This is a genomic window from Ectothiorhodospira shaposhnikovii, from assembly GCF_047222355.1.
GTDB lineage: Bacteria > Pseudomonadota > Gammaproteobacteria > Ectothiorhodospirales > Ectothiorhodospiraceae > Ectothiorhodospira.
Map to the genome: position 1 here is coordinate 2,772,501 of NZ_CP178333.1, position 114,916 is coordinate 2,887,416.

General features: G+C 61.4%; 110 protein-coding genes, 4 tRNA genes and 4 pseudogenes (2 of these 118 only partly in view). 22 read left to right on the plus strand and 96 right to left on the minus strand.

Annotated elements, in window-relative coordinates:
* The 47 genes from ACLF6L_RS12665 to ACLF6L_RS12895 form a co-directional block, all read right to left on the minus strand.
* On the minus strand, nt 1-462 hold the 5' portion of the coding sequence (locus ACLF6L_RS12665; RefSeq protein WP_412851802.1) for a prenyltransferase. The gene continues 432 nt to the left of window position 1, outside the view; 462 of the gene's 894 nt are visible here — the first part of the coding sequence; its start codon is at nt 460-462; its stop codon lies beyond the left edge, outside the window.
* A gap of 94 nt (nt 463-556) precedes the next feature.
* Nucleotides 557-1,279 (minus strand): S-adenosyl-l-methionine hydroxide adenosyltransferase family protein, encoded by a 723-nt coding sequence (locus ACLF6L_RS12670; protein WP_412851803.1) that lies wholly within the window; start codon nt 1,277-1,279, stop codon nt 557-559.
* A gap of 120 nt (nt 1,280-1,399) precedes the next feature.
* Nucleotides 1,400-1,786 carry a 50S ribosomal protein L17 gene (gene rplQ, locus ACLF6L_RS12675; protein WP_040406037.1) on the minus strand — a complete coding sequence of 129 codons (387 nt, stop codon included), beginning with the start codon at nt 1,784-1,786 and terminating at the stop codon, nt 1,400-1,402.
* A gap of 41 nt (nt 1,787-1,827) precedes the next feature.
* A complete protein-coding gene (locus ACLF6L_RS12680) occupies nt 1,828-2,832 on the minus strand; it encodes a DNA-directed RNA polymerase subunit alpha (protein ID WP_008933186.1) in 1,005 nt (334 codons plus the stop codon).
* Nucleotides 2,833-2,850: 18 nt separating this feature from the next.
* Nucleotides 2,851-3,471 carry a 30S ribosomal protein S4 gene (gene rpsD, locus ACLF6L_RS12685; RefSeq protein ID WP_008933185.1) on the minus strand — a complete coding sequence of 207 codons (621 nt, stop codon included), beginning with the start codon at nt 3,469-3,471 and terminating at the stop codon, nt 2,851-2,853.
* Between the two features lie 15 nt (nt 3,472-3,486).
* The gene (gene rpsK, locus ACLF6L_RS12690; protein WP_008933184.1) at nt 3,487-3,876 is read right to left on the minus strand and encodes a 30S ribosomal protein S11; all 390 of its coding nucleotides are present in this window, start codon (nt 3,874-3,876) and stop codon (nt 3,487-3,489) included.
* A 24-nt stretch (nt 3,877-3,900) separates the two neighbouring features.
* A complete protein-coding gene (gene rpsM, locus ACLF6L_RS12695) occupies nt 3,901-4,257 on the minus strand; it encodes a 30S ribosomal protein S13 (RefSeq protein WP_008933183.1) in 357 nt (118 codons plus the stop codon).
* Nucleotides 4,258-4,324: 67 nt separating this feature from the next.
* Nucleotides 4,325-4,438 (minus strand): 50S ribosomal protein L36, encoded by a 114-nt coding sequence (gene rpmJ, locus ACLF6L_RS12700; protein WP_008933182.1) that lies wholly within the window; start codon nt 4,436-4,438, stop codon nt 4,325-4,327.
* Between the two features lie 24 nt (nt 4,439-4,462).
* Nucleotides 4,463-5,731: a preprotein translocase subunit SecY gene (gene secY, locus ACLF6L_RS12705; RefSeq protein ID WP_238375802.1), complete on the minus strand. Its 1,269-nt coding sequence runs from the start codon at nt 5,729-5,731 to the stop codon at nt 4,463-4,465.
* Nucleotides 5,732-5,818: 87 nt separating this feature from the next.
* Nucleotides 5,819-6,250: a 50S ribosomal protein L15 gene (gene rplO, locus ACLF6L_RS12710; protein ID WP_008933180.1), complete on the minus strand. Its 432-nt coding sequence runs from the start codon at nt 6,248-6,250 to the stop codon at nt 5,819-5,821.
* 1 nt (nt 6,251) lies between these two features.
* The gene (rpmD, locus tag ACLF6L_RS12715; protein WP_008933179.1) at nt 6,252-6,440 is read right to left on the minus strand and encodes a 50S ribosomal protein L30; all 189 of its coding nucleotides are present in this window, start codon (nt 6,438-6,440) and stop codon (nt 6,252-6,254) included.
* A gap of 2 nt (nt 6,441-6,442) precedes the next feature.
* On the minus strand, nt 6,443-6,946 hold the full coding sequence (gene rpsE, locus ACLF6L_RS12720) for a 30S ribosomal protein S5 (RefSeq protein WP_200176795.1): 504 nt from the start codon (nt 6,944-6,946) through the stop codon (nt 6,443-6,445).
* Between the two features lie 13 nt (nt 6,947-6,959).
* Entirely contained in the window at nt 6,960-7,313 is a 354-nt protein-coding gene (rplR, locus tag ACLF6L_RS12725) for a 50S ribosomal protein L18 (protein WP_008933177.1), read from the minus strand.
* A 14-nt stretch (nt 7,314-7,327) separates the two neighbouring features.
* On the minus strand, nt 7,328-7,861 hold the full coding sequence (gene rplF, locus ACLF6L_RS12730) for a 50S ribosomal protein L6 (RefSeq protein WP_238616152.1): 534 nt from the start codon (nt 7,859-7,861) through the stop codon (nt 7,328-7,330).
* A gap of 13 nt (nt 7,862-7,874) precedes the next feature.
* Nucleotides 7,875-8,270, minus strand: a complete 396-nt coding sequence (gene rpsH / locus ACLF6L_RS12735; protein WP_238616153.1) for a 30S ribosomal protein S8 — start codon at nt 8,268-8,270, stop codon at nt 7,875-7,877.
* 16 nt (nt 8,271-8,286) lie between these two features.
* A complete protein-coding gene (gene rpsN, locus ACLF6L_RS12740) occupies nt 8,287-8,592 on the minus strand; it encodes a 30S ribosomal protein S14 (RefSeq protein WP_008933174.1) in 306 nt (101 codons plus the stop codon).
* A gap of 15 nt (nt 8,593-8,607) precedes the next feature.
* Complete coding sequence (rplE, locus tag ACLF6L_RS12745; RefSeq protein ID WP_200176791.1) at nt 8,608-9,147, minus strand: 50S ribosomal protein L5; 540 nt, start codon at nt 9,145-9,147, stop codon at nt 8,608-8,610.
* Nucleotides 9,148-9,157: 10 nt separating this feature from the next.
* Nucleotides 9,158-9,478 carry a 50S ribosomal protein L24 gene (gene rplX, locus ACLF6L_RS12750; protein ID WP_008933172.1) on the minus strand — a complete coding sequence of 107 codons (321 nt, stop codon included), beginning with the start codon at nt 9,476-9,478 and terminating at the stop codon, nt 9,158-9,160.
* A 17-nt stretch (nt 9,479-9,495) separates the two neighbouring features.
* Nucleotides 9,496-9,864: a 50S ribosomal protein L14 gene (gene rplN, locus ACLF6L_RS12755; protein WP_200176790.1), complete on the minus strand. Its 369-nt coding sequence runs from the start codon at nt 9,862-9,864 to the stop codon at nt 9,496-9,498.
* A gap of 40 nt (nt 9,865-9,904) precedes the next feature.
* Nucleotides 9,905-10,171, minus strand: a complete 267-nt coding sequence (gene rpsQ, locus ACLF6L_RS12760; protein ID WP_008933170.1) for a 30S ribosomal protein S17 — start codon at nt 10,169-10,171, stop codon at nt 9,905-9,907.
* Nucleotides 10,172-10,175: 4 nt separating this feature from the next.
* Entirely contained in the window at nt 10,176-10,373 is a 198-nt protein-coding gene (gene rpmC / locus ACLF6L_RS12765) for a 50S ribosomal protein L29 (RefSeq protein WP_200176789.1), read from the minus strand.
* Nucleotides 10,373-10,786: a 50S ribosomal protein L16 gene (rplP, locus tag ACLF6L_RS12770; protein ID WP_200176788.1), complete on the minus strand. Its 414-nt coding sequence runs from the start codon at nt 10,784-10,786 to the stop codon at nt 10,373-10,375. Before rplP ends, rpmC begins: the two co-directional genes overlap by 1 nt.
* Nucleotides 10,787-10,797: 11 nt before the next feature.
* A complete protein-coding gene (rpsC, locus tag ACLF6L_RS12775) occupies nt 10,798-11,484 on the minus strand; it encodes a 30S ribosomal protein S3 (protein ID WP_412851804.1) in 687 nt (228 codons plus the stop codon).
* Nucleotides 11,485-11,499: 15 nt separating this feature from the next.
* Entirely contained in the window at nt 11,500-11,832 is a 333-nt protein-coding gene (gene rplV, locus ACLF6L_RS12780) for a 50S ribosomal protein L22 (RefSeq protein ID WP_207143794.1), read from the minus strand.
* Between the two features lie 9 nt (nt 11,833-11,841).
* Complete coding sequence (gene rpsS / locus ACLF6L_RS12785) at nt 11,842-12,114, minus strand: 30S ribosomal protein S19 (protein WP_008933165.1); 273 nt, start codon at nt 12,112-12,114, stop codon at nt 11,842-11,844.
* 14 nt (nt 12,115-12,128) lie between these two features.
* Nucleotides 12,129-12,953 (minus strand): 50S ribosomal protein L2, encoded by an 825-nt coding sequence (gene rplB / locus ACLF6L_RS12790; protein WP_008933164.1) that lies wholly within the window; start codon nt 12,951-12,953, stop codon nt 12,129-12,131.
* Nucleotides 12,954-12,971: 18 nt separating this feature from the next.
* Complete coding sequence (rplW, locus tag ACLF6L_RS12795; protein WP_200176787.1) at nt 12,972-13,268, minus strand: 50S ribosomal protein L23; 297 nt, start codon at nt 13,266-13,268, stop codon at nt 12,972-12,974.
* Nucleotides 13,265-13,870 carry a 50S ribosomal protein L4 gene (gene rplD / locus ACLF6L_RS12800; protein WP_200176786.1) on the minus strand — a complete coding sequence of 202 codons (606 nt, stop codon included), beginning with the start codon at nt 13,868-13,870 and terminating at the stop codon, nt 13,265-13,267. The genes rplW and rplD overlap by 4 nt, the downstream gene beginning before the upstream one ends.
* Before the next feature lie 5 nt (nt 13,871-13,875).
* Nucleotides 13,876-14,520: a 50S ribosomal protein L3 gene (gene rplC / locus ACLF6L_RS12805; protein ID WP_008933161.1), complete on the minus strand. Its 645-nt coding sequence runs from the start codon at nt 14,518-14,520 to the stop codon at nt 13,876-13,878.
* A gap of 132 nt (nt 14,521-14,652) precedes the next feature.
* Complete coding sequence (gene rpsJ / locus ACLF6L_RS12810; protein WP_008933160.1) at nt 14,653-14,967, minus strand: 30S ribosomal protein S10; 315 nt, start codon at nt 14,965-14,967, stop codon at nt 14,653-14,655.
* Between the two features lie 5 nt (nt 14,968-14,972).
* Nucleotides 14,973-16,163 (minus strand): elongation factor Tu, encoded by a 1,191-nt coding sequence (tuf, locus tag ACLF6L_RS12815; protein WP_200176785.1) that lies wholly within the window; start codon nt 16,161-16,163, stop codon nt 14,973-14,975.
* A 54-nt stretch (nt 16,164-16,217) separates the two neighbouring features.
* The gene (gene fusA, locus ACLF6L_RS12820; protein WP_412851805.1) at nt 16,218-18,317 is read right to left on the minus strand and encodes an elongation factor G; all 2,100 of its coding nucleotides are present in this window, start codon (nt 18,315-18,317) and stop codon (nt 16,218-16,220) included.
* 42 nt (nt 18,318-18,359) lie between these two features.
* Entirely contained in the window at nt 18,360-18,827 is a 468-nt protein-coding gene (gene rpsG / locus ACLF6L_RS12825; RefSeq protein ID WP_090202982.1) for a 30S ribosomal protein S7, read from the minus strand.
* Nucleotides 18,828-18,847: 20 nt separating this feature from the next.
* On the minus strand, nt 18,848-19,225 hold the full coding sequence (rpsL, locus tag ACLF6L_RS12830) for a 30S ribosomal protein S12 (RefSeq protein ID WP_008933192.1): 378 nt from the start codon (nt 19,223-19,225) through the stop codon (nt 18,848-18,850).
* Nucleotides 19,226-19,357: 132 nt separating this feature from the next.
* A complete protein-coding gene (gene rpoC / locus ACLF6L_RS12835) occupies nt 19,358-23,584 on the minus strand; it encodes a DNA-directed RNA polymerase subunit beta' (RefSeq protein WP_238616157.1) in 4,227 nt (1,408 codons plus the stop codon).
* A gap of 87 nt (nt 23,585-23,671) precedes the next feature.
* On the minus strand, nt 23,672-27,754 hold the full coding sequence (gene rpoB, locus ACLF6L_RS12840) for a DNA-directed RNA polymerase subunit beta (RefSeq protein WP_238616158.1): 4,083 nt from the start codon (nt 27,752-27,754) through the stop codon (nt 23,672-23,674).
* 141 nt (nt 27,755-27,895) lie between these two features.
* The gene (gene rplL / locus ACLF6L_RS12845) at nt 27,896-28,273 is read right to left on the minus strand and encodes a 50S ribosomal protein L7/L12 (RefSeq protein ID WP_090202975.1); all 378 of its coding nucleotides are present in this window, start codon (nt 28,271-28,273) and stop codon (nt 27,896-27,898) included.
* 48 nt (nt 28,274-28,321) lie between these two features.
* Nucleotides 28,322-28,846 carry a 50S ribosomal protein L10 gene (rplJ, locus tag ACLF6L_RS12850; protein ID WP_238616512.1) on the minus strand — a complete coding sequence of 175 codons (525 nt, stop codon included), beginning with the start codon at nt 28,844-28,846 and terminating at the stop codon, nt 28,322-28,324.
* A gap of 282 nt (nt 28,847-29,128) precedes the next feature.
* Nucleotides 29,129-29,824, minus strand: coding sequence for a 50S ribosomal protein L1 (rplA, locus tag ACLF6L_RS12855; RefSeq protein ID WP_238616159.1), 696 nt, complete (start codon nt 29,822-29,824; stop codon nt 29,129-29,131).
* Between the two features lies 1 nt (nt 29,825).
* Entirely contained in the window at nt 29,826-30,257 is a 432-nt protein-coding gene (rplK, locus tag ACLF6L_RS12860) for a 50S ribosomal protein L11 (RefSeq protein ID WP_200176780.1), read from the minus strand.
* A gap of 108 nt (nt 30,258-30,365) precedes the next feature.
* On the minus strand, nt 30,366-30,899 hold the full coding sequence (gene nusG, locus ACLF6L_RS12865; protein WP_238616160.1) for a transcription termination/antitermination protein NusG: 534 nt from the start codon (nt 30,897-30,899) through the stop codon (nt 30,366-30,368).
* Nucleotides 30,900-30,916: 17 nt separating this feature from the next.
* A complete protein-coding gene (gene secE / locus ACLF6L_RS12870; protein WP_238616161.1) occupies nt 30,917-31,285 on the minus strand; it encodes a preprotein translocase subunit SecE in 369 nt (122 codons plus the stop codon).
* A gap of 45 nt (nt 31,286-31,330) precedes the next feature.
* Nucleotides 31,331-31,406 (minus strand) — tRNA-Trp (locus tag ACLF6L_RS12875).
* A 131-nt stretch (nt 31,407-31,537) separates the two neighbouring features.
* A complete protein-coding gene (gene tuf / locus ACLF6L_RS12880) occupies nt 31,538-32,728 on the minus strand; it encodes an elongation factor Tu (protein ID WP_200176777.1) in 1,191 nt (396 codons plus the stop codon).
* Nucleotides 32,729-32,777: 49 nt separating this feature from the next.
* Nucleotides 32,778-32,853, minus strand: a tRNA-Thr gene (locus tag ACLF6L_RS12885).
* A 21-nt stretch (nt 32,854-32,874) separates the two neighbouring features.
* Nucleotides 32,875-32,948: transfer RNA gene (locus tag ACLF6L_RS12890), tRNA-Gly, on the minus strand.
* A 156-nt stretch (nt 32,949-33,104) separates the two neighbouring features.
* Nucleotides 33,105-33,189 (minus strand) — tRNA-Tyr (locus tag ACLF6L_RS12895).
* Between the two features lie 204 nt (nt 33,190-33,393).
* On the opposite strand from ACLF6L_RS12895, the gene ACLF6L_RS12900 reads away from it, so the two are divergent.
* Nucleotides 33,394-34,731, plus strand: coding sequence for a UDP-glucose dehydrogenase family protein (locus ACLF6L_RS12900; RefSeq protein WP_238616162.1), 1,338 nt, complete (start codon nt 33,394-33,396; stop codon nt 34,729-34,731).
* A gap of 15 nt (nt 34,732-34,746) precedes the next feature.
* Entirely contained in the window at nt 34,747-35,730 is a 984-nt protein-coding gene (galE, locus tag ACLF6L_RS12905; RefSeq protein ID WP_238616163.1) for a UDP-glucose 4-epimerase GalE, read from the plus strand.
* A 30-nt stretch (nt 35,731-35,760) separates the two neighbouring features.
* Here galE and ACLF6L_RS12910 read toward each other — a convergent pair whose 3' ends face one another.
* Genes ACLF6L_RS12910 through ACLF6L_RS12925 form a run of 4 tightly spaced genes read right to left on the minus strand, consistent with a single transcriptional unit; the run spans nt 35,761 to nt 38,801 of the window.
* Complete coding sequence (locus tag ACLF6L_RS12910) at nt 35,761-36,849, minus strand: nucleotidyltransferase family protein (protein WP_238616164.1); 1,089 nt, start codon at nt 36,847-36,849, stop codon at nt 35,761-35,763.
* Nucleotides 36,836-37,738 (minus strand): HprK-related kinase A, encoded by a 903-nt coding sequence (locus ACLF6L_RS12915; RefSeq protein WP_238616165.1) that lies wholly within the window; start codon nt 37,736-37,738, stop codon nt 36,836-36,838. Before ACLF6L_RS12915 ends, ACLF6L_RS12910 begins: the two co-directional genes overlap by 14 nt.
* A 23-nt stretch (nt 37,739-37,761) precedes the next feature.
* A complete protein-coding gene (locus ACLF6L_RS12920) occupies nt 37,762-38,019 on the minus strand; it encodes a hypothetical protein (protein ID WP_008933290.1) in 258 nt (85 codons plus the stop codon).
* Between the two features lie 53 nt (nt 38,020-38,072).
* Nucleotides 38,073-38,801 carry a hypothetical protein gene (locus ACLF6L_RS12925; RefSeq protein ID WP_238616167.1) on the minus strand — a complete coding sequence of 243 codons (729 nt, stop codon included), beginning with the start codon at nt 38,799-38,801 and terminating at the stop codon, nt 38,073-38,075.
* Between the two features lie 679 nt (nt 38,802-39,480).
* Between ACLF6L_RS12925 and ACLF6L_RS12930 the strand changes: the two genes are divergently transcribed.
* The gene (locus ACLF6L_RS12930) at nt 39,481-39,681 is read left to right on the plus strand and encodes a hypothetical protein (RefSeq protein WP_238616168.1); all 201 of its coding nucleotides are present in this window, start codon (nt 39,481-39,483) and stop codon (nt 39,679-39,681) included.
* A gap of 99 nt (nt 39,682-39,780) precedes the next feature.
* Here the strand turns inward: ACLF6L_RS12930 and ACLF6L_RS12935 are convergent, their stop codons facing one another.
* Entirely contained in the window at nt 39,781-40,509 is a 729-nt protein-coding gene (locus tag ACLF6L_RS12935; RefSeq protein WP_238616513.1) for a S1C family serine protease, read from the minus strand.
* A 158-nt stretch (nt 40,510-40,667) separates the two neighbouring features.
* Here ACLF6L_RS12935 and ACLF6L_RS12940 point away from each other — a divergent pair, with 158 nt between their 5' ends.
* From ACLF6L_RS12940 to ACLF6L_RS12955, 4 genes and pseudogenes are all read left to right on the plus strand, one after another.
* Entirely contained in the window at nt 40,668-42,275 is a 1,608-nt protein-coding gene (locus ACLF6L_RS12940) for an acyl-CoA ligase (AMP-forming), exosortase A system-associated (RefSeq protein WP_412852791.1), read from the plus strand.
* Entirely contained in the window at nt 42,272-43,507 is a 1,236-nt protein-coding gene (locus ACLF6L_RS12945; protein WP_412851806.1) for a pyridoxal-dependent decarboxylase, exosortase A system-associated, read from the plus strand. Before ACLF6L_RS12940 ends, ACLF6L_RS12945 begins: the two co-directional genes overlap by 4 nt.
* 26 nt (nt 43,508-43,533) lie before the next feature.
* A complete protein-coding gene (locus tag ACLF6L_RS12950) occupies nt 43,534-43,965 on the plus strand; it encodes a nucleotidyltransferase substrate binding protein (RefSeq protein ID WP_412851807.1) in 432 nt (143 codons plus the stop codon).
* Nucleotides 43,949-44,197 (plus strand): annotated as a pseudogene (locus tag ACLF6L_RS12955) (nucleotidyltransferase family protein); the annotation flags it as partial. The gene ACLF6L_RS12950 and the pseudogene ACLF6L_RS12955, both read left to right, overlap by 17 nt.
* 25 nt (nt 44,198-44,222) lie before the next feature.
* Here ACLF6L_RS12955 and ACLF6L_RS12960 read toward each other — a convergent pair.
* Nucleotides 44,223-45,668 carry a VanZ family protein gene (locus tag ACLF6L_RS12960; RefSeq protein WP_412851808.1) on the minus strand — a complete coding sequence of 482 codons (1,446 nt, stop codon included), beginning with the start codon at nt 45,666-45,668 and terminating at the stop codon, nt 44,223-44,225.
* A gap of 332 nt (nt 45,669-46,000) precedes the next feature.
* Here ACLF6L_RS12960 and wecB point away from each other — a divergent pair, with 332 nt between their 5' ends.
* Nucleotides 46,001-47,137: a non-hydrolyzing UDP-N-acetylglucosamine 2-epimerase gene (wecB, locus tag ACLF6L_RS12965; RefSeq protein ID WP_412851809.1), complete on the plus strand. Its 1,137-nt coding sequence runs from the start codon at nt 46,001-46,003 to the stop codon at nt 47,135-47,137.
* On the opposite strand, the gene ACLF6L_RS12970 is transcribed toward wecB, so the two are convergent.
* From ACLF6L_RS12970 to ACLF6L_RS12980, 3 genes are read right to left on the minus strand one after another with little or no spacing between them, the layout of a single operon-like run.
* Nucleotides 47,109-48,008 (minus strand): hydrolase 1, exosortase A system-associated, encoded by a 900-nt coding sequence (locus ACLF6L_RS12970; RefSeq protein WP_412851810.1) that lies wholly within the window; start codon nt 48,006-48,008, stop codon nt 47,109-47,111. The two genes, wecB and ACLF6L_RS12970, sit on opposite strands and share 29 nt — an antisense overlap.
* Nucleotides 48,005-48,838, minus strand: a complete 834-nt coding sequence (locus tag ACLF6L_RS12975; RefSeq protein ID WP_412851811.1) for a hydrolase 2, exosortase A system-associated — start codon at nt 48,836-48,838, stop codon at nt 48,005-48,007. The genes ACLF6L_RS12970 and ACLF6L_RS12975 overlap by 4 nt, the downstream gene beginning before the upstream one ends.
* 1 nt (nt 48,839) lies before the next feature.
* The gene (locus tag ACLF6L_RS12980) at nt 48,840-49,097 is read right to left on the minus strand and encodes an acyl carrier protein (RefSeq protein ID WP_238616174.1); all 258 of its coding nucleotides are present in this window, start codon (nt 49,095-49,097) and stop codon (nt 48,840-48,842) included.
* A gap of 92 nt (nt 49,098-49,189) precedes the next feature.
* On the opposite strand from ACLF6L_RS12980, the gene ACLF6L_RS12985 reads away from it, so the two are divergent.
* Both ACLF6L_RS12985 and ACLF6L_RS12990 read left to right on the plus strand, forming a co-directional pair.
* Nucleotides 49,190-50,476 carry a glycosyltransferase gene (locus ACLF6L_RS12985; RefSeq protein WP_412851812.1) on the plus strand — a complete coding sequence of 429 codons (1,287 nt, stop codon included), beginning with the start codon at nt 49,190-49,192 and terminating at the stop codon, nt 50,474-50,476.
* Nucleotides 50,477-50,489: 13 nt separating this feature from the next.
* The gene (locus ACLF6L_RS12990) at nt 50,490-51,923 is read left to right on the plus strand and encodes a putative O-glycosylation ligase, exosortase A system-associated (RefSeq protein WP_412851813.1); all 1,434 of its coding nucleotides are present in this window, start codon (nt 50,490-50,492) and stop codon (nt 51,921-51,923) included.
* On the opposite strand, the gene ACLF6L_RS12995 is transcribed toward ACLF6L_RS12990, so the two are convergent.
* The 6 genes from ACLF6L_RS12995 to ACLF6L_RS13020 form a co-directional block, all read right to left on the minus strand.
* On the minus strand, nt 51,850-52,953 hold the full coding sequence (locus tag ACLF6L_RS12995) for a GNAT family N-acetyltransferase (protein ID WP_412851814.1): 1,104 nt from the start codon (nt 52,951-52,953) through the stop codon (nt 51,850-51,852). The genes ACLF6L_RS12990 and ACLF6L_RS12995 overlap by 74 nt on opposite strands.
* On the minus strand, nt 52,953-54,365 hold the full coding sequence (locus ACLF6L_RS13000) for a glycosyltransferase (RefSeq protein ID WP_412851815.1): 1,413 nt from the start codon (nt 54,363-54,365) through the stop codon (nt 52,953-52,955). The genes ACLF6L_RS12995 and ACLF6L_RS13000 overlap by 1 nt, the downstream gene beginning before the upstream one ends.
* 8 nt (nt 54,366-54,373) lie before the next feature.
* Entirely contained in the window at nt 54,374-55,609 is a 1,236-nt protein-coding gene (locus ACLF6L_RS13005) for a glycosyltransferase family 4 protein (protein WP_412851816.1), read from the minus strand.
* A gap of 4 nt (nt 55,610-55,613) precedes the next feature.
* Entirely contained in the window at nt 55,614-56,801 is a 1,188-nt protein-coding gene (locus ACLF6L_RS13010; protein ID WP_238616180.1) for a hypothetical protein, read from the minus strand.
* A 118-nt stretch (nt 56,802-56,919) separates the two neighbouring features.
* Nucleotides 56,920-58,251 (minus strand): RNA-guided endonuclease IscB, encoded by a 1,332-nt coding sequence (iscB, locus tag ACLF6L_RS13015; protein ID WP_412851817.1) that lies wholly within the window; start codon nt 58,249-58,251, stop codon nt 56,920-56,922.
* Between the two features lie 355 nt (nt 58,252-58,606).
* Nucleotides 58,607-59,320: an AAC(3) family N-acetyltransferase gene (locus tag ACLF6L_RS13020; RefSeq protein ID WP_412851818.1), complete on the minus strand. Its 714-nt coding sequence runs from the start codon at nt 59,318-59,320 to the stop codon at nt 58,607-58,609.
* 174 nt (nt 59,321-59,494) lie between these two features.
* Between ACLF6L_RS13020 and ACLF6L_RS13025 the strand changes: the two genes are divergently transcribed.
* Nucleotides 59,495-61,264, plus strand: a complete 1,770-nt coding sequence (locus tag ACLF6L_RS13025; protein ID WP_412851819.1) for an ABC transporter ATP-binding protein — start codon at nt 59,495-59,497, stop codon at nt 61,262-61,264.
* A 13-nt stretch (nt 61,265-61,277) separates the two neighbouring features.
* Here ACLF6L_RS13025 and ACLF6L_RS13030 read toward each other — a convergent pair whose 3' ends face one another.
* From ACLF6L_RS13030 to ACLF6L_RS13045, 4 genes are all read right to left on the minus strand, one after another.
* On the minus strand, nt 61,278-62,420 hold the full coding sequence (locus tag ACLF6L_RS13030) for a polysaccharide pyruvyl transferase family protein (RefSeq protein ID WP_412851820.1): 1,143 nt from the start codon (nt 62,418-62,420) through the stop codon (nt 61,278-61,280).
* Nucleotides 62,417-63,373 carry a glycosyltransferase family 2 protein gene (locus tag ACLF6L_RS13035; protein ID WP_412851821.1) on the minus strand — a complete coding sequence of 319 codons (957 nt, stop codon included), beginning with the start codon at nt 63,371-63,373 and terminating at the stop codon, nt 62,417-62,419. Before ACLF6L_RS13035 ends, ACLF6L_RS13030 begins: the two co-directional genes overlap by 4 nt.
* 82 nt (nt 63,374-63,455) lie before the next feature.
* Entirely contained in the window at nt 63,456-64,631 is a 1,176-nt protein-coding gene (locus ACLF6L_RS13040) for a glycosyltransferase family 2 protein (protein ID WP_412851822.1), read from the minus strand.
* A gap of 11 nt (nt 64,632-64,642) precedes the next feature.
* Nucleotides 64,643-65,845 carry a glycosyltransferase family 4 protein gene (locus ACLF6L_RS13045; RefSeq protein WP_412851823.1) on the minus strand — a complete coding sequence of 401 codons (1,203 nt, stop codon included), beginning with the start codon at nt 65,843-65,845 and terminating at the stop codon, nt 64,643-64,645.
* 147 nt (nt 65,846-65,992) lie between these two features.
* Here ACLF6L_RS13045 and ACLF6L_RS13050 point away from each other — a divergent pair, with 147 nt between their 5' ends.
* The 3 genes from ACLF6L_RS13050 (at nt 65,993) to ACLF6L_RS13060 (ending at nt 69,189) form a co-directional block, all read left to right on the plus strand.
* A complete protein-coding gene (locus ACLF6L_RS13050; protein ID WP_412851824.1) occupies nt 65,993-66,931 on the plus strand; it encodes a glycosyltransferase family A protein in 939 nt (312 codons plus the stop codon).
* Between the two features lie 108 nt (nt 66,932-67,039).
* Entirely contained in the window at nt 67,040-67,699 is a 660-nt protein-coding gene (locus tag ACLF6L_RS13055; protein ID WP_412851825.1) for a hypothetical protein, read from the plus strand.
* A 23-nt stretch (nt 67,700-67,722) separates the two neighbouring features.
* The gene (locus ACLF6L_RS13060; protein WP_412851826.1) at nt 67,723-69,189 is read left to right on the plus strand and encodes a lipopolysaccharide biosynthesis protein; all 1,467 of its coding nucleotides are present in this window, start codon (nt 67,723-67,725) and stop codon (nt 69,187-69,189) included.
* Nucleotides 69,190-69,270: 81 nt separating this feature from the next.
* On the opposite strand, the gene ACLF6L_RS13065 is transcribed toward ACLF6L_RS13060, so the two are convergent.
* The 6 genes from ACLF6L_RS13065 to ACLF6L_RS13090 all read right to left on the minus strand — a co-directional run bounded on the left by ACLF6L_RS13065 (nt 69,271) and on the right by ACLF6L_RS13090 (nt 76,104).
* Nucleotides 69,271-70,011, minus strand: a complete 741-nt coding sequence (locus tag ACLF6L_RS13065; RefSeq protein ID WP_412851827.1) for a PEP-CTERM sorting domain-containing protein — start codon at nt 70,009-70,011, stop codon at nt 69,271-69,273.
* A gap of 293 nt (nt 70,012-70,304) precedes the next feature.
* Complete coding sequence (locus ACLF6L_RS13070; RefSeq protein WP_238616515.1) at nt 70,305-71,252, minus strand: polysaccharide deacetylase family protein; 948 nt, start codon at nt 71,250-71,252, stop codon at nt 70,305-70,307.
* Between the two features lie 107 nt (nt 71,253-71,359).
* Nucleotides 71,360-72,466 carry a glycosyltransferase family 4 protein gene (locus tag ACLF6L_RS13075; RefSeq protein ID WP_238616194.1) on the minus strand — a complete coding sequence of 369 codons (1,107 nt, stop codon included), beginning with the start codon at nt 72,464-72,466 and terminating at the stop codon, nt 71,360-71,362.
* Nucleotides 72,463-73,806 carry a phenylacetate--CoA ligase family protein gene (locus tag ACLF6L_RS13080; protein WP_412851828.1) on the minus strand — a complete coding sequence of 448 codons (1,344 nt, stop codon included), beginning with the start codon at nt 73,804-73,806 and terminating at the stop codon, nt 72,463-72,465. The genes ACLF6L_RS13075 and ACLF6L_RS13080 overlap by 4 nt, the downstream gene beginning before the upstream one ends.
* A gap of 10 nt (nt 73,807-73,816) precedes the next feature.
* On the minus strand, nt 73,817-75,031 hold the full coding sequence (locus tag ACLF6L_RS13085) for a glycosyltransferase (RefSeq protein ID WP_412851829.1): 1,215 nt from the start codon (nt 75,029-75,031) through the stop codon (nt 73,817-73,819).
* Nucleotides 75,028-76,104: a nucleotide sugar dehydrogenase gene (locus ACLF6L_RS13090; protein WP_412851830.1), complete on the minus strand. Its 1,077-nt coding sequence runs from the start codon at nt 76,102-76,104 to the stop codon at nt 75,028-75,030. The genes ACLF6L_RS13085 and ACLF6L_RS13090 overlap by 4 nt, the downstream gene beginning before the upstream one ends.
* Before the next feature lie 279 nt (nt 76,105-76,383).
* Between ACLF6L_RS13090 and iscB (ACLF6L_RS13095) the strand changes: the two are divergent.
* A pseudogene (gene iscB, locus ACLF6L_RS13095) lies at nt 76,384-77,715 on the plus strand (RNA-guided endonuclease IscB).
* Here the strand turns inward: iscB (ACLF6L_RS13095) and ACLF6L_RS13100 are convergent.
* Nucleotides 77,664-78,023 carry a 3-hydroxyacyl-CoA dehydrogenase NAD-binding domain-containing protein gene (locus ACLF6L_RS13100; protein ID WP_412851831.1) on the minus strand — a complete coding sequence of 120 codons (360 nt, stop codon included), beginning with the start codon at nt 78,021-78,023 and terminating at the stop codon, nt 77,664-77,666. The pseudogene iscB (ACLF6L_RS13095) and the gene ACLF6L_RS13100 overlap by 52 nt on opposite strands.
* 39 nt (nt 78,024-78,062) lie before the next feature.
* Here ACLF6L_RS13100 and ACLF6L_RS13105 point away from each other — a divergent pair, with 39 nt between their 5' ends.
* Nucleotides 78,063-79,904: an asparagine synthetase B family protein gene (locus ACLF6L_RS13105; protein ID WP_412851832.1), complete on the plus strand. Its 1,842-nt coding sequence runs from the start codon at nt 78,063-78,065 to the stop codon at nt 79,902-79,904.
* A gap of 309 nt (nt 79,905-80,213) precedes the next feature.
* Nucleotides 80,214-80,594 (plus strand): hypothetical protein, encoded by a 381-nt coding sequence (locus ACLF6L_RS13110; RefSeq protein WP_412851833.1) that lies wholly within the window; start codon nt 80,214-80,216, stop codon nt 80,592-80,594.
* Here the strand turns inward: ACLF6L_RS13110 and ACLF6L_RS13115 are convergent.
* Nucleotides 80,584-81,824: pseudogene (locus ACLF6L_RS13115) on the minus strand (IS3 family transposase). The gene ACLF6L_RS13110 and the pseudogene ACLF6L_RS13115 sit on opposite strands and share 11 nt — an antisense overlap.
* 174 nt (nt 81,825-81,998) lie before the next feature.
* On the opposite strand from ACLF6L_RS13115, the gene ACLF6L_RS13120 reads away from it, so the two are divergent.
* Nucleotides 81,999-82,217: a PEP-CTERM sorting domain-containing protein gene (locus ACLF6L_RS13120; RefSeq protein WP_412851834.1), complete on the plus strand. Its 219-nt coding sequence runs from the start codon at nt 81,999-82,001 to the stop codon at nt 82,215-82,217.
* Nucleotides 82,218-82,311: 94 nt separating this feature from the next.
* Here the strand turns inward: ACLF6L_RS13120 and ACLF6L_RS13125 are convergent, their stop codons facing one another.
* Complete coding sequence (locus ACLF6L_RS13125; protein ID WP_412851835.1) at nt 82,312-83,082, minus strand: class I SAM-dependent methyltransferase; 771 nt, start codon at nt 83,080-83,082, stop codon at nt 82,312-82,314.
* A gap of 121 nt (nt 83,083-83,203) precedes the next feature.
* Between ACLF6L_RS13125 and ACLF6L_RS13130 the strand changes: the two genes are divergently transcribed.
* The gene (locus tag ACLF6L_RS13130; RefSeq protein WP_412851836.1) at nt 83,204-84,280 is read left to right on the plus strand and encodes a 3-deoxy-7-phosphoheptulonate synthase; all 1,077 of its coding nucleotides are present in this window, start codon (nt 83,204-83,206) and stop codon (nt 84,278-84,280) included.
* 32 nt (nt 84,281-84,312) lie between these two features.
* Here ACLF6L_RS13130 and ACLF6L_RS13135 read toward each other — a convergent pair whose 3' ends face one another.
* The 12 genes from ACLF6L_RS13135 to ACLF6L_RS13190 all read right to left on the minus strand — a co-directional run bounded on the left by ACLF6L_RS13135 (nt 84,313) and on the right by ACLF6L_RS13190 (nt 98,501).
* On the minus strand, nt 84,313-86,205 hold the full coding sequence (locus ACLF6L_RS13135; protein ID WP_412851837.1) for an XrtA/PEP-CTERM system amidotransferase: 1,893 nt from the start codon (nt 86,203-86,205) through the stop codon (nt 84,313-84,315).
* A 5-nt stretch (nt 86,206-86,210) separates the two neighbouring features.
* Complete coding sequence (locus ACLF6L_RS13140) at nt 86,211-87,368, minus strand: TIGR03088 family PEP-CTERM/XrtA system glycosyltransferase (RefSeq protein ID WP_412851838.1); 1,158 nt, start codon at nt 87,366-87,368, stop codon at nt 86,211-86,213.
* Nucleotides 87,365-88,960: an exosortase A gene (xrtA, locus tag ACLF6L_RS13145; protein ID WP_412851839.1), complete on the minus strand. Its 1,596-nt coding sequence runs from the start codon at nt 88,958-88,960 to the stop codon at nt 87,365-87,367. The genes ACLF6L_RS13140 and xrtA overlap by 4 nt, the downstream gene beginning before the upstream one ends.
* Nucleotides 88,957-90,171 carry a TIGR03087 family PEP-CTERM/XrtA system glycosyltransferase gene (locus tag ACLF6L_RS13150; protein WP_412851840.1) on the minus strand — a complete coding sequence of 405 codons (1,215 nt, stop codon included), beginning with the start codon at nt 90,169-90,171 and terminating at the stop codon, nt 88,957-88,959. The genes xrtA and ACLF6L_RS13150 overlap by 4 nt, the downstream gene beginning before the upstream one ends.
* A complete protein-coding gene (locus ACLF6L_RS13155) occupies nt 90,168-91,238 on the minus strand; it encodes a FemAB family XrtA/PEP-CTERM system-associated protein (RefSeq protein WP_412851841.1) in 1,071 nt (356 codons plus the stop codon). Before ACLF6L_RS13155 ends, ACLF6L_RS13150 begins: the two co-directional genes overlap by 4 nt.
* Nucleotides 91,235-92,110 (minus strand): XrtA system polysaccharide deacetylase, encoded by an 876-nt coding sequence (locus tag ACLF6L_RS13160; protein ID WP_412851842.1) that lies wholly within the window; start codon nt 92,108-92,110, stop codon nt 91,235-91,237. The genes ACLF6L_RS13155 and ACLF6L_RS13160 overlap by 4 nt, the downstream gene beginning before the upstream one ends.
* A gap of 34 nt (nt 92,111-92,144) precedes the next feature.
* Nucleotides 92,145-93,167: an XrtA/PEP-CTERM system-associated ATPase gene (locus ACLF6L_RS13165; RefSeq protein ID WP_238616207.1), complete on the minus strand. Its 1,023-nt coding sequence runs from the start codon at nt 93,165-93,167 to the stop codon at nt 92,145-92,147.
* 8 nt (nt 93,168-93,175) lie between these two features.
* A complete protein-coding gene (locus ACLF6L_RS13170; RefSeq protein WP_412851843.1) occupies nt 93,176-94,555 on the minus strand; it encodes a TIGR03016 family PEP-CTERM system-associated outer membrane protein in 1,380 nt (459 codons plus the stop codon).
* On the minus strand, nt 94,552-95,562 hold the full coding sequence (locus tag ACLF6L_RS13175; RefSeq protein ID WP_412851844.1) for an XrtA-associated tyrosine autokinase: 1,011 nt from the start codon (nt 95,560-95,562) through the stop codon (nt 94,552-94,554). The genes ACLF6L_RS13170 and ACLF6L_RS13175 overlap by 4 nt, the downstream gene beginning before the upstream one ends.
* Complete coding sequence (locus ACLF6L_RS13180; protein WP_238616210.1) at nt 95,559-97,121, minus strand: XrtA system polysaccharide chain length determinant; 1,563 nt, start codon at nt 97,119-97,121, stop codon at nt 95,559-95,561. Before ACLF6L_RS13180 ends, ACLF6L_RS13175 begins: the two co-directional genes overlap by 4 nt.
* 77 nt (nt 97,122-97,198) lie before the next feature.
* Entirely contained in the window at nt 97,199-97,822 is a 624-nt protein-coding gene (locus tag ACLF6L_RS13185; RefSeq protein ID WP_412851845.1) for an XrtA/PEP-CTERM system exopolysaccharide export protein, read from the minus strand.
* A gap of 259 nt (nt 97,823-98,081) precedes the next feature.
* Nucleotides 98,082-98,501, minus strand: a complete 420-nt coding sequence (locus tag ACLF6L_RS13190; protein WP_008931859.1) for an OsmC family protein — start codon at nt 98,499-98,501, stop codon at nt 98,082-98,084.
* Nucleotides 98,502-98,663: 162 nt separating this feature from the next.
* Between ACLF6L_RS13190 and crp the strand changes: the two genes are divergently transcribed.
* Nucleotides 98,664-99,302: a cAMP-activated global transcriptional regulator CRP gene (crp, locus tag ACLF6L_RS13195; protein WP_040405292.1), complete on the plus strand. Its 639-nt coding sequence runs from the start codon at nt 98,664-98,666 to the stop codon at nt 99,300-99,302.
* Nucleotides 99,303-99,312: 10 nt separating this feature from the next.
* Here the strand turns inward: crp and recQ are convergent, their stop codons facing one another.
* The 3 genes from recQ to pepN all read right to left on the minus strand — a co-directional run bounded on the left by recQ (nt 99,313) and on the right by pepN (nt 104,092).
* Nucleotides 99,313-101,124, minus strand: a complete 1,812-nt coding sequence (gene recQ, locus ACLF6L_RS13200; RefSeq protein WP_412851846.1) for a DNA helicase RecQ — start codon at nt 101,122-101,124, stop codon at nt 99,313-99,315.
* Nucleotides 101,125-101,132: 8 nt separating this feature from the next.
* Complete coding sequence (locus ACLF6L_RS13205; protein ID WP_412851847.1) at nt 101,133-101,351, minus strand: DUF2061 domain-containing protein; 219 nt, start codon at nt 101,349-101,351, stop codon at nt 101,133-101,135.
* Between the two features lie 110 nt (nt 101,352-101,461).
* A complete protein-coding gene (pepN, locus tag ACLF6L_RS13210; protein ID WP_238616517.1) occupies nt 101,462-104,092 on the minus strand; it encodes an aminopeptidase N in 2,631 nt (876 codons plus the stop codon).
* Between the two features lie 146 nt (nt 104,093-104,238).
* Here pepN and ACLF6L_RS13215 point away from each other — a divergent pair, with 146 nt between their 5' ends.
* A complete protein-coding gene (locus ACLF6L_RS13215) occupies nt 104,239-104,556 on the plus strand; it encodes a BolA family protein (RefSeq protein WP_412851848.1) in 318 nt (105 codons plus the stop codon).
* 64 nt (nt 104,557-104,620) lie between these two features.
* Here the strand turns inward: ACLF6L_RS13215 and ACLF6L_RS13220 are convergent.
* The 4 genes and pseudogenes from ACLF6L_RS13220 to ACLF6L_RS13235 all read right to left on the minus strand — a co-directional run.
* Nucleotides 104,621-105,511: pseudogene (locus tag ACLF6L_RS13220) on the minus strand (CobW family GTP-binding protein); the annotation flags it as partial.
* Nucleotides 105,512-105,520: 9 nt separating this feature from the next.
* The gene (locus ACLF6L_RS13225) at nt 105,521-107,701 is read right to left on the minus strand and encodes an HAD-IIB family hydrolase (RefSeq protein WP_412851849.1); all 2,181 of its coding nucleotides are present in this window, start codon (nt 107,699-107,701) and stop codon (nt 105,521-105,523) included.
* A complete protein-coding gene (locus ACLF6L_RS13230; RefSeq protein WP_412851850.1) occupies nt 107,698-109,071 on the minus strand; it encodes a glycoside hydrolase 100 family protein in 1,374 nt (457 codons plus the stop codon). The genes ACLF6L_RS13225 and ACLF6L_RS13230 overlap by 4 nt, the downstream gene beginning before the upstream one ends.
* A 19-nt stretch (nt 109,072-109,090) precedes the next feature.
* Nucleotides 109,091-110,170: an EAL domain-containing protein gene (locus ACLF6L_RS13235; protein ID WP_238616217.1), complete on the minus strand. Its 1,080-nt coding sequence runs from the start codon at nt 110,168-110,170 to the stop codon at nt 109,091-109,093.
* A gap of 253 nt (nt 110,171-110,423) precedes the next feature.
* Here ACLF6L_RS13235 and msrB point away from each other — a divergent pair, with 253 nt between their 5' ends.
* On the plus strand, nt 110,424-110,822 hold the full coding sequence (gene msrB / locus ACLF6L_RS13240; RefSeq protein WP_238616218.1) for a peptide-methionine (R)-S-oxide reductase MsrB: 399 nt from the start codon (nt 110,424-110,426) through the stop codon (nt 110,820-110,822).
* 19 nt (nt 110,823-110,841) lie between these two features.
* Here the strand turns inward: msrB and ACLF6L_RS13245 are convergent, their stop codons facing one another.
* Nucleotides 110,842-113,958 (minus strand): efflux RND transporter permease subunit, encoded by a 3,117-nt coding sequence (locus ACLF6L_RS13245; RefSeq protein ID WP_412851851.1) that lies wholly within the window; start codon nt 113,956-113,958, stop codon nt 110,842-110,844.
* On the minus strand, nt 113,955-114,916 hold the 3' portion of the coding sequence (locus ACLF6L_RS13250) for an efflux RND transporter periplasmic adaptor subunit (RefSeq protein ID WP_412851852.1). Its footprint extends 121 nt past the window's final position; 962 of the gene's 1,083 nt are visible here — the last part of the coding sequence; the start codon falls outside the window, past its right edge; the stop codon is at nt 113,955-113,957. Before ACLF6L_RS13250 ends, ACLF6L_RS13245 begins: the two co-directional genes overlap by 4 nt.

The following is a 114,916-nucleotide window of genomic DNA, read 5'->3' on the forward strand; positions in this document are numbered from 1 at the left end:
GAACCAGAACACCAGCACCACGCCAAGCCCCCGGCGCTTGTAGTGGACAGGCTCCGCGGAATAGAAATACCCCCCCAGCAGACCCAGGATGATGATCACCAACAGGGGCCAACCCTGCATCAGAACAAGCCCCAGCCCGATCAACAGGGACACGCCGAAGAAGATCATTCCCAGGGCGTGATAACGCCGAACATGCTCGATGGCCTCCGCCCACTCCCGGCGCGCCTCCCCTTCCGCGGCCTGTAAACAGGATTCCAGCACCGGTAGGTCGGCATGATCGTTGATCAGGTTCACTGCCGCCTGAATGAGCACCCCCGCCCCGATGATCAGCAGCGCCAGCCAGAGATTACCGTATCCCTGCTGCAGCGCCAGCACCGTGCCCAGACCGCAGGCGGCGATCGCCACGGTGTAGGAAAAGGGCCGGATGGCTCGTCTGAATCGATACGCCCCAGCAGGCTTCATGAATCTCTCCCGGAAATGACCAAACGGATCAGGATATACGCGATCCACGCCAAGGCGAAAGAATGCCCCGACCCCACCCGCGGGTAGAACACCGTCATTCCGCGCACTCAATGGGGCTACCGACCCCAAGCCCCAGTCGCTGAGCGGCGCTGCCCTGATTCATGGCAATCTCCACCAGGCCGATGGAATTGCGGTACCAAAACAGCCCCCCCGGACCCACTTCCCCAAAAACCCGTCGATAGGGAATGTGCCTACCCGCCAGATTGAACACCACGGCATCACTCAGCGAGTCGGCCGGGATCCCGGTCATCGCATTGCCGTAGACATCCACATAGACCACCTCCCACAGGGCCGTCGGCCAGTCCCAGCCTTGCAACGCATCCGGCTGGACCGGATCACCCGGGACGACTTCCCCATTGGCCAGCATGGCCGCCACCGGCGCAAACAGATCCCGACCATGAAAACTTTGGGAGAGGAACGGCGGTTCCCAGCGGATGACCCATGCCTCCATCGCACCCAGGCGACGGGCCGCCGGCAGCAGCAAGCCATTGTCAGGTCCGACAAACCAGTGCGTGCCGGCATGCAGCATCAGGGGACGACGGGGCGTCCCCACCCCCGGATCCACCACGCACAAAAATACACACCCCGACGGAAAAGGCGCCAGCAGTGCCTGCAGCAGATAGGCGGCGGCACGGGGGCGGAAGGCCGGCGCGTCGCTCTGCAGGTGAATCACCCGGGAACGCGGCGCCCGATGAGCCAGCACGGCCTCCATCTGCCCCAGATAGGGGCCCTCCCTGCCAAAATCGGTGAAGGTCACGATCACAAACCCACCCCCCTTTCAGAGTCTTGCATGGCCCCGATACCACAGACACGAAAAAGCCGGCACTAAGGCCGGCTTTTTCGGAACAGCGTGAACAGCAGATGATGCCGAGAAAGATTACTCGGCGGCCTCCGCAGCCGCAGGCTCCGGACGATCCACCAGTTCCACGTAAGCCATCGGTGCGTTGTCTCCCTTACGGAAACCGCACTTCAGGATACGCAGGTAACCACCCGGACGCGCCTGGTAACGAGGGCCCAGTTCATTGAACAGCTTGCCCACGATCTCGTCGTCCCGCAGACGTGCAAAGGCAAGACGGCGAGTGTGAACGCTGTCTTCCTTGGCCAAGGTGATCAAGGGCTCAGCCACCCGGCGCAGTTCCTTCGCCTTGGGCAGCGTCGTCTTGATCGCTTCGTGGCGGAACAGCGACAGCGCCAGGCTCTGCATGGTGGCCTTGCGGTGTGAACTGTTGCGATTAAGTTGCCTACCCGAGTGACGGTGACGCATGGCTTATATTCCTTAAGTCAAAATCTGCGAGACGACCGGGATTAACCGGCGCTCTTCTTTTCGTGTTCTTTAAGGCCCGGCGGCGGCCAGTTCTCAAGACGCATACCCATGGACAGGCCATGGGAGGCCAGCACGTCCTTGATCTCGGTCAGGGACTTCTTGCCCAGGTTCGGGGTCTTGAGCAACTCCACTTCGGTTCTCTGAATCAGATCACCGATGTAGTAGATGTTCTCCGCCTTCAGGCAGTTGGCCGAACGCACCGTCAACTCCAGATCATCCACCGGCCGCAACAGAATCGGGTCGATGTCCATGGACTTGCTTTCCTGGGTCACGGTCTCGTCACCCCGCAGTTCCACAAATGCCATCAACTGACTCTGCAGGATGGTGGCCGCCTGGCGAATGGCGTCGTCCGGTGACACGGTGCCGTTGGTCTCCAGTTCGATGACCAGACGGTCCATGTCGGTGCGCTGTTCCACACGGGCACTTTCCACGTTGTAGGCCACACGACGGATCGGGCTGAAGCTGGCATCCAGCATCAGGCGGCCGATCGGGCGATCCTCGCCATCGGCCTGACGACGGGCGGAGACCGGCTGATAGCCGCGACCCTTGCCCACCTTCAGGGTCATGTTCAGCTCACCGCTCTTGGTGAGATGAGCAATGACATGCTCCGGATTCACCACTTCCACGTCATGATCCAGGGTGATGTCACCGGCCGTGACCACTCCCGGTCCCTTCTTCTTCAGGACCAGAGTGGCTTCGTCCCGGGCGGTCATGCGCAGTGCGATGCCCTTCAGGTTCAGCAACACGTCGACGACGTCTTCCTGAACCCCTTCGAGGGTGGTGTACTCATGCAGCACACCTTCGATCTCCGCCTCCACCACGGCGGCGCCGGGGATGGAGGACAGCAGAATACGGCGAAGTGCGTTGCCGAGCGTATGACCGAAACCCCGCTCAAGCGGCTCCAGCACCACCTTGGACACATTGTCCGTGATGGACTGGACCTCGATATGCCGAGGCTTGAGGAGTTCGTTGACCTTGGTCTGCATCAAAGACCTCGTAACTGATTACTTGGAGTAGAGCTCGACCACCAGGGATTCGTTGATATCCGCCGGCAGGTCGCTGCGCTCAGGAGCGTTCTTGAACACGCCTTCCATTTTCTTGGTGTCCACGTCCACCCACTCGGGGAAGCCGAACTGCTCGGCCAGCGCCAGGGAATCCTGGATGCGGACCTGCTTGCGGGACTTCTCGCGAATGGAGATCACGTCCGTGGGCTTGACCTGGTAGGAAGGGATGTTCACGGTGCGACCGTTCACCTGGATGGCCTTGTGGCTCACCAGCTGACGGGCTTCCGCGCGGGTGCTGCCGAAGCCCATCCGGTACACCACGTTGTCCAGCCGGCATTCCAGCAGACGCAGCAGGTTGTCACCGGTGGAGCCCTTCAGGCGGCTCGCTTCCTTATAGTAGTTGCGGAACTGACGCTCCAGAACTCCATAGATACGGCGCAGCTTCTGCTTTTCACGCAGCTGCACACCGTAGTCGGACAGACGGGTACGGCGATCGCCGTGCTGCCCAGGAGCCTTGTCCAGCTTGCACTTGGAATCCAGTGCGCGGACGCGGCTCTTCAGGGACAAGTCGGTGCCTTCGCGGCGACTCAGCTTGCACTTGGGACCAATATAACGTGCCATGGTGCTCCTCCGGGACTATACGCGCCGCTTCTTCGGCGGACGGCAACCATTGTGGGGAATCGGCGTGATGTCGCTGATGTTCGTGATCTTGAAGCCCACGTTGTTCAGGGCGCGAACCGCCGACTCCCGCCCCGGGCCAGGACCCTTGACGAGCACTTCCAGATTCTTGAGACCATATTCCTGAGCAGCCGTACCGGCACGCTCGGCAGCCACCTGGGCGGCGAACGGCGTGCTCTTGCGGGAGCCGCGGAACCCGGAACCACCGGCCGTGGCCCAGGACAGGGTGTTGCCCTGGCGGTCGGTGATCGTCACGATCGTGTTGTTGAAGGACGCATAGACATGCGCCACACCGTCGGAGACGGACTTCTTGACCTTCTTACGGGTCCGGGTGGGGGCCTGTGCCATACCTGTTTCCTGTAATCCTGATAATTACTTGCGGATGGGGCGACGCGGTCCCTTGCGGGTGCGCGCATTCGTGCGGGTACGCTGACCGCGCAGAGGCAGGCCGCGACGGTGGCGCAAGCCCCGGTAGCAACCCAGATCCATCAAGCGCTTGATGTTCATGGAGGTCTCACGACGGAGGTCACCCTCGACCGTGAAACGACCCACTTCCGTACGCACCTTCTCCACTTCGTCTTCGGAGAGTTCGCGGATCTTGATGTCCGGACGAATCCCAGCTGCCTCGCAGATTTTCTGGGCACGGGTTTTACCAACACCATAAATTGCCTGAAGGGCAATCACGGCATGTTTGTGGTCCGGAATATTGACACCTGCTACACGAGCCATCCAGCTATCTCCAAGCACCGGCGGAAAAGCCGGGTATTCTAACCAGTGAACGCCGCCGAATCAACGGTTAACCCTGCCGCTGTTTGTGACGGGGATCCGAGCAGATCACACGCACCACACCATTGCGGCGGATGATCTTGCAGTTGCGGCAAATCTTTTTTACAGACGCACGTACTTTCATCTCAATTTCCTCTAGCTGGGCCTGCTATCGCAGCATGCCCGACTTGCCATAGCCTTTCAGGTTGGCCTTGCGCATCAATCCCTCGTACTGATGGGACACCAGGTGCGCCTGCAACTGCGCCATGAAATCCATCACCACGATCACGATGATCAGCAGGGACGCACCACCGAAGTAGAAGGGCACGTTCCAGTACAGGATCAGGAACTCGGGCATCAGACACACGGCGGTGATGTAGATGGCACCCACCGCCGTCAGACGGGTCATGACACCATCGATATACCGCTCGGTCTGCGCCCCCGGCCGGATACCTGGAATGAAGGCACCTGACTTTTTCAGGTTTTCCGCCGTCTCCCGGGCATTGAACACCAACGCCGTATAGAAGAAGCAGAAGAATACGATTGCCGCACCATAAAGCATCACGTAGAGCGGCTGTCCCGGGCCCAAGGCCGTCGACAGATCCCGCAACCAGGTCATGCCCTCCGCCTGCCCGAACCAGGTCCCCAGGGTAGCGGGGAACAGGATGATGCTGGAGGCGAAGATGGCCGGAATCACACCCGCCATGTTCAGCTTCAGGGGCAGATGACTGCTCTGACCGCCGAAGACCTTACGCCCTACCTGGCGCTTGGCATAGTTGACCGTGATACGACGCTGACCACGTTCCACGAAGACGATGAAACCGATCACCGCCATGCCCATGGTCATGAGCAGGATCACGAAGGCAGGAGACAACTCACCGGTGCTGGCCAGTTCCAGAGTCCCTCCCAGGGCACCCGGCAGACCGGCAACGATACCGGCGAAGATGATGATGGAGATACCGTTGCCGATACCCCGCTCAGTCACCTGTTCACCCAACCACATCAGAAACACCGTACCGGTCACCAGAGAGACCACTGTGGTGAAGATGAAACCGATACCCGGATTCACCGCCACCGTAGTGTCGCCGATCACCTGCTGATTCAGGGCGATGGCGATACCGATACTCTGGATCAGGGCCAGGAACACCGTGCCGTAGCGGGTGTACTGGGTGATTTTTCGCCTACCCGGCTCCCCTTCCTTCTTGATCTGTTGCAGGGCCGGCACCGTTGCAGCCAGAAGCTGCATGATGATGGCCGCCGAGATGTACGGCATCACCCCGAGGGCAAACAGACTCAGACGCTCAAGGGCCCCACCCGCAAACATGTTGAACATGTCCAGAATGGTTCCCGACTGAGCGTCGTAGAACTGCGCCATTGCAATGGGATCGATCCCCGGCACCGGGATGAAGGTCCCGATGCGGTAGACCACCAACGCCATCAGCACAAACAAAAGGCGCTGGCGAAGTTCAGTGAACCTCCCCAGCCCGCCTAGTGTTGCGCCCCCTGCTGTATTGGAAGCGGCCACTTAGTCCTCGATTTGCCCGCCGGCGGCCTCGATGGCAGCCCGCGCGCCCTTGGTTACGGCCACGCCCTTGAGGCTCACGGCCTTGTCAATGGAACCCGAAGCAATCACCTTGGCCTTGACGGTCTGTTCCGGCACGATGCCGGCGGCCTTCAGGGCAGCCAGGTCGATCACGCCTTCCAGACCGGCCAACTCGTGCAGACGCACCTCGGCATTGCCGGCACTGGTACGGGAACGGAAACCCACCTTCGGCAGGCGGCGCTGCAGGGGCATCTGACCGCCCTCGAAGCCCACCTTGTGATAACCGCCGGCACGGGACTTCTGACCCTTGTGACCACGGCCACCGGTCTTGCCCAGACCGGAACCGATACCACGGCCAAGACGCTTGGCGTCGGGACGGCTACCCGGTGCGGGACTCAGATTGTTCAGTCTCATCTCAAACCTCCTCAACCTTCAGGAGATAGGATACCTTGTTGATCATCCCCCGATTTTCCGGCGTATCCTTGACGACCACCGGATTGTGGATACGACGGATGCCGAGGCCGCGCAGGCAGGCCTGGTGGCTCTTCAGCCGCCCATGCTTGCTGCGGATCAGCGTCACCTTGAGTTCGTTCGCGGCTGCCATGATTACCCCACGATCTCTTCGAGTTTCTTGCCACGCTTGGCGGCGATGAGCTTCGGATCATGCACGGCGGTCAAGCCATTCAGGGTCGCGCGCACCACATTGATGGGGTTGCGCGAGCCAATGCACTTGGCCAGCACGTTACGCACACCCGCCACTTCGAAGACGGCACGCATGGCACCACCGGCAATGATACCGGTACCTTCGGAAGCCGGCTGCATGAAGACCTTCGCGGCGCCGTGACGGGAACTCACGGAGTAATGCAGCGTGCCATCGTTCAGGGGGACGGAGCGCATGTTCTTGCGCGCGGATTCCATCGCCTTCTGGATGGCCAGGGGCACTTCACGGGCCTTGCCGTAGCCAAAGCCGACCTTGCCGTTGCCGTCACCGACCACGGTCAGGGCAGTAAAACGAAACTGGCGTCCACCCTTGACCACCTTGGCCACGCGGTTGACGGAGATGAGCTTCTCCTGAAGGCCGTCGTTCTCGCTCGCATTCACACTTGCCATTGCATCACCCTTGTCAGAATTCCAGGCCACCTTCGCGGGCGGCATCGGCCAGCGCCTTCACACGGCCGTGATACTTGAACCCCGAGCGGTCGAACGCCACCTTCTTGATACCCTTGGCGACCGCACGCTCGGCAATCAGACGGCCCACGGCGGCAGCCGCTTCGATGTTGCCGGTGGACTTCAGGCCACCGCGCACATCGGCTTCCACGGTGGAGGCGCAGGTCAGCACCTCGGAACCGGAGGGCGCGATGATCTGCGCGTACACATGCCGCGGCGTGCGGTGCACGCAGAGACGATGGGCGCCGAGTTCACGGATTTTGTACCGGGCCCGCTTGGAGCGCCGGAGTCGAGCTTCTTTCTTATCCATTGCGGTCACCTAGCCTACTTCTTCTTCGCTTCCTTGCGGATGATCTGTTCATTCGCATACCGGATACCCTTGCCCTTGTAGGGCTCCGGCGGACGGTAGCGGCGAATCTCGGAGGCAACCTGCCCCACCTTCTGCTTGTCGACACCCTTCACCAGGATTTCGGTCTGGCTGGGGGTCTCAATGCTGATGCCTTCCGGCACCGGGTATTCCACCGGGTGGGACAGACCGAGAGTCAGGTTCAGCTTGTTACCCTGTGCCTGGGCACGATAGCCCACGCCCACGAGTTCCAGCTTGCGCTGGAAACCTTCGCTCACACCCACCACCATGTTGTTCACAACGGCGCGCATTGTACCCGCCATGGCGTTGTGACGGGTATCATTATTGGCAGGCTTGAAGGTAAGCACACCTTCTTCCTGGGCAATCTCGACGTTCGGGTTGGCCGGGAAGGCAATGTTTCCCTTCGGCCCCTTCACGGAGATCGACTCATTGCTGATAGACACATCGACGCCCTTGGGCAGTGCGATGGGGTTTTTCGCTACTCGGGACATGGCTTCAATCCGATTAGGAGACGATGCAGAGTACTTCGCCGCCCTGACCCTGGGCGCGGGCCTGGCGATCGGTCATCACACCCTTGGAGGTGGAGACGATGGCGACACCCAGTCCGCCGATCACCTTGGGCAGTTCATCCTTGCTACGGTAGATCCGCAGACCAGGCCGGCTGACGCGACGGATGGTCTCGATGACCGGGCGGCCCTGGAAGTACTTCAGCTTCACCGTCATGACGGGTTTCTTGTCCTGCTCGCTCACCACCACATCGGCGACGTAGCCTTCGTCCTTGAGGACGTTGGCGATGGCCACCTTCAGCTTGGAAGACGGCAGGCTGATTTCGGTCTTGGCAGCGCGCTGGCCATTGCGGATGCGGGTCAGCAGATCTGCCACGGGATCGGTCATGCTCATATCAGGTGTTTCCCTCTTACCAGCTCGACTTGACCAGGCCGGGGACATCCCCGCGCATGGCCGCCTCGCGCAGCTTGTTGCGACCCAGGCCAAATTTCCGATAGTACCCATGGGGACGACCGGTCAGGTGGCAGCGATTGCGCTGACGCACAGGACTGGAATCACGGGGCAGCTTCTGCAGCTTCATCACTGCAGCCATGCGATCCTCGTGGCTCGTCTCCGGGTTCTGGATGAGCGCCTTCAGCTCCGCGCGCTTCGCCGAGTACTGCTTAACCAACTGGGCGCGCTTGAGTTCGCGCATCATCATGGAAGTTTTGGCCATAGCTCTATAAACCTCTTATTGCTTGAACGGGAAGCGGAACGCTTCCAGCAGCGCCCGGCCTTCCTCGTCGGTCTTGGCCGTGGTGGTGATGGTGATGTCCATGCCACGCAGGGCGTCGATCTTGTCGTAGTCCACTTCAGGGAAGATGATCTGTTCCCGAATGCCCATGTTGAAGTTGCCGCGACCGTCGAAGGACTTGCCGGAGATACCACGGAAGTCACGCACACGGGGCAGCGCCACGTTCACCAGACGATCGAGGAATTCGTACATCCGCTCCCGGCGCAGGGTCACCTTGCAGCCAATGGGGTAGTCATCACGGATCTTGAAGCCGGCGATGGACTTGCGGGCACGGGTCACCACGGGCTTCTGACCAGCGATGGCGGTCATGTCGCCCAGGGCGTGCTCGATGATCTTCTTGTCGGCCACCGCCTCACCCAGACCCATGTTCAGGGTGATCTTGGTGATGCGCGGTACCTCCATGACGTTGGAATAGTTGAAGCGCTCCATGAGCTGCTTCACCACCGTCTCCTGATAAAATGCTTTCAGCCTGGCCATCTGATCCACCTTAAGACGCGTCGACGACTTCGTTGTTGGACTTGTAGACGCGCACCTTACGGCCGTCCTCCAGAGTCCTGAACCCGACGCGGTCGCCCTTGCCGGACGCAGGGTTGTACAGCATCACGTTGGAGATGTGCAAGGGCATCTCCTTGTCGATGATGCCGCCACTCACGCCCGCGTAGGGGTTTGGCTTCTGGTGTTTTTTCACCATGTTGATGTTCTGGACCAGCACCCGATCATTTTCGAGCACCTTCAGAACGGTACCGCGGCGGCCCTTGTCTTTGCCGGCGATGACTACCACGTCATCACCCTGTCGAATTCTGCGCATCGTCTCTTACCTCAGCCTTACAGGACTTCCGGCGCCAGTGAAATAATCTTCATGAACCGCTCGCCGCGCAGTTCGCGGGTCACGGGTCCGAAGATACGGGTGCCGATGGGCTGGAGCTGGTTGTTGAGCAGAACGGCCGCGTTGCGGTCAAAGCGCACCACCGAACCATCCGGACGACGCACGCCCTTGGCCGTCCGCACCACCACGGCGTTATACACCTCGCCCTTCTTCACCTTGCCGCGGGGGATGGCGTCCTTGACGCTCACCTTGATGATGTCACCCACGCTGGCATAGCGGCGATGAGAGCCGCCGAGCACCTTGATGCACTGGACCCGGCGCGCCCCGCTGTTGTCCGCTGCATCCAAAACCGTCTGCATCTGAATCATGTTCTGATCTCACTTCCTATCGGTGGTCACTTGCACCGGCTTACTCAGGCGCGCGCTCAACGACCTTAAGCAGACGGAACGTCTTGGTCCGGGACATGGGACGGCACTCCTTCACCAGGACCTTGTCGCCCATCCGGGAATCATTGTTCTCGTCGTGCACATGGAGCTTCGTGGAGCGACGCATGTACTTACCGTACAGCGGATGCTTGACCCGGCGCTCGATGAGCACGGTACGGGTCTTGTCCATCTTGTCGCTCACCACACGGCCGGTGATCGCACGCTGTTCTTTCTGTTCCTGTTCGCTCATGACTTCACTCGCCTGCCATCGAACGCTGATTCAGCACGGTCTTGATGCGGGCAATGTCCTTACGGATCTTGCCGAAGCGGTCAGGACGCGGCGACTGGCCGGTGCCCTTCTGCATGCGCATTTTGAACTGCTCGCGATAGAGCTCCAGCAGTTCGCCCCGCAGCTCGTCGCTGCCCTTTTCACGTACTTCGCTTACCTTCATCACATCACCTGCCGAGTCACAAATGCGGTCTTGATGGGCAGCTTGGCGGCGGCCAGGCGGAAGGCCTCGCGTGCCACTTCCTCACTGACGCCTTCCATCTCGTAGAGCACGCGACCGGGCTGAATCTTGCACACCCAGTATTCCACGTTGCCCTTACCCTTACCCATGCGCACTTCAACGGGCTTTTTGGTGACCGGCACATCCGGGAACACCCGGATCCAGATCTTGCCGCCACGCTTGATGTGACGGGTCATGGCACGACGGGCCGCCTCGATCTGACGCGCCGTGATCCGGCCCCGGTCCATGGACTTCAGGGCGTATTCACCGAAACTGACCTTTTCGCCGGAGGTGGCGAGACCGCGGTTCTTGCCCTTGAACTGCTTGCGGAATTTGGTCCTCTTGGGCTGCAGCATCTTTCAACTCCTCAGTTAACCGCGGCCTTGCCATCCTGGGGAACGTCCGTCTTGCTATCGAAGTCGAACACCTCACCCTTGAACACCCACACCTTGACGCCGATGATGCCGTACGTGGTGCGAGCTTCGGCAAACCCATAATCAATGTCAGCGCGCAACGTATGCAGCGGCACGCGGCCTTCCCGGTACCACTCGCTGCGGGCGATTTCCGCACCGTTCAAGCGACCGGACACATGAACCTTCACACCCAGCGCGCCCAGGCGCATCGCGTTGCCCACGGCGCGCTTCATGGCGCGGCGGAACATGATGCGGCGCTCCAGCTGCTGGGCGATCCCTTCGGCGACCAACTGCGCGTCGGTCTCCGGCTTGCGGATCTCTTCAATGTTGATCTTGACGTTGGGGACAGCCAGACCCAGTCGACCCGCCACTTCCTTGCGCAGGGACTCGATGTCTTCGCCCTTCTTGCCGATGACGATACCCGGACGCGCCGTGTGGATCGTAATGAACGCCTGGCGCGCAGGCCTGGCGATCTGGATCCGGCTGACAGAGGCCTGGGCCAGTTTCTGCTTCAGGAACTGACGAATTTCCAGGTCCTTGTGCAGGTTATCCGCATAATCCCGTCCGTCGGCGTACCAGGTTGACGCCCAGTCGGCGGAGATCCCAAGGCGGAAGCCGATCGGATTTACTTTCTGACCCATCTCAGACCCCTAACTTTACTCAGCGCTCACGGCCACAGTGATATGGCTCGTGCGTTTCGTGATCCGGTTGGCACGGCCTTTCGCCCGTGCCGCGATGCGCTTGAGAACCGGCCCCTGGTCCACGCAAATGCGTGATACCTTGAGCTCGTCCACATCAGCGCCGTCATTGTGTTCTGCGTTGGCAATGGCCGACTCAAGAACCTTCTTCACCAGGTGAGCACCCTTCTTGGGGCTAAAGCTCAGCACCTGGAGAGCCCGCTCGACGGGCAGCCCCCGAATCTGATCCGCCACCAGGCGGCATTTCTGCGGCGATATACGCGCAAATCGCAGTTGAGCCATGGTTTCCATGATGATCCTCTACCTAGCCTTCTTGTCGGCCACATGACCCTTGAAGGTGCGCGTTGCCGCGAACTCCCCGAGCTTGTGACCCACCATATTCTCACTGACCAGCACGGGCACGTGCTGCCGGCCGTTATGCACGGCGATGGTCAAGCCCACCATTTGCGGAATGACCATCGACCGGCGGGACCAGGTCTTGACCGGACGCCGGTCATTGTTGGCGGCGGCGGTTTCGACCTTCTTCAGCAGATGATGATCGACAAAAGGACCTTTCTTGAGCGAACGCGGCACTGACCTATCCCCTCTTACTTCGCTTTGCGACGGCGAACAATCATGTTGTCCGTACGCTTGTTCTTGCGGGTCTTGTAACCCTTGGTCGGCACACCCCACGGGGTGACCGGATGCAGACCGAAGTTCCGGCCCTCACCACCACCATGGGGGTGGTCCACCGGGTTCATGGCCGTACCGCGAACGGTGGGACGGATACCCAGCCAACGCTTCGCACCGGCCTTGCCGAACTTGCGCAGACTGTGTTCCTGGTTACCCACTTCACCGATGGTGGCGCGGCAGTCGGCATGCACCTTGCGCATCTCGCCGGAGCGCAGACGCAGGGTCGCATACTGACCTTCACGGGCCACCAACTGGACGCCGGCGCCGGCACTGCGAGCCAGCTGGGCACCCTTGCCGGGACGCATCTCGATGCAGTGCACCACGGTGCCCAGCGGAATGTTCCGCAGAGGCAGCGCGCTACCCGGCTTGATCGGGGCATGGACGCCGGAGACGATCGGGTCGCCCGCCTTGACGCCGCGGGGCGCAATGATATACCGCCGCTCGCCGTCTGCATACAGGACCAACGCAAGATGCGCGGTGCGGTTCGGATCGTATTCCAGGCGTTCAACCTTGCCCGGGATACCATCCTTGTTCCGCTTGAAGTCCACGATGCGGTAGTGCTGCTTGTGTCCGCCGCCCACGTGCCGCACAGTCACGCGGCCCTGGTTGTTACGACCACCCGACCGGCGCTTCTTTTCCAGCAGAGGACCGAAGGGCTCGCCCTTATGCAGATCGGGCGTCACCACCCGGACCACAAAACGACGGCCCGCGGAGGTGGGTTTCGACTTGACGATCGCCATCTCGCGTTACCTTTCCGATTACTCGTTGCCGGCCAATTGAATATCGTGACCTGCTTCCAGAGTCACGTAGGCCTTTTTCCAATGCTTGCGGCGTCCGGCGTGGACACCCATGCGCTTGCGCTTACCCTGCTGGTTCAGCATGCGCACGGAGTTGACCTTGACATCGAACAAGGACTCAACCGCCTTCTTTACCTCGACGCGGGTCGCGTCGACGGCCACTTTGAACACGTGCTGATTGTTCAGCTCTGCCAGCATGGTGCCCTTTTCGGACACATGCGGGGCCACCAGGACCTTGAGCAGTCTTTCCTCGTTCATGACAGCCACCCTTCAACTTGCTTCAGCGCCGGCACGGTGATGATCACCTTGTCGAAACCCACCAGAGCCACCGGATTCAGATCCACCACTTCGCACACACCCACGCGGAGCAGGTTGCGGGCAGACAGATAGAGATTGATATCCGCCTCGCTGGTGACAATCAGGGCACCCTCGAGGTTCATGCCGTCCAGCTTGGCCTTCAGGTCACGGGTCTTGGGAGCGTCAACACTGAACGCATCCACCACCACCAGACGATCCTGACGAACCAGCTCGGAGAAGATGCTGGCCATGGCGGCGCGATACATCTTCTTGTTCAGCTTCTGGGAATAATCCCGGGGACGTGCCGCAAAGGTCACACCACCCCCACGCCACAGCGGGCTGCGGATGGTACCGGCGCGGGCACGACCACTCCCCTTCTGACGCCAGGGCTTGGCACCGCCGCCACGCACATCACTGCGGCTCTTCTGCGCCTTGGTACCGGCACGACCGCCTGCCATGTAGGCAACCACGGCCTGGTGCACCAGGGCCTCGTTAAAATCCCGACCGAACGCGCGATCAGAGACCTCGACGTCCTGCTGGGTGTCTTGAACCTGAAGCTTCATGAGATTCAACCTTTCGCCTTGACAGCGGGACGCACCAGCACGTCACCACCGGTGGAACCCGGCACCGCACCATGAATCAGGAGCAGATTGCGCTCGACATCAACCCGGACCACTTCCAGGTTCTGCACGGTGCAGCGCTCATTCCCCATCTGGCCGGCCATCTTCTTACCCTTGAATACGCGACCCGGGGTCTGGTTTTGACCGATCGAGCCCGGCGCCCGATGAGAGCGCGAGTTACCGTGAGTGGCATCCTGCATACTGAAATTGTGACGCTTGATGACACCCTGGAAGCCCTTACCCTTGCTGGTCCCGGTGACATCCACCTTCTGACCCGCGGAAAAGACTTCCACATTAAGGCTGGCACCCGCTTCGATGCCTTCACCTTCTCCGTCCTCGAGACGGAACTCCCAAAGCCCGCGACCGGCTTCCACACCGGCCTTGGCCAGGTGGCCCGCCTGGGGCTTGGAAACACGACTTGCCTTGCGGCTGCCCACCGCGACCTGCACGGCCCGATAACCATCCCGGTCGCTGGTCTTAACCTGCGCCACCCGGTTAGGCTCAACCTCGATGACAGACACCGGCAGGGAGACTCCGTCTTCAGTGAAGACACGAGTCATGCCCACCTTGCGACCGACCAGTCCGATTGCCATGACACTACCTCTTGCTTCCGCCCCGAAAAGGAGCGCCGAAGAAATTATTCTGCGTTCTGAAAATCACGGCCCGGCACAAGTTACCCTGCACCGGGCCATGGAAAGCCAACAATTATGCCACAACTATTGCGGCTAGTTAAGCTTTATTTGCACATCCACGCCAGCGGCTAGATCCAGCTTCATCAGGGCGTCCACGGTCTTGTCCGTGGGGTCCATGATGTCCATCAGGCGCTTGTGGGTACGGATCTCGTACTGATCACGGGCGTCCTTGTTGACGTGCGGAGAAATCAGCACGGTAAAGCTTTCCATCTTGGTCGGCAGCGGGATCGGGCCCTTCACACGGGCACCGGTACGCTTCGCGGTTTCCACGATCTCACTGGCGGAACGATCGATCAGACGATGATCGAAGGCCTTGAGGCGAATACGGATTCTCTGCTTGGCTGCCATGATGCTTACTCGATGATCTTGGAAACGACACCGGCGCCGACGGTACGGCCACCTTCACGGATCGCGAAGCGCAGACCGTCTTCCATCGCGATCGGCGCGATCAGGGACACGGTCATCTTCACGTTGTCACCCGGCATCACCATCTCGATGCCTTCCGGCAGATCGCAGGAACCGGTCACGTCCGTGGTACGGAAATAGAACTGCGGACGGTAGCCGTTGAAGAACGGGGTGTGACGACCACCCTCTTCCTTCGACAGCACGTACACTTCCGCTTCAAACTTGGTGTGCGGGGTGATGGAGCCGCTCTTGCACAGCACCTGGCCACGCTCCACTTCGTCACGCTTGGTGCCGCGCAGCAGCACGCCCACGTTGTCACCCGCCTGACCCTGATCCAGCAGCTTGCGGAACATTTCCACGCCGGTCACGGTGGTCTTGATGGTGTCGCGGATACCCACGATGGAGACTTCGTCACCCACCTTCACGATGCCGCGCTCGATACGACCGGTCACCACAGTACCACGACCGGAGATGGAGAACACGTCTTCCACCGGCATCAGGAATGCACCGTCGATGGCACGCTCCGGCTCCGGAATGTACTCGTCCAGGGCCGCAATCAGCTTGTCGATGGCCGGCATGCCGATATCGGAGGTGTCGCCTTCCAGCGCCTTGAGCGCGGAACCCACGATGATCGGGGTGTCGTCGCCAGGGAAGTCGTAGCTCGACAGCAGGTCGCGCACTTCCATTTCCACCAGCTCCAGCAGCTCGGCGTCGTCCACCATGTCGGCCTTGTTCAGGAACACGACGATGTAGGGCACACCCACCTGACGGGCCAGCAGGATGTGCTCGCGGGTCTGGGGCATCGGGCCGTCGGCCGCGGACACCACCAGGATCGCGCCGTCCATCTGCGCCGCACCGGTGATCATGTTCTTCACATAGTCGGCGTGGCCGGGGCAGTCAACGTGGGCATAGTGACGGTTGTCGGACTCATACTCCACGTGCGCGGTGGCAATGGTGATACCGCGAGCGCGCTCTTCCGGGGCGTTGTCGATCTGGTCGTAGGCACGGGCCTCACCACCAAACTTCTTCGCCTGAACCACCGTCAGCGCCGCCGTCAGCGTGGTCTTGCCATGGTCGACGTGACCGATCGTGCCCACGTTCACGTGCGGCTTCTTACGCTCAAACTTTTCCTTCGACACCTTAGTATTACCCCTTCAATATTCGAATCTGGTGACGTCCGATCAGGCCGATCTTCAGGACGACTTCTTGATGACCGCTTCAGCCACGCTGGCCGGCGCTTCCGCGTACTTGGCAAATTCCATGGAGTACACGGCGCGACCCTGAGTGGCGGAACGCAGGTCGGTGGAGTAACCGAACATCTCGGCCAGCGGCACTTCGGCGCGAACGATCTTGCCCGCCGGGGCATCGTCCATACCCTGCACCAGACCGCGACGACGGTTCAGGTCACCCATCACGTCGCCCATGTATTCTTCCGGCGTCACCACTTCCACCTTCATGATGGGCTCCAGCAGAACGGCACCCGCCTTGGCGGCGCCTTCCTTGAAGCCGATGGAACCGGCGATCTTGAATGCGGCTTCCGAGGAGTCCACGTCGTGGTAGGAACCGTCGAACAGGGTGACCTTCACGTCCACCACCGGGAAGCCGGCGATGACACCGTTCTTGATCTGTTCCTGCACGCCCTTGTCCACGGCGGGGATGTATTCCTTGGGCACCACACCGCCGACAATACCGTTGACGAACTCATAACCGGCACCGGCCTCCAGAGGCTCGATGCGCAGCCAGACGTGACCGTACTGACCACGACCACCGGACTGGCGTACGAACTTGCCTTCCTGCTCCACCGTCTTGCGGATGGTTTCGCGGTAAGCCACCTGGGGCTTGCCCACGTTGGCCTCCACCTTGAACTCGCGACGCATGCGGTCGACGATGATGTCCAGGTGCAGCTCGCCCATGCCGGAGATAATGGTCTGGCCGGACTCCTCGTCGGTACGCACCTGGAAGGAAGGATCTTCCTGGGCCAGCTTTGACAGGGCCACACCCATCTTTTCCTGGTCACCCTTGGTCTTGGGCTCCACGGCCACGGAGATCACCGGCTCGGGGAACTCCATGCGTTCCAGGGTAATGATGTTGTTCAGATCGCACAGGGTATCGCCGGTGCCGACATCCTTCAGGCCCACCGCAGCAGCGATGTCGCCGGCGCGCACTTCCTTGATCTCTTCGCGGGAGTTGGCGTGCATCTGCACGATACGGCCGACGCGCTCCTTCTTGCCCTTGACCGGGTTGTAGACGCTGTCACCGGACTGCACCACACCGGAATAGACGCGGAAGAAGGTCAGCGTACCGACAAACGGGTCGGTGGCGATCTTAAACGCCAGCGCGGCAAAAGGCTCATCATCGGTGGAATGACGCACGCCTTCGCTTTCGGCCGCATCATCCAGGATACCCTTGATGGCCAGCACGTCGGTGGGGGCCGGCATGAACTCGATCACCGCGTCCAGCATGCGCTGCACACCCTTGTTCTTGAAGGCGGTACCGCACAGGGCGGGAATGACTTCGTTACGCAGGGTACGGGCACGCAGGCCCTGCTTGATCTCATCGATGCTCAGCTCGCCGCCTTCCAGGTACTTCTCCATCAGCTCCTCGGAGCCCTCGGCTGCAGCCTCCACCATGTGATCGCGCCATTCCTGGCAGAGATCCACCAGCTCGGCGGGGATTTCTTTTGCCTCAAAGGTCATACCCTGAGAAGCGTCATCCCAGTAGATGGCCTTCATGGTCAGCAGATCCACCACACCAATAAAGGTATCTTCGGCACCGATGGGCATCACGATAGGCACGGGATTGGCGGCCAAGCGATCGCGGATCTGCCCGATCACGCGCAGGAAGTTGGCGCCGGGGCGGTCCATCTTATTGACAAACGCCATCCGCGGAACCTGATACTTGTTGGCTTGACGCCACACGGTCTCGGACTGGGGCTCAACGCCACCCACGGCGCAGAACACGGCACAGGCACCGTCCAGCACGCGCAGGGAACGCTCCACCTCAATGGTGAAGTCCACGTGTCCGGGCGTATCGATGACATTGATGCGATGCTCGGGGAACTGCTTGTCCATGCCGGACCAGAAGCAGGTGGTCGCAGCAGAAGTGATGGTGATGCCGCGCTCCTGCTCCTGCTCCATCCAGTCCATGGTGGCAGCGCCGTCATGCACCTCACCGAGCTTGTGGGAGACGCCGGTATAGAACAGGATACGCTCCGTCGTGGTCGTCTTGCCGGCGTCGATGTGCGCCATGATACCGATGTTCCGGTAGCGCTCGATGGGTGTTTTGCGTGCCACTTGAATTACCTCGAAAAGTCTTGTTTCCGACCGCCGGTTGCCTTACCAGCGGTAATGCGAGAAGGCCTTGTTGGCATCCGCCATGCGATGGGTGTCTTCACGCTTCTTCACGGCGGCACCCTTGCTTTCAGCGGCATCCATCAGTTCACCCGCCAGCTTCAGGGCCATGGACTTCTCGCCGCGCTTGCGGGAGGCATCCACGATCCAGCGCATGGCCAGCGCGTTCTGACGCACGGCGCGCACTTCCACGGGCACCTGATAGGTGGCACCACCCACGCGACGGGACTTCACCTCGACGCGGGGACGCACGTTTTCCAGGGCCTGCTCCAGCACCTGGATACCGTCGCCCTTCTTCGACTCAATCTGGGTCAGGGCACCGTACAGCACGCGCTCCGCAACGGACTTCTTGCCGTCGCGCATCACGGTATTGATGAATTTGGCGAGCAGCTCACTCCCGTACTTGGGATCGGGAAGGATGGTGCGCTTGGGAGCTTCAGATCTTCTGGACATGGTCTTATCTCAACGAGCCCTTAGGCCTTCTTGGGACGCTTGGCGCCGTACTTGGAGCGAGCCTGCTTACGGTTCTGTACACCCTGGGTATCCAGGCTGCCACGGACCGTGTGATAGCGCACACCCGGCAAATCCTTGACACGACCACCACGAATGAGCACCACCGAGTGTTCCTGAAGGTTGTGACCTTCACCACCGATGTAGCTGGAGACCTCGTAACCGTTCGTCAGGCGCACACGAGCGACCTTACGCAGCGCGGAGTTCGGCTTCTTCGGCGTGGTGGTATAGACACGTGTACACACGCCACGCTTCTGCGGGCAGGCCTCCAGGGCCGGCACGTTGCTCTTTTCCGTCGGGCGCTTGCGCGGCTTGCGCACTAACTGGTTAATTGTTGCCATGAAAGCGTTTCTCCTAGCCCAAAAACAACGACAGGCCGGACCTACCGGCCTGTCGAGGGTGCGATATGTTAGGCAGAGGGCCCGTCAGTGTCAAGACATGACGGACCCTCTCACCACCAAAAGACTGCTGCATCATTCCTCGGAGGCCGCGGCGCTGTCCGAATCCCCGTTGGATTCGGGGGTCACCGGGGCCTGGGACGGAGCAGGCGCCGTTTCCGGCACGGCCAGGGTCAGCCCCTCGCTGTGACGGCGACGACGACGCTCCTTGTGGTACGCCAGCCCGGAACCCGCCGGGATCAGGCGACCCACAATCACGTTCTCCTTCAGGCCGCGCAGGTCGTCCCGGGCACCGCGCACGGCGGACTCGGTGAGCACCCTCGTGGTTTCCTGGAAGGAAGCCGCTGAGATGAAGGATTCCGTGACCAGCGAGGCCTTGGTGATGCCCAGCAGCACCCGATCATACAGGGGATGCTGCTTGTCCGGTCCCAGCATGTCCATCTCTTCCACCACCCGGGCACGATCCACCTGCTCCCCGGTAAGGAAGCGGCTGTCTCCCGGATAGGTGATTTCCACCTTGCGCAGCATCTGGCGAATGATCACCTCGATGTGCTTGTCGTTGATCTTCACGCCCTGCAGACGATAAACGTCCTGGATCTCCTTGACCATGTATTCAGCCAGGGCGGTGACGCCCAGCAGGCGCAGGATGTCATGGGGGTTGGGTTCACCGTCGGCGATCACTTCCCCGCGCTCCACGTGCTCACCTTCGAACACATTCACCTGACGCCACTTGGGAATCAGCTCCTCATGGGTCTCGCCGCTCTTGTCATCGGTGATGATCAGACGCTGCTTGCCCTTGGTGTCCTTGCCGAAGCTGACCGTACCGGAACGCTCCGCCAGGATGGCGGGCTCCTTCGGCTTTCTGGCCTCGAACAGGTCGGCCACCCGGGGCAGACCACCGGTGATGTCACGGGTCTTGGAAGACTCCTGCGGGATACGGGCGATAACGTCACCCACCTCCACCGTGGCCCCGTCTTCCAGGTTCACGATGGCGCCGCTCTGCAGCACGTAGTTGGCCGGAATCTCGGTGCCCGCCAGGCACAGGTCCTGACCATTGGGACCCACCAGCTTCACCATGGGGCGCAGGTCCTTGCCCTGGGAGCCGCGGGACTTGGGATCGATGACCACGGTGGAGGTCAGGCCGGTGATGTCGTCCACCTGCTTGTTCACCGTCACGCCATCAAGGAAGTCCTGCATGCGGATGGTACCGGCCACCTCGGTGATGATCGGGTGGGTATGCGGGTCCCAGGTCGCCACTTCCTTGCCGGCTTCCACCGCCTCGCCGTCGGCCACCAGGATGACCGCGCCATAGGGCAGCTTGTAGCGCTCGCGCTCGCGACCGGCTTCGTCGATGACGCCGATTTCACCGGAACGGGACACCGCCACCAGGTTGCCGTGCTTGTTGGTCACCGTCTTGATGTTGTGCAGACGGATGGAGCCCTTGCCCTTCACGGAGATGCTGCTGGCGGCCGCGGTACGGCTGGCGGCACCCCCGATATGGAAGGTACGCATGGTCAGCTGGGTACCCGGCTCACCGATGGACTGGGCGGCGATGACGCCCACCGCCTCGCCGATGTTCACCCGGTGACCACGGGCCAGATCGCGGCCGTAGCACTTGGCGCAGATGCCGTGACGGGTCTGGCAGGTGATGGCGGAACGCACCACCACCTCGTCCACGCCGGCGGCTTCCATGGCATCCACGGAGTCCTCGTCCAGCAGGGTGCCGCGGGGCATGATCAGGTCGCCGCTCAGGGACAGCACGTCTTCCGCCAGCACGCGCCCCAACACCCGCTCACGCAGCGGCTCCACCACGTCGCCGCCTTCGATGATCGGCTTCATGACGATGCCCTGGTCGGTACCGCAATCCTGCTCGGTCACCACCAGGTCCTGGGCCACGTCCACCAGACGCCGGGTCAGATAACCGGAGTTGGCGGTCTTGAGCGCCGTATCCGCCAGACCCTTACGGGCGCCGTGGGTGGAGATGAAGTACTGCAACACGTTCAGACCTTCACGGAAGTTCGCCGTGATGGGGGTCTCGATGATGGAGCCGTCCGGCTTGGCCATCAGGCCGCGCATCCCCGCCAGCTGACGGATCTGGGCGGCGGAACCACGGGCACCGGAGTCGGCCATCATGAAGATGGAGTTGAAGGAAGGCTGCTTGACGAGATTGCCTTCGGCGTCCTCCACCTCGTCCTTGCCCAGCTTCTCCATCATGGCCTTGGCCACCTGGTCATTGGTATGGGACCAGATGTCCACCACCTTGTTGTAGCGCTCGCCCTTGGTCACCAGACCCGAGGAATACTGCTCCTCGATGTCCTTCACCTGGGTCTCGGCCGCCGCCAGGATGCCCAGCTTCTCGTCCGGGATCACCATGTCGTTGATACCGAAGGAGACACCGCCCCGGGTGGAGTACTTGAAGCCGGTGTACATCAGCTGGTCGGCGAAGATCACCGTCTCCTTCAGACCCACCCGACGATAGCAGTGGTTGATCAGCCCGGAGATGGCCTTCTTGGTCAGATCGCGGTTGACGATCTCGAACGGCAGGCCGGGGGGCAGGATGCGGGACAGCAGGGCGCGACCCACGGTGGTCTGGTAGCGGGTCAGGGTTTCCGAATGCTCGCCGTCCTCGCTCACCACCACTTCGCGGATACGCACCTGCACGCGGGCGTGCAGTTCCACCACGCCGTTCTCGTAGGCGCGGTGCACCTCGTCCACGTCACTGAACATCATGCCCTCGCCCTTGGCATTGATGCGGTCGCGGGACATGTAGTACAGACCCAGCACGATGTCCTGGGACGGCACGATGATGGGCTCGCCGTTGGCCGGGGACAGGATGTTGTTGGTGGACATCATCAGGGCGCGGGCTTCCAGCTGCGCCTCTAGGGACAGGGGCACGTGCACCGCCATCTGGTCACCGTCGAAGTCCGCGTTGAACGCGGCACAGACCAACGGATGCAGCTGAATGGCCTTACCTTCGATGAGCACCGGCTCAAAGGCCTGGATGCCCAGACGGTGCAGGGTCGGCGCCCGGTTGAGCATCACCGGATGCTCGCGGATCACCTCTTCGAGGATATCCCAGACCTCCGGCCCTTCCCTTTCCACCAGCTTCTTGGCCGCCTTGATGGTAGTGGCCAGGCCGCGGCGATGCAGCTTGCCGAAGATGAAGGGCTTGAACAGTTCCAGGGCCATCTTCTTGGGCAGACCGCACTGGTGCAGGCGCAGGGTCGGACCCACCACGATCACGGAGCGACCGGAGTAGTCCACGCGCTTGCCCAGCAGGTTCTGACGGAAGCGACCCTGCTTGCCCTTGATCATGTCGGCCAGGGACTTGAGCGGGCGCTTGTTGGTGCCGGTGATGGCACGGCCGCGACGGCCGTTGTCCAGCAGGGCATCCACCGCCTCCTGCAGCATGCGCTTTTCGTTGCGCACGATGATGTCCGGGGCGTTGAGCTCCAGCAGGCGCTTGAGACGGTTGTTGCGGTTGATGACCCGGCGATACAGATCGTTCAGGTCGGAGGTGGCGAAGCGACCGCCGTCCAGGGGCACCAGGGGACGCAGGTCCGGCGGCAGCACCGGCAGCACCGTGAGGATCATCCACTCGGGCTTGTTGCCGGACTCCAGGAAGGACTCGATCAGCTTCAGGCGCTTGGCCAGACGCTTGATCTTGGTGTCGGAACTGGTCTCGCGCACTTCCGTGCGCAGGCGGTTGGCCTCCTGCTGCAGATCGATGGAACGCAGCAGCTCGAACACGGCCTCGGCGCCCATGCGGGCATCGAACTCGTCGCCATGCTCCTCGATGGCGTCCAGGTACTGCTCGTCGCTCAGCAGCTGGCCCCGCTCCAGGGTGGTCATGCCCGGATCCACCACCACGAAGGCTTCAAAATACAGCACCCGCTCGATGTCGCGCAGGGTCATGTCCAGCAGCAGGCCGATGCGGGACGGCAGGCTCTTGAGGAACCAGATGTGGGCCACCGGGCTGGCCAGCTCGATATGCCCCATGCGCTCGCGGCGCACCTTGGTCTGGGTCACTTCCACGCCACACTTTTCGCACACCACACCGCGGTGCTTGAGGCGCTTGTACTTGCCGCACAGGCACTCGTAGTCCTTGATGGGGCCGAAAATCTTGGCGCAGAACAGGCCATCCCGTTCCGGCTTGAAGGTACGGTAGTTGATGGTTTCCGGCTTCTTGACCTCGCCGAATGACCAGGACCGGATCATTTCAGGGGACGCCAGCGCGATCCGGATGGCATCAAATTCTTCCACCTGGCCTTGCTGCTTGAGTAGATTGAGAAGATCTTTCATCGATTCACCTCGATTGAGTCGGAGCGGACACGTCCTGATTGCCCGACGGGGCGGACGGAAGGTCCGCCCCCGTCATGTGGTCCTGGCTCAGTCCTGCTCCAGTTCGATATTGATGGCCAGCGAACGGATTTCCTTCATGAGTACGTTGAAGGACTCGGGAATATTCGCTTCCATCCGGTGATCGCCGTCGACGATGTTCTTGTACATCTTGTTGCGGCCCTGTACGTCATCCGACTTCACGGTCAACATTTCCTGCAGTGTATAGGCGGCGCCGTAGGCCTCCAGGGCCCAGACTTCCATCTCCCCGAAGCGCTGGCCGCCGAACTGGGCCTTGCCGCCCAGCGGCTGCTGGGTGACCAGGCTGTACGGACCGGTGGAACGGGCGTGCATCTTGTCGTCCACCAGGTGGTTCAGCTTCAGCATGTGCATGTAGCCCACGGTGACCGGACGATCGAAAGAATCGCCGGTACGGCCGTCGAACAGGGTGGTCTGACCGGTTTCCGGCAGATCCGCCAGCTTGAGCATGTGCTTGATCTCATGCTCTTCGGCACCGTCGAACACCGGAGTGGCCATGGGCACGCCGCGACGCAGGCGCTTGGCCAGCTCGATGACTTCCTCGTCGGTGAGCTGGGACAGGTCTTCCTTGATGTTCTTGGGATCATGGTTGTAGACCTGATCCAGGAACCGGCGCAGCTCGTCCACCTGGGCCTTGGCATCGATCATGCGACCGATCTTCTGACCCAGGCCCTTGGCGGCCCACCCCAGGTGGGTCTCCAGCACCTGCCCCACGTTCATGCGCGACGGCACGCCCAGGGGGTTGAGCACGATATCCACCGGAGTGCCGTCATCCAGGTAAGGCATGTCTTCCATCGGTACGATCATGGACACCACACCCTTGTTACCGTGGCGGCCGGCCATCTTGTCACCGGGCTGCATGCGACGCTTCACGGCCAGGTAGACCTTGACCATCTTCAGCACGCCCGGGGCCAGATCGTCACCGGCGGTGAGCTTGGCCTTCTGCTCCTTGAAGCGCTTCTCGAAGGCGTCATGCTGCAGCTTGAGCTGATCCTGCATCAGTTCCAGCTGTTCGTTGACTTCCTCGCTGCGCATGCGGATCTCGAACCACTTCTCGCGAGGCAGTTCGCTCAGATAGGTGCGGGTCACCTTGGCGCCATCCTTCAGGCCGCCGGGGCCACCAGCCGCCAGCTTGCCGGAGAGCAGCTTCTCCACGCGGTCGTAGATGTCGTCCTCGTAGATGCGCAGCTGGTCCTTGAGATCCTTGCGGACGGATTCCAGGGCCATTTCCTCGATCTGCAGGGCACGCTTGTCCTTCTCCACGCCGTCGCGGGTGAAGACGCGCACGTCGATCACGGTGCCCTCGATGCCGGAAGAGACACGCAGGCTGGTGTCCTTCACGTCCGAGGCCTTCTCGCCGAAGATGGCGCGCAGCAGCTTCTCTTCCGGGGTCAGCTGGGTCTCGCCCTTGGGCGTGACCTTGCCCACCAGGATGTCACCCGGCTTCACCTCCGCACCCACGTAGACGATGCCCGACTCATCCAGCTTGGACAGCAGACCCTCGGACACGTTGGGGATGTCGGCACTGATCTCCTCCGGCCCCAGCTTGGTGTCCCGGGCCACACAGGTGAGTTCCTCGATATGGATCGAGGTAAAGCGGTCTTCCTGCACCACCCGCTCGGAGATGAGGATGGAATCCTCGAAGTTGTAGCCATTCCAGGGCATGAAGGCCACCAGCATGTTCTGGCCCAGGGCCAGTTCGCCCAGATCCGTCGAGGAACCGTCGGCGATCACGTCACCGCGGGCGATGACGTCACCGACACGGACCAGCGGACGCTGGTTGATGCAGGTGTTCTGGTTGGAACGGGTGTACTTGATGAAGTTGTAGATGTCCACACCGGGTTCGCCGGCTTCGGTCTCGTCGTCGTTGACGCGCACCACCACGCGGGCCGCGTCCACGGAGTCCACCACCCCGCCGCGACGGGCCACGATGGAAGAACCGGAGTCGATGGCCACGGTACGCTCGATGCCGGTGCCCACCACCGGGGTCTCGGCACGCAGACAAGGCACCGCCTGACGCTGCATGTTGGAACCCATAAGGGCGCGGTTGGCGTCGTCATGCTCCAGGAACGGAATCAGCGCCGCCGCCACGGAGACGATCTGCTTGGGCGAGATGTCCATGCACTGGATCTTGTCCGGGGTGGACATGGTGAACTCGTTCTGGAATCGGCAGGACACCAGTTCGTCCACCAGGTTGCCGGACTCGTCCAGGGTGGCGTTCGCCTGGGCGATGACGTAGTTGCCTTCCTCGATGGCCGACAGATACAGAATCTCCTCGGTCACCTTGCCGTCCACCACCCGGCGGTACGGGGTTTCCAAAAAGCCGTAGCGGTTGGTGCGGGCGTACACGGCCAGAGAGTTGATCAGACCGATGTTCGGACCTTCCGGGGTCTCGATGGGGCAGACGCGACCATAGTGGGTGGGATGCACGTCACGGACTTCGAAGCCCGCCCGCTCGCGGGTCAGACCGCCGGGACCCAGGGCGGAGATACGCCGCTTGTGGGTGACCTCCGACAGCGGGTTGTTCTGGTCCATGAACTGGGAGAGCTGGCTGGAGCCGAAGAATTCCTTCACCGCCGCCGCCACCGGCTTGGCGTTGATCAGTTCCTGGGGCATCAGACCTTCGCTCTCGGCCACGCTCAGGCGTTCCTTCACGGCCCGCTCCACGCGCACCAGGCCGACGCGGAAGACGTTCTCCGCCATCTCGCCCACGCTACGCACGCGACGGTTGCCCAGGTGGTCGATGTCGTCCACATGGCCGTTGCCGTTACGGATGTCGATCAGGACCTTGATCACGTCCAGGATGTCGTTGTTGTCCAGCACGCCGGGGCCGATTTCTTCCTCGCGGCCGACGCGGCGGTTGAACTTCATGCGACCCACGGCGGAAAGATCGTACCGGTCTTCGCTGAAGAACAGGCTCTGGAACAGATTCTCGGCGGCATCCTTGGTCGGCGGCTCACCCGGACGCATCATCCGGTAGATCTCCACCTGGGCCTCCAGCTGGGAACGCGTGGTGTCAATGCGCAGGGTGCTGGAGATGTAGGGACCGTGATCCAGATCGTTGGTGTAGAGGGTACGGAAGGTCTTGGTGCCGGAACGACGGATCTTCTCCAGCATGTCGGGCGTGAGCTCGTCGTTGGCATTGGCCACCAGCTCGCCGCTGTCCTCGTCGACGATGGTATGGGCCAGGATCTTGCCCACCAGGAACTCGGCCGGCACTTCCAGGGACTTCAGCTCGGCCTGCTCCATCTGGCGCACGTGGCGGGCAGTGATGCGACGGCCGGATTCCACCAGCAACTGGTCGCCCACATAGATGTCAAAGGCCGCCGTCTCGCCACGCAGGCGCTCCGGGACCAGTTCCATCTCGAAACCTTCCTTGAGGATCTTGACCGTATTGGTCTCGAAGAAGGTTTCCAGGATGTCTTCTTCCTCCATGCCCAGGGCACGGAGCAGCACCGTCGCGGGCAGCTTGCGGCGACGGTCGATACGCACAAAGATGGCGTCCTTGGGATCAAACTCGAAGTCCAGCCAGGAGCCGCGGTAGGGAATCACGCGGGCATTGAACAGGAGTTTGCCGGAACTGTGGGTCTTGCCCTTGTCGTGGTCGAAGAACACGCCGGGGGACCGATGCAGCTGGGACACGATCACGCGCTCGGTACCATTGATCACAAAGGTACCGTTCTCGGTCATGAGCGGCAGTTCGCCCATGTAGACTTCCTGCTCCTTGATGTCCTTGACCACACGGGAGCCCGCCGGGGCTTCCTTGTCGTAGATCACCAGGCGCAGCAGCACACGCAGCGGAGCGGCGTAGGTCATCCCCCGCAGCTGGCATTCCTTCACATCAAATACGGGATCACCCAAGCGGTAGCTGACGTATTCCAGTTCCACGGACCCGGAATAACTCACGATCGGGAACACCGACTTGAAGGCGGCGTGCAGGCCTACCTCATCGCGGCCCTGACGGGGCTCGCTCATCTGCAGAAACTGACGGTAGGAATCAATCTGCGTGGCCAGCAGATAGGGGACATCGAGGATCTGGGGCCGTTTGCCGAAATCCTTGCGGATGCGCTTCTTCTCGGTGTAGCTATAAGCCATTGTGATTCCTCACACTAGAATCGACACGCCACCCTTGTGTGCGGGGTGAAGTGGAGCAAGCAGCAAGAGGCCGGCGGTGCATCACCGCCAGCCCCCGGGTGTCACGCGACCAGGTCGCGAAACAAAGACCAGACCAACGCCTTACTTGAGTTCGACGCTGGCGCCGGCTTCTTCCAGTTCCTTCTTGATCTTTTCGGCTTCTTCCTTGTTCACGCCTTCCTTCACGGTGGCGGGAGCGGATTCGACCATGTCCTTGGCTTCCTTCAGACCCAGACCGGTCAGGCCGCGGATGACCTTGATCACGTTGACCTTGTTGGCGCCGAAGCTGGTCATGACGACGTCGAACTCGTCCTTGACCTCGGCAGCGGCTTCGCCACCGGCGGCGGCGACGGGGGCGGCGGCCACGGCAGCGGCAGCGCTCACGCCGAACTTCTCTTCCATCGCGGAAATCAGATCAACGATTTCCAGGACGGTCATGTTGGAAATGGTTTCCAGGATTTCTTCTTTCGAAACAGCCATGGTTAACTCCTAAGAGGGTGTGATACCCGATTCGGTTCAAAAATGTACTCAGGCAGCCGCCTGTTTCTGGTCGCGAATGGCGGCCACAGTGCGAACGAACTTGCCCGGGACTTCGTTGAGGGTGCGCGCGAACTTGTCGAGCGGCGCCTTCATGACAGCCATGAGCAGGCTGATGGCCTGATCGCGGGTCGGCATGCTGGCCAGACGATCCAGTTCGCCCGGACCCAGCAGCTGTCCACCCACGGACACCATCTTGCACTCCAGCTTCGCGTGGTTCTTGGCAAAGTCCTTGACCAGTCTTGCAGCGGCACCCGGATCTTCCTGGGAGAAGGCCAGGACCAGAGGTCCGACCATGCCTTCCTGCATGCACTGGAAATCGGTCCCCTCGACCGCACGACGGGCAAGGGAGTTCTTCACCACCCGCAGGTAGACGCCGGACTCACGCGCTTTCTTGCGCAGTTCGGTCATCTCGCCCACGGAGAGCCCGCGATATTCGGCCGCAACGGCCGAATGAGCGCTGGCGGCCACCGCAGCGACCTCAGAGACAATCGCCTTCTTGTCTTCGAGATTCAGTGCCACGGATATACCTCCTGTTTGACGTCAAGGGCATGCGCCGATGACGCTGAGTGATAAAGCCGGAGGCCGGGCCTCCGACTACCTTTACGGCGTACCCTCAGCAGGAAGAACCTGAATCGGGAGACACCGTCTGCGCAGGCGGACCTGAAACTTCCATTAAGTCCCGGCAACCGGGACGCCTGCGGTCTTGGACGGATACCGGCTTGCGCCGGCAGTCCCACCCAAACTTAAACATTTAAACGTCCTTCCCCCCCGCGGGGGGAGAAGGACTTGAAGCCATTACAGCGCCAGCGAACCCTGATCCACCGGCACGCCGGGGCCCATGGTGGTGGAAACGGTCACCCGCTTCATGTACACACCCTTGGCGGCGGACGGCTTGGCCTTCATCAGATCACCCAGCAACGCCATCAGGTTTTCTTCCAGCGCCTTGGGCTCAAAGCTCACGTTGCCGATGGTGCAGTGGATGATGCCGCCCTTGTCGGTGCGATAGCGCACCTGACCGGCCTTGGCATTCTTCACCGCGCCGGCCACGTCGGCGGCCACCGTCCCCACCTTGGGGTTCGGCATCAGGCCGCGGGGGCCCAGGATCTGGCCCAGCTGGCCCACCACGCGCATGGCGTCGGGGCTGGCGATCACCACGTCAAAGTTCAGATTGCCGGCCTTCACCTCGGCGGCCAGATCATCCATGCCCACGATGTCGGCACCGGCTTCGCGGGCGGCGTCGGCATTGGCACCCTGGGTGAACACGGCCACGCGCACGGTCTTGCCGGTGCCGTTGGGCAGCACGGTGGAACCACGCACCACTTGGTCGGACTTACGCGGGTCCACACCCAGGTTCACGGCCACGTCCACGGATTCACTGAACTTGGCGGAAGCCGTGTCCTTCAGCAGTTGAAGGGCTTCGGACACCGGATACATCTTGCCCGGCTCGACCTTCTCGCGGATCGCCCGCATGCGCTTGCTCAGCTTTGCCATCTCACACGCCCTCCACGTCAAGACCCATACTGCGCGCACTGCCGGCGATGGAACGCACGGCGGCGTCCAGATCCGCGGCGGTCAGGTCGGGCATCTTGGTACGGGCAACCTCTTCCACCTGCTCACGGGTCACCTTGCCCACCTTGACGGTGTTGGGGGTGGCGGAACCCTTGGGCACACCGGCAGCCTTGCGCAGCAGCACGGAAGCCGGCGGGGTCTTGGTGATAAAGGTGAAGGAACGGTCGGAATAGACGGTGATCACCACGGGAATCGGCAGACCCGGCTCCAGATTCTGGGTCTGGGCATTAAAGGCCTTACAGAATTCCATGATGTTCACACCGCGCTGACCCAGCGCGGGGCCGACGGGCGGACTGGGGTTGGCCTTACCAGCGGCCACCTGAAGCTTGATGTAAGCTTCGATCTTCTTAGCCATGACATGAACTCCTGAGTGTGGGTGCTAGCGCCTTTCGGCTCCCCTGAGGAAAAGCGGCAGGACCCGGGGCTCCCCGGGTCCTGCCGCGATTCGGTGATTCCAACAGACCTAGACTTTCTCGACCTGATGAAACTCCAGCTCCACGGGCGTGGAGCGGCCAAAAATCTGCACAGCCACCAGCAGGCGGTTCTTGTCGTAGTTCACCTCTTCGACGACGGCATTGAAGTCGTTGAAGGGGCCGTCGGTCACCCGGACCACTTCTCCGGGCTCGAACAAGACCTTGGGACGCGGCTTCTCCGCGCCCTCCTGCATGCGCTGCAGAATGACATCGGCTTCCTTATCGGAAATGGGCGTGGGACGATCGGCATTGGCGCCGATGAAACCCAGCACCTTGGGCACGCTCTTCACGAGGTGCCAGGTGTCTTCGTCCATCTCCATCTGGACCAGGACATACCCGGGGAAGAACTTGCGCTCACTCTTGCGCTTTTGTCCGTCGCGCATCTCCACCACTTCCTCGGTGGGCACGAGGATGTCCCCGAACTTGTCCTGCATGTCGAAACGGGCAATGCGCTCCTTGAGGGAGCGCTTCACCTGATTCTCGAAACCGGAATATGCATGCACGACATACCAACGCAGGGCCATCTTGACTTCCTAATTGCTCAGCGGATGAATTCGCGAATCGACCACCCCAGCAGCATGTCGATCAGCCACAGCATGATCGCCACGAGGATAGTCACAGCCAGGACGACCAGAGAGGTCTGCAGGGTCTCGACCCGGGTGGGCCAGACCATCTTGCGCACTTCCGTGCGCGAATCCTGGAGGAACCCAGCCAGCGCCCGACCCTTGGCGGTAGTGAACACGATGCCCACCGCCACCCCGCTGATTGCCAGCAGGCCAAGAACGCGGAAGAGCGTCGACCCGTCCGAGAACCAATAAAAGCCGATGACGCCCGCCACCAGCAGCCCAACGGCTACCAGCAGCTTGACGGTGTCGAAACCGGCACCTTCTACTTCCGCTTTACCTGCCATGGGATAGAACTTGACCCGGTTGCAATCGCAACTGCCTGCGAGAGATGGCAGGCCAGGAGGGACTCGAACCCCCAACCTGCGGTTTTGGAGACCGCTGCTCTGCCAATTGAGCTACTGGCCTGTAACAACCGATACAAACGAATTGCTTTTTCGATTCAAACCCGGCGCCTGATTTCAGGCGCCGGACTCAAGCCGATGCAGCCAGACGATTGTATCGCCTCGGCGGATGATTCCGCCAGTACTTCTTACTGCTTACTCGATGATCTTGGCGACCACGCCGGCACCGACGGTACGGCCACCTTCACGGATCGCGAAGCGCAGACCGTCTTCCATCGCGATCGGCGCGATCAGGGATACGGTCATCTTCACGTTGTCACCCGGCATCACCATCTCGATGCCTTCCGGCAGATCGCAGGAACCGGTCACGTCCGTGGTACGGAAGTAGAACTGCGGACGGTAGCCGTTGAAGAACGGGGTATGACGACCACCCTCTTCCTTCGACAGCACGTACACTTCCGCTTCGAACTTGGTGTGCGGGGTGATGGAGCCGCTCTTGCACAGCACCTGACCACGCTCCACCTCGTCACGCTTGGTGCCGCGCAGCAGCACGCCCACGTTGTCACCCGCCTGACCCTGATCCAGCAGCTTGCGGAACATTTCCACGCCGGTCACGGTGGTCTTGATGGTGTCGCGGATACCCACGATGGAGACTTCGTCACCCACCTTCACGATGCCGCGCTCGATACGACCAGTCACCACGGTACCACGACCGGAGATGGAGAACACATCTTCCACCGGCATCAGGAACGCGCCGTCGATGGCACGCTCCGGCTCCGGAATGTACTCGTCCAGGGCCGCAATCAGCTTGTCGATGGCCGGCATGCCGATGTCGGAGGTGTCGCCTTCCAGCGCCTTGAGCGCGGAACCCACGATGATCGGGGTGTCGTCGCCAGGGAAGTCGTAGCTCGACAGCAGGTCGCGCACTTCCATCTCCACCAGCTCCAGCAGCTCGGCGTCGTCCACCATGTCGGCCTTGTTCAGGAACACGACGATGTAGGGCACGCCCACCTGACGGGCCAGCAGGATGTGCTCACGGGTCTGAGGCATCGGGCCGTCGGCCGCGGACACCACCAGGATCGCGCCGTCCATCTGCGCCGCACCGGTGATCATGTTCTTCACATAGTCGGCGTGGCCGGGGCAGTCCACGTGGGCATAGTGACGATTGTCGGACTCGTACTCCACGTGCGCGGTGGCAATGGTGATACCACGAGCGCGCTCTTCCGGGGCGTTGTCGATCTGGTCGTAGGCACGGGCCTCACCACCAAACTTCTTCGCCTGAACCACCGTCAGCGCCGCCGTCAGCGTGGTCTTGCCATGGTCAACGTGACCAATGGTGCCCACGTTCACGTGCGGCTTCTTACGCTCGAATTTTTCCTTCGACATGGTCTAGCACCCCGGTTGAAGTTCTTGCTTTACACAAAAAGATATACGTTGGAGCCCATAACCGGACTTGAACCGGTGACCTCTTCCTTACCAAGGAAGTGCTCTACCGACTGAGCTATATGGGCCGGACTCATTCACTATGCTGTTGGAGCGGGTGATGGGAATCGAACCCACATCATCAGCTTGGAAGGCTGAGGTTCTACCATTGAACTACACCCGCGGAACCCCGCACTGCCGGCAGCGCCACTCAGTCGCCTTGCCGGCACCCGCCCGCTCGAAGCGGCACACGGGACGCCAAGTAAAACACCTCACCTTCCCTGACTCAGGAAGGAATCCCGGCGCTCACATTTTCGGTTGAACGCCGGAACCAGAAATCTGGTGGAGGGGGAAGGATTCGAACCTTCGAAGGCTGAGCCAGCAGATTTACAGTCTGCCCCCTTTGACCGCTCGGGAACCCCTCCAGGGGTGAAAGCCGGTGATTATTCGCATGCGAGACCCTTCTGTCAAGCATTAATTTCGATTGAAGTGAAATTCCCGCAATGGCGGTGAATGTCCCGGGGAAGTGGCGCGGGGAAGGGAGCGCTTCCTTAATGAAGTCATCACGGGCCTTTGCTACGATGCCCGTTTCATCCAGCAAGATCCATCATCAGGGGATATCGCACGACATGAAGGTCACCATTTACGGCTCCGGCTACGTAGGACTGGTCACGGGCGCCTGCCTGGCGGAAGTGGGCAACCACGTCCTGTGCGTGGACATCGACCCCGACAAGATCGAACGCCTCAAGCGCGGCGAGATCCCCATCTACGAGCCCGGCCTGGATGACCTGGTGGCCGAAAACGCCGCCACCGGCCGCCTCGCCTTCACCCTGGACCCGGCGGAAGGCGTCAAACACGGCCTGTTCCAATTCATCGCCGTGGGCACCCCGCCCGACGAGGACGGCTCCGCCGACCTGAGCCATGTACTGGCCGTGGCCCGCGCCATCGCCGACAACATGAGCGAATACCGCATCGTGGTGAACAAGTCCACCGTCCCCGTGGGCACCGCCGACAAGGTCAAGGCAGCCATCACCGACACCCTGGCCCAACGCGGCTCCCAGGTGGACTTCGACGTGGTCTCCAACCCGGAATTCCTCAAGGAAGGGGCCGCCATCGACGACTTCATGAAGCCCGACCGCATCATCGTCGGCACCGACAACCCGCGCACCGCCGAACTCATGCGCGCCCTCTATGCCCCCTTCAACCGCAACCATGACCGGGTCATGGCCATGGACATCCGCTCGGCGGAACTCACCAAATACGCCGCCAACGCCATGCTGGCCACCAAGATCAGCTTCATGAACGAACTGGCCAACCTGGCGGAAAAACTGGGCGCCGACATCGAGCATGTGCGCCAGGGTATCGGCTCCGACCCGCGCATCGGCTACCACTTCATCTATCCCGGCTGCGGCTACGGCGGCTCCTGCTTTCCCAAGGACGTGAAGGCCCTGGAACGCACCGCCCGCCAAGTGGGTTTCAAGGCCCAGCTGCTGGCCGCCGTGGAGGATGTGAACGAGCGCCAGAAGGAACGCCTGTTCGACAAGATCCGCACCCACTTCAACGGCGACCTCAAGGGCCGCACCATCGCCCTGTGGGGCCTTTCCTTCAAGCCCAACACGGACGACATGCGCGAGGCCTCCAGCCGTACCCTGATGGAAGCCCTGTGGGATGCCGGCGTCCATGTCCGTGCCCATGATCCGGTGGCCATGGAGGAATGCACCCGCCTCTACGGCGAGCGCCCGGACCTGACCCTGTACGAAGATCACGAAGAAGCCCTGGCGGGCGCCGACGCCCTGGCCATCGTCACCGAGTGGAATGTGTTCCGCAGCCCGGACTTCGACCTGATCCGCAAGCAGCTCAAGACCCCGACCATCTTTGACGGTCGCAACCTCTACGAGCCGCGACACCTGGAAGACATGGGGTTTGCCTATTACGCCATCGGCCGAGGCCGGTCCATCCAGGCCTGAGCCCGAGGGATCACCATGTCAAACAAACCCATCCTGGTCACCGGCGGCGCCGGCTACATCGGCAGCCACACCGCCCTGATGCTGGCCGAGGCCGGTGAACGCGTCATCGTCCTGGACAACCTCTCCACCGGCTTCGCCGACGCCGTCACCCAGGGCGAACTGATCATCGGCGATGTCGCCGACAAGGCGCTGGTCAGCCGCATCCTGCACGAGCATGACATCGACACCGTCATGCACTTCGCCGCCCACACCATCGTCCCCGAATCCGTCGCCGACCCGCTCAAGTACTACGGCAACAACACCTGCGGCACCCGCAACCTGCTGGAATGCTGCGCCCGGGCCGGCGTCAAGCATTTTGTCTTCTCCTCCACCGCCGCCGTCTACGGCATCCCCCACGACGGCATCGCCCGGGAAGACAGCCCTACCGCCCCCATCAACCCCTACGGCACTTCCAAGCTCATGAGCGAATGGATGCTCAGGGATCTCTCCGCCGCCGGCGAAATGCGCCACGTCATCCTGCGCTACTTCAATGTCGCCGGCTCCGACCCGCAAGGTCGCATCGGCCAGTCCACCGCAAAGGCCACCCTGCTGGTCAAGGTGGCCTGCGAAGCCGCCGTGGGCAAGCGTGCCCATGTCTCCATCTTCGGTACCGACTACCCCACCCCCGACGGCACCGGCGTGCGCGACTACATCCACGTCAGCGATCTGGCGGCCGCCCACCTCAAGGCCCTGGAACACCTCCGCGCCGGAGGCGAATCAGACACCTTCAACGTGGGCTACGGCCACGGCCTGAGCGTCAGGGAAGTGCTGGATGCGGTGGAGCGCCTGAACGGCAAGCCGCTGGACATCCGGGAAGAACCGCGCCGCCCCGGCGACCCGCCCAGCCTGGTGGCCGCGGCGGACCGAATCCGCGCCACACTGGGCTGGACCCCGCGGCACGACGACCTGGCGTTCATCGTTCGCACCTCGCTGGAGTGGGAACGGGCGCCGCGCTACTAAGAAGAAACAGGCCCGGCGATGAACCGGGCCTCAGGACTGCCGAACAAAGGCCTTCCTGCCCAGGTGCATCACCAACAAATGAGGGGGCATTTTCTGCCAGTGCCCCCGAATGATCAGCAACCACTCACTCAAACGCCGATGGACACCCCGATCCAGGGTGTCCGAAGGGGACAGGGACATCCTCAACCCCCAGTCCAGCACCGCCCCTCCGAACCCCACTGGATAACGGCGCCGCGCCAGATCCAGCACATCTCCCGGGACAGGGGTACCCACCAGACGATCCAGGTAATGCAGCGCCATGAAAAGGGGACGCTCAAGCCCGATCTCGGCCGCCCGCAGCAGCAGGCGCCGCCAGTCCTCGTCACCCGAAAAACCCCGGATCATCCCGTCCAGATCCAACAGATCCCGGAGCCCACCGGCCATCTCGCCCTCGGAAAAGAACAGATGCGTCGCGCTGTGCAGCACCCGGTCCTCCGGCGCCAGCACCCTGAAGAAACAGCCGTCGAGGGTCATCGCGGCATCCATCAGCAAGTCCGGACGGGTCTTCAGACGGGCCGTGGGCGGCAGGATCGAATGATGGACGTCAAGGGTCGTGCCGCGACGGATATGCTGCAGCGGCGGCAATTCATGCATCCATTCACGGTAATAGCGCTGATCGTAGTCGTCATGATGACTGTTCACCCAGCCCTTGAGCATCAGCGCCGCCTCCACCCGAGGCAACGCCTCCGGCGCCACCATGATGTCGATATCACCAAACAGGCGCCCTCCGGCAAACGCCAGATCGGCCACATGGTAGGCCGCGCCCTTGAGCAGAATGACCGGCACATCCAGCCCGGACAGCGCCTCCTCGATACAGGAAAGCTCCCACCGCAGCTCCTCTGCCTGGGTATTCACCCGGGCAATGGCCCATTCCAGATGCTGACGAGGACCGATGGGCACGGACGCCAGTAATCCGCACGCCTCAAGCCCCACCGCCAACCGGCCAAGCAATCGACTCAGGCGGGCCTGCCTGATCAATACGTCCCACTGGCCGGGAGAAAGGGTCCCCAGGGATACGGGATCCAGCACCCCGGACACGAGCAGTTCCCTTGCCGAACCACGCGCGTCAGGCAGCGGCATGGATGTCCTCCACCAGCCGCATGCCCTCATCCAGGCTACCGTAGCCGATTTCGTGGCACCCGCAACGCTCCACAAGATCCGCCAACGCTTCAAAACCTTGCCGACGCAGGGCTGAAAAATTGAAGGCGCTCTCCATCAGCAGTGCAAACGCGGCAGCCTGCCCCACCCCACGATGCACGGGCCGGGCACCACGGGTGAACTTCGGAAAGATCACCGCCACCGGGGCGGCCGGACGCCGCACGGCCAGCACGCTCTCACGGGGCGGGCGCATGAGCGCCACCGAACCCTTCACGGTGTCCCGCACCGTCCCACTGAACGCATCCTCCCCCGCCAGCCCCTTGATCAGGTCGATGGAGTCATTCTTCAGACTGATCGGGCGCGCCAGCCCTTCGATGCTGAGTGCATCCAGGGCCAGTGGCGCCAGTTCATCCGACAGCAACCGCCAACCGTGATGCACCAAGCCTGCCACCAGGGTGCTCTTGCCGGAACCCGGCGGCGCGGGAATCAACAGAGCCTTGCCGCCCTTTTCCACCACGGCGGCATGCAGAATCAGGCAATCCTTCACGGCGTCATGCACGCACCAGTTAAGCCCCCATTCCAGCAACGGAAAGGCCTGCGCATGGGGCAAGGGGAAGAAAGACGAACTGCCATCCACATGGAATTCAAGCTGCCTGCCGAACCATCGCCGCAGATTGCGAGGTGGTCTCACCTCCACGTGGAAGTCGGCGAACCCTTCCAGGCTCACCGGGTGATGCCGATACATCCGCTGGACTTCATCGGCCAGGTGTTCAACGGGGGAACTCAGGCGAAAGGAAAAGCGCCCGAAATGGATAATGGCACCGGCACCGGCCACCAGCGCTCTGAAGTCACGGGCGGGGATGGCACCCACCTCAACCAACGGGAGGGAGGCCTTTATGCCGTCCGCTCCACCAACTGCATCCCCTCCAGGGTGGACATGACCTGATACAACGCTTCCTGGGTTTTGCATCGGAGATCTTCGGATCCGGAAGTTTCGGTGTCGGGGGTGCAGGACCGCAGTAATGCCATGAAATCGCCGCGCCCAGCCGCCAGATGCTCCAGCACCTCACCGTGAAAACGGGACAGCACAAAGACATCACCCGAACCCTGATGAAAGACGGCCACGCCATCATCCAGGGTTCGAACGATCACGCCCGCAGGGTGCAACCGCCAAGTGATCGCGTCTGCCCCGTCAATATCCAATGTCAATCCGGAGAGCCGTCCGAGACATCGAAAAACTCGTCGGCATCATCAATCCAGACAGTCCTTTCGTAGGTTGATTCAAGATATTGCTTCACGCGGACTTTATCCCAGAAAACCCCGGGCCTGACCTCATACCGACCAGTCGCTTCAAGCTCAGTCCACATCGATATCACTTGGACCGGAGTCAAGGGATAAGTGCCTGAAAATGTAACGGCATTCATGTATGCGGCCACAAACGCACGCGCAAGGTTGTCGGGATCACGAAACGACAGCTTCTTATGCTGATGCCTGGATACAACATCCCGGAGAGTCAACGCCTCAACCCTTGAATTCACGTCAAGAACGCTCCCTACAACCTGAAAATGCCCTGCGGATCCGAATACCTCGACAAAGAGCCTATCCAACTCGGGTGAAGACGCCCCCCTAACCCCGGCAGCATTCCCCCAGTATCCGGGGGATTTTCCACACTGCAAGTTTTCCCGATCCCCCTTGCGACCACTGGCCTTCAGCGAATCAAACCCGGAGGGTGTATCGGCGACACAGGTCCAAGCTCCCAAGGCCGGCCTGTTGACCAAGGCGAAGAGGACGGAGGTTGAGCCGGCAGCCAGAGCAAACCGTCTTCGACTGGACTGCACCCCCTGAGAGCATGAGATTCCCGAAGCCTCACCGTCAGAAGGAGGCAACATGCGGGAACGCTCATCACCGGTATCGGGTATGTTTTTGTCAGCCATCACAACCAGCCTCGCAATAGGTGGGAATTCATGGCAGCAAGGCAACAAGACGCTTCAGCCGGAAGCTACCGGGAAGGGCCAGTACCCCTCTCACTCGGACCGGCAGCATTCAGAACAACCACAACTGCGCAAGCTTACCAGAAACCTGTCCGGGCGCACCCAGGATATGGTGTCAAGCCCTACAACAAAACAATGCAACAATAAAGCCAACCCGCTCAAGCCCCGGAATCGCAGGGATATTGGGCGCAATGTAACGTGACAACACTCACAAAATCAACCTGACTTTGTAAACCAAGCCGACACCTGAATTGACGATAAACAACCGACATCACCCACATCCATGATAATGCCCACCCAAACCATAGCGGCTAACAAAAACATCATCATCGACCGTGGCGGAAAAGCATTCACTCACATCCAGCATGTAAAAAAAACCGACAAAACATCAACGCTTCACACCTAGGCTACCCAGCCAACCGGAATATCGGATTCAACTCATGGCCTACCATTGAAAACAACCCACCAGGGTCAATGCAAATCAGACTCCATGATGGTCCCATGAGAGCAGCAAAGCCCGCTTGATGCGGAAGTCCCGTCGAACCGCAAAATGCCGGCAGCTTGCTAGACTCTGAAGTTGGAGCCACCTCACCAACTCAACCCAACACAACAGGACCGGAACATGGAAAAAATCCTGGACTTCGCTGGCACCCTCATCGCTCTGCTGGGCATTGCCACCTGTCTTGCCAGCGCCGGTACCTGGCTGATGGGTGATTACTACCTGCTCGGACTGGAGTTGATCGTTATTCTCACCGGCGGCATCGGCCTGCTGGTGACCGCCATCCTGTTCAAGGTGCAGGTGCTGGTCATGCGATCGTTCTAAACCCACCCCGTCACTCCCGAGCCTGCCTCATCACGTCAGCTCCTTCCCCGTCATTCCCGCGTTCGCGGGAATGACGGGGAAGAATCGGAATGACCCATTCTAAGGCGTCAGATCCGCCTGCCGTAACAGATCCCGGATGTAGTTCCCGGGGATGGCATAACTGATGCCGCTGGGCCGATCCAGCGCCCGCTCCCGCCCCTCCTTCACAAACACCATGTTCAACACCCCCACCACCTCGCCGGTCGCGGGCCGGTACAGGGGGCTGCCGCTGTTACCGGGGTAAGCCGTGGCATCCAGCTGAAACACCGCATAGGGATCACGCAGGCGCCGGATCACCCGGGGGTCCAACTGCTGGGTGGAATGCATGGGCATGGCAACCGGCGTGATGGCGGAAACAATCCCCACATGAGTGGCCGGCACCAGCCCCAGCATGGCGCCGATGGGAAAACCGGTGAGTGCCACCGTCTCGCCTTCCCGCAGGCGGTCGGAGTTACCCAGGCGCAATGCGGGCAGAGGCGCCCCCTCGATTCTCAACAACACCAGATCCCGCAACGGGTCAGAAGCCACCCGCTCCGCCCGACGCATTTCGCCGGAATCCCCCGAACCGGGAATGAAAACCGCCAGATGCTCCCGGTTGGCCGTATCGATGGTCAGGGGAATCACATGGTCATTGGTGATCACATGACGCCCGTCGGCCACCGCAAATCCCGTCCCCATCAGATTGGCCCGGGGCGAACGGGTCGGCTGGAAAGTCCCCACCCCCACCACGGAGGGCTTGACCCGGGCGATGGCATCGGCCAACTCCGACGCCGCCACCGACAGGGGCATCACCAGCAAGAGAACCAGAATCCACCAGCCGAGAGGGCGAGAACGCGGGGATGAGCGATGATTCGTCGACAGGTTTTTCACAGCGTCCGCTCCATGATTGCGCTTGGCTTTGATTATAGACCTCCTGCAGAATGCCTGAAAAACAGCGCGAGGCCCCCATGGACAGCACCTACCTCCTGCACCATCTTCCCTTCGCCGCCGGCGAACGCAACCCGGAAGCCCCCGCCCTCACCCACGGCGACACCACCCGGACCTACGGGCACACCACCCAGGCCATCCGGGATTTTGCCGCCGCGCTGGCCTCCATCGGCCTCACTCGCGGGGAACGGGTGGCCGTCTACCTGGAAAAACGCCTGGAAACCGTCATCGGCATCTTCGGCACCAGCGCGGCGGGGGGCGTCTTCGTGCCGGTGAACCCGATTCTCAAGCCCGACCAGGTGGCCTACATCCTGCGCAACTGCAACGTGCGCATCCTGATCACCTCGCCCGCCCGCCTCGGCGGCCTGCGGGAAGCCCTGGCGGACTGCCACGATCTGCGCCACATCATCCTGACCGAAGCCCCCGGCGACATGCCCGACCTGCCCGGCGTCGCCCTCCATGGCTGGCCCGAACCGGGCGGCCACGCCGACTACCGGGAGCCGCGCATCATCGACACCGACATGGCCGCCATCCTCTACACCTCCGGCAGCACCGGCGGCCCGAAGGGGGTGGTCCTGTCCCATCGCAACATGGTCATGGGCGCCAAAAGCGTGGCCCAATACCTGGAAAACCACGCCGACGACACCCTGCTGGCCGCTCTGCCCCTGTCCTTCGACGCGGGATTTTCCCAACTCACCACCGCCTTCCATGCCGGCGCCCGAGTGGTCCTGCTCAACTATCTACTGCCCCGGGACGTACTCAAGGCCCTGGTCCGGGAACGGGTGACCGGCCTGACCGCCGTACCGCCCCTGTGGATTCAGCTCACCCAGCAGGACTGGCCCGAGGGCATCGACGAACACCTGCGCTACATCGCCAACACCGGCGGGCGCATGCCCCTGGCCACCCTGCGTCGACTGCGGGATACCCTGCCCCGCACACGCCCCTATTTAATGTATGGCCTCACCGAAGCCTTCCGCGCCACCTACCTGCCGCCGGAAGAGGTGGATCGACGCCCCGACTCCATCGGCAAGGCCATCCCCAATGCCGAAGTCCTGGTCCTGCGGGTAGACGGCAGCCCTTGCGCCCCCAACGAACCGGGAGAACTGGTCCAACGGGGCGCCCTGGTGGCCCAGGGCTACTGGAACGATCCGGACAAGACCGCCCGCCACTTCAGGCCCCTGCCCACCCTGGCCCCGGGCCGCGAGTCTGGTCTGGTTCTGCCCGAGATCGCCGTCTTCTCCGGCGACACGGTGCGATACGACGAAGACGGCTACCTCTACTTCATCGGCCGTCGGGACGAGATGATCAAGACCTCGGGCTACCGGGTCAGCCCCACGGAAGTGGAAGAAATCCTCTACGCCACCCGGCTGGTAGGCGAATGCGTGGCCTTCGGCATCCCCGACGACACCCTGGGCCAGATCATCGCCGTCATCGCCACGCCGCCGACGGCGGACACGACCCTGGATGTGGACGCCCTGCTGGCCCAATGCAAGGCCCGCATGCCCGCCTACATGGTCCCGGCCCGCATCCACGCCCATGACGGCCCCCTCCCCCGCAACCCCAACGGCAAGCTGGACCGCAAGGCGCTGGCCGGCGCATGGTCTGCGAAGGCATCGGACAACAAATGAACAAACCCGCCCCCACCCACACCCCCATGACCCAGTTCCCCGTCCGTGACGGCGAACTCACCATCGGCGGCATGCCGCTCACCCGGCTGGCCGCCCGCGTGGGGCAGACGCCCTTCTACGCCCATGACCGCGGCCTACTCACCCGGCGCGTGGCGCAACTGCGGGAACAACTCCCCCGGGGTATCCAGCTTCACTACGCCATGAAGGCCAACCCCATGCCCGTCCTGGTCTGCCACATGGCCGGCCTGGTGGACGGCATCGACGTGGCCTCGGCCGGAGAACTCAAGGTGGCCCTGGACGCCGGCGCCGATCCCGCCGACATCAGCTTTGCCGGCCCCGGCAAACAGCCGCTGGAACTGCAACAGGCCGTGGCCGCCGGCATCCTGGTCAACATCGAATCCTTCCGGGAAATCCCCCTCCTGGCCCAGGCATCGGAACAGCTGGGCCTGCCCGCCCGGGTGGCGGTACGGGTCAACCCGGACTTCGAACTCAAGAGTTCCGGCATGAAGATGGGCGGCGGCCCCAAACAGTTCGGCGTGGATGCCGAGCAGGTGCCGGACCTGCTCCAGGCCATCGGCAACGCCGGGCTGCACTTTGAAGGCTTTCACCTGTTTGCCGGCTCCCAGAACCTGCAAGCCGGCGCCATCGTCGAGGCCCAGCAAAAAAGCTTTGAACTGGCCTGCCGACTGGCCGAACACGCCCCGGCACCGATCCGGTTCCTCAACCTGGGGGGCGGCTTCGGCATCCCCTACTTCCCCGGAGAACGCCCCCTGGATCCGGCCCCCATCGGCGACAACCTGGCCACGCTCCAGGCAGAAGCGGCCCGCCGCCTGCCGGAGGCGGCACTGGTGATCGAACTGGGGCGCTACTTCGTGGGCGAGGCGGGGGTCTACGTCTGCCGCATCCTGGATCGCAAGCTCTCCCGCGGCCACCCCTACCTGGTCACCGACGGCGGCCTGCACCAGCACCTGGCGGCCTCGGGCAACTTCGGCCAGATCATCCGCAAGAACTACCCGGTGGCCATCGGCAACCGCATGGACGAAACGGAGATGGAAACCGCCTCGGTAGTCGGCCCCCTGTGTACCCCTCTGGACCTACTGGCCGACCGCATGACCCTGCCCAAGGCCCAACCCGGTGATCTGGTGGTCATCTTTCAGTCAGGGGCCTACGGCCTGACGGCCAGCCCGGAAAAATTCCTCGGGCATCCGGGCATTCCGGAAATCCTGGTCTGACCAAGCAACCAACATAGGGAAGCACCATGGATGAAACCCTGGACCTGAGTCCGCTGCAAAATGCCATCATCTCGTTTCGAGAGGCCATGGCCATCGTCAGTGACAGCACCTGGTTCCAGTCACAGGCGCCCGCGGTCAGAAACACCCTCATCGCCGGCGTCATTCAGAATTTCGAGTTTGTCTACGAACTCAGCATCAAGATGCTACGTCGACAGATGGAACTGGAAGCAGCCAGCCCTGAAGAAATCGATAAAAGCAATTTCAGAGACCTGCTGCGAAGCGGAGCCGAAAAAGGCCTGATCGGTGACGTGGAAGCCTGGTTTCAGTATCGCACTCTGCGCAACATCACGGCCCACACTTACGATCAAAAGAAAGCGGCCATCATTCTCCAGGCATGCCAGGGCTTTCTTCAGGATGCGCAACACCTGCTGGAACAGCTCAATGCCCGCAACCCATAGGCCTCCCATCGACATCGAGCCCCGTCACTGGGCAATCGTGTCCGACATCCTTTGCCGGCACCTGCCGGACACGGAAGTCAGGGCCTTCGGTTCCAGGGTCACCGGCAGGACCAAACCCTATTCGGACCTGGATCTACTCATCATGCCCAGAACGCCCATAAGCCTGCGACACCTGGGCTTGCTCCAGGAGGCCTTCAGCGAATCCGAGTTGCCCTGGAAGGTTGACCTTGTGGACGGCTCCACCATCAGCGACACATTCAGACTCGCCATCGTCCCCCAGTCCATCCGGATTCACCCCCCCGAACAAACCCCGGATCCGGTGGCTCAATCCCTGGAAAATCCGTCACCGGCCTCACTGAACGAGGGCGCTCCGGGGCAGGATAATCCCGAATCCCCCGCAAGCCCCACCAGACCGCCCCACAGGCCTGCCAGCCCACCCAGGCCGCCGCCGCCGCAATCCAGACACTCGTAGGATCCGGCCTCAGCCCCGCCATGAACAGCTTGCCCGACTCCATCACGACGGCCAGCGTCATCGCCAACGCAACAGCGACCCATGGACCACCCAAGGGTGTGACGCCCCACGGCCCCCAACGCCACAGCCACATCATGATGCCCACGGGGGCATACATCATCAGATGCAGCAGCACACTGCCGATTGCCGCCGCCTCGGGCACCACATAGTGATACCAGAACGGCAAGAATCGCATCGATTCCAGCTTGGCCGATACCTCCCCCGCCTCCAGAACAAACCCCTTTCCGCCCAGATTGAGCAACACCATGAGCGCCAGGTAAGGGATCAACGAAAGCATCACCACCGGCCGCGCCCGATGGCGCAGCCGGCCCGGACTGAAATGCCCGCGCCACACAAACAGCCCGATCCCCAGAAGCACCCCCAGCGCCCTGGAAAGGGCAGATCCACCCTCGGCAATGCCGGAAATCGTCAGAAACTGCCCGATTTCCACCCACACGCCAAACATCATTGCGGCAACCACGGACAGGAAGAATCTCCCCCAGCCCGAGACAGCCGCAAAATGCTCCCTCATCCACCACCCCACCAAGATACCGACAGGCAGGGTCATCACCACAATCATGCTCCGCAGCACCCACCAGCGCAGGCCCGCATCCTCAGAGACGGGCGCCCGCCAAAGCCCCCAGCCATTGGATTCCAGCTTACCCACCCACTCCTGCCAGGAAACGATGAAATCCAGCGGCAACCAGGCAAACAGCACATAGGCCACCCCATAGATCACCAACCCTCTTCGCAACGCGGTCAACCCACCCTGGCGCAGCGTCGCCAACCACCGGCGTCCCGGCCCCGACAATCCATACCATGCCAGCACGCCCACCACGCCACCAATGAAGTTGCCGCTCATATCCAGCAGGGACGGCTCTCGCCGGGGCAACCAGAACTGCAGGAACTCCACCATCGCCGTGGTCGCCAGGGCCAGCAGGACCACGAACAGCCCCACCAGGCAACGCCCCAGGAAACCGCGCACATAACCGGACAACCAGGCCGTCCAGAACAGTCCCAGAGGCACAAACATCAGGATGTTGGACACCCACTGCTGCCGCGCCGAGGCACGCATTTGCGGGACATCCAGACTGGTGAAATGTGCCCAGGCCTGGGCAACACTCTGGTTACCGAAATCAAACGGCATCAAGGTGGCATAGAGCACCGCCAGGAGTGACAACCAGGCAGCCACCGCAAAATTAACTCCCTTTCGAGGCACGTCAGCCAATGGAGATCTCCATCCAAAATATCATGATCGGGCGGTCGTCCGAATATATGGCAGAACATCCCATATCCGTTTACGCTGAACCTGTTGTTCCGAATCGACAGGCCACCCAACCAGCGGCACTTTTCTCATCTGGAGCATAATTACAAATTCAGCCCAAGACAGCGACCTGCCTACAGCGCACCCAGCTAAGGACCACCGCCCGTCGCCGAAAAATCCCTGTCGGGTTAAGCTACCATCCTTGCGCCATGGGACATCTCGAACTGCCTGACCCGGGCGCCCAAAGCCAAGGAGACCTCATGTCGTCCATCCGCCCCATCCTCTGCGTCGTCGGCGCCCGCCCCAATTTCATGAAGATCGCCCCCATCATGCGGGCCTTCGCCGCGGCAGAGATACCGGCCCTGCTCCTGCATACCGGTCAGCACTACGATGCCGACATGAATGACGCCTTCTTCCGCGATCTGGGCATCCCCCACCCGGACATCAACCTGGAAGTCGGCTCGGGCACCCACGCCCAGCAGACCGCGGAGATCATGCGTCGGGTGGAACCGGTCCTGGATCAGCATCAGCCCGCCGCCATCCTGGTGGTGGGTGATGTCAACTCCACCATCGCCTGCGCCCTGGTGGCCGCCAAGAAAGGCGTCCCCGTCATCCACGTGGAGGCCGGGCTGCGCAGCCGGGATCGCACCATGCCCGAAGAAATCAACCGGGTCCTGACCGACCAGATCTCCGACCTGCTCTTCACCACCGAGCGCAGCGCCCTGGACAATCTGAAACAGGAAGGCATTGACCCGGAGCGGGTGCATTTCGTCGGCAACGTGATGATCGACACCCTGCACTACAACCTGCGCCAGGCCATACCGGCGTCAGACACCCTAAAGGCCCAGGGCCTGGATGCCGGACTCATCGACTCACCCGCAGGCTATGCCCTGCTCACCCTGCACCGCCCCTCCAATGTGGATGACCGGACCGTGCTGACCGGCATCACGGACTGCATCAACCGCATCGCCCGTGATCTTGATCTGCCCATCATCTTTCCCATTCACCCGCGCACCCGTGGCCGTCTGATGGAATTCGGCCTGCTGGACACCCTGGACCCCCGTCGCGTCCTGTGCACCCCGCCCCTGGGGTATCTGCAACTGCTGGGCCTGATGCGGGAGGCCCGCCTGGTCCTCACCGACTCCGGCGGCATACAGGAAGAAACCACCGCCCTGGGCATTCCCTGCATCACCCTGCGCCACAACACCGAGCGGCCCATCACCGTCACGGAGGGCACCAACACCCTGGTGGGCAACCAACCGGAAGCCATCATGGGAGCCGTCACCCAGGCGCTGGCACAACCGGCAAAGTCCGGACGCATCCCCGAATACTGGGACGGCAAGGCCGCGGAACGTATCGCCGCCGTACTCAAGGGGTGGTCGCCGGATCGGACGTAGGCACACGCGCTGCCGGGGGTGGCGGCGGATCCTGCAGGGCATGCAGCCAGCGCAGGGTGCTTGCCGCCACCTGATCCCGCCACTGCGCGCGGGAAAACGTGTGATCGGCCCCCTCGATGTGCATCACCACCCCCTGCCGCAGCAATGAAGACCAGACCGGGTCCTGTTCAACGACCCGCTCAAACCGGCGGGCCACCAGATCACGGCCACTGAGCAACCACAGTACCGGCCGCTTCGACCGCAACACGGCGTCCCGCAGTTGCCCGGACAGGGAAGCACCGGTTTCTACCCCATCACCGCGTCTGAACACACGCTGACACAGGCCCAGCAACTCACCACCGGATCGGTGCCAGGACACCCGCCCACGCCACACCTTGCGCCAGAACCCCCGATCAAGAAAACGCCTCAGATAATAGTGCTTCAACACCACCCCGGCATCCTCCCCCACCTCACCCAGCCAGGGATTCAGCAACACCAGCCCGGCTACCCGGGCATCCTTGGGGGCATAGACACCTGCTGCCCAGGCACCATCACACAACCCCCAGAGCACCACCTGCCGTACCCGCGGCACCGCCTTCAGCAAGGCATCCACCGCGGCCCGGATATCGTCGTCCACCGACTCAAACCCGCGCGATTCGCCCGTGGCATCCCCACAGCCACGAAAATCAAAGCGCAGACAGGCAAACCCGGCACCGGCCAGATACCGGGACAACAATAGAAACTGGCGATGACTCCCCACCCGATACTGGGGGCCACCCACCACCACGATCACCCCCACATCGCCGACCGGCCCATCCGGCACCGCCGCCACCCCCAGCAACTCATCATCACCGCAGGGAAAACACAGCGCCCGCTCGGTAAACGCACTCACCGGACTGCCTCCAGCGACTTCAGAAAATTCAGAGACCCATCACACAAGGCGGGTGCCACCATGATCTCCCGTGACTGCCAGAACCGAGGACCATCCACCGCCGACACCCATACCGGCACCTCCAGCGCCCGCCATGCCTGCGCCAGACGCTGGACACCTCGCCCCGGCACGCCGCCGGCGGCCACCTCCAACAACCCCACCGGAGCCTGAAACCCCTCCGGTAGCACCAACTCGGCAGCCGACAGCCCCGCCGCCAGCGCCGGCCCAAGAGAATATCCCGCCACTTCCACCCCCTCACCAGTTTCCAGCGCCAGCCTGAGCGACTCAACTACTCCCGAGGCCTCTCCGCCCTCCAGCATCCCGGCCATGGCCCTGAGCCGCAAGAACTCGTTCAACTGCCGCTGCCCCTGCGTCACCGGTTGCCAGAAAAGCAAAGGCACCGATCTCTCGGTGCCCTTCAACCAGTCCGCCACCAGCAATGCGCCCGCCCGCAAGGACCACAACACCCGGGGACCGGCACAGTCCGCGTCCATCCACGCCCAGGCCCTGTCCAGATCCTCAAGCCAGGAATCCCAGTGTGCCTCCCCGAAGTCTCCGGCACTGTCGCCGCAGCCATGGAGATCCATCTGCAGGACCACCCAACCTGCTCGGGCAAAGGACCGTGCCGCCAGACCGATCATGCGGCGGGACGTATTCAGTTCCTCGGCAAAAGCCGGGACATGAATGATCCCGCCAACAGGACACCCCTCGGGTCGGGTCACCAGACAAAAGCGCCGTCCGGTACCGCGCCCCAGAAAAAAGGCCTCCCGCTGCATGGCCAACGCCCTCACATCAAGCGGAATCCGCGAGTTTTGCCTCGACAAAGTTCACCAAAGAACCAACCGTCTCAAAGGTCTCTCCCTCGATTTCATCATCGGTAATGAAAAAATCGAAGCGCGTCTCCAGTCCATTGATCAGATTCACCACCGCCATGGAATCAAACTCCGGCAATGCCCCCAACAACCGGCTATCCGCGTCGAAGGTCATCGCCCGTCCACCAAGACTGAGCACTTCATCAATCACCGCCAGGACTTCTTTCTGGGTATCCAAGGACAACGCTCCATGGTCTAGAGTCAGGATCAACAACAAAAAGGAATGCTAACATAGCCAAGGCCCTGCTCAGCCCCCCGGAAACCCAACCCGTGGCCAGACCGCACCCATCCCGGCGCATCCTCATGATTGCCTATCACTTCCCGCCCCTGACGGGCAGTAGCGGCATCCAGAGAACCCTGCAGTTCGTGCGTCACCTGCCCGAGTTCGGCTGGGAACCCATCGTGCTCACCGTCCATCCTCGCGCCTACCCGAACACCAGCCCCGACCTGCTCCGTGACATCCCCGCACACGTCCCGGTCATCCGAGCCCAAGCCTTCGACAGCGCTCGACATTTCGCCCTGGCGGGACGCTATCCTGCCTGCCTGGCCCGTCCGGATCGCTGGATCAGTTGGCTTCCCGCCGCCCTCCATCGCGGCCGACAACTCATTCGGACCTATCGCCCCCGGATCATTTGGAGTACCTATCCCATCGCCACCGCCCATGCCATCGGCTACCGGCTGCACCGGGCCAGCGGCCTGCCCTGGATCGCCGACTTCCGGGACCCCATGGCCCACGAGGGTTACCCCGAAGATCCCGCCACCTGGGCCGCCTTCAAGCGCATCGAAGAACAGGTATTCAGTGCCGCCGCCGGCGTCAGCTTCACCACGCCGGGCGCCCTGGACTTCTACCGGGATCGCTACCCCCGTTACCCGGGTGAACCATTCAAACTGATCGAAAACGGCTACGCCGAAGAAAACTTCGCCGGACTCGATGAACAGGCCGCCGCCAAAGGACCCCTGCACCCCGGCCGAATCACCCTCCTGCACAGCGGCATCGTCTACCGCAACGAGCGCGACCCCACCCACCTGTTCCAGGCGTTGCAGACCCTCCGCCAACAGGACCTCATCCACCCGGACCGATTCATCCTGCGTCTGCGGGCTCACCATAACGGCGACCACCTGCGAACACTGATCGACCGTTACCAACTGCAACCCCTGGTGGAACTGGCACCCCCACTGCCCTACCGGGAGGCCCTGGAAGAAATGCTGCGGGCCGACGGTCTGCTCATCCTGCAGGCGGCCAACTGCAACCAGCAGATACCGGCCAAACTCTATGAATACCTCCGGGCCAGGCGCCCGCTGCTGGGGCTGACGGACCCGGCAGGCGACACCGCCCGGACCCTGAAAAACATGGGCTGCCGGCACCTGGCTCCCCTGGACCGGCCCGAGCAGATTGCCCCGACACTCCTGACCCTGCTGAAGGATATGGATGCCGGAATCCCTACCGGCCCGGATTCGGAGGTCATTCGTCGGTATTCCCGGCGTCAACTCACCCAAACTCTGGCATCATGGCTGGACAACCTGTCCGAGCCACCCGAAACGCTCCCGCCCCCATGACTCCGACATAGCCATGCGCGACATACTGATACTCATCATCATCGGCGGGTCCTTGCCCTTCATCCTGTTCATGCCCTGGATCGGGGTACTCATGTGGTACTGGATCGGGATCATGAACCCCCACCGACTGGGCTGGACCTTCATCACCGACATGCCGGTGGCCATGATGGTGGGGGTGGTCACCCTCGCGGCCCTGGTGATCACCAGGGACCGCAAACCCCTGCCCTTCACCCGCGAGATCGTCGTCCTGCTGATCTTCACCGGCTACATCACCGTGACCACCTACTTCGCCTGGAGCCACATGGCCTGGGTCCAATGGGACACGGTGATGAAGATCTTACTCATGACCTTTGTCACGCCCATGCTGATCTACGGCCGGACCCGCACCCTGCTGCTGATCCTGGTGGTGGCCGGCTCCATTGCATTCTACGGCTTCAAGGGAGGATTATTTTCCATACTTACCGGAGGGGCCCACATGGTATTGGGGCCACAGAGAAGCTTCATCGCGGGCAACACGGACCTGGGTCTGGCGATGATCATGGTGCTGCCCATGCTGCTGATCATCGCCCGCATGTTCCGGGAAAACTGGGTGGATCTGGGCATCCTGTCCCGCTCCCCCAAGATCGCCGGCTATGCCGCCTACAGCGTATTCTGGCTGACGGCGGCCGCCATCATCTTCACCTACTCCCGGGGTGCCCTGCTGGGCCTCCTGGCCATCGCCCCGTTCATGTTCCTCAAGATGAGAAGAAAGGGCAGCCTGATCCTGGCAGCGGTCCTGGCCGTCACCGTCATCGGCGTGACCCTGCCCGAGCGGCTCGTCAGCCGCTGGCAGACCATCCAGACCTATGAAGAAGACCATTCCGCCATGCAGCGGGTCCAGGCCTGGGGCGTCAACTGGAACATGGCGGTGGAGCGGCCTCTGCTGGGCGCCGGCTTCAACAACGTCTATATCCCCAACAGCGTCTGGATGAGCTACGCCAATTTTGAAGGACCATGGCACCCCAACACCGCCCGCGTGGCCCATAGCCTGTATTTCCAGGTTATCGGGCACCACGGATTCGGGGGATTCGCGGTCTTCATGACCATGATCCTATTCACCCTGCTCACCCTGAACCGGATACGCAGGCAATCCCGGCATATCCCCGGCAAGGAGTGGATGGGCCAGTTTGCCTGGGCCATGCAGGTAGGATTGTTCGGATACCTGGTAGCTGGCGCCTTCCTGGACCGTGCCTACTTCGACCTGATGTTCGCCATGGTGGCCATCACCATCATCCTGCGCCGGGAACTGGACACCGTGGAGGCGCCGGCCCCGCAACAGGTTGGCACCGAAAACCCGGGCCACGAATCCTCATCGCCCGCGCCCAGGGATTTCGTCAGGACGCCGGAAAACGTCCAGGCCAGCCACGCCGCAACAACCGACCGCCCCATGTCGCGACAAGCTCCCTGAGCATCAGCAAGGCACCCCGCCAGGTACGCACATTCAGGGCCAGGATGCCCCACTGCTCCCGGCGGTGGGGCATCCAGTCCGCTTTGTAAGGGTCATCCCCGGTCAGAAAATCCACTTCACTCACCCGTTCATCATCCAGCATGCGCTCCATCATGAGCGCCGTCAGCAGAGTACCGGGGGAAAAGGCCTCAAAGCGCGGATCATGGGCCAGCTTGTAGATATGGGCACGCCCCTGATGACGCAGCCAGAGCTGAACAGCCACCGGGGCCTCCTCCACCGTCAACACCCCCAGGCGCAGCATGCCCGTCCGCGCGGCCATGTGGATCAAGCCCGGCATGAAATCGGGGAAAGGTTCCGGCCGCTTCCAACTCACGGCATACACGGACTCGTAGGCGGCAACCGCCACCGGCACGTCATCCACCTGCCGGTACAGATGAAACGCCACCCCATGCAGACGCCGAAGCCGCCGCCCCTTGCGCTGCAGGGTGCTGCGCAGGTGCCCGGGCCGGTCGGCCAGATAGGCAACCCAGTCCATGCCCATGGTGGGAAGATACCGATTGCCGAAACGAAAATAGGGCTTCACGAAGAAACCCTCGTCCCGTAACGCCTGCTCCACCCGCCCCATCATCGGCCCCTGGAGGCACAGGGGTCCCAGATCCAGCCCATCACACAGCCCGGGCGTCGAACGCAGATGACGGACAATCGCCCGCAAGCCCTCTTCGCCCCGTGATCCCGCCGCCATCACCGGCCCATACATGGGGGCATAGTAATTCTGTAACGCCCGCCAGCGCCGTGGCCGCGCCCGGGACACCAGGCACGGCAACACGCAGACAGGCTGCCCTCCGGCATCGAAGGCCACCGGGAAGCGGGGCGCCTCATCGGGATTGAGTCCATGGGCGATCAGGCACTCAAACCATGCCCAGGTACAGAAGGGATGACGGCACTCAGCCTGCTCGAACAATGCCCGGCACGCCTCGGGCAGGGCCGCCAGACTCTCGAAGACCCGCACCCGGCCCATTGGGGCATCCATCAACGAGGTCCGCCGGCCGCCACCTGTTCCAGCACCCGCGCCAGACGCGTCACCAGATGGCGCCGCTCAAATCCCCGCACATAGTCCTGGTCCGGATCAAACACCCCGTCTTCGGCATCCAGTATCCGGGCCAGACGTGCCTGGATGCCCGCCACATCCCCCGGGCGCTCCACCCATCCCAGTCGCCCCCGGCGGATGATCTCCGGGGTGGCGCCTTCCTCGGCCACGCACAGGATGGGTCGCCCGGCGGCGATATACTCGAACAACTTGCCGGGGATGACCCCTGAAGTGGTTTCGCCCCCATCCACGATCAGCAGCAACACATCCGCCCCTTTCTGCAGAGCCTTGGAGCGACGGTAAGGGACATCGGGAAAGAACCGGAACACCGGCTCCAGCCCATGCCGCGTCACCAGTTCATCCATGCGCGCCACGATCTCCGGCGCCCGCCCGCCGTAATATTCAAACCGGAAACGTCCCGCCAGATCGGGCCGCTCCCACAACAGTCCCCCGGCCGCTTCCAGCAATTCATAGCCCCGCCGGTTCTTGAACAAACGCCCGGCATAGACGATGCGCAACACACCTGGCGTCTGCCCTTCCGGCTCTACCCCCTCGAACTCCTCCGGATCATACCCATTGGTGATGGTCACCAGGGCCTCATCCGGCAATCGGGGCAGACGACCGCGCATCACCTCGGTCTTGGGGCCGGACACCGTCACCACCGCCCCCGCCGTGGACACCACCCGCCGCTCCAGGGCCAGTTCCAGCCGTTGGCGCCAGGCAGGCACCCAGGCCCGCAACACATCCCCGGTCCACAGGTCCCGGTAATCCGCCACCCAGGGCACTCCCGTCCGCCGGGACAGATGTGCCCCCACAATCAAGGACGTGAAGTGAGGGGCCGTGGCCAGGATCACGTCGGGCCGAAACTCATCCACGATCCTGACACCCTGCCGGACCGCCGGCGGCCACCACAGCACCAGATCATCGGGGATCTGCACATGCCGATGGATAAAACGATCCATCCAGGCAACCCCTCGCTTGACGGAGGAGATCAGCCCGGAAGCCGACGCCGCATGGGTGACCGGCCCCGGCACAGACTCGTTCCCCGGCACCGCCCCGGTCGCCTCCGCATCCACCGGTCGGCCACGCCCCAGCAAACGCTTGACGGCCAGCACCAGACGCTCCCGGGGGCGGGGCAACGGCACTCGAAACACCCGGGTGCCATCGGGAATTTCATCCAGGGTGGTCCGGTCCACCGGCTGCATGTCCCCTTCCGTCAGGGTCAACACGGCCGTCTCCCACCCCAGCGCCTGCAGATGCTGGCAGAACTTGAGTGGCCGCAACCGGCCGATTCCCTTCACCGGCGGAAACTCCACCGCCACGATCAACACCCGGCGACTCGGCCTGGCAGTCATGAGCACACTCACCCCAAATAAAGATTCAAGGAAAAATCCGGTGTCAGCAATTCATCGAACACGGCCTGGATCAGACCCGCATGGCGCTGAACCGAATACTTGCGCGCCACTTCCTCCATGGCCGCCCGTCCCATCCGGGTCCGCAGGTCGGTATCGCCCAGTACCCGGTTGAGTACCTCCGCTAGGGCCATGGGCTGACCGGGCGCCACCAGGAAACCGGTTTCACCGTCACGAATGATCTCCGGCGGCGCGCCGATGTCCGTGGCCAGGATCGGCGTGCCCATGGCCATGGCCTCGATCACCACCCGACCGAACGGCTCCGGCGATATCGATCCATGCACCACCGCATCCGCGGCCTGCATGAACAGCGGCACATCATCCTGATACCCGGCAAAATGCACGGCGTCCGCCAGGCCCATCTCGTTCACCTGCTGCTGCAAGGCGCGTAGATAGTCATCGCGCCCGGGAGGCGCTTCACCGATCAGGACGAAACGGGCGCGGGGATGGACGGCCAGGACACTGGGCACAGCCTGGATCAGCACATGCTGTCCCTTCCAGTCCATGATCATGCCGGCCATCACCACCATCGGATCTTCCGGCCCCACGCCCAACCGCTCCCGCAGAGCCTTCACCTGAGCGGCATCCCTGGCGGCATAGCGGGCCAGATCCAGCCCCTCAGGCACCATGGTGATTCGTTCGGGCGCCACGCCCAGATCCAGCAACCCCTGACGGACAGGACCGGAAATGGCCAGGAAACGGCTGATCCAGCGGGTGAGAAACACCGCCAGCCGGGAATCCGGGCTGGGAATATTGCGTTCGTGGAGCACCACCGGGCATCCGGCCAGACGGCCCGCTATCACACCGGCCATGTTGGCGATGAAATCATTATTCAGATAAATGAGATCCGCCCGCTCGGTGCGGGCAATACGGGCCAGGTGGTGGGCATAGCGGAATATCTCCGCATCCAGCCGTTGCCAGATGGGACAGCTGCGACCATTCCCCCCGTGGTGCCGTCGCGGTAGATGGATCGTCTTCACCGCCGGAGGGAAAGAGGCAAACTTGGGATCATCCAGGGAACGCACCACCACGGAACGGAAACAGGCCTCGTCCAGGTGTTCCAGACAGGTACGCAGGCTGATCACCGCCCCGCCGAACCCCACGCCGGTCTCCAGATACAGGATCGTCGCGGGGCGCTTGGGAATCAGATTGACCGGTCGGCCCCGGGCCCAGTGCACGGATTCCATGGGCTCAGGACCAGTCGGCGTCGGTGGACAGTATGGCGGGACGTCCAGAACCGGCCAGGATGGATTCTTCCATCATCAAGGCATCGGCAAAGAACTTCGCGGCCCAGTTGGGATACTGCCAGGGATGGTAGCCACCATTGATGGGATGGGAGCCCTTGATCCCACCGCGCTCATCCGGGATGCCGCCGTGAAGGCGCTGAGTCCGACGGGTAAAGCCATTCACCCGGCTGACCGCCTCCCGGAACCGCTCCTCGCCGGTGAGTTGGTGCAGGCGCCCCCAGTTGATGGCGATCTGGGCATTGCCCGTCAGGCAGGACCAGGTCACCGTCGGTTGCCAGCGGGCATCGTATCGTCCTGGTAAAAAGCCATCCGGCGGCAAGGAGGCCAGCACCGCGTTCCCCATGGTAACGGCCTGGTGCAGGAAATCCTCGCGCTGTGCGTAGGCCCCCACTTCCAGGAATCCGCGCATGGCATAGGCAATGGTATGCAGGAAGGGTTGGGCGTCGTCCTGCAGGCAGTTGTGGGGTAACCAGCCATTGTCATGGCGCTGGGACAGCGCCCATTCCAGATTGCGCACCGCCGCCGCCAGAAAACGCGGTTCCTGAGTGATGCGATGGACCCGGGCCAGGCCCCAGGCCGAGCGAGTGTTATAGGTATTCATGGACGTGGTCGTGAACGGCGACCCGAAACGCCGCCAGCAGCCGTCCTCATCCTGTACATCGCAAAGCCAGGCAGCCGCCTTGAGGGCCGCCTCCCGATAGCGTTCCTCGCCTTCCTCCTCAAATGCCCGCACCCAGCCAAACAGCACCTGGCCGGTGTTGAAGATGGTGGGTTGATCCGAACTGCCCAGTGCACCGGCCAGCACACCGCCTTCCGGCAACTGGATCTCGCATTCCCAGTCGGCCATGGCCCGGGCACGGCCGCGGGCATCCATATCCCCGGTCAAGTGAGCAAAGCGGTAGAAAGTGGGCAGGATGTAGCCCGTGGTCTCGGGGTAGGACGGCGCCCAGCGGCGGGAGCGCACCAACCAGGTCTGGGCCACACCGGCATCGGGCGTCGCATCCTGGGCGCGCTTGAGCCAATCCATTGCCCCCCGCAGGTGATCCCGAATCTCTCCCGGGGCATGCAGCCCCATGCCCAGCCTGTCTCCCATCACACGGCCGTATTGACGCAATGTATCCGTAATCGCCATATCCACACCCTGGCTTGTCTGGGGCACCGGCGGCACCGATGCGTTACCGGTTCATCATTTTGCGCGAGAAACCCCGTCCTTCAGGGCGGGGAGGGATAGCGCATCGTGCGCAGCACGATCACGCGGCCCTGGTCGCGTCCTCCTGTGTCGGTTTGGGTTGCAAGGCATAGCCATAGCCATCAGCTCTTTGTAGCAGGCGGCAATGGCGGTGTGAAATCCCCTGAACCACACCCTCTCGGGTCTGGATATTAAAACTGCCGGTGGCGCGAATGGCCACCCGGCCCTGATAGGTGCCGGCCTTTTTACCGGTCGGTACGTTGGCCTGCACCAGATCCCCGGTCTGAAAGCCTTTTACCTGTTTTTGCCGCATCAGGTAGCCACGGGGAAAGCCAAAGCGGTTGAGCCGGGTGCGCTGATAACTGCCCCGGCCCGTGGCCCGCACCGTCAATGTGGGCACGTTCCAGTGGGTGATGGCAGTGACTGGCCCGACACAGGCCGCATCCAGGGCATGGGTCTTGGGAATGCCCAATCGCTGTCGATTGTATTTGGTGCGGCCACCGCTACTGGTGATCACCGGCAGGCCCGTGGCCTGAAGCTGTCGGAACAGTGCCCAGCGGGTGCTGTTGACGGCGGCGGCATCCTTGAGGGGGGCCTTGGCCTGGGCCTTGATCCGTTGCAGGCGCTTGGGATCATCGGCCAGAAACACTTCCACGGGCTGATTCCCCTTGGCCTGATTGCAGTCACGACAAGCCAGGGTCAGATTGCTGACCCGGTCCGAGCCGCCCCGGCTTTGGGGGTGAATATGGTCGATCTCCAAGGGCACGTTCCTGGCGCCGCAATAGGCACAGCACCGTTGCCACTTCTCCAGCAGATATTCCCTGACCTCATAACCGTGCAATGTCCCCTGTTGGTATTCAACGCCGCTGATTTCTGGATTTTCCATCGTCTGCATATCAAACCGGACCCGCTCCATGATGATCCCCGTCACTGGGGCCAGTCGGCACAATCGGTTCACCCAGGCCATCGTGGTATCGACCCGATGTTGCAGGCTGGGGGCCAGCCAGCCCCGTGGCCGAGTCCGGTTGTTGAACCGGGACGCCCGGTGGCGCAACTGTCCCCTGCGCCGCCGACGAAAGGCACGGCGCTGGGTCAAATTTTCACGGATCTGTTGGCCCCGATGCTCGATCTCCATCAGCATCACTACCTGCTGATGCTCTGGATCAGAATCATCCTCCCGAATCACCGTGACTCCGGTGGTCTTGCTGCCGGGGTCAATCTTGATCTGGATGGGTTGCAGCACGGATTCTTCCACCGTGCGATCCTTGAGCCGGATGGTGAACGGACGCATCCGGTGGACCACGGCCCGGCCCCGCTCCAGCAGCAACCGTGCCCGCTTCTCCGAGCAGGGCATCAGGGGCTTTTTCCTCTTGTCCAGTACCAAAACCGCCATCTCAAACCTCCCAAAACAGAACCCTTACGGGTCCAGTGACGTGGGGCTTACGCCCCATCTCCCCTCGGGAATGTCTGCAACCGGCTCCCGCTTGTGCGGCGGCTGGAACCTTCGGCGCTTTACCTTTCGCCAGCATGATCCCAGCCTTCCAGAGCGGCGGACTGAGGAAGCATCCGCCGGTGGGTCTTGACGACCTGTTGCAAACGTAGCGGACTTTCACCGCTCTCCCTGGTCAACCCGGCTTGCTCTCACAAGCCCCCGACTTCAGTCGGGGGTAGTTGACGGGCTCAAGAGGCGCCCTGGAAACCGGTTATTGTGCTGCCCCGAGGGAAGCAGCGCAAAAAAAACTGCGGAATCATTGCGGTGAATCGAAAAAATGCCGTCCGGAAGCCACCAGATGGTCCACCACCTCCGTCATGGCCCGGCAATCCAGCAGGCCAAGCCGGGTATTGCCCACCCGTCGGCGCTTCAACACCCCCTCCTTGAGCAGTTCTGCCTCCAGAAGGTCATCCCGACGCAGGCGATTGGCAGTGGCGCTGAGCACCTTGACAGGCACCTTGCGAGCCACACCCTCGTAATCAATCACCGTTCCTTCCATGGGTTCAGGCTCGTACAATGGAACCGGTAGCGTCTGCGCAATCCGATCTTCAAGGAAATGGGTAAAGGTCACGGTGGAAAAAGGGGCATCAATGGTGAGGATCTTGCCGTTCCACTCCAGCAGACGGCCAAAGGGCGATTGCGGCCCGAAAGGGACCAGGGCCTCGTCATGACCCACCAGAAATTCTTCAGCCCGATGCCCCCATGCCAGCAGAGGGTGTGTTGGACTCAGGCTCCTGCGCACACCCTTGCCTCGACGAAACACTTCGGACAACAGCCCCATCTGGGAAGGGCTGCGTCGGACATCCATGGGCACACCGCGGGCAAGAAACTCCCTGGAACTCTCGTTTTGATAGGTCAGGGAAGGCATGATGAGCAAACCTTGGTGTCCGACCAGATCCTTCAGAGTGGTGACCATATCCGACGGCCTGCCCAGAAAGCCATTGCCCGGACGCCAGGATGCATGAACCATCAGGCCATCTCCAGAGCAGATATCAAGGCTTGCAAAATGGGTGCTGAGCGCAGGACTGTCATAACTCATGAACTGCTTGATCAGCCGCTGCTTCCACCACACGACATTCTGTTTCAAGAATTTCATTGCATCCCCCGATAAAAAGCAAAGGCAGAACAGGAACCCTACCCAGACATGTTAAGCACATTTGAAAAAATTCGCGCTCTAGTCAACCCTAAAGATCGAAAAAAAGTGCTATTCCTGACCGCACTCATGGTGTTGACCGCTCTTATGCAAACGGTCGGCGTAGCCTCCATAATGCCGTTTCTCAGTGTACTTTCAGATCCGGAAATAATAGATAAAAACCAGCTTCTGAATACTGCCTATATTCACCTAAACTTCTCATCCGCTCAATCATTCCTGTACTTCCTTGGCCTGACTGCATTCACCCTTTTTGTCGCTGGAACTATCCTGCAGGCCGTCACATTCTGGGCCATTGTGAAGTTCTCCAACATGCAGCAGTATGAACTTTCAAGACGACTGATGCATGAATATCTACAACGTCCCTACACATTCTTTTTAACCAGAAACTCCAGCGATCTCGCCAAAACAGTTCTTCACGAAACAAGCCAAGCAATCAATGGAGCCCTGATGCCGGCGATGAGGCTACTGAGCCAGATCATACTTGCTGCATTTGTGATTGCATTACTCATAGCTATCAATCCTTTTCTCTCCATCTTGATTGCACTATTAGTCGGCGGCATTTACGGAATAATTTATATATTAGCAAGAACCTGGCTAATCAATATCGGCAAGGACCGTGTCAATGCAAACAAAGAGAGATATACAGCAACAGCTGAAGCCTTCACCGGCGCCAAGGAGATCAGATTATTAGGCAGGGAAGCTGATTATCTAGAACGCTACAGAAAACCTTCAAAGAGACTTGCAAAGCATGAAGCCAATTCGACACTAATCGCTGACATACCACAATATGGGATTGAAGCCTTTGCCTTTGGCGGTATATTGGTCTTGGTCATTTTCATGGCATCAGGAGAAAGGGGGATCGCCGACGCACTACCCGTCATAGGTGTATATGCATTGGCGGGACGCCAAATCATTCCGGCCTTCCAGAAAATATTTACCACATTTTCCGCGCTGCGCTACAACATACCAGCCGTAGACAACGTATTAAAAGATTTAAACAGCGAGCTGTCAGAAAAATTCCATCAACACAGCGATAGCGAAAAGATACACCCAAAACGATCAATCAAACTGGAGAATATAACCTTCACCTACCCCGAAGGAAAATCTCCTGCAATAAAAAATACCAGCATTGAAATTAATGCAAAAACCACGGTGGGCTTCATTGGCCCATCAGGATCAGGCAAAAGCACGATCGTGGATGTATTACTAGGACTACTCACACCGGAAAAGGGGTCTGTCTTCATCGATGACACAAGACTCTCTGCAGAAAATATTCGCCAATGGCAGCGCTCAATCGGCTATGTACCACAGCACATCTTCCTGGCTGACCAAAGCATAGCTGCCAACATTGCACTTGGTGTGCCCGAAGAAGAGATTGATCATGCTGCTGTTGAGAGAGCCGCAAAATTGGCAAACCTTCATGGCTTTGTAGCTAATGAATTACCTGAAGGATACAAAACCATTGTCGGTGAAAGAGGAGTAAGACTATCGGGTGGTCAAAGACAACGAATAGGTATAGCCCGCGCGCTTTACCGCGACCCCGAAGTGCTTTTTTTTGACGAGGCAACCAGTGCGTTGGATAACGCCACGGAGCATGCCGTCATGGAAGCCATTCATAATCTAACAGGAAGTAAGACAATCATACTTGTCGCACACCGCTTATCCACAGTAAAGTCATGCGACGAAATATTTTCAATAAAAAAAGGAAACGTAGAAGAAAAAGGAAACTGGGAACAACTACATCTAGAAAAAAACATTTAATAAAAACATAAAATCAAATATCCTGAATAAGGCGATGAACAATATCAAAAGACTCAGAAGCCAGTCGCTTTTGCATACTGGATGAGGCAAGCAACTCATTCTTATCTATAGACATAGCCTTGATGGCCATTTCTAAAGCATCATTAATAGCAACAACCTCAGATAAAGGCTCAGGCGCCCAAGCCTTCAAATATGCATCAAGCTTCCTCACTCTTGGATTCAATCCAACATAAGGGACATTAAATGACATCGCAGTTATCACCCCATGTAAACTGGTCCCCAAAAATAACTCCGCCCCAGATATAACTTCAACAATCCTACTGAGCGATGATGGCTCTATATACTTGGATGGACAGTTAAGATTTTCAACCAGCCATTTCAAAGGCACATTATCTTCATGGCCTGGACAATTACCAATAGGCATTAAATAAACAGGACAACCAAAATACCTAGATATACCTTCCAACTCCTTTTTAATAGTAAGCAAACTCGCCCCCAACTTATATCTACCCACCTGAAAAACCACATACCTCTCATCACTAAAGTTCTTACATGAAGCATAATGATTAGAGACAAGAATAGCGCTATCAGGGGATAGCCTTGCCTTACTTACACCCAAGCCAGAAGAAACTTCTTTGAAAGTACGACCCTCTCTCAGCGAAACATAAACTGCTTCGCTTAGAGCTTTCTCAACCACGTCCCGAAGCGGACTTTCCGAAACACCCACACCACCTACAGCGTTATAAAAAACAGAATATTTTTCCGATAAAACAGGATCACTCGGAACGAACGGCAAGGGATTAGCCGCCTTCCCGCATAGCAGCATTGCCAAAAACTCCAACCACGGAGAACCATCAAATCGCTGATAAACCTCAAAGTAACGAGCATCTAAAAAACTAAGCAATCTACTCCAATTAGCACATAGAACCTCCCCTCCAGCAATAAACAAAATACCACCATTTTTTTTATTGTAAAGCGATCGAAATGAATAGGTCGGCAACGCTCCAACTTCCGAAAAATCAGACTTAACAGTAGCAATATTTAAAAAATCATAATCTCCGCGCTGAGAAAGCTCACCCTTAACTAAAATTGGAAAAAGCAAATCACCGTAATTAAACCTATCAGAAGCACTTAGAATATAAATATTTTTTTTCATGATCGAATACCCAGCCCATGCTCTAAAAAAACAGGCCCACCAAAGGCACAAATCCTACCATGATCTCGAATAACCTTTATCTTAACAAACAACATAAAACAAGCAATCAAGTGGGCAAACAACCCCCCAACATTAAGGTCAAGAATGAAATCTGAAAACGGCTTAAAAAAAGACTTAGCAACAATATATTTTGCCATATACAAATACCCAAGCCCGGGCTGCTTCAATTCTATCAATAAATTTGACTTAATTCTCTCAGCCCTCAACTTCAAGTCTAAAAAATAAGATTTTCTTAAAACTGACGATGACTCTCTAAAGTGAATAATCTTCGCTGAAGGCAAGAGAACAAAGCGACATCCGTGATAGTTCATCCTATTTACCAGATCATCATCTTCGCCGTACATAAAAAACAATGGGTCAAAACCACCAACCTTTTTAAATGCTGAAACTCTCACCATCCATGCAGCCGCATTTATGCCTCTTATCGAATAAGAATCTTTTATCGAGCCAAGGCAGGCATCAGAAATATATTCAGGCGCGTATTGAACAACATAGTTTCGCAACGTTTTTTTATCGAGCGTATGAATATCAGGACTACAATGTATTGGGCTAGCAACATCATATTCTAAATTTTCCAACAAATAATTAGAGAGCGCAGAAAGTGCGCCTGGCGCCACAAATGCATCCTGATTTAACAAAAAAACATAATCAGCACCGAGGGATATTGCTCTAGCTATCCCAATATTATTTCCACAGCCAAAACCTAAATTCTTATTCAAACAAATTAAATCAATCTGCGGAAACTCAGTTTTAATTATATCTACGGTTGAATCCGAAGACCCGTTATCCACAACGATCACACCTGAATCACCCTCCATCAAAAGAGAAGAAATCGCCGTACGGATCCATTTTTCACCATTAAAAGTAACAATTATAGAAAACACCTTATCCATTTTAATCATCCAGAAAATTAGCGCCACAACTTGCAGACACAAAGAATTTGCAAAGCAGCAAAATTAAATATTAACGCGTCTGTTAAAATATTTTTAACTGCCTCATCATACCTGCAATCCCTAGCAGCCTCAATAACACATAAAATACTAAAAGCTTTTCACGAAAAGTAAATACCACAACCTCGTTATTGTATGTATACCATAGGCCACGCGCCCAAGCCTTTCTAGCGTCATCATAAAAACCATTATCAATTGCCTCGCACACCCTTCGAAGCAAAAAATCATTATTTAACAATTCCTTTACAGAAAGCTGCTTACCGAACCCCTTGATGCAAACATCCTCAGCATCTCGCTGATTTTCAATATTTTTTTTATCCAAAACGCCTAGACAATCTACTGTATAAATAAACTCATCCCACAGGCCTTTTCTAGCGAGAATAACTGCCTTTTGAGCTAGCGCAAAATAGAAATACCCCGACTCATTTTCACCATAAAATCTATCTTTAGGAAGATACTCGCAAAGCTTGGCATCCTTTACAAACTTCTCAACCACAATTTTCTCATATTTATACCATTTCATCTCGATTTCGTTGATATCAAATCTATCCGACATCGAACCACGCTCTCCTACATGATATCTTCTTATATAGGAATGACCCTCAACCATAAAACCCGTCCTGAAACGAGCCAACCTTATAAAAAGATCATAATCCTGAGAACGTACAAGCTGCTCATCGAACAGATACCCACCTGGTATTCGATCCTTTCGGATCAACATCCCCTGCGTTGTTAAAAAACAATCCTCAAGCAGTCTTATCAAAAAATTATTGTTGTCCACACAGGGGATACCAGCATCACCTGTAACTTGAATTCCCCCATTTTCACCATCCACTCCCCTAAGATAATTAGAGTAAGTAAAATCAATAGAATCGCCAGACTCCATAACTCTCAAATGCGCTTCAATAAAATTCGGCAAGGCAACATCATCATCATCAAAAATCCAGACATACTTCCCTGACGCCTTACTGAAAACTCGATTCAAGGCTACCGCCTTTCCCGCATTTTCCTGATTATAAAATTCGACTTTACCCTTATATTTCTCAAGCACAGAAAGAGTTGCGTCCGTTGAACCATCGTTGACAATCAATATCTGCTTAGGAAGGACAGTTTGTGCGAGCAGGCTTTCAATGCACTCCCCCAGATATTGAGCACGGTTAAATGTTGAGATCAAAACAGTGACATCGCCGTAATTAGACATTGATAAACCACTCAGTCACTTAGGCCAAGAAACTTCTTGTATCTTGAAACCATGTTATTAACTGAAAACCCTTCAATTACACGTCGCTTTAAGTTCTCACCTAAACTTCTTCTTAAGTCAGGGGATTTCAAAAGTTTATCAATAGCATCAGCCAGCGCCCTAGTATCCCCTGGAGGAACAAGCAACCCAAAATCCGCATCATTAATTATTTCAGGTATACCCCCGACCTCTGTTGCAACTACAGGCAATCCAGTCGCACCAGCCTCTATAATCACCAACCCAAACGGTTCATGTCTTGCCACATGGACCAACATTTCAGCATTACGCATTAAATTAGCAATTTGTGACTGTGACTGGTCCTCAAAAAAATAAACACAATCGCCAAGCCCCAAATCTTTGCACTTTTCTTTTAGCGACCTCAACCACACACCATTATCATGCCCACCAGCAAAAACCAACGAACAACAGGGCCATGATTTTTGAATTAATGAAAATGCATAAAGCAAATCATCTTGCCCTTTCCTAGGTATATAATTTCCAACATTTAAAATATACGGACCAACAATATTACTGCCTTCATCGCCAAGCGGCTCCGACTTACAGAACCTATCATAATCTATACCGTTATGAATCACCTCAACATCTAAACCGTTAAAAACCCCTGCTTTCGATATATTTTTGGCCAACATCTCGGAACATGACGAAACGCCATTAGTTTCAGATGCAACAAACCTCCATAACCATTTATTATTTTTCAACCCCTCAACATCCGCCCCATGAAATGAAAGATATATTTCACCGGTCCAAACTCTTAACTTCTTCAACAAGGCAAGCGGAAAAATATTCAGTGTTGGCGAGTGGGCATTAACAATTTCCACCCCGTGGAATCTTAAATTTCGATTTAACTCTGGCATTCTCCTTAGTAAGGTCATAATGTAGCGAAACTTCATTAACATACTTTCGCCCAACGGCTCGGGCATATTCAAACTTAAAAAAACCCTCCCTTCCAAATCCGACTGTAATCCAGTCTTTGTCCAGCTTTGCATTGCGATAGCGACCCCCATCCCCTTACATGAATTCAACCCCCGCCACAAATAATCTACAACAACGTCAACACCGCCCAGCATATCAAATCGCCACGGCACATATAAAAGGCATTGAATATTTCCAGACGGAGCTATATTTTTAGTTTTCAATTTATCCACCCCAAACATGAATCACCCATGATAGCCACATAAATCACATCCCGAGAAAAAATGTCTACGACGCAAGCCAAACTTATTGATAACAAATATCCAGCATGCTATTTTTAAGCAAAAAATAAAGCCTATAGACAACTTGCCTGACAGGTTTTCCATACCATGACTGACACCTCCATTACAGCAATCGTCACCACATACAACCGGGCAAATATCGTTTCCGATGCAATCCTAAGTATTTTTTCTCAATCTCATCCAGTTGATGAACTAATCGTGATTGATGACGGAAGCTCTGATAATACTCAACATGTAATTAAAGAAGTATTCAAGGATGCCCCCATCAGAACAAAATATATATACAAAAAAAATGGCGGAATGGCATCTGCCCTTAACCAGGGAATCACAGAGGCAAAATCCAACTGGGTGGCCTTTCTTGATGATGACGACACCTGGAACCCTGATCATATTGAAAAATGTTTTTCCTTTATTTCTCGCCACCCACAATTAGGGGCTGTAATGGGCCTTAGACATGAAGGGGGAAATCTACAATCCCCCCCCGAAAAATTGCTAGGCGATTTTTCTCCAATAGATCAGTTAAGTAGATTCCTTATCCGAAAGAGAGCTCCGTTAGTACGCCCCTTTTTCACAACAGCGTTGGGTACAATTGTGGTACGGAGCGATCATGCTCGATCGCTTATGTTTTCAGGACACGTTGGAGCTCGGCTTGATATCCATTTCATATGGTTACTTGGCGAATTAACTGATATTGGGCTAAATCTTCAGTCACATGGAACAGGAAGGCAATTTCGCGTAAGTTACCTAAGCACAGATCAAAATGCCCCAGATCACATAAAGATTGAAATTGCAATACGACGCGCAAGTGATGGCATAAGAATGCTCGAGGAAATTCTTAGCAAAAAAACTCATTCGATGACACATGAGTTTACCGAGGCATATGAAAGAGAAATCATAAGCTTAATATGGTCATTGAGGAAGGCAAAAAAAACCCGAGAGGCCATAGCATCAATCATAAAGTACCGAGAAAACTTACCATTAAAAACTCAAATCAGACAGTTTATTCTTTCGGCAATAAGGCAATAAGGCAATAAGGCAATAAGGCAATAAAAAGAAATTAAAATTTTTATAAAAATTTATGCCGAAAATTACAAATCTGAAGAAAACCCCACGCCCGTGAAAGGGTAAGAGAAAATGAAAATAATCGCACTATACGCAGTCATCAGCTTAACATTAATCATCTCGCTCAACAAAGCAAACGAGGCAAATGCATATTTCATCGGCGGCGAAGCCCAGTGTGGAAGCCTTAGCAACCCTGACGGCCCCTTTGATTATCGACGCCATGATTTTAGCAAAGGAATTCCGCAGTCGACCAATCACTTCACACCACAAATAGAAAACTTACAGGGTGGAAGGACAAGCTTCCTACTAGATGATATAGATTATACATTACGTGAATGGCCCAACCACCACCGCGCCCTATGGGCAATATCTCGGCTTGAGCGTCAAAACAACGGCTCCTTGCCTAATGCTCATATGCTAAGTGGCTGGCGACGCAGCGCAGACTGCTACTTCGACCGTGCCATGCGCTTCACCCCCGACGATGGCACCGTCAGGATGCTCTACGGCATGCATTTGCATCTCTCCGGGCATCCCCGGCGCGCGCTCCCTCATTTCGAAAAAGCCGCTGAGCTAGGCGAAGATTCCGCCGAATTTCACTACAATTTCGGACTGTTGCTGTTTGATCTGAGAGATTACCGTGCCGCCAGGGAGCAAGCCGAGAAAGCTTATTCTCTCGGCCATCCACTGCCCGGCCTGCGAAACAGGCTGCAGCGAGCAGGTCACTGGAACTGAACAGATAATCAGAGCGTTCTTTTTTGGCCAATGCCCCCACCAGCGTCGCCAAGGGTGCCGCGCTGACCATCGCCATGCGCTGGACCGACCGCCTGATCGGTCTTGTCAGCGTCATCATCCTTGCACGCCTTTTGGCGCCCGAGGATTTCGGCATCATTGTCATGGCCTCCCTGGTCATTGGCCTGGCGGATGTTCTGCTGGATCTGGGCGTGCATGTGGCCCTGATTCAGACCCCCTCTCCATCTCAGGACCATTACAACACGGCCTGGACCCTGCGTCTGCTGCAATGTGCGGCGGCCGCCGCGCTGGTGTGGGTGGCGGCGCCGTGGGCGGCGATCTTTTTTGACGAGCCAAGCCTCACCCTGGTCATACAGATTCTTGCCCTCTCCTTTTTATTGAGCGGGCTGGAGAATATCGGCATCGTGAATTTCCAGAAGGAGATGCGCTTTGTCGAGGATTTCCAGTTCCTGTTTGCCCGACGAATGGTCGGCTTTGGGACCACCATCGGGGCCGCCTTCGTGCTGCAGTCGTTCTGGGCACTGGTGATCGGGACTTTGGCGGGTCGTGCCTTCGGCCTGGTACTGAGCTATGTGATGCATCCCATGCGGCCCCGGCTGAGTCTGGCCCGATTCCATGAGATTTTTGGTATTTCACAGTGGGTACTGGTGCGCAATATCGGTGTCTATCTGGATCAGTCGTTGCACATGATGTTGGTGGGGCGGCGGGACAGCACCACCGTGACGGGGGGATATTCCCTGGCCAACGAGATTTCCAGCATGCCCACCACCGAACTGCTGGCGCCGATCAATCGGGTGCTGTTCCCGGCCTTTGTGCGGGTGAAGCAGGATCTGACTGAACTCAAGCGTCTATTCCTGCTGGCGCAGGGGGTACAGGCCTTGATCGTGATTCCCGCCGGCACGGGGCTGGCCCTGGTGGCCCGAGAGGCAGTGGCCATACTGCTGGGTGAGCAATGGGGGTTCATCGTGCCTTTCGTGGAGATCATCGCGCTGGTCACGGTGGTCACCGCCCTGCTCTCCAGCGGCATCTATGTCTGCCTGACCCTGGGGCGTGTGAAGCTGGTGGCTGCCTATACCTGGTGGCAAGTGGGTGTTTTTGCCGTGCTCGCGGTGATGCTCCTGCCCCAGGCGGGTGCCTTGGAAATCGCTTGGTTGAGATTGTTCGTGGCGGCACTGGGGGTGGCCGTGTTTGCCGGGTTGCTGACCCGGACATTGTCGGGTCTGAAAGTGGGCGAGTTGGTGGGTGTGGTCTATCGGCCCCTGCTGGCGGCCCTTTTCATGGCACTGTGCGTGACGCAGCTTGGCGAGTTGATCCCGGGACCGGAATGGCTAATCCTGATGGCCCGCATCGGACTGGGCATGGTCAGCTACACGTTGGCCATCATCCTGCTGTGGTGGCTGGCGGGCCGCCCCGCCGGGGCGGAAGCCTATGTGCTGAGGCAGGTACTCAGGCTGCGGCGGCGACATGACTGAAAAGGCCCCCTGCATCGTCATGTGACGCAGGGGGCCTTTGCCGATACGCCCTATGAGTGAAGACGGACGGGGCTCATTCCATCAAGAAAACATCCGGCGACGACGCATGGCGGAGAGCAGGCCCAGAATACCCATGCCCATCAGCAGCAGGCTACCGGGTTCGGGGATATCCGTCCGGACATGCTCGGCATAGACCCGGATATTGATGTCGCTGGACTTGTCCCAACCAAAACCGTCGGAATCCACCATGCCACCGAAAACGATTTCATCCAGGCCGGCATTACCGAAGAACCAGCGGTACAGGTCATCCGACTGATCCTGAGGGGTGCCGCTCAGAGCGGCGTTGGAAGCATGGTTGAACCACAGGGGCTGGGGATCACCCGTGGTACTGATGCCGTCCGCCGCAAAGAGATATTGGCCTTCGGAGAAGATCCCCAGATCAAAGAAGTCAATCTGCCAGATCTGAATGAAACTGCCACCGGACCCCTGGTAGGCCACACCGGGGTTATCCGGATACTCCACGGGAGTGATGGTGACGTTGGCATTGTCCGTCTCATTACCGGTCACGTTGGCCGTTGCCACGCGCGGCACCACCGTGTCTTCTCCCTGATCCTGCCCCAGGAACAGGGAAATGGTCTGGTAACGATCACCCAGTTGGAAATCGGACTCATACCCTCCTGCAATGGCCCAGACGGTGATCCGGTAAATATTCCAGTAGTCGGTGTGCTTGGGCTGACAGGACAGGCAAGGCAGGGTGAAATCATCACCGGCAATCCATGCATCGCCGGTTCCACCGGCTTCACTGCCGAAATCCCAAGCCACGTTGCTTCGATCCGGACCGGCAACGTTATTGAGGTTTGTATTGGGGAGTCCGCGATCAACAACCAGCGCCGCCGAAGCAACACCGCTCATCCCCATCGCCAGCAGCCCAATCATGCCGCCGGCAATACATGCCGATTTTAGCGTTTTCATTGATGTCTCCGACGTCGCTTGATTTCTCCGCCTGAAACAAGCAAAAAAGACACCAGTTTTTTAATTCATTGATAATCAAAGCCTTAAAAAGGCCAGAGAGGTATTTTAAGATGAGGATGTCAACCATCCCGACAGTGAGGTTATCAGGACAAAGGGACCCGCGTTGAAGCCGCATTGACCGCATTGAGCAATAGGCGCGCCATGAAGCGGGATGGAATGCGATCCCAAGGTGAAAAGCGAGGCAGTTGCCAGCGGTCGGCATTCCGGGTAGCCACGCCACCGGCGGTGCTGAAGGCGGCTTCGAAACCCAGATCGCGCACCAGCCTGACATGTTCGGCCTGATAGTCATCAAACGGACGGCCGTTGGGATAGGCGAACAGGGTCACCGACTCATCCAGCAGGGACTGCAGCTCGGCTCGTCCCTGCTGGATTTCCTGCCGCACCGTCTCGATGCCCACGGTCGTGAAAATGGGATGGCTGACCGTATGACAGCCCAAGACCATGCCGGATTTCTGCAACCGTCGAACCTGGTTCGAGGTCATCATCAGGTCCGTGGGCAAACCGCTCGATACGGGCTCGATGATGCGCTGTATCAGTGCATCACGGTCGGAAGGGTCCAGGTTTTTCAACAGGGCAATGAGTCGGCGGGTGGAACGGCGTTTTTCATGAATCGAGCCGGTCAGGAAACGCTGGCCCAGACTGTCGCTCAGATCCAGCAGGTCGGTTTCCATCAGGCGCATGGCCTCGATCACCGTGTCATGCCACATCCGCCCACCATCCAGATAGCCGGTGGAAATGAAAAACGTGGCGGGAACGCGATGCTTCAGCAGAATGGGCAAAGCCACGTTGGCATTGTCCGCGTAACCGTCGTCAAAGGTCACGCAGACCGCCTTGGGAGGCAAGGTGCCCTGGCTCAGTCTCTCCATGGCCTCCGGCAGGCTCAGCAAGTTGAAGTGTTCCGCCAGCAAGGCAATCTGCCAGTGAAAGGTTTCGGCATCCAGTGCTTCCGGTCTGAAGGGGTCCGGCTCGGGAAGGACCTGGTGGAAGATGAGAATGGACAGTCGCCCATTTGCGCCACCCTTGCAGATCATGGGCAACAGCCTTCCGGTCAGATCCACCAGGCCGCGATCCAGTCGACTACTGGGCTCCGGAGTCAGCAAGTTGCGGGACATACCGGAAATGGTTGCAGTGTAATGTGTCATGGTTCCATCGCCTCCCGATAGACGCCATATAACACCTGGCGTACCTGCTCCCATTGAAAGCCACCCACCGCCTCCAGACCGTTGCGGCGCAGCCGTGAAACTAGGCCAGGGGAATCCATGAGTCGGCATACGGCCTCGGCCATGGCCCGGGGTTCACCCGGAGGCACCAGCAGGGCGGTGCTGCCATCCTCCACCAGATAGGGTACGCCCCCCACATGGGTACTGACGACGGGAACCCCACTGGCCAAGGCCTCCAGAATGGAGTTGGGGGTGTTATCGATCAGACTGGGATTGAGCATGATGTCGGCACTGCGATACAGGTCCGGCAGCAGGCCAACTTCCAGACGGCCGGCAAACGTGACCCACGGCGTCAGTTGCAGCGATTGCACCAGGGCCTCCAGGGCGGGGCGCTCCGGTCCGTCACCGGCGATGGTCATTCGCGCCTCGGGGTGATGTTCCCGGATCAGGGCCAGGGCACGGATGGCCGTGGCGTTGTCGTAGATGTCTTCCAGGTTACGGGTCACGATGAGGTGCGGCCCCCCTCCCCCCGCTCCAGGGGTACAGGGGACATAGGATCGATGCGGGGCAAATTTTGAAAGGTCGATCACATTGGGGACCACCACCGCCTCGGCATGGAAACGCCCAAAGACATCCCGCAGAAAGCCGGAGGGAACGATGATGCGCGACGCCCGCGACATGGTGGGGCGTATCCAGCGCCAGGACTGCTCGAAGAAGGCTTCCGCCCCACCGCCCCGGTAATTGACGACCACCGGCACCCCCCGGATACGCCCGATCCAGATGGCGGGGGCCGCGAACAGATGCCAGGACCAACCGGAGTTGGCCATGACGTGCATGACGCTGATTCGGTCGCACAGCCGCCACAGGGATACCACATAGGGGACAAGACGAAACAAGGCGCGCACGCCGCGGATGCGCTCAATCCAGCCGGGGTGATAGGGCGCGTTCATCTGGACCAGTTTCACCACCAGATGATCCTCCTGCAGCAGACGGGCCAGCTGCCGGGTCTGGTTGGCAATGCCGCCGGGGGGGGGGGGCAACGGCCCCACCAGACCGATGCGCCAGGTCGGTTCAGGTATGTTCATGGGCGAGATGCGTAGGCTTCCGAAATCAAGGTGACGTACTTCCCGGACTTCCCCGGCGGGATGTGGTCGGGAAACGAGAAGGTGACGGGAAGATCCGTGCCCATCATGCCCTGCATCCTGCGACACACCTCATCCAACAGGGCCTGGGGGAACGGGGCATCGCGCACCAGTAGGATCTCGATGGACAGGTCTCGACGCTGGATGATGCGGAACTGCTTGAGATCCGGCAGTTCCCGCAGGATGCCCACCAGGGCGGCACTGTGGATCAGACTGCCGTCCCGAGCCACGATGAAATCCGTCATGCGCCCCATGACCTGCCCCAGGGTGGGCAGGGTGAGTCCGCAGGGACAGGGCTCCGCCTCCAACGCCACTCGATCACCGAGGCGGTAGCGCAGCAGGGGCATGCCGTGGCCGTCGAGATTGGTCACCACCAGGTCGCCCACGCCCTGTGCATCGGGCTCATCCAACTCCAGCAGTACATGCTCGGCGGCGATATGCAGGCGCCCGGCGGGGCATTCGTGGGCCAGGTGTCCGCCGTCACGGGAACCGTATTCGTTGCCCACCGGACACTGGAAGACCTCCAGCATCTTGTCCCGCTGGTTGGGATAGAGGACTTCGGAGGTGCAGGTCACCAGTTCAGGGCGCCAGCCGCCGAAGGCTTGTGGGTGGCGTTCCATGTAAAGGGCCACATGGTAGAGCACGGTGGGGTAGCCATAGACCAGTCGAGGACGGAAACGGCGCAGTTGCTCCGCGCCCCGGGCCAGGGCCTCGTCACGCAGGTCCAGCCCGGAGATCACCACCTGATTGAGAAACCGGCGGTCCTTGAAGCGGCGCAAGGCGTCCTGCTTGCTCAGCTCCACCGGAGACCCCCAGTAATCCACCTGACGGCTCCCGGGCTCGATGCCGAACCAGGCCCGGCCCCGCAACTTGGCGGCATTGTGCCAGGATTCCTTGATGGGATCGGTGTAGAACACCAGGGGCTGGCCGGTGGAGCCGCCGGTGGTATGGCGAATCAGCCGATCCCGGTGGTCATCGGCCGTCAGATCGTCCAGGTATTCGCGCACATCGGCCCTCTCCAGCAGGGGCAGCCGGGTCAGGACCTCCCGGCCCAGTTCTTCCGGATGGGACACCCCCAGCGCCTCGAAGCGCCGGCGGTAGAAGGGCACATGGTGCCAGCAATGGGTCATGAGCCTTTGCAGCTTGCGGTCCTGCAGGGCCTTGAGAGCGTCCGGAGACAGGCGTTCACTGCCCCTCAGCGAGGCATAACAGGCGGCAGTGCTGCGTCCCCGAAGGCGTTCATGGAGGGGGAACACTACCGAGCGAACGAACCCTTCATGCATGGAACACCCCCTACCCTTGCCCGTTCATGGTCCTTTGGCAGATATCCTCAAAACACCTGGCCACCGCCAGGGAGGAGCAGTGATCTTCCACGTGGCGGCGGGCGGCCTGTGACAGCCGTAGCCGCAGGGCCGAATCCGACAGGAGCCGGTCCAGGGCCTGGGCCATGGCCTCCGGGGTATCCGCCTGCAGAAACTGCTCGCCATCGGTGAGCGGCAGGCCTTCCACCCCCAGCCCGGTGGAAACCACCGGCAGGCCCATGGCCATGGCCTCGTAGGCCTTGATGCGGGTGCCGCCCCCCACCCGCAGGGGGATCACATAGGCCGCGCCACCGTATACATGGGGGCGGATGTCATCCACAAAGCCGGTGAAGGTCCAGGGCAGGTTGCGCCGGGCCGCCTGCTCCACCAGTTCCGGATGGGGCCTGCGTCCCACCACGGTCATGCGCGCACCGGGGCGACGCTGCACCAGCAAGTGCCAGACCTCGTCCATGAAAAAGCGGATGCCGTCGATGTTGGCCTGCCAGTCCATGGCACCGGTGAAGATCAGGTGGTCCCCGTCGCCGGGCGGCCGGTAGGCAAAGAAGTCCAGATCCACGCCGGTGGGGATGGCCTCCACCCGACGGTTCCGAGGCATGGCCCGGAATGCCTCGGCATCCCGTTCCGAGACTGCCACCACGGTATCGAAACGGGGCAGTTCCCGGGCTTCGAAACGAGCCATCTTGCGATGCTGACCCCGCCAGACGTAGCGTTTCAAGGGATGGCCGGCCACCTCGGCATGACGGCGAAAAATCTCCGCCTCCACGTTGTGGGTGAACATCACGGTGGGGCACAGGCCGTGGAGGGGGGCCAGGGTGGCGGCGTGGATGAAATCGAACACGGCCACCTGGGCACCCTGCTGAAGTTGTTCACGCACCCGTCGGCGGGCCACGGGGTCCACGCCGGCGGCCACGGAGACGGGCTTGAGGGACAGTAAATGGCGCAGCCGGGTGATCCTGTGCAACGGCCCGACACTACGGGCCGGCCAGGCGATGAAGCGGTCGCAGACCGCTTCGATCTCTTCCCGATGTCGGGCCGTCTGCTCGGGCGTGGCCGGCGACATGAGGGTGATGTGAAACCGCCCGCCCTTCATGCCCCGCAGGATCTGGGTGGTGCGGATCTTGCCGCCTTCGTCGGTGGGAAACAGAAACCGGGGTGACACAAAGACCAGGGACGGACGTTCGCTCACCAGCAGATCCCCTGATAGGCGGCCTTGAGGGCGCCGCGGTCCTTGATACCCACCAGGTCAAGCACCTGCTGTTCCGGACCGGCATGGGCCAGCAACTGTGCCACCAGCGGGGCATCACTCAGCCCCAGGACGATCACTTCCGAGTGTTCGATGAGGGCACGGCAATCTTCCATCAGCAGGGAGGCGATATGGGGCAGTGTCTCCTCGATGTAGCGCCGGTTGGCGCCGATGACCCGGGACAGCTGCACGTTGGGGTCGTGGATCTTCAGGTCCATGCCCTTGCCGATCAGACGCTCCGCCAGTTCCACCAGGGGGCTTTCGCGCATGTCGTCGGTGCCGCTCTTGAAACTCAGGCCGATCAGGCCCACGCGCCGCTTGCCGCTGTCCAGGACAAAATCCACCGCATGGTCGATCTGCTGCTGGTTGCTGGGAATGAGGCTGCCGAGCATGGGTAGCTCGGTGTCCTGCTCCTTGGCCATGTAGAGGACCGCCCGCAAATCCTTGGGCAGGCAGGAGCCGCCGAAGGCAAAACCGGGACGCAGGTAGGCCGGGGAAATGTTGAGCTGGCGGTCCCGGGTGACCAGTTCCATCACCTCGCGGGAGTCCAGGCCCAGGGACTGGGACAGGCGTCCCACCTCGTTGGCAAAGACGATCTTGAGGGCGTGGAAGGCATTGCAGGCGTACTTGACCATTTCCGCCGTGCCGATCCCGGTACCCACGAACTCGCAGGGCAGATGTTCGAAGATGGGCTTCACCTGGTCCAGGGTGCGTTCGGAATCGGCACCCACCACGGTGAAGGGGGGATGATCATAGTCCTTGATGGAGGAGCCTTCCCGCAGAAACTCCGGCTGGAAGGCCAGGCCGAAGCCCTCCCCCACCCGCTTGCCGGATGCGGACTCCAGCGCCGGCCCCACCAGCTCCAGGGTGGTGCCGGGCTTGACGGTGGAGCGCAGCACCACGGTGTGATAGTGGTCCGTCAGCACCAGGGCTTCGCCGATCTGCCGGGCCACGTTGCGCACGGCGGCAAGATCCTGGCTGCCGTTGCGGCTGGAGGGGGTGCCGACGCAGGTCAACTACCCCCGACTGAAGTCGGGGGCTTGTGAGAGCAAGCCGGGTTGACCAGGGAGAGCGGTGAAAGTCCGCTACGTTTGCAACAGGTCGTCAAGACCCACCGGCGGATGCTGCCTCAGTCCGCCGCTCTGGAAGGCTGGGATCATGCTGGCGAAAGGTAAAGCGCCGAAGGTTCCAGCCGCCGCACAAGCGGGAGCCGGTTGCAGACATTCCCGAGGGGAGATGGGGCGTAAGCCCCACGTCACCGGACCCGTAAGGGTTCTGTTTTGAGAGCATTTGAGATGGCGGTTTTGGTACTGGACAAGAGGAAAAAGCCCCTGATGCCCTGCTCGGAGAAGCGGGCACGGTTGCTGCTGGAGCGGGGCCGGGCCGTGGTCCACCGGATGCGTCCGTTCACCATCCGGCTCAAGGATCGCACGGTGGAAGAATCCGTGCTGCAACCCATCCAGATCAAGATTGACCCCGGCAGCAAGACCACCGGAGTCACGGTGATTCGCGGAGGATGATTCTGATCCAGAGCATCAGCAGGTAGTGATGCTGATGGAGATCGAGCATCGGGGCCAACAGATCAGTGAAAATTTGACCCAGCGCCGTGCCTTTCGTCGGCGGCGCCGGGGACAGTTGCGCCACCGGGCGCCCCGGTTCACAACCGGACCCGGCCACGGGGCTGGCTGGCCCCCAGCCTGCAACATCGGGTCGATACCACGATGGCCTGGGTGAACCGATTGTGCCGACTGGCCCCAGTGACGGGGATCATCATGGAGCGGGTCCGGTTTGATATGCAGACGATGGAAAATCCAGAAATCAGCGGCGTTGAATACCAACAGGGGACATTGCACGGTTATGAGGTCAGGGAATATCTGCTGGAGAAGTGGCAACGGTGCTGTGCCTATTGCGGCGCCAGGAACGTGCCCTTGGAGATCGACCATATTCACCCCCAAAGCCGGGGCGGCTCGGACCGGGTCAGCAATCTGACCCTGGCTTGTCGTGACTGCAATCAGGCCAAGGGGAATCAGCCCGTGGAAGTGTTTCTGGCCGATGATCCCAAGCGCCTGCAACGGATCAAGGCCCAGGCCAAGGCCCCCCTCAAGGATGCCGCCGCCGTCAACAGCACCCGCTGGGCACTGTTCCGACAGCTTCAGGCCACGGGCCTGCCGGTGATCACCAGTAGCGGTGGCCGCACCAAATACAATCGACAGCGATTGGGCATTCCCAAGACCCATGCCCTGGATGCGGCCTGTGTCGGGCCAGTCACCGCCATCACCCACTGGAACGTGCCCACATTGACGGTGCGGGCCACGGGCCGGGGCAGTTATCAGCGCACCCGGCTCAACCGCTTTGGCTTTCCCCGTGGCTACCTGATGCGGCAAAAACAGGTAAAAGGCTTTCAGACCGGGGATCTGGTGCAGGCCAACGTACCGACCGGTAAAAAGGCCGGCACCTATCAGGGCCGGGTGGCCATTCGCGCCACCGGCAGTTTTAATATCCAGACCCGAGAGGGTGTGGTTCAGGGGATTTCACACCGCCATTGCCGCCTGCTACAAAGAGCTGATGGCTATGGCTATGCCTTGCAACCCAAACCGACACAGGAGGACGCGACCAGGGCCGCGTGATCGTGCTGCGCACGATGCGCTATCCCTCCCCGCCCTGAAGGACGGGGTTTCTCGCGCAAAATGATGAAGGACACTTCCGAGCGCCGGATGGCTTCGCTCACATCATCAGTAACCGTCAGGCGTCCCGCCTGTACCACCTGGGCGGTCAGCTCCTGGATACCTTCTTCCACGATGGGGGAATGCCCACGACGCAACAGATCCAGCTTGTGCGGGTCGATGTCGACCCCGACGACCTCATGGCCATCCCGTGCCAGACACGCGGCCGAGACCGCCCCCACGTACCCCATCCCAAAGATCGCGATTCTCATGCTGGTCCATCCCGATGGTTCGGATTACCATGATTATTCATGTTCCATGATGCACCCGCCATGACCGACTCCCCCAAGTTGCACGACGTGAGGCCAACCCAGGGCATTGCAGGCGCGCTGACCACGGCCGACGACTTCGACACCGTGATCCGTTCCACACTTTCCGGAAGACTGGAGGGCGGCGCCCTGGTCAGTCAAGGGCCGGCCTTCTGTGCCGCTGCCGGTGGTGGTGTGCTGCAAACCGATGGACTGATCCTGACCCTGACAGGCCGGGCGCATCATGGCGACGCTACCAGCGTGGATGCCGTCCTGCAAGCACTGGCCCGGGATTACCGCCGTCAGGGCGCGGCAGCACTGACCGTCCTCAAGGGGCCTTTTGCGCTGGCGATCCTGGAGCCGGAACGCGGGCGCGGCCTGCTGGCGGTGGACAAGATCGGCATCCGGCAGCTCTATTATGCCCAGGACGGCACCCGGCTGAGCTTCTGCAGTGCCCTGGCCCCACTGGTGGAGGCGGGGCTGGGCGGTGATCTGGATGCCCAGGCGATCCATGACTATGTGTACTGTCATTTCATCCCCAGCCCCCGAAGCATCTACCAGGGCATCCGCAAGCTGCCCGGCGGGCATGTGCTGGAGTGGGAGCGCGGGACGCATCGGGTACGCCCCTACTGGCTGCCCCGCTTTGAGGAAACTCCCGTGGATGTGGCCGGGGCGGGCAAGGAGATGCTGGCGATCATCGAGCAGGCGGTGCGCGATGTTGCCGCATCGCCGGAAGCGCCGCGCACCGCCGCGTTTCTGAGCGGCGGACTGGACAGCTCCACCGTCACCGGGATGCTGGCCAGGGTGAGCGACGAGGCCCACGCCTACTCCATCGGTTTTGATGTGCCCGGTTACGACGAGATGGAATATGCCCGGCTTGCCCGCGGCCATTTCGGGGCCGTCGGCCATGAGTATTACGTCACGCCGGACGACATCACCACCTGGCTGCCGCATGTGGCGGCTGCTTGCGATGAGCCGTTCGGTAATTCTTCCGTGCTGCCGGCGTTTCTGTGTGCCCGCAAGGCCCGCGAGGAAGGGGTGGAACTGATGCTGGCCGGCGATGGTGGGGATGAGCTGTTTGCCGGCAACGAACGCTACGCCAAGCAAGGGGTATTCGAGCATTTCAACCGCCTGCCCGCCTGGGCCAGACAGGGGCTGATCGCGGGCACGGCCCCGCTGGCGAATCTGCCGCTGCTGCGCAAGGCCCACAGTTATGTCACTCAGGCGCGGATTCCGCTGCCGGACCGGATGGATACCTATGCCTTCCTGGAGCGCCATGATCCCCGGGAGGTTTTCACGGCGGGGTTCGTCGGCACGGTGGACCTGCACGCCCCCAGGGATCTGAAGCGAGGCCTGTTCGCGGCACCGGAAGGGGCTTCCCTGCTCAACCGCATGCTGTATCTGGACTGGCATTTCACCCTGCACGACAACGATCTGGTGAAGGTGAACACGGCCTGTCGGCTGGCTGGGGTGGAGGTAGCCTATCCGATGCTGGCCGAAGACCTGATGATGCTCTCCAACCAGATTCCGTCGGCGCGGAAGCTCAAAGGCAACCAGTTGCGGTGGTTCTACAAACAGGCCTGCCGGGATTTTCTGCCGGAGGCCATCATTCAGAAGAAAAAGCATGGTTTCGGCCTGCCCTTCGGCATCTGGCTGCGGGATCATCCGCCCCTGCGGGATCTTGCCCTGGATGCACTGACCCGCCTCAAGGGGCGGGACATCATCCGGCCCGAGTTCATCGACGAGCTGATCCGCCTGCACCGGGACAAACACGCCGCCTATTACGGGGAGCTGGTGTGGGTGCTGATGGTGCTGGAGCTGTGGCTGGCCGGACGCCGGCCTTGAGTGTAAAAAATTCCGACACCACCCCCGCCTTCATCGTCCGGCCTCCGCATGGCCCCCCAAAAACGAGGGCAGGCCTGGGGGCTGGGCGCGGTTTATTAGCCATTTTCTGCCTTGAAAAGCCGCATCATGGGGTCTTTCTATCCTGACAGGCAGAAACGTCGGATTTCTTTACAATATCAAGACTAAAAGCTTGAGACATTCCTCATAAAATCGCATCCGGAAGCCATCACCCCGCTACAGGCACACTTCATGCTTAAAAACTAGCATGCAGTTTTCCACCGAGCGCTTTTCGTGAAGGATCCAACGTCGATGAACACAGCCCACAACAAGAACAACACACTGAAGCATCTAGTCATGGCACTGTTGGTCGGCGCCGGCACCTTGGTGGGTACGGCTCAGGCTGCGGTCATTACCCTGACGACCACGGTAACCAACGCGCCTAACCAAATTAGCTTTCAAAAGACGGGCAGCACATCAGGGGAAATCAACGGTTGGCAGGTGCAGGGCATCCCCACGTTTTTGTTCAAAGTCACGAATACCAACGCAAACATTAACAACAGAATAATTACTGTGGAGTTGAAGCTTGAAGGTGCTCGTGACGAATGGGAATGGTCTGATACCTATTCGCTTACCGGCACAATAAAGTGGACCCCATCGTCAAGACAGAAAGAGTATGAGTTTAAGCAATAGCTTGGGGGTCGCTCGCAGCGGAACAGCGCTGCCCTGGTACTGCGGTTTCACTGGGTGGCGTCACAGCCGACGGGCCGTACTTATCCACGATCAGTGCGCCTCCGCCCTGCCGGTTCCGATAGACCGTATCCGGTGTCTCGTTCGCCAGAGCCGCGTGGGGGCGTTCGCCGTTGTAGAACGCGAAGTAGTCCATCAGTCCCAGCGTGACTTCCTTGAGATTGGCGTAGCCCTTGAGGTAGACGTCTTCATATTTCACCGTCCGCCAGAGTCGCTCGACGAAGATGTTGTCAAAGGCCCTTCCGCGGCCATCCATGCTGATAGTGACTCCCTCTCGCTTGAGCACGCCAGTGAACGAGTCAGCCGTGAACTGCGAGCCCTGGTCACTGTTGAAGATCTCCGGTGGCCCGTACAGCTGCAGGGCCTCTTCGAGGCAGTCAACGCAGAAGGTCGTATCCATGGTGTTGCTGAGCCGCCAACTCAAGACCTTGCGGCTGTACCAGTCCAGGATCGCGACCAAGTAGGCGAAGCCCTGAGCCAGACGGATGTAGGTGATGTCGGTACTCCAAACCTGGTTGGGCCGGTTGACCACAACGCCACGCAGCCGATACGGATAAACCTTGTGCTGCGGGTGCGGACGACTGGTATGCGGACCCGGCGCGATCGCCGCCAACCCCATCCGACGCATCAGGCGCTGGACACACTTACGGTTGACCTTATGGCCCTGGGTCCGCAGCTCGACCACCATGCGCCGACTCCCGTAGAACGGCCGTCGTGTGTAGATCTCGTCGATGAGTCCACACAGCAGCAGGTCGCCGGCCTCATCCGGTGACAAACGCCAGCGCGCATACACGGTCGCCCGGGAAACCCCGGCCAGCGCACACTGGCGAACGATGGAGATCTCGCCACCCGCGTCAATCCAGTCTTGACGGTTCACGGCAGGTTGATCCCGGACTTTTTTTTGAGCCAATCGAGTTCCATCTTCAGGCGCCCAATCTCACCGTAGAGACGGTCCGGGGCATCCTTTTCCGACACTGGCTTGGGGCCCCGCTTGCCTTCGAAGAGCGTGCCAGCCTGCTCGAGGATCGCCTTCTTCCACTGGGTCACTTGGGCGGGATGGACCCCGTAGGCTTGACCGATCTCGTTGACGGTCTTGACCCCCTGAATCGCCTCAAGACCAACTTTCGCCTTGAATTCAGCGTTGTACGTGTTTCTCTTCCGTTTTTCAGTCATCTTGTTAGTATCCCGATTCAGCCCCCCACTCAGAGCTTAAACTGCTGTCTAGATATCGGGGTCCACTATACAATTAGCAAGAACGCTAGTACCTATGCTCTCAATTGGAGTAACCTGACCATCGGCACTGCGCCCAATGAGGGAATCCCATACATTCAGCTCAGCTTCGCCCCCTTGAGCGTCGTAGGTCAGGCCGAGGGTTCGATAAATCCCATTTTCAGCTCCTGGTTACCGTCCGCAAATTCATTAGGCGGATCATCAGAAAGCAATCCCGACAACCTCAACACCCCGAACAACCTCGTCACCGCCGTTCCCGAACCCGGCATGCTGGCCCTGTTCGGTGCCGGCCTGCTTGGCGCAATGGGCTTCCTGCGGCGCAGACGCGCCATCTGATCCTTGCCCGTCGTAGCAAGGCTCTCCCCTCACCCCAACCCCTCTCCCGCAAGGGGAGAGGGGCTTACCTTCCCCTGCGGATTGGGAACTGGTCTTACCCCCTTCTCCCCTCGGGGGAGAAGGGCTGGGGATGAGGGGAACGTTTGGCCGACACCAGGATGGCGTGGCTGAGCAGGCTGCCCAACCCCGGAACGGCCCGGATCAGCCGCCGCATCCAGGGCCTTTCCAGCAACGACTGATACCGCTGCAGACGCCCCGGCAGGATGGGGATCCAGTGCACCTGCACCTCCGTGGCCCCTTCCCGTTCCAGCCAGACGGCAAGATCACCGACCCGGTCGTACCGAAGACCCGGCGCACGCCCCGTCAATCGGGCCACCAGACACCGGATCCGGGTGGTCAGGCAGTCACGGTTCAGAGCGTCGATCCAGACCTGTCCACCCGGTCGGGTGGCATGCACCAGCTCCCGCACTGCCTGCTCCGGCCGTGACAGGGCCTGCATCACACCAAAACACAGGACACCGTCCAGGGAAGCGGGACGGATCGCCAGCTGCGTCACATCCCCCACGGCCCAGGTCATCGCCGCCGGACTGCGTTCCCGGGCCTTTTGTACCGAGGGCAGGGAATAGTCCATGCCGATGGGACTGACGCCCTGCCCGGCCAGATAACGGGTATAACTGCCGGCCCCGCAACCCACGTCCAGCCACAGGGCGCCCGGCGCATCCCCCGGCCAGAGGCGCTGAAAGTTTCTCAACCGGGCCTCCAGGCCGGACCGCGTCCAGCCGGCGATGTCGGCGTCATCCTGACAGACCTTACCGCGCTGAATGAAGCGTTGACGCCATTGTTCTTCGAATTTTGGGCGGGGCATGAAGTCTTGGGAAAAATTCTGGGCGGGCTGATAGTTTGAGGCTTGGAACCGCATTGCACAATGCAATGCATTTTCGCGTTAGACTGTCAAGATTGTCACCCTTTTACGCCGGATCACCCGCATGACCACAGCTCAGACCGAAAACCTCAACATCGCCGCCATGGACTACATGCCCTCCCCCCGGGAGATCAAGGCACAGTTCCCCCTGTCCGATGCCGCGGCCCGCAGTGTCCTCGCCGGGCGCAAGGCCCTGTGCGACATCCTGGACCATCGGGATCCGCGCCTGTTCGTGGTGGTGGGTCCCTGCTCCATCCACGACCCCGAGGCCGGCATGGACTATGCCCGACGCCTGAAGACGCTGGCGGACGAGGTATCGGATGTCATGCTGCTGGTGATGCGGGTCTATTTCGAAAAGCCCCGCACCTCGGTGGGCTGGAAGGGGTTCATCAACGACCCCCATCTGGACGATACCTTCCGCATCGACGAGGGCATGGCCAAGGCCCGGCGATTTCTGATGGACATCAATGAGCTGGGGCTGCCGGCGGCCACCGAGGCCCTGGACCCCATCGCGCCCCAGTACTACGGCGATCTGATCGCCTGGACGGCCATCGGCGCCCGCACGGCGGAATCCCAGACCCATCGGGAGATGTCCTCGGGCCTGTCCACTCCCGTGGGCTTCAAGAACGGCACCGACGGCGACCTGAGCGTGGCGATCAACGCCATTCTGTCGGCCGGCAGCCCCCACAGTTTCCTGGGCATTGGCAATGACGGGCAGTCGGTGATCCTGCGCACCCGGGGCAACCGTTACGGCCATCTGGTGCTGCGCGGCGGTAACGGGCAGCCCAACTATGACACCGTCTCCGTGGCCCTGGCGGAGCAGGCCCTGGACAAGGCCGGCATCCCCCGGAACATCGTGGTGGACTGCTCCCACGCCAATTCCTCCAAGAACCCGGAACTGCAGCCGCTGGTGATGAAGGATGTGATGCACCAGATCCGGGAGGGGAACCGTTCCATCGTGGGGCTGATGGTCGAGAGTTTCCTGGAGGCGGGCAATCAGCCGCTGACGGCGGATCGTTCCAAGCTGCGCTACGGCTGTTCCATCACCGATGCCTGCGTGGACTGGGCGACCACGGAGGAGATGATCCGCAACGGCGCGCAGATGCTGCGGGAACTGATCGACGATCGTATCTCGGCTTGAAACCTGGACTCCCGCTTTCGCGGGAGTGACGCTCACCCTTCGTTGCGCCGCAAAAACGCCTCGAACATGAACAGGGACCACAGGGGGGCGCTGTAATCCCGGCGCCCGCTCACATGGGCATCCACCAGATGCCGGAGGGTGTTCATCTCGAAAAGACCGGCATCCTGTAGCCGCTCACCGAGGATGGTATCTTGCAGACGCTGTTTCAGGGGGCCGCGGAACCACTGGTCCAGGGGCACGGCAAAGCCCTGCTTGCGCCGGTACAGGATGTCGTTGGGCAGGTGTGGCTCCATGGCCTTCTTCAGCAGGTACTTCCCTTCCCCACCCCGGAGCTTGAGCGACGGCGGCAGACCCGAGATCCATTCCACTAGGGGATGATCCAGGATCGGTACCCGAACCTCCAGGGCATGGGCCATGCTGGCCCGGTCCACCTTGGTGAGGATGTCGCCGGGCAGATAGGTCTTCATGTCCAGATACTGGACCAGGGACAAGGGGTCTTCCACCGGCGCACGGGCGGCGTGGCGGCGCAGCACGTCTACCGCCATGTGTCCCTCCAGCTGCCGCCGAAAGGCGGGGCTGTAGAGGTTCAGGCGCTGCTCGTCGCGGATGACCGCGATATTGTTGAAATACCCTTCCACCGCGTCCCTGGCCAGGGCCTGGAAGGTGGCGCGGGCGCGGAACATCCGGGGAGCCCGGTCCAGCTTGGGATATATCCGTCCCAGGGTGCCGAACAGGGGACGCCGCAACCCCAGGGGCAGATGGTTGCGCACCCGTTCCTCCTGTAGATGGAATCGGTAACGCCGGTATCCGGCCAGGGTCTCATCCCCGCCATCCCCCGACAGGGCCACGGTGACGTCCTGCCGGGCCAGTTCGCAGACCCGGTAGGTGGGCAGGGCCGAGCTGTCGGCAAAGGGTTCGTCGTAGAGATCCGCCAATCGGTCCAGCAGGCTGAAGTCATCCGGGTCCACCTGCCGCTGCCGGTGGCTGGTATGGTAGCGCTCGGCCACCTGGGCGGCATGGGCGGACTCGTCGTAGCGGGGATCGCTGAAGCCGATGGAGCAGGTCTTGACCGGGTCGTCCATCAGGCCCGCCATCATGGCCACCACGGCGCTGGAGTCCACGCCGCCGGACAGGAAGGCCCCCAGGGGCACCTCGGCCACCAGACGGATGCGTACCGCTTCGCGCAGGCGCTCCACCAGTGCCTCCATGGCCTGGGCCTCGTCCATGGGGGCATGGGGCTGGAAGGGTACGTCCCAGTATTCCCGTGGCTCCCCCGGTGCGCGGCCCCGCTGCAGCAGCAGGGTGTGGCCGGGGGGCAGCTTGTGTACGCCCTGGTAGATGGTGCGCGGCTCGGGCACGTAGCCGTAGGCGAAATATTCGTCCACCGCCCGGGGGTCCAGCGACCGGGGCAGATCCGGGTGGGCCATCAGAGCCTTGAGTTCGGAGGCGAAGATGCACTGGCCATTGGGCAGATAGGCATAGTAGACGGGCTTGATGCCCAGGCGGTCCCGGGCCAGGAACAGGCTTTGGCGGTTGCGGTCCCAGACGGCGAAGGCGAACATGCCGCGAAAGTGACGCACGCAGTCTTCGCCCCATTCTTCCCAGGCATGGACGATGACTTCGGTGTCGCAATGGGTGCGGAAGGTATGTCCGGCGGCCTTGAGGGTGTCGGTCAGTGCCGGGAAGTTGTAGATCTCGCCGTTGTAGGTGACGGCCACGGTGTGGTCTTCGTTGAACAGGGGCTGCTGGCCGCTGGAGAGATCGATGATGGACAGGCGGCGGTGGGCCAGCCCGACCCCGGGTTCCAGGTGGACGCCGCCTTCATCGGGGCCACGGTGGAACTGGATCTGGTTCATGCGTTCCAGCAGTCCCCGGTCGATGGGGGCCTGGCCCTGGATGTCGAAGATCCCTGTGATGCCGCACATGTTTTTTATCTCTTGGAGAGTCTGTCATAGACGTTCAGGTAGCCCTGCACCATGGCTTCCAGGCTGTAGCGCTGCTGCGCCCGCTCCCGGGCGGTGCCGCCGTGGGTCCGGGCCAGGGCCATGTCGTCCAGATAGCCACTCAGGGCGTCGGCCAGGGCCTCGGGATCACCGGCGGGGATCAGGGTGCCGGTCCGGCCCGGCTCGATCAGGTCGGGATTGCCCCCCACCGCGGTGCCGATCACCGGCAGACCGGTGGCCATGGCCTCCAATACGGTGTTGCAAATGCCTTCCGCCAGGGAAGGCACCACGCACAGGTCCATCGCCGCCATCAGGTCGGGAATGTCGTCACGGTTGCCGGGCAGCCAGGCCAGGTCGGCGACACCGGCTTCCCGCAGACGGGCCTGCAGCCCCTCCCACAGGGGGCCGTCTCCGATCATCACCAGACGCAGCCTGCGCTTCAGCCCTTCATCCCGCCTCAGCAGGGCAAGCACGGCCTCCACCAGGATATCCGGGGCCTTGACCGCCTGCATCCGCATGACAGCGCCGATGACAACAGCCTCCGGGGGCGCGAATCCCTCCGGCAGGATGGAGCGGACCTGGGCCTTGTCCCGGGGTGAAAAACGGACAACATCCACCCCGTTGCAGATATGGTTCAGGCGGGCCGGGGCCACGCTGATCTGCCGTGACAGGTAATCCAGCTGGTGCCGGGACAAGGCAATGTACTGGCCCACCAGGGGCCGGAACACACGGCGCAGGTGCCGGGTTTTGGCCCGGGAGCCGTCCAGATCACCGATGTCCCAGCCATGCTCGCCATGGACACGCCGCCTCACCCCCGCCAGGGCGGCAATGGCCTGGGTCTCCAGGGTGGCCATGTTGCGGGTATGGACAATGTCCGGCCGCAGTCGGCGCAGCAGCCGCCAGAGCCGGCCGTGGACCTTGAGGTCCTTGCCCTCCTGCTTGTGCAGAGCATGCAGCGTCACGTCGTCGCGGCGAATGCGGCGACTGAAATCGGTGTAGTCCGTCATGCACACGATGGCATGGCGGTAGCGGTCCGCCGGCATGTGGTTGATCAGGTTGACCAGACCGTTCTCCATGCCGCCCACGTCCAGACGATGAATGATGTGGGCCACCAGCGGTGGTGTACCCCGCGGGCCGTTGGTCATGAGCCTGACTCCGGCCGGTATTCCACCTGGATCAGCCCGGGCATGCGGGTCAGGAAATCCTGCAGGACGGCCCGCCCCTCATCGGCGGTGATCGGGAACTCCGTGGTCACGGCCACCAGCAGCGAGCCGTCCCGATGGCCACTGAGCCGGGCCCAGGCCTCCAGGAGCTTGACCTCGATGGGTCGGGCGGTGGCACGATCCGCCACCTGGTACCAGTGCCAGACGATGCGGCCGCGATCTCCGGGACCGCGCATGACCGTTTCGCGGACCATGTGGGGCTCGCCGCCGGCAAGGATCACGCCGCGCCCGGACTCGGAAATCCGGCGCCAACGGACTTCATCGTAGATCAGGTTGCCGTAGGTGATGAGATCCGTACCGGCCTGGTCATGACGGTAATGAGACAGGTGCAACGCCAGCTCACGTCCGTTTTCAGACCGGTAGGCATGCTGGGACTGGTAATCCGGCTCGGCAAACCGGGGCTGCCAGACCGGTGATTCGTCCCGCTGGGGTAAGGTCCAGCCCGTGACCTGGGGGGCCACCGGATAACGGTCACCGGCCAGGGCGGCCATGCGCTGGTTGAGGCCCATCTCGGTCAGGGGGGCCATGGACAGAACCACGGCGGCCAGGACGAGGGGCATGACCACCGGGAAGACCACGGAGGGGGACGGGTTCCCGGCCCGTGTGGTCAGCTGTTGCCGGCTCTCCTCTTCCGGATGGTCGTCTTCCCGGAACAGGCTGCCCACCCAGAACAGCAGGAACATCACCACGCCGAAGAACAACCAGCCGTAGACCAGGTGGTCCACCCCGACGGCGTGTTCCATGTCGGTCCAGTGGGCGATCATGATGATGCCGTAGGCCCGCAGGCCGTTGGCCACGATGGGCGCGATGATGGCAAAGGCCGTGAACACCAGTCGCCGCCAGAGGCTGCGGTAAACCAGATAGGCGTACACCAGCCCCAGGGCCACCGAGGCGATCAGATAGCGGATGCCGCTGCAGACCTCGGCCACCACGAAATCCCCGGCGGGAATGCTGATGTAGTAGCCCTCGGCAAATACCGGCAGCCCCGTCAGACGCAGCATGAGCACGGTGAACCAGGCGGTATAGTCCTGCAGGATGGGGACCAGGAAGCTCCCCACCGGCCAAGCGAAGAAGACATAGGCCAGGGGGAAAGTCAGCGCCCTGGAGATGCCAAGCCCCAGAATGGTGATGACCAGGGCGGGCACCATGGCCACTACCACGAAGGTCTGGACTACGGTGACATCGGCGGCCCGGGCCAGAATCCAGCCGAAACCGAGGGCGGCGAGCAGCAGGATGCCCAGGTAGCTGGGCTGGGGGGTGAGTTCGGCCAGTCGGCGGCGCATGCGCCAGGCCAGAAACAGGCTGATGGGCAAGATGACCATGCCGTGGGCGTAGGTGTCGGAAGTGGTCCAGATATGCACCAGCTTCTGCACACTGGGCCAGTAGAGGAGCACCATGGCTCCCATGCCCGCGACCAGGAGTCCCAGGGCCAGGGGCCATGACAGGCCCGGAATCCGGGGGGCTGCCGGGTCTGCTGATGGATGTTCAGCCGATGTTGAGAGACGGGTGTTCATGGGGACTCCAACAATGTCACGAACCGCTCCATGTGCTCGGCCCAGCTGTAATGTTCACAGACACAGGCCCGCCCCAACCGCCCCAAACCCGGAGACAGGTTACCGGACAGGACATCGCAGGCCAGCCGGGCCAGGGTGACCGGGTCTTCGCTCACCGGCCATTCCAGACCCTCGCAGGCACGCAGTCCATCCAGGGCCTGGGGGGTCACCAGCACCGGCTTGCCCATGGCCATGGCCTCCAGCACCTTGTTCTGGATCCCCCGGGCGATCCGCAGCGGCGCCACCGCCGCCTCGGCATGGGTCAGATAGGGGCGCACATCCTTCACCGCGCCCGTGACCTGGACGCCGTCGATCTGCTCCAGTTGTTTCACTTCCCTGGCCGGCCGGGCGCCGACAATGGTGAAACGGGCATCGGGGTGATCCAGTCGCACCAGGGGGAAGACCTCCCGGGCAAACCAGCACACCGCATCCACGTTGGCCCAGTAGTCCATGGCGCCGGTGAAGACCAGATGCTGCTCACCCACCCCGTACGGGCGGGGATACTCTCGTTCCGGGCTGAAATAATCCACGTCCACGCCGTTGTCGATGGCATGGATGCGACCGGCCGACTCCGGCGCCAGCGTCCGGAACAGGGCCGCCTCCTGCTCACTGACGAAGGCACCCGCGTCCGTCAGGGACGCGACACGGCGCTCGAAGGCCAGCAGACGACGGGATTCCCGGGCATAGATCCGGTTCATGGGAAAGCGATGGGAAGCGGCGTACTGGCGCCACTTGTCCGAGTCCACATCGACGAAATCCACCACGACCCTGCGACCGGCATGGTCTTCCGGTCGCAGGTACTGGGCCATGGCGGACGAGAAAATCAGGACCCGTTCCACGCCCTGGTCCAGTATCCGGCGCACCCATTGCCGCATGGATCTGCTGTCGTAGTAAGGCTCCGACAGGGGGCGGCCGTCCATGAAGCCCCGCAGACTCGCCAGCTTGGCCAACGGCGGTCGCAACGGCAACAGGCAGGTGCTCTCGCACAGGCGAGCCACGTCTTCCCGGTAACGCCAGTCGTGGGGGTCGTCCACGAACGCCCCCAGGTGAATGCGGTAGCGCTCCGCCAGGTGCTTGAGCAGGTTGAATGACCGGATCTTGTCCCCCTTGTTGGGCGGATACGGGATCCGGTGGACCAGGTAGAGTAGCGCCGGGCGTGTGGTGTCGTTCATCCCAGACCCCGGGAGAGACGGGGACCGATCAGGTTGGCCACCGGGGTGGGCAGACGCTTCCAGGCCTCGATGAAGAGACGGTACTTGGGGTTCAGGGGGTTGATCTCGGGGATGGCATCCGCCTTCACCAGATGGTACTCGTAGTAGAGCGGCTGGGGCTGGAAGCCCCAGTTCTTCTTGAAGCTGAAGGAGCCGGTGCCCCGCTTGCTGCGACCGTAGTCGAAGCACCGGTAGCCCGCGGCGCAGGCGTGGCGCATGACCTCCCAGTAGAGGAAATCGAATCCGGCCAGTTCCCGGGCCGTGGGCATGCCACCGCCGTAATAGGGCAGCACCTCGTCGCGGAAGCAGAAGCTGAGCACGCTGCTCACCGGCTGGTCCCGGTGGGTGACGGTGAGAATCCGGGCATCCTGGCCGAAGGTGTCCAGCAGGCACTGGAAATAGCGGCGGGAGAACACGGGGGTGCCCAGGCGACGCACGCTGTCGGCATAGATGCCGAAGAAGGTGGCGACCTCATCCTCGAACCGGGATGCAAGCCCGTGCTTGATGCCCTTGCGCACCATGGCCCGCTGCTTGCGGGGGATCGCCAGCAGGTTGGCTTCTTCCTCCGGCTCGATGGGCTTGCGAAAGGTGACGTAGAGATCATCCTTGCAGGGCCACTGGGGGCAATGACGACGCAGGTGACGCAGTTCCAGATAATCCACCCGAAGTGCCTCCGCCAGATCCCGGGCCGCGTCGATCAGGGCCTGGGCCGTGGCTTCGTCGTCGGCGGCCACGCCGCCGTAGACACAAAAGGGCATGGAGACGAGGGCATTGCCGAACAGCAGGGTCTTCACATGGCCCAGGGGCAGGATACCCCGTATCCGGCCGTCCTGTTCCGCGTACAAAAAGTGCGCGGGATGTCCGAAGGCCTCCCGCAGTACCCGGCGCCAGCCGCCGCGGTGAAAGAAGGTGGCTTCCGGGCATGCCATGACATAGGCATCCCAGCGGGCCTCGTCGCCATCCTCAAGATGACGGATGGTCGGTGCTGTGCGGGCGTCACTGCCCTTGGTATCCATGACTGCATTCATGCGGGATTCACTGCCTGTTCAAGAAAGATCCGGTCCATGCGTCCCCATTGAAAATCCGACAACAGCCGTTTGAGTCGGCCTTCGGTGCGGGACAGATTCAGGTAATGACGCACCCGGGTCTTGAGCCCGAGCCCGGTCTGACGAGGCTGATCGGGGTCGATCTCCCAGGGGTGGAAATAGAACACGGCGGCCTGCCGGTCCCGCTGGTTGACCTGGCGAATGGCCCAGCGGGAGATTTCATAGGGCAGCAGGCGGAAATAACCGCCGCCGCCGCAGGGAAGCTTTTTTCCCAGCACTTCCACGGTGGTGACGGGGATTTCCACCAGATCGCCCTGCCCCGGCCGGAAGGAGAAGCGGGGTGCCTCGGGCATGCCGTAGAGATCGTGGTGGACCGGATAGATGCTGGAACTGTAGCGGTGGCCGGTTTCCCTCAGGGTATCCAGGGCCCAGAGATTGTCGCGGCCGATGGAGTAGCTGGCGGCCCGGTAGCCCAGTACCGGGGCACCCACGGTGTCTTCCAGCAAGGCCCGGGTTCGGGTCACGTCCTGGCGGAAGGCCTCGGGGGTCTGCTCCGTGGCCCGGATATGGGACCAGCCGTGGCTGGCAATCTCGTGGCCTTCGGCCTGGGTGCGCCGGACCAGTTCGGGATAGCGTTTTGCCACCCAGCCCAGGTAGAAGAAGGTGGCCTTGGTGTCGTGGTCCGCAAAGAGCTGGAGGATGCGGTCCACATTGCGTTCCACCCGGCAGGGGAGTTCGTCCCAGGTGCCGCGACAGATGTGGTTTTCAAAGGCGGAGACGTGGAAATAGTCTTCCACGTCCACGGTCATCGCGTTGCGGATGCCTTGGATGGGGCTGGGTCTGGCTGTGTTCATGAGGTACTGCCTCCCCTGATTATCTGCAAGAAGATCACTCCTTCATCAAATGTTTCACCGCCCGCCGCAGCAGGGAAACCTCCCGGTAAAAGGACTTCTCCAGGGACTGAATCCGGCTCTCCAGGGCGGACACCCGTAACTCGATGTTGCCCCAGGAGTAATGGGCGGGCAGGCCCTGACCGTCATAGATGCCCCGGTTCATGCCGTCTTCCACCGGACCGACACCCACCTCCTCCGGGATGGCGCTGATCTCTTCGCCCAGTTCCCGGGCCACGGCCTGGACCACTTCGGCATCGATCCCGTGACGTTCCTCCAGAAAGGCATACAGCAGCAACCGATCCGCCAGGCTGTTGATGCGACGGGGAATGCCCTGGGTCTGCCGGTAGATCTCGGCAAAGGCCTCGGTCTCGAAAGCCGGGTCGTTCTTCCAGCCCGCATGTTCCAGCCGGTAACGGATGTATTCCTCGGTCTCTTCCCGTGACAACGGCGTGAGGTGGCAGGCGGCGATGAAACGCTGGCGAAACTGTTCCAGCTCCGCCATCTGCAGGGTGCGCCGGAACTGATTCTGTCCCAACAGGAAGCTCTGCAACAGCGGCCGACCGGCAAGCTGGAAGTTGGACAGCATGCGCAACTCCTCCAGGGCATGGGGCGGCAGGTTCTGGGCCTCGTCGATCACCAGCAGAACCCGCTTGCCTTCCCGGGACTTGTCCACCAGAAAACGCTCGATGCGGGTGAGCAGGTTGGCCTTGCTGTCGCTGCCCACCTGCATGCCGAAGGCCATGGCCACCATGCGCAGCAGGTCGTCGGCGTGGAGCTGGGTGGTGACGATCTGGGCGGCAAAATAGTCCCGCTCGGAGATGTCGTTGAACAGCATGCGCACCAGGGTGGTCTTGCCCGTCCCCACATCGCCGGTGATGGCGATGAAGCCCTCTCCCTGACTCAGGCCGTACTGCAGATAGGCCAGGGCCCGCTTGTGGATGCGGCTACCGAAAAAGCACCGGGGGTCGGGGCTGAGCTGGAAGGGCTTGCGATCCAGTTTGAAATAGGCTTCGTACATGGGCGGCCCTAGAAGGTCCTGCTCAGGGTGGCGGTGACGCGGTTCTCCTGGTAATCGAAATCGTCCTGATTGGAGTCACGCTCCTGGTAGCGGTATTCAATGGCGGCGGAGGTGTTGGCACCCAGAGTCCGGCTCAGGCCGAGGCCCACGTTCCACAGGTCGTCCTTGCGGCTGTCCCGGTCGTAATCGGAGCGCTGCCACTGGGATGACAGGGTGGCCTGGGTACGCGGGGCGACCCGCCAGCCCAGGTTGGCGCTGACGCTGCTGATGTCCTCGTCACCACGGCCCTCCGTCTGATAGAGACGCTCTTCACGAGAGGCCGCCCCCCCCCAGGAAAGCTTGGAACGCTGTCCCGACGCCGAGATGGTGAGACGCTTGGAGATGTAGGTATCCGTGTCATCAGGCAGATTACCCCCACCATTGGCAGCATTTGCTCGAGCCAGGGACGTGATGGACTCGGAGTAGTTCACCTGCCAGGTCGCGTGCCGGAAACGATGGCTGAAGGTCAGACCGTAGGTATCATCGAAGAAACGTTCACCGTAGAAGGCATCCAGGCTGGTGCGGGGGCCGGGCAACCAGGTGAATCCGGCGCGCCAGAAGGTGTCATCCGGGTCCGCCGCTTCGGCGGCCCGATTGTACCGGTTGCGCTCATCCCCACCCGCCGCATAGACGCTGAACTGGGGGCTCAGATTCAGGCGTACCAATGCCTCCAGGGATTCCAGGGTCACATCGGTGCCATCGTCATAGGTGGACTCGTCCCAGGAATAAGACAACGTCCAGCCCACCGTGGTGAACCGGGGACCGCTGTTCAGGGTGGCCTGAATCCGCTGGTTCTCGCTGTTGTTGCTGGTGATCCCTCCGGACTGGTAGTCCACCTTGTCCCAGGCGTAACGCAGTTCCCCCGTGGCAAAACTGCCGAAGCCCTGGCGCCAGTAGGGGGACACGGAATAGCGGGCCACGTCGGAACGATCAGTGGTGGAGATGTTGTCACCGGCAAAACCGTCCCTGGAATCCCTCAACTGCTGCCCGTAACTGGCCGATGCATCGAGGAACAGGGTTTCACGGATCAGGGTGGTGGTGCTGGTACCCGCGAACTGATGATAGACGGTATTGCGACCGTCATCCTCCCAATAGGCCAGGCTCTGCAGGTTGTAGCCCAGGGAAAGATCGGTGCGCCCGCCGGATCGTTGTAGTGAAAAACCGGTATTGAGTTGGGAGACCGAATCACTTTCCTTGTCTTCGCTCCGGGGGACCAGATTCACGTTGTCCGTATAGGTCTGGGACACGGAGACACGGGGCGTGAAGTCCCAGCTACCGGCCTGGGCAGCGGCGCCGACATGCACCAGCACCAGGGAGCCTAACAGGGTGCCGAAGGGCTTGATTCTCATGCCGGCGTTTCCTTGGCGGTGCCGGACTTGCCGTGGTAACCGTAGCCGTAGCCATATCCATACCCGTAGTTGCCCAGGGTGCGGCGGACCTTGTTCAGCACCAGCCCGATGGGCTTGGAGGTATCCAGCATGGCCAGGGCATCCTTCACCGTACCTTGCAGGGTGCGGCTGGACTCGACCACGAACACGATCTGCCCCACCAGACCGGCCACCACCACCGACTCGCTGGTCAGCAGCAAGGGCGGGGAATCGAAGATCACCACCCGATCCGGGTAGCGCTCCGCCAGTTCCCGGGTGAGCCGAAGCATGTCTTCACTGGCCAGCAGTTCGTTGGAATGGGGATGGTAGCGTCCCATGGGGATGACCCGCAGCTTGGGGACATTGGTCTTGATGATCACATCCCCCACGTCCAGATCCTTGTCCAGCAGCAGGTCGATCAACCCGGGCCCCTGGGGCGTGCCGAGGACATGATGGACGCGGGCGCGCCCGACGTCGGCATCCACCAGCAGCACCGTCTTGTCCATTTCCATGGCGATGCTCATGGCCAGGTTGATGGCGGTGAAGGTCTTGCCTTCCCCCGACTTGGCGCTGGTTACCATAATGAGGTTGCCCTGATCGACCAGTTCGGCGCCGCGGCCGAAGGCATTGGCCAGCAACGGGCGCTTGATCATGCGGAATTCCTCCGAAACATGATTGCGTTCGGAGTTGGCGGTGATGAAGCCCTGTTCCCGCAGATGGGCCAGATTCAGCGCCACGTACCGATCCGAGGCCGGATCCACGTCCGGCGGTGGCAGCGGAATATCGGGCAGGGTGTCGAAGGGCGGCATGGGAGCCGAAACAGGCGCGGCTTCCCGTTGATCATCCGCCGTCTTGCGGCTGACCGCGGTGGTTATGGCTGGTGCCCGCGCTTCGGGTTCGGCGCGAGGCGGGTCACGGGTCTCGGGTCCGGCTTCCAGCCGGCGCACCGCCTTCTCGATGAGGCTCAAGTCGGTCTGTTTGTCGCTCATCCCAGCAGCCTCTCAACGATGGACAGGTGAATGCCGCCGGCAGCCACCACGGCAAAGTATGCCGCCAGCAACAGCCCTCCCACGCCGGCGAAGGATATCAGTTCGATCCGCTCCCGCAGGCGTCGCTTCGAACTGGTGAGCAGGCTCACCGTGCCCAGCACCGGGAAGCCGGTGACCTTGTTGAGGGAGCGGCGATTGTCGAAGACCGGTCGCAACTGACCGATCAGGAAGGCCAGGCCGCCGCCGATGCCCAGCCCCGCCAGCAGGGCCATGGAGAACATGGCGGGGCGATTGGGGGCGGATGGGGACGAGGGGACCCGAGCCGGCTCGATGACCCGGAACTGGACCTGCTCGCCACGCTCCTCGACGCTACGGCTCAGGGCGGCCGACTCCCGGCGACGCAGGAGCTGCTCGTACTGTTCACGGTTGACGTTGTAGTCCCGATCCAGCCGCGACATCTCCGCCTCGATGTCGGGGATGATGTCCACCAGACGCTGCAGTTCCGCCACCTGACTCTGGTGCTGCTGCAAGCGGACCCGCAGGCTGGCGATTTCCACGTCCGCGTTGGACAGGGTCATGCGCATCTGCTGATACACCGGGTTGGTATCCAGTTGCTCCATGCTGGGACCGCTCTGGCGGGCCAGACGGATCTCCTCCTCCCTCTGGACCTGCAGATCCTCAATGGTGCGGCGGATGCTCTGAATGTCCGGATGCCGTTCCGTGAAGGTCAGCAACAGTTCGTCCAGGCGGGCCTGAAGGTTCTGAATACGGGCATCAATGGCCGCCGTCGCCTGAGTGGTCCGGGTGCCACCCATGATGCCGAACGTGGGTTCTTCACCGATCAATTGTCGCCGAATTTCCTCGCGGCGATTTTCCGCCTCTCTCAGACGCAGCTGGGTTTCCTCCAGCAGGCTTTGGGCCTGCTGGAGGCGGGAGTAGTAGTTTCCTCGATCCCCCGGTAGCAGACCGACGTTGTCACGACGAAAGTCCGCCAGACGCCGCTCCGCGGCAGCCAAGCGCTGCTCAAGCTCCCGGATCTGCTGATCCAGGAAGCGCCGTGCCACGTCGGTATCCGTCCGGGTATCCCCCAGCGCACCTTCCACGAAACGGTTCAGCAGGGCCTGGACCACGTCATAGGCATGCCGCGGATTGCCGTGGGTGTAGGCGATGGTGTAGACGTTGTCCTGGCGGCCCGCGGAAATACTGATACCACTGCGCAGCTGACCGACGATCCGCTGCATGTCCGCATCGGTGTGGGCCTGAAGGTGCAGATCCGTGGCCCGAGCCACCTCTTCCAGGTTGGGGCCGGTCAGCATGGTGCGGGTCATGAAGGCCACCCGCTGGGAGACGTTGGTGTCCACCGCCAGGCCCCGGAGCAGGGGACGGAGCATGGATTCCGTATCCACGTGTACCTGAGCGGAAGCGCGGTACTGATCCGGCAGCTGGGAGACATAGAGCCAACCGGCCATGCTCACCCCCCAGGCAACCACCAGGACCACCCAGCGATAGCGCCAGATGTCGCGCAAGTAGCCCAGGATCTGAGAGATGATTTCCTGCATGGCGGTCTCCTCGCCTTCACATACCGCGGGACGCCGAACCGGCGTCCGTATTACCGACGTGCGGGGGTAAGTCTATCTTAGAACCAGGACTCGGGAATGATGAGGATATCGCCGGGCAGCACGGCCACATTGGCCTCGATATCCCCCTTGTTGATCAGGTCATTGATGCGGACCCCGAGCTGCCGAGCTTCGCCGTTGATGTTGCGCACGATGGAGGCCCGGTTGCCGGCGGCAAACTCCGTCACGCCGCCCACGGCGATCATGACATCCAGCAGGGTCATGTTTTCGTTATAGGGAATGGCCTGGGGGTTGGCCGCCTGCCCCACCACCCGGATCTGCTGGTCATAGGGTCCGCGGAAACCGGTGACGATCACGGTGACCACCGGGTCACGCACATAGACGGAGAGCACTTCCTCCATGTCCCGGGCCAGCTGGGTCGGGGTCTTGTTGGCGGCGGGGACATCTTCGATGAGGGGAGTGGTGATCTTGCCGTCGGGGCGGACCGGCACCGACATGGACAACTCGGGCTGGCGCCAGACGAAGATGTTGACGTTGTCGCCCGGTCCGATGATGTAGTCAGGACTGCCGGCGAAATCCACGGCTTCCAGGGGGGGATGTCTGGTGGCACAACCGCTGAGCACCAGGATCAGCAACGAAACGACGAGAAGACCGATACAGCCTGACAGGCGATGCTTGTTCACGTGCTCCTCCTTTTCACGGACCCAGGTCCGCTGGGCAATCCGGCAGTCGCGGGGACTGGCTCTGAATCAGGCTTGAGTACAGCCGACCCAATCAGCAAATGCCCCTTGAAAAGGAGCATAAGTGAGAACTGCGTCACAAATCAACAGACCGGTAACTGATGGTTATCACTTTCCAGCGATGATTTACCGGCCCACGGCGTCACCTTACCCACAGCCTTGGCGCAGTTTATCACCGCGCCCTTCCCTCCCGGTAGACGGATCACTCCGGCTCCCGAATCTCGAAATCATGGGTGATCTCGGCGGTCCTGCCCAACATGATCGAGGCGGAGCAGTACTTTTCCGCGGACAATTCAACCGCACGGGCCACCTGCTTTTCGGCAAGATTGCGGCCGGTGACGATGTAATGGGCATGGATGCGGGTGAACACCTTGGGGTGTTCCTCGGCCCGCTCGGCCTCCAGCATCACTTCGCAGTCCGTGATGGCCTGGCGGGACTTCTGCAGGATCTGCACCACATCGAAGGCGGAACACCCGCCCATGCCCATCAGCAGCATTTCCATGGGACGCGGCCCCAGATCCCGTCCACCGAACTCCGGCGGTCCGTCCATGACCACGGCATGACCACTGCCGGATTCGGCCACGAAGGTCATGTGATCCACCCATTTCACTCTTGATTTCATCTGCATGATTTCCCTTGGAACAAGGCTGACGCCCCTCTGATTCGACAAGGTGGGGGCTTTACCATAAACTGTGGCGGGGTAAAAACAATAATCATGATCCCCGACACTACAATCCGTCACCCCACGACGGCACCCCACCGGTCCTTCTCTACGAGGTGGACAATGAGCATGTTGCCAAGGCAAAAGCAGATGCCTGACCCGGCGCTGGAAAAACTGCTGTCTCATTGCCATCGGCGGCAATACCCCGCACGCTCCACCGTCATTCACGCGGGGGATCGACCGGAGACGCTGTACTATATCATCCAGGGTTCGGTCAGCGTGACCATAGAGGACGAGCACGGCCATGAAATCGTGCTGGCCTATCTCAATCCCGGTCAGTTTTTCGGTGAAATGGGCATCTTTGCCTCCCAGGCCCGCAGTGCCGGCGTGGTGACCCGCGCCCCCACCGAAACCGCCGAGATCCACTACCCCAAATTCCTTGACCTGGCCATGCAGGACCCGCAGATCATGTTTCTGCTGGCCACCCAGTTGGCGGCCCGGTTGCGGGAAACCAGCCGCAAGGTGATCGATCTGGCCTTTCTGGATGTCACCGGACGCATCGCCCGCACCCTGATGGAACTGGCCCAGCAGCCCGATGCCATGACCCACCCCGAAGGGATGCAGATCCGCATCACCCGGCAGGAACTGGCCAAGATCGTGGGCTGCTCCCGGGAAATGGCCGGCCGGGTGCTCAAGGAACTGGAGGAGAAGGGCCTGATCACGGCCCACGGCAAGACCATCGTGGTATTCAACGCCCGCTGAGTCCGCCCCGCTACGCTTCCGCTTCCCGGATCACTTCCAGGAACGCCAGCCCGTAGGACTCCAGCTTTTTCTCTCCCACCCCGGAGATGCCCGCCATGGCCGCCAGGCTGTGGGGGCGCACCTGGGCCATTTCCTGCAGGGTGGCGTCATTGAATACCATGTAGGGCGGCACGCCCTGCTCATCCGCCAGCCGGCGACGGCAACCGCGCAATGCCTCGAACAGGCGCTGATCCTCGGGGCTGTCCAGTTGCAGCGCCCTTGAGCGGCGTGGCTCCCGGCTGATCCGGGTGGGGACGGTCTCCTTGCGCAGCATCAGGGGAACCTCCCCCCGCAGCACGGGGCGACAGGACGGATTCAGGTGCAGTCCTCCGTGCCCTTCCAGATCCACCGTGAGCAGGCCGCGGGCGATGAGCTGGCGAAAAATCCCCCGCCACTCGTTCACGGTCAGATCACGACCGATGCCGAAAACACTGAGCCGATCATGGCCGAACCCCCGGATGCGCTCGTCCTCCTTGCCCCTGAGCACGTCCACCAGATAATTCACGCCGAAACGCTGCCCGGTACGATGGACACAGGACAGGGCCATCTGGGCCGGCACCGTCGCGTCCCAGGTTTGCGGCGGCTCAAGACAGTTATCACAGTTACCGCAGGGTTCGGCGAGCGGTTCTCCGAAATAGGGCAACAGGGTCTGGCGACGGCAGGTGACGGTCTCGCACAGCCCGAGCATGGCATCCAGCTTGTGAGGCTCGACCCGCTTGTGGGATTCATCGGCGTCGGAAGCATCCACCATCTGCCGCAGGGTGATCACGTCCTGCAGGCCGTAGCTCATCCAGGCATCCGCCGCCAGCCCGTCTCGCCCGGCACGGCCGGTCTCCTGATAGTAGGCCTCGATGCTTTTGGGCAGGTTCAGGTGGGCCACGAAACGGACATTGGGCTTGTCGATGCCCATGCCGAAGGCGATGGTGGCGACGATGATGATGCCTTCCTCGTTGAGAAAGCGCCGCTGATGGGCTTCGCGCATCTCCGCGGGCAGACCGGCATGGTAGGGCAAGGCGGTGAGTCCCTGTCCGGTGAGCCACTCGGCCACCTCCTCCACCCGTTTGCGGGATAGACAATAGACAATGCCCGCCTCGTCCGGATGGGTGTCGCGGATGAAGCGCAGCAACTCCCGTCGGGCATTGCCGGCGGACTGGTTGATGCGATAGCGGATGTTGGGGCGATCGAAGCCGCTGATGAACGCCCGGGCCTGATCCAGACACAGGCGGGCACGGATCTCCCCGCGGGTACGGGCATCGGCGGTGGCGGTGAGGGCGATGCGCGGCACCCGGGGCCAGCGCTCGGCCAGCAGGGAAAGCTTGATGTATTCGGGGCGAAAGTCATGGCCCCACTGGGAGACGCAATGGGCCTCGTCGATGGCAAAGAGATTGACGCAGACCCGGTCAAGGAGGTTCAGGGTACGTTCGGTCAGAAGACGCTCCGGAGCGACGTACAACAAATCCAACCGCCCATCCAGCAGCTGGGTTTCCACCGCCCTGGCTTCATCCGACGCAAGAGTGGAATTGAGGTAGGCGGCGCGCACCCCGGCCTGCCGCAGGGCGGCCACCTGGTCCTGCATGAGGGCGATGAGGGGAGAGACCACGACGCCGGTGCCGGGCAGGGCCATGGCCGGGATCTGGTAGCAGAGGGACTTGCCGCCGCCGGTGGGCATCAGCACCAGGGCGTCCATGCCCTGCAACAGGGTCCGGATGACCTCGTCCTGGGGGGAACGGAAGCGGTCGTAGCCGAAGGTGTTGCGAAGAATCTCCAGGGGTTTTTTGTCCATCTGACTCCTCAGACAGGAACCCGGGCGACACCAGCGGCCTGATCGCGGGCGGCGCGGCGGGCACGGATACGATCCCAGACCTTTTCATGGAAGTGATAGGCCACGGTGTTGATCATCGGTTCGATCAAGGCGGCGAGTCCACCGATCACGAGACTGCCGGTCAGGACGTAGACCACGGCAAAGGCGACGGTGAAGTGTACAACGGCGAAGCTGGCGGTCTTGATCATGGCGGCGTCTCCCGAATCTGATGTGTCCTTGATTGAGAGACTAAACAAATGCGAATGATTATTGAAATTGATTCTTACAATATCCCCGATAGAAGTACCGAATAACAGCTTCAATCCAGACTCCGCGAGGCGACCTCGTACACGTCCCGGGACAGTCCGGGATGGGCCACGATCCGCTCCAGACAGCGCCGCATTGAGCCTTGACGCTCCTCGTCAAAACGCCGCCAGCGACTCAGACTGGTCACCAGCCGAGCCGCGATCTGCGGGTTGAGGGCGTCCAGTTCCAGGACGCTGTCGGTAATCAGCCCGTGACCGGACCCATCCAGGGCGTGGAAATGCACCGGGTTGGCCATGGCAAAGGTCCCCAGCACCGCCCTCACCCGGTTGGGATTGCGGATGCTGAAACCGGGGTGGGACATCAGTCCCCGCACCCGATCCAGCGCGCCCGGGGCCGCATCCATCGCCTGCAGGCCGAACCACTTGTCCAACACCAGGGGATCGTCGCGCCAGCGGGCCTCGAAATGGGCCAGGGCCTGGTCACGGGCCTCCCCAGGGCAGTCCAGCAACGCCCGCAGGGCGCCCATGGCATCGGTCATGTTGTCGGCGGACCCATAATGGGTCCGGGCCAGGGCCACCGCCTCGGCCTCGCCGGAGGCGCACAGATAGGCCAAGCACAGGTTGCACAGACGGCGGCGTCCCATGGCCGTCGCATCCATGCCTTGCGCCCCCGCCGTGGCCTCATAGACGGCACGGAACCGATCCCCCAGGGCGGCGCCCAGGGCCTGGCGCAGGAACTGTCGGGCCTGATGGATCGCATCCACGTCCACCACCGCCATCTGCTCCGCCAGATAGCCTTCTCCCGGCAGGGTAAGGGCCTCGGCCACCAGGGCGGCGTCCAGCGCCCCGTTGGCCAGCACCTGGCCGAAAGCCTGCGCAAAACGGGCATCCAGCGTCAGGGGTTGCCCCGCTTGGACGGCCTCGATCAGTCCCTGCAGTACCTTCAGGGCAAACTGCTGGCCCGCCTCCCAACGGTTGAAGTCGTCCGTGTCATGGGCCATGAGGAAGGCCAGCTGCGCATCGGTGTAGGGGAAGCGCAGATTCACCGGCGCCGAGAATCCCCGCAACAGCGAGGGGACCGGCAACTCCGGCACGTCCTGGAACACGAAGACATGGGTGGGCGCGGTCAGCTCCAGGGTGCGCTCACCGGCAACGGCACTGTCCTCCCCCTCCAGGCGCAGGGGGATCTCCTGCCCCCGGGCATCCAGCAGGGCCATGACCAGGGGAATGTGCAGGGGCAGCTTTTCCGGCTGGCCCTTGGTGGGAAGGCAGGACTGGCGCACCGTGAGCCGGTAGGTGGCGGTCCGCGGGTCATGCTCCCCGGTCGCCTCCAGCAACGGCGTTCCGGCCTGGTCATACCAGCGGCGGAACCGGGAAAGATCCCGGGCATTGGCATCCTCCATGGCCTTGACGAAATCGTCCGTGGTCACCGCCTGACCATCGTGACGGTCGAAATAGAGGTCCAGCCCGCGGCGGAATCCTTCACGACCCAGCAGGGTCTGGATCATGCGCACCACCTCGGCACCCTTTTCATACACGGTCATGGTGTAGAAGTTGTTGATCTCGATGTAGGACTGGGGCCGCACCGGGTGGGCCATGGGACCGGCGTCCTCGGGGAACTGCAGGGTGCGCAGGCGCTGGACATCCTGGATCCGCTTGACCGCCCGCAGGCTTTGGTCAGCGGTGAATTCCTGGTCGCGAAAGACGGTGAGGCCTTCCTTGAGGGAGAGCTGGAACCAGTCGCGGCAGGTGACCCGGTTGCCGGACCAGTTGTGGAAATATTCGTGGGCGATGACGCTCTCGATGGCCACGAAGTCGTCGTCGGTGGCGGTATCCGGACGGGCCAGCACGTACTTGGAATTGAAGACGTTGAGTCCCTTGTTCTCCATGGCCCCCATGTTGAAGTCGTCCACCGCCACGATCATGTAGATGTCCAGATCGTATTCCCGGCCGAAGGTGTCCTCGTCCCAGCGCATGGATGCCTGCAGGGAGCGCATGGCGTGATCGCATTTGTCCAGGTTGTGACGCTGCACGTAGATGCGCAGGTCCACCTCCCGTCCGGTTCGGGTGGTGAAGCCGTCCCGCCGGCAGACCAGGTCCCCCGCCACCAGGGCAAACAGATAGCTGGGCTTGGGGAAGGGATCGTGCCAGACGGCGAAATGACGCCCCTCGGGCAGGTCGCCGCTGTCGGTGAGATTGCCGTTGGAGAGCAGCACGGGATAGCGGGCCTTGTCGGCCTCGATGCGCACCGTGTAGACGGCCATCACGTCGGGCCGGTCCAGGAACCAGGTGATGCGACGGAACCCTTCCGCCTCGCACTGGGTGCAGAAGTTGCCGCCGGAGACATACAGCCCCTCCAGCGCCGTGTTGGCCGCCGGGGCAATGCCCGTCTCCAGGCTGAGTTCACAGCGCTCGGGCAGATCGTGCAGGGTCAGGGTCTCGCCCTCCAGATGATAGTCACCCGGCTGCAGGGGACGGTCATCCAGGCGGATGTCGTGGAGCACCAGATCCTGGCCGTTGAGTGACAGGGGAGCCTCCCCGTGGCCGTTGCGCGCCAGGGTCAGGCGGGATCTGACCCGGGTATCCTCCGGATCCAGCACGAAGCACAGGTCCACCGAAAGGATGCGCCACCGGGGGGGTGCGTAGTCCTTGAGATGAATGGCGGCGGGGGCGGTTTCTTTCATCATTTTGCGCGAACAACCGGGTTGGGCGTGTGCCTGACTTCCATGGTGCACTATAGCGTTTTGAGATGGGGGGCGTCCAAGCTTGCCAAACGGACGCCCCTTGATGATCATAGCCCCATACCCGACTATTGCACCAGGATATGACCATGAGCATGCAGGCAAGCATCGAGCAGACATTGTTCGAGGGGCTGGACCCGGTTCATCTGGAAGTGGTGAACGAGAGCGACAAGCACAACGTGCCGCCGGGTTCCGAATCCCATTTCAGGATCATCGTCGCCTCACCCCGGTTCGAGGGCCTGCGCCTGCTGGCAAGGCATCGTCAGGTCCATGGTCTGCTGGCGCGGGAGTTGTCCGGGGGCATCCACGCCCTGGCGCTGCATACCCTGACGCCGGAGGAGTGGACGGCCCGGGAAGGTCGGGTGGCCGAGTCTCCCCCGTGCCTGGGTGGGGGGAAGCGGCGCTGATCGCCCCCCGGAACCCGGCCTCGATGGCAACCCAGTCCATGGCGGCTGTCGGCGCGATGCACTCCACCCGACTGTCACGGCGCCAAGCCACCGGCTCGGCGCTGAAACGTCCTTCCGCCCAGTCGAAGCGCTGCCATTCCCGGCCGGTGCGCAATACTCCCTTGGCCCGGATCAGGTCCCGCCAGGGCGGGGCCGCGAACAGTGCCTGCACCCGCGACAGGTCGAAGCGCTGTGCGTGGTCGAAGTGCCAGCCCCGGGCGGTGTCCGCTGGCGGGGCCTGGACGGCACGGCCCAGCGGAAGCAGGACCGGCCCGGACACCCCCCCCGCAACCGGCAAATCCAGCACCGCCGCGTCCACCTCGCCCCGCCGGGCATGAATGATTGCCCGCTTGGGTGGGTACAGGCCCTTGAGGTAATCCTCCACGGCCTGGATCTGTTGCGGGGTGGCAACGTCCGTCTTGTTGATGATCACCACATCCGCCAAGCTGATCTGGTCCCGGTAGATGGCTGAACGGGACAGACGATCCGCGGAAAAACCGCCGGGATCGACCACGCAGAGGCTGTTGCCCAGGGTGACCGCCCGGGCCAGCCAGGGGTCCCGCAGGGTGTCGATGATGCCGGCGGGATGCCCAAGGCCCGTGGGTTCCAGCAACAGCCGGTCAGGCCGAATCTGCCGCAGCAGACGGGTGAGGGCCACCCGCAGGCTCATGGCGCCGGTACAGCAGATGCAGCCACCGGATACCTCCCGTACCGCCACGCTGTCGCCACCCGCCGACGAGACCAGCGCGCCATCGATGCCCACTTCCCCGAACTCGTTCACCAGCACCGCCCAGCGCTCGTGGGCAGGACGCCGGCCCAGCAGGTGCAGCACCGTGGTGGTCTTGCCGGCGCCCAGAAAGCCGGTGATCAGGTTCAGGGTGGTGACGGAGGGTGTCGGGTCATCCGGTGGGGTCATGGCAGCCGGTCACTCCTCATCGTCATCCCCGGGCACCCCGCAGCGGCCGAAGAAGTCGTAGTGATCGAAGGCCTCCGCGATGCCGCCCGCATGGGTGGCATCGGCGAAGTACACCCGTCGGAAGCCGTAGAGATGTTCCAGTTCGGGCTGGTGATTGCCGACCACCACGCCCAGGGTACTGCCCCGCAGCATGTCCTCGTCATTGCCCGAGTCCCCCGCCACCAGGGTGTGGTCCAGGGGGATACCCCACTTGTCGGCGAAGTAGCGCACGGCAAAGCCCTTGGAAGCCCGCACCGGCAGCAGATCCAGGAAATGATCATGGGAATAGATGATGTTGGCGTGCAGATCTTCCTGATGCAGCAGTCGCTCGATCTCCTTCATGCCGGGGGCCTTGGCCGGGTCGACGAAGAAACTGAGCTTGTGGCGGCGCTGATCCTCCGTCGGCTGCAGGGTGATGCCCGGCAGGTCCAGCAACAGGCGGCGCAGGGCCTCCGGGTTCCAGCGGTGATCGATGTGGCGGGACCAGCCCTGGTCCTCGGTCATCTCCGGGCCGTAATGGATCTCGGCGCCCACGGAAGTGATCATCACGTCCGGCGTGGGCACGCCCCATTCCTTGAGTACCTGGATGGCCGAGTCCAGGCGACGACCGGTGGCAATGCCGAAGGCCACCCCCCTGCCCCGCTCCTTGAGCCGTTGCAACATCACCCGCAGGGAGCCCCGGTCACCCAGCAGGGTGTTGTCGATGTCGGAAATCAGTGCCCGATCCGCTTGGGACAGTTTGCCGGAGAGACGCTGCTGCCCCCGGCGATGGCGGCTGGCCTCCCGGCGCAGCCCCTTGAGCCGCTTGATGTAATTCTCCGCGTGACCTTCCCAGGCATAGTGCCGGCGCACTCCCTTGAGACCGTTGTCGGACAGGCGCTTCCAGCGGTCGGGGTCCACGAGGATGCCGTGGATGGCCTCCGCCATGGCCCGGCAGTCCAGGGGGTGCACCAGTTCCCCGTTGTTGCAGTGGGCCAGGATGTCCCGGGGACCGCCGTCTTCCGTGGCCACGATGGGGGCGCCGCTGGCGGAAGCCTCGATCAGGGTCAGACCGAAGGGTTCGGTCAGGGCCGGATTGACGAAGACGCCCCGGGTGCGGGTCACCAAGCGGTAGAGATCGGGCACATCGTCGGCCGCATGATGCTTGGGGAAGGCTACGGCGCCGTAGAGGTCATGGTCGTCGATGAGCATCATCACCTCGGTGAGGACATCCCGCGGCCCCTTGTCCATCTCGCGGATGCTGTCCCGGTTGCCGGCGACGATGACCAGGTTGGCGATCTTGCGCAGTGCCGGATGTTCGGCATAGGCCTTGACCAGGGTGGGAATGTTCTTGCGCTCGTCGGGTCGGGACAGGGCCATGATCATGGGCTTGTCCGGGTCCGCGAGAAAGCGCTTGAGGGTCTGGTAAATGGCTGGACGGGGGGCTCGGGCCCGGGGGGGATGGAACCGGCTCAGGTCCGTGCCCGGCGGGATCACCACCATGCGTTCCGGGCGGTAATGGTCGTAGAGGGCATATTGTTCCTCCACCTCCTGCCGGGTGCTGGCAATGACCATGTAGGCGTTGCCCAGGACCTCCTCCTCGGCCTCGATGCGGCGACCGATGTGGTAGCGGCGCTCGATCTCGTCCGCCGTGGCGCCCTTCTCCAGCAGGCGCTCCCGCTTGACCCGACCCAGGGAATGACCGGTCTGCACCAGCGGCACTCCCATCAGGTTGGCCACCCGCACCGCCACGTGCCCGGCATCGGCATAGTGGCCGTGCACCACGTCCGGCATCAGGCCCACCTGACGGATGTGCTTGATGGCGTTGTCGGCAAAGCAGTCCAGATAGGGCCAGAGCTTTTCCTTGCGCAAATAACGGCGTGGGCCGCAGTCCAGGCGGATGATCCGCACCCCGTTGCCCAGGTCTTCTTCCGGCTGGGCATAGTCGTCGGACACCCGGTTGTCCACCACCCGGCGGGTGAGCAGGTCGACGCGCCCCACTTCGGGGTGGGCGCCCAGGGCACGGGCCAGTTCCACCACGTACTTGATCTGTCCGCCGGTGTCGGCATCGCGTCCCAGTTCCAGGTCATCCCCACGGACCAGGCCGTGGATGCTGATCAGGACGATATACAGGCCCTCGCCCTGACGGGCCTTGCTTTGGGTTTTCTTCATCGTTTCTCGTATCCCTTGAGGCTCAAGACGTCCAGGGTGGACGGGTCCTCGATGAACTTGTGTGACAGGATCAGCGCGGTGGCCGACCAGGTCTGATTGAAGTTGGAGCGGCGGCCGATGAGACGGCCGTTGCGCCCGTCGTAGTATTCGGGCCAGCCGTTGGCGTAGAGACGGGGGGCGGCGGTGTCATGGGCACGGCGGGCCAGGTCTTCCCGCCCGGCGTGGAGGGCGGCGGCGACGAAGGCCCACAGCAGGGCCGGCCAGTTGCCGCCGTTGTGATAGGACCAGGGGATGTTCTTGGGATCGGAACCGGTCATCAGCCGCCATTCATCCCCTTCCATGGCGGGGAAACAGATCTTCACCGGCATCATCCCCGCCAGATCGCTCCAGCGCTGGTCGAACAGGGCCATGATGCGCCGCCCCTGCTCCGGGTCCGCCAGACCGAACAGCACCGCCAGCAGGTTGCCCAGGGAGAAGAAGCGAAAATCCATCCGTCCCGGTCCCAGGTTGCCCACCAGATAGCCGGTCTGCGGGGGCAACCAGTCGCTGACCCAGTCGGGAATGCTCTCCGGATGGATATTCAGGGCATTTTCCGAATCATGGCCGAAGATCTCGGTCCGGTAGCGATGGATCCGGTTGAGTCGATCCTCGTCCAGCCAGTAATAGTGGCGCACATACTCGGTGAGCTGGTCCAGACGCTTGCACGACTGCTGATGGATGGCCTGGCTTTCCGCGTCTTCCGGGTCCAACAGCTCCAGGGCCGCCCGCAGGGCGCCGAAGAACAGGGACTGGATTTCCAGGGGGTGACCGTAGACCCCCATGCGCCGGTCGATCATGAACGAGCCGTCGGGCACCAGCAGGGTCGGGAAGATCTCGAAGCGATCCTGCAGGCAGATGTTGAGGATCATGCGCACGCCCCGGCGGCACTCCGGAGAACGGGTGAAGGCGGTATCTCCGCTGACCCGCTCATAGGCCACCAGCAGGATCAGCCACCACATCATGGAATCCACCGGCGCCACCCGGCCGATGGCCCGGTCACCGAAATCGGTGTGGATCTCCTCCTCCCCGGCCTCGTTGCACAGCACCCGGAAACTGGCGGGCATCACCTTGGCCACCGCCCGGTGACCCTCCACCTCTTCCTGCTGATCCCGCAGCTTGAGCACCAGGGCCAGAAAGTCGCGGACAATGTCGTGGCGACCGTCCAGCAGGAACACCAGGCCGGAGGGCACGAAGTCGCGGACGAAACAGTCGGCGTAATTCTCGGCGGGGGCATGGGCATCGAGGCTGGCGATGGTCCCGACCACCCGGCCCTGATAATGCACCTGGGAGGCCTCCAGGAGGCGGTAGGCGGAGCTGATGGGGTCGGTCAAGCGGGGGTCTCCCTCGTCGTCATCTCGGGTCTTCGGGCACCTCGGGGGCCGGCGGCGGTGTCGCCGGACGGGCAAACAGATAGCCCTGTACATAGTCCACCCGCCGGCCACGCAGCCAGTCCCATTCGGCACGGGTTTCCACGCCCTCGGCGATGGTGGCGATGTCCAGTTCGCCGGCCATTTCGATCAGCTTGGCCAGCACCTTCTGGCGGAAGGGGTCCTGGTCGATCCCTTTCACCATAGCACGATCGAACTTGACGAAATCCGGCCGCAACTCCGCCAGCAGGTTGAGGGAGGCATAGCCGGCGCCCAGATCGTCCAGTGCCACGCGAAAGCCGGCCTCGCGATAGAAATCCACGATCCGGCGCAGGTGGGCGGTGTCGGAGACGGCCTCGGTTTCCACCACTTCGAACACGAAACGCTGCGGATCGGCGCCAAGCCGGCGGACTTCGTTCAGGGTGGTCTGGAGACAGTAGGCCGGATCGTAGATGGTGGTGGGATTGAAATTGATGAAGATATTGCAGCGGATGTTGTGACCCGTCGCCTGACGAATGGCATTGATGCGGGCGGTCCGGTCAAGCTGGAACATGAGGCGGGCGGCCCTGGCCTGCTCCAGCAACCGATCCGGATAGATGAGCGAGTGTTCCCCGGGGCTTTGTCCGCGCATGAGGGATTCGTAGGCGAAGATCTGATCCGGGCGCCGGGTATGGACGATGGGCTGGAAATGGAACACCAGGCTTTCCGTCTCGATGATGTCCACCAGCCAGCCGCTGCAGGCCCGCGCCAGCAGGGCGTGCAGGCTCTGGGTACGGGGCAGATGGGCGATGCCGAAGGATTGATCCTCGGGCAGCAAGGCGGCCTGACAGTCCCGGATCTCGGCCTCGCTCAACTGATCCTTGAGCCGTTGGGCCAGCGGCTGCAGATCACCGTTGCCCAGGCGGATCTCCAGAACCCCTTCGATGCCGTTGTGAACCGGATAGCCCTGGGCCTGCAGGTGTTTGTGGAGTGCCTTGAGGGTGTGGGACAGGAACGGCGCCAGATAGAGCCGCCCCGGTCCGGGTTCACAGCGCTCGATGATCTGGCAGTCTTGGCATGTCATGGCGGACACCTCATCCCAGGGAGTCTTTCCCTGCCCGGCACTGTCCCAATGTGATGAACACTCACTGCGCACTCCCTATCTGGAGAAAGGTCCCGACAGATCGTCCGTGGACGAACCGGCCTTGACATTCTTTCCGGCCATTCTCCCCCGTGGGGCGGGCGAAGGCAGCCCCTCCAGGGTGGATAGGGAAGCGTGGCGATATGATCATAACCGATCCCGGATGGGGATCAAAAAACGACGAGGTGTCTGCATCATGAACGAGAAGGTGAGCAAGTCCGAGGCCCAGTGGCGTGCCGAACTGACGCCGGAGCAGTATCGCGTCACCCGGGAGGCGGGCACGGAACGGGCCTTCACCGGCTGTTTCCATGATCACAAGGCCGCGGGGGTATATCACTGCATCTGCTGTGATGCCCCGCTGTTCAACAGTGATCACAAGTACGACTCGGGTAGCGGCTGGCCCAGCTACTGGCAGCCAGTGAGTGAATCGGCCCTGGAACGGCACGAGGATCGCAGCCTGTTCATGACCCGAGTGGAGGTGCGCTGCGCCGGCTGCGATGCCCATCTGGGGCATGTGTTCGAGGACGGCCCACCGCCGACCGGGCTGCGCTACTGCATCAACTCGGCGGCATTGCGGTTTCAGGGGGCGGAATAGCCCCCATCTCCCCGGCACCTCAAACCCCGGCTTCCCCATGTTGCCGGTCCAGTTCGTCGATGCGCCGCCCGGTCTCGCCCGGCGAGCTGGTGTTGCGGGCCAGGGTCTGGTAGGCCACCGGCACCACGAACAGGGTGAACAGGGTGGCGAACAGCACGCCGGCAAACACCACGGTGCCGATCACGAACCGGCTCTCCGCACCCGGACCGCTGGCCAGGATCAGCGGCAGGGTGCCCATCACCGTGGTGAAGGCCGTCATCAGCACCGGCCGTAGCCGGATCTGCGCCGCCTCCACCAGGGCCTCCCGGAACTCACGTCCGGTGTCCCGCAACTGGTTGGTGAACTCCACGATCAGAATGCCGTTCTTGGCCGCCAGACCGATGAGCATGACGATCCCGATCTGGCTGTAGATGTTGAGGGTCTGGCCGGTCAGCAGCAGTCCCACCAGCGCCCCCACCACCGCCAGCGGCACGGTGGTGAGGATCACCGCCGGCTGGACGAAGCTCTCGAACTGGGCCGCCAGCACCAAAAACACCACCACCAAGGCCAGCACGAAGATGAACAGGATGGCACCACCCGCCTCCTTGAACTCCAGGGATTCCCCCTTGTAGTCGATGCGTGCCTCCGCCGGCAGTTCCTCCGCGGCGATACGCTCCAGGTACTCCAGGGCCTCCCCCAGGGTGTAGCCCGGGGCCAGACCCGCGGTGATGGTGATGGCGCGCATGCGGTTGTAGCGGCTCAAAGTGGCCGCGTCCGCCTGCTCCACGAAACTCACCACGTTGGACAGGGGAATCAGCGCCCCCGTGGTGGTGGAGCGCACGTAGATGTTGCGGATGTCGTCGGGGGTCCGGCGCTGATCCGGTATCCCCTCCAGGATCACGTCATACTCCTCGCCCCGGTCGATGTAGGTGGTCACCCGCCGCGAGCCCAGCACCGTTTCCAGGGTCCGGCCGATACTCTCGAAGGACACCCCCAGATCCGCCGCCCGGTCCTTGTCGATGGTCACCATGAGCTGGGGCCGGGTTTCCTTGAAATCGGAATCCAGATTTCTCAGGTTGGGGTTTTCCGAAGCCCGTTCGATGATCAGGTCCCGCCATTCCACCAGTTCATCATAGCTGGGACCACCGATGACGAACTGGACCGGCTGGCCCACCCGGCGCCCGCCCAACCCCTGGCGCATGACGGTGATGGCCCGCACGTCCGGGATCTGGGCCAGTTCGGCGGACAGGGCGCTCATGATCTCCCAGGCGGAGCGCTCACGATCGTTCCAGTGGGCCAGCACCACGATGCCGAAACCGTTGTTCACCGCCTCCGCGCCGCCGAAGCCCCGCGGGGTGCGGGCCAGCACCCGGATGGCCTCGCCGGATTCGATCAAGGGCATGAGCCGGGCCTCCACCTGGCGCATCTGGGACTGCATGTGCTCGTAGCCCGCCCCCTCCGGGCCGTCCACCAGGACGAAGAAGGCCCCCCGGTCTTCCGGCGGGGCGTATTCGTTGGGAATGCGCTCCACCAGACTGATGATGGCCACCAGCATGGCCACCATGACCACCCCGGTCACCACCGGCACCTTGAGGGAACCCCGCAGCGCCTTGCCGTAGAGGGCCGACAGACGATCAAAGGTCACCGCCATGACATGATTCAGCCCGGTCTTGCCGGTATCCTTGCGGATCAGACGGGCACACATCACCGGCGACAGGGTCAGGGCCACGATGCTGGAAAAGGCCACCGCCGCCGCCATGGCCAGGGCGAACTCGGTGAACAGACGCCCGATATTGCCCTCCAGGAAGGCCAGGGGCACGAACACGGAGATGAGAACCAGGGTGGTGGCCACCACCGCAAAACCCACCTGCCGTGCCCCCCGGTAGGCCGCCAGCAGGGGCGGCTCGCCGGCCTCGATGCGCCGATGGATGTTCTCCAGCACCACGATGGCATCGTCCACCACCAGGCCGATGGCCAGCACCAACGCCAGCAGGGTGAGCAGGTTGACGGAAAAACCCAGGGCATAGAGGGCGATGAAGGCCGCCGTGAGGGAGACCGGCACGGTCACCGCCGGCACCAGCATGGCCCGCACGCTGCCCAGGAACAGGTAGATCACCAGGATCACCACCAGCATGGCAATGAACAGGGTGGTGAACACCTCCTTGATGGCACCGTCGATGAACACCGAGGTGTCATAGCTCATGGCGATGCGGGTGCCTTCCGGCAGGGTGGGGTTGATCAGGTCCACTTCCGCCCGCACCGCCCGGGACACGGCCAGGGTGTTGGCGGTGGACTGCTGGATGATGCCCAGGCCCACCATGTCCTCGCCGTTGCCGCGCAGTTCGGTACGATCGTTCTCCGGTCCCACCGCCACCCGGGCCACCTCCCCCAGGCGGACCAGGTGGCCGTCATCCCCGCGCCGGATCACCAGGCGGGCAAAATCGTCGGCGCTCTGATAGCCGCGGGCCAGGCGCACGTTGAACTCCCGCTGCAGGGAGTCCACCCGTCCGGCGGGGAGTTCCACGTTTTCCCGCCGCAGGGCGGACTCCACGTCCTCCACCGTCAGGCCCCGGGCGGCCAGGGCCTCCCGGTCCAGCCAGATGCGCATGGCATACCGCTTGGCGCCGCCGATCCGGATCAGGGCCACCCCGTCCACGGTGGACAGGCGGTCCACCAGGTAGCGCTCGGCATAATCGGTGAGTTGCAGGCCGTCCATGTGTTCGCTGGCCAGATTGAGCCACATGATGGGATCGGCGTTGGTATCCGCCTTGAACACCTGGGGCGGGTCCGCCTCGTCCGGCAGCTGTCGCAGCACCCGGGCCACCGCCTCGCGCACGTCATTGGCGGCGGCGTCGATGTCCCGGTTGATCTGGAATTCGATGGTGAGGCGGGACTGGCCGTCGATGCTCTCCGAGGAGATCCACTTGATCCCCTCGATGCCGCTGACCCGGTCCTCGATGAGCTGGGTGATCTTGGTCTCGACGATGGCGGCGTTGGCGCCCCGATAATCGGTCTGCACCGTCACCACCGGCGGGTTGATATCCGGATATTCCCGCAGGGGCAGACGATCAAAGGACAACACCCCGAAGGTGACCAGCAACAGGCTGATCACCACGGCCAGGACCGGCCGGCGGTTGGCAACATCGGAAAGGATCATGAGCGGCCACCCATGGGCTGGTATTCACGCACCACCTCCACGGCGCTGCCGGGGCGGATGCGGACCGTGCCTTCCTGGACCACCCGGGTTCCGGCTTCCAGGCCGTCCAGGATTTCCACGTAGCCTGGCACCCGTCGACCGGCCTCCACATCCTGTCGACGCACCCGGTCCTCGTCGGTGACCACGAAGACGTAGTGCTGATCCCGCACCTGCATCAGGGCCGATTCGGGAATGGACAGGGATTCCATCTGGTCCTTGACCAGGGTGACGGTCAGGAGCATGCCGGGGCGCAAGGCGCCGTCGGGGTTGGGGATGGCGGCACGCACCATGGCGGCGCGGGTGCCGGGGTCGACCCGGGTGTCCACGCTGGTGACCTCGCCCTGGAAGGTGCGATCCCGGTAGGCGGCACTGCGGGCCTCGATGCGCTGTCCCGAGGCCACCCCGGGCAGGAAGGTTTCCGGCACGCTGAAGTCCAGCTTGATGACGCTGATGTCATCCAGGGTGGTGATGACGGTACCCGGCGTGACCAGGGCACCGAGGCTGACGCGACGAAAACCCACCACACCGTCGAAGGGGGCACGAATCACCCGGTCGGCCACCCGGACCTGGGCCGCCTCCAGCCGGGCCTGGGCCTCGCTCAGGCGGGACTGCTGCTCGTCCAGGCGCTGCCGGGGCAGGTTGCGGTCGGCCACCAGGCCGCGGATGCGCTCCAGCTCCCGACGCTGTTCCTCCACGCTGACCTGCCGCTCGCGGGCCTCGGCCATCTCCTCGGCGGCCGCCAGACGCACCAGTACCTGGCCGCGGCTCACCCGCTGACCGTCGCTGAATTCGATGCTCTCCACCGGCGAGGTGATGCGGGCGGTGATTTCCACCGACTCATTGGCGCGGGCGGTGCCGAGGGATTCCAGACTGGTTTCAAAGTAGCGCTGGGCCACGGGGGCCACCACCACCGGCACCG

Bases quoted from the DNA above. Each gene is read 5' to 3' on its own strand.
- rplQ (WP_040406037.1), bottom strand. From the start codon at position 1,786: ATGCGTCACCGTCACTCGGGTAGGCAACTTAATCGCAACAGTTCACAC.
- ACLF6L_RS12680 (WP_008933186.1), bottom strand. From the start codon at position 2,832: ATGCAGACCAAGGTCAACGAACTCCTCAAGCCTCGGCATATCGAGGTC.
- rpsD (WP_008933185.1), bottom strand. From the start codon at position 3,471: ATGGCACGTTATATTGGTCCCAAGTGCAAGCTGAGTCGCCGCGAAGGC.
- rpsK (WP_008933184.1), bottom strand. From the start codon at position 3,876: ATGGCACAGGCCCCCACCCGGACCCGTAAGAAGGTCAAGAAGTCCGTC.
- rpsM (WP_008933183.1), bottom strand. From the start codon at position 4,257: ATGGCTCGTGTAGCAGGTGTCAATATTCCGGACCACAAACATGCCGTG.
- rpmJ (WP_008933182.1), bottom strand. From the start codon at position 4,438: ATGAAAGTACGTGCGTCTGTAAAAAAGATTTGCCGCAACTGCAAGATC.
- secY (WP_238375802.1), bottom strand. From the start codon at position 5,731: ATGGCGTTGGTGGTCTACCGCATCGGGACCTTCATCCCGGTGCCGGGG.
- rplO (WP_008933180.1), bottom strand. From the start codon at position 6,250: ATGAGACTGAACAATCTGAGTCCCGCACCGGGTAGCCGTCCCGACGCC.
- rpmD (WP_008933179.1), bottom strand. From the start codon at position 6,440: ATGGCAGCCGCGAACGAACTCAAGGTGACGCTGATCCGCAGCAAGCAT.
- rpsE (WP_200176795.1), bottom strand. From the start codon at position 6,946: ATGGCAAGTGTGAATGCGAGCGAGAACGACGGCCTTCAGGAGAAGCTC.
- rplR (WP_008933177.1), bottom strand. From the start codon at position 7,313: ATGGATAAGAAAGAAGCTCGACTCCGGCGCTCCAAGCGGGCCCGGTAC.
- rplF (WP_238616152.1), bottom strand. From the start codon at position 7,861: ATGTCCCGAGTAGCGAAAAACCCCATCGCACTGCCCAAGGGCGTCGAT.
- rpsH (WP_238616153.1), bottom strand. From the start codon at position 8,270: ATGAGCATGACCGATCCCGTGGCAGATCTGCTGACCCGCATCCGCAAT.
- rpsN (WP_008933174.1), bottom strand. From the start codon at position 8,592: ATGGCCAAAACTTCCATGATGATGCGCGAACTCAAGCGCGCCCAGTTG.
- rplE (WP_200176791.1), bottom strand. From the start codon at position 9,147: ATGGCCAGGCTGAAAGCATTTTATCAGGAGACGGTGGTGAAGCAGCTC.
- rplX (WP_008933172.1), bottom strand. From the start codon at position 9,478: ATGCGCAGAATTCGACAGGGTGATGACGTGGTAGTCATCGCCGGCAAA.
- rplN (WP_200176790.1), bottom strand. From the start codon at position 9,864: ATGATTCAGATGCAGACGGTTTTGGATGCAGCGGACAACAGCGGGGCG.
- rpsQ (WP_008933170.1), bottom strand. From the start codon at position 10,171: ATGAGCGAACAGGAACAGAAAGAACAGCGTGCGATCACCGGCCGTGTG.
- rpmC (WP_200176789.1), bottom strand. From the start codon at position 10,373: ATGAAGGTAAGCGAAGTACGTGAAAAGGGCAGCGACGAGCTGCGGGGC.
- rplP (WP_200176788.1), bottom strand. From the start codon at position 10,786: ATGCTGCAGCCCAAGAGGACCAAATTCCGCAAGCAGTTCAAGGGCAAG.
- rpsC (WP_412851804.1), bottom strand. From the start codon at position 11,484: ATGGGTCAGAAAGTAAATCCGATCGGCTTCCGCCTTGGGATCTCCGCC.
- rplV (WP_207143794.1), bottom strand. From the start codon at position 11,832: ATGGAAACCATGGCTCAACTGCGATTTGCGCGTATATCGCCGCAGAAA.
- rplB (WP_008933164.1), bottom strand. From the start codon at position 12,953: ATGGCGATCGTCAAGTCGAAACCCACCTCCGCGGGCCGTCGTTTTGTG.
- rplW (WP_200176787.1), bottom strand. From the start codon at position 13,268: ATGAACGAGGAAAGACTGCTCAAGGTCCTGGTGGCCCCGCATGTGTCC.
- rplD (WP_200176786.1), bottom strand. From the start codon at position 13,870: ATGAAGCTTCAGGTTCAAGACACCCAGCAGGACGTCGAGGTCTCTGAT.
- rplC (WP_008933161.1), bottom strand. From the start codon at position 14,520: ATGGCAATCGGACTGGTCGGTCGCAAGGTGGGCATGACTCGTGTCTTC.
- rpsJ (WP_008933160.1), bottom strand. From the start codon at position 14,967: ATGGCAGCCAAGCAGAGAATCCGTATTCGCCTCAAGGCCTTCGATCAT.
- rpsG (WP_090202982.1), bottom strand. From the start codon at position 18,827: ATGTCCAGAAGATCTGAAGCTCCCAAGCGCACCATCCTTCCCGATCCC.
- rpsL (WP_008933192.1), bottom strand. From the start codon at position 19,225: ATGGCAACAATTAACCAGTTAGTGCGCAAGCCGCGCAAGCGCCCGACG.
- rpoC (WP_238616157.1), bottom strand. From the start codon at position 23,584: ATGAAAGATCTTCTCAATCTACTCAAGCAGCAAGGCCAGGTGGAAGAA.
- rpoB (WP_238616158.1), bottom strand. From the start codon at position 27,754: ATGGCTTATAGCTACACCGAGAAGAAGCGCATCCGCAAGGATTTCGGC.
- rplL (WP_090202975.1), bottom strand. From the start codon at position 28,273: ATGGCTGTTTCGAAAGAAGAAATCCTGGAAACCATTTCCAACATGACC.
- rplA (WP_238616159.1), bottom strand. From the start codon at position 29,824: ATGGCAAAGCTGAGCAAGCGCATGCGGGCGATCCGCGAGAAGGTCGAG.
- rplK (WP_200176780.1), bottom strand. From the start codon at position 30,257: ATGGCTAAGAAGATCGAAGCTTACATCAAGCTTCAGGTGGCCGCTGGT.
- nusG (WP_238616160.1), bottom strand. From the start codon at position 30,899: ATGGCCCTGCGTTGGTATGTCGTGCATGCATATTCCGGTTTCGAGAAT.
- secE (WP_238616161.1), bottom strand. From the start codon at position 31,285: ATGGCAGGTAAAGCGGAAGTAGAAGGTGCCGGTTTCGACACCGTCAAG.
- tuf (WP_200176777.1), bottom strand. From the start codon at position 32,728: ATGTCGAAGGAAAAATTCGAGCGTAAGAAGCCGCACGTGAACGTGGGC.
- ACLF6L_RS12900 (WP_238616162.1), top strand. From the start codon at position 33,394: ATGAAGGTCACCATTTACGGCTCCGGCTACGTAGGACTGGTCACGGGC.
- galE (WP_238616163.1), top strand. From the start codon at position 34,747: ATGTCAAACAAACCCATCCTGGTCACCGGCGGCGCCGGCTACATCGGC.
- ACLF6L_RS12910 (WP_238616164.1), bottom strand. From the start codon at position 36,849: ATGCCGCTGCCTGACGCGCGTGGTTCGGCAAGGGAACTGCTCGTGTCC.
- ACLF6L_RS12925 (WP_238616167.1), bottom strand. From the start codon at position 38,801: ATGGCTGACAAAAACATACCCGATACCGGTGATGAGCGTTCCCGCATG.
- ACLF6L_RS12930 (WP_238616168.1), top strand. From the start codon at position 39,481: ATGGAAAAAATCCTGGACTTCGCTGGCACCCTCATCGCTCTGCTGGGC.
- ACLF6L_RS12935 (WP_238616513.1), bottom strand. From the start codon at position 40,509: ATGCCCCTGTCGGTGGCGGCGTCGGAGTTGGCCGATGCCATCGCCCGG.
- ACLF6L_RS12940 (WP_412852791.1), top strand. From the start codon at position 40,668: ATGGACAGCACCTACCTCCTGCACCATCTTCCCTTCGCCGCCGGCGAA.
- ACLF6L_RS12945 (WP_412851806.1), top strand. From the start codon at position 42,272: ATGAACAAACCCGCCCCCACCCACACCCCCATGACCCAGTTCCCCGTC.
- ACLF6L_RS12950 (WP_412851807.1), top strand. From the start codon at position 43,534: ATGGATGAAACCCTGGACCTGAGTCCGCTGCAAAATGCCATCATCTCG.
- wecB (WP_412851809.1), top strand. From the start codon at position 46,001: ATGTCGTCCATCCGCCCCATCCTCTGCGTCGTCGGCGCCCGCCCCAAT.
- ACLF6L_RS12990 (WP_412851813.1), top strand. From the start codon at position 50,490: ATGCGCGACATACTGATACTCATCATCATCGGCGGGTCCTTGCCCTTC.
- ACLF6L_RS12995 (WP_412851814.1), bottom strand. From the start codon at position 52,953: ATGGATGCCCCAATGGGCCGGGTGCGGGTCTTCGAGAGTCTGGCGGCC.
- ACLF6L_RS13000 (WP_412851815.1), bottom strand. From the start codon at position 54,365: ATGACTGCCAGGCCGAGTCGCCGGGTGTTGATCGTGGCGGTGGAGTTT.
- ACLF6L_RS13005 (WP_412851816.1), bottom strand. From the start codon at position 55,609: ATGGAATCCGTGCACTGGGCCCGGGGCCGACCGGTCAATCTGATTCCC.
- ACLF6L_RS13010 (WP_238616180.1), bottom strand. From the start codon at position 56,801: ATGGCGATTACGGATACATTGCGTCAATACGGCCGTGTGATGGGAGAC.
- iscB (WP_412851817.1), bottom strand. From the start codon at position 58,251: ATGGCGGTTTTGGTACTGGACAAGAGGAAAAAGCCCCTGATGCCCTGC.
- ACLF6L_RS13020 (WP_412851818.1), bottom strand. From the start codon at position 59,320: ATGGTTCATGCATCCTGGCGTCCGGGCAATGGCTTTCTGGGCAGGCCG.
- ACLF6L_RS13025 (WP_412851819.1), top strand. From the start codon at position 59,495: ATGTTAAGCACATTTGAAAAAATTCGCGCTCTAGTCAACCCTAAAGAT.
- ACLF6L_RS13030 (WP_412851820.1), bottom strand. From the start codon at position 62,420: ATGAAAAAAAATATTTATATTCTAAGTGCTTCTGATAGGTTTAATTAC.
- ACLF6L_RS13035 (WP_412851821.1), bottom strand. From the start codon at position 63,373: ATGGATAAGGTGTTTTCTATAATTGTTACTTTTAATGGTGAAAAATGG.
- ACLF6L_RS13040 (WP_412851822.1), bottom strand. From the start codon at position 64,631: ATGTCTAATTACGGCGATGTCACTGTTTTGATCTCAACATTTAACCGT.
- ACLF6L_RS13045 (WP_412851823.1), bottom strand. From the start codon at position 65,845: ATGTTTGGGGTGGATAAATTGAAAACTAAAAATATAGCTCCGTCTGGA.
- ACLF6L_RS13050 (WP_412851824.1), top strand. From the start codon at position 65,993: ATGACTGACACCTCCATTACAGCAATCGTCACCACATACAACCGGGCA.
- ACLF6L_RS13055 (WP_412851825.1), top strand. From the start codon at position 67,040: ATGAAAATAATCGCACTATACGCAGTCATCAGCTTAACATTAATCATC.
- ACLF6L_RS13070 (WP_238616515.1), bottom strand. From the start codon at position 71,252: ATGATCTGCAAGGGTGGCGCAAATGGGCGACTGTCCATTCTCATCTTC.
- ACLF6L_RS13075 (WP_238616194.1), bottom strand. From the start codon at position 72,466: ATGAACATACCTGAACCGACCTGGCGCATCGGTCTGGTGGGGCCGTTG.
- ACLF6L_RS13080 (WP_412851828.1), bottom strand. From the start codon at position 73,806: ATGCATGAAGGGTTCGTTCGCTCGGTAGTGTTCCCCCTCCATGAACGC.
- ACLF6L_RS13100 (WP_412851831.1), bottom strand. From the start codon at position 78,023: ATGAGAATCGCGATCTTTGGGATGGGGTACGTGGGGGCGGTCTCGGCC.
- ACLF6L_RS13105 (WP_412851832.1), top strand. From the start codon at position 78,063: ATGTTCCATGATGCACCCGCCATGACCGACTCCCCCAAGTTGCACGAC.
- ACLF6L_RS13110 (WP_412851833.1), top strand. From the start codon at position 80,214: ATGAACACAGCCCACAACAAGAACAACACACTGAAGCATCTAGTCATG.
- ACLF6L_RS13125 (WP_412851835.1), bottom strand. From the start codon at position 83,082: ATGCCCCGCCCAAAATTCGAAGAACAATGGCGTCAACGCTTCATTCAG.
- ACLF6L_RS13130 (WP_412851836.1), top strand. From the start codon at position 83,204: ATGACCACAGCTCAGACCGAAAACCTCAACATCGCCGCCATGGACTAC.
- ACLF6L_RS13135 (WP_412851837.1), bottom strand. From the start codon at position 86,205: ATGTGCGGCATCACAGGGATCTTCGACATCCAGGGCCAGGCCCCCATC.
- ACLF6L_RS13140 (WP_412851838.1), bottom strand. From the start codon at position 87,368: ATGACCAACGGCCCGCGGGGTACACCACCGCTGGTGGCCCACATCATT.
- xrtA (WP_412851839.1), bottom strand. From the start codon at position 88,960: ATGAACACCCGTCTCTCAACATCGGCTGAACATCCATCAGCAGACCCG.
- ACLF6L_RS13150 (WP_412851840.1), bottom strand. From the start codon at position 90,171: ATGAACGACACCACACGCCCGGCGCTACTCTACCTGGTCCACCGGATC.
- ACLF6L_RS13155 (WP_412851841.1), bottom strand. From the start codon at position 91,238: ATGAATGCAGTCATGGATACCAAGGGCAGTGACGCCCGCACAGCACCG.
- ACLF6L_RS13160 (WP_412851842.1), bottom strand. From the start codon at position 92,110: ATGAACACAGCCAGACCCAGCCCCATCCAAGGCATCCGCAACGCGATG.
- ACLF6L_RS13165 (WP_238616207.1), bottom strand. From the start codon at position 93,167: ATGTACGAAGCCTATTTCAAACTGGATCGCAAGCCCTTCCAGCTCAGC.
- ACLF6L_RS13170 (WP_412851843.1), bottom strand. From the start codon at position 94,555: ATGAGAATCAAGCCCTTCGGCACCCTGTTAGGCTCCCTGGTGCTGGTG.
- ACLF6L_RS13175 (WP_412851844.1), bottom strand. From the start codon at position 95,562: ATGAGCGACAAACAGACCGACTTGAGCCTCATCGAGAAGGCGGTGCGC.
- ACLF6L_RS13180 (WP_238616210.1), bottom strand. From the start codon at position 97,121: ATGCAGGAAATCATCTCTCAGATCCTGGGCTACTTGCGCGACATCTGG.
- ACLF6L_RS13190 (WP_008931859.1), bottom strand. From the start codon at position 98,501: ATGAAATCAAGAGTGAAATGGGTGGATCACATGACCTTCGTGGCCGAA.
- crp (WP_040405292.1), top strand. From the start codon at position 98,664: ATGAGCATGTTGCCAAGGCAAAAGCAGATGCCTGACCCGGCGCTGGAA.
- recQ (WP_412851846.1), bottom strand. From the start codon at position 101,124: ATGGACAAAAAACCCCTGGAGATTCTTCGCAACACCTTCGGCTACGAC.
- ACLF6L_RS13205 (WP_412851847.1), bottom strand. From the start codon at position 101,351: ATGATCAAGACCGCCAGCTTCGCCGTTGTACACTTCACCGTCGCCTTT.
- pepN (WP_238616517.1), bottom strand. From the start codon at position 104,092: ATGAAAGAAACCGCCCCCGCCGCCATTCATCTCAAGGACTACGCACCC.
- ACLF6L_RS13215 (WP_412851848.1), top strand. From the start codon at position 104,239: ATGAGCATGCAGGCAAGCATCGAGCAGACATTGTTCGAGGGGCTGGAC.
- ACLF6L_RS13225 (WP_412851849.1), bottom strand. From the start codon at position 107,701: ATGAAGAAAACCCAAAGCAAGGCCCGTCAGGGCGAGGGCCTGTATATC.
- ACLF6L_RS13235 (WP_238616217.1), bottom strand. From the start codon at position 110,170: ATGACATGCCAAGACTGCCAGATCATCGAGCGCTGTGAACCCGGACCG.
- msrB (WP_238616218.1), top strand. From the start codon at position 110,424: ATGAACGAGAAGGTGAGCAAGTCCGAGGCCCAGTGGCGTGCCGAACTG.
- ACLF6L_RS13245 (WP_412851851.1), bottom strand. From the start codon at position 113,958: ATGATCCTTTCCGATGTTGCCAACCGCCGGCCGGTCCTGGCCGTGGTG.